This is a genomic window from Mesorhizobium sp. B2-4-6 (assembly GCF_006442775.1).
Taxonomy (GTDB): domain Bacteria; phylum Pseudomonadota; class Alphaproteobacteria; order Rhizobiales; family Rhizobiaceae; genus Mesorhizobium.
On sequence record NZ_VFVI01000005.1, the window covers coordinates 1 to 112006 of the forward strand.

The 112006-nt window shown below is 65.1% G+C and carries 115 protein-coding genes and 1 tRNA gene (1 of these 116 cut by a window edge); 58 read left to right on the plus strand and 58 right to left on the minus strand.

Annotation, left to right across the window (positions count from 1 at the left end):
- The first annotated feature begins 401 nt into the window (after positions 1-401).
- Positions 402-527, plus strand: a complete 126-nt coding sequence (locus FJ957_RS32445) for a hypothetical protein (protein WP_140659910.1) — start codon at positions 402-404, stop codon at positions 525-527.
- A gap of 66 nt (positions 528-593) precedes the next feature.
- Positions 594-2003 (plus strand): 3-isopropylmalate dehydratase large subunit, encoded by a 1410-nt coding sequence (gene leuC / locus FJ957_RS14795; protein WP_140832495.1) that lies wholly within the window; start codon positions 594-596, stop codon positions 2001-2003.
- A 64-nt stretch (positions 2004-2067) separates the two neighbouring features.
- Here the strand turns inward: leuC and FJ957_RS14800 are convergent, their stop codons facing one another.
- Positions 2068-2373 carry a hypothetical protein gene (locus FJ957_RS14800; RefSeq protein ID WP_140707157.1) on the minus strand — a complete coding sequence of 102 codons (306 nt, stop codon included), beginning with the start codon at positions 2371-2373 and terminating at the stop codon, positions 2068-2070.
- A gap of 161 nt (positions 2374-2534) precedes the next feature.
- Between FJ957_RS14800 and FJ957_RS14805 the strand changes: the two genes are divergently transcribed.
- On the plus strand, positions 2535-3731 hold the full coding sequence (locus FJ957_RS14805; RefSeq protein ID WP_140832497.1) for a GGDEF domain-containing protein: 1197 nt from the start codon (positions 2535-2537) through the stop codon (positions 3729-3731).
- 355 nt (positions 3732-4086) lie between these two features.
- The gene (locus FJ957_RS14810) at positions 4087-5286 is read left to right on the plus strand and encodes a GGDEF domain-containing protein (RefSeq protein WP_140832499.1); all 1200 of its coding nucleotides are present in this window, start codon (positions 4087-4089) and stop codon (positions 5284-5286) included.
- Here the strand turns inward: FJ957_RS14810 and FJ957_RS14815 are convergent.
- Positions 5270-5626, minus strand: a complete 357-nt coding sequence (locus FJ957_RS14815; RefSeq protein ID WP_140832501.1) for a hypothetical protein — start codon at positions 5624-5626, stop codon at positions 5270-5272. The genes FJ957_RS14810 and FJ957_RS14815 overlap by 17 nt on opposite strands.
- A 364-nt stretch (positions 5627-5990) precedes the next feature.
- On the opposite strand from FJ957_RS14815, the gene FJ957_RS14820 reads away from it, so the two are divergent.
- From FJ957_RS14820 to FJ957_RS14850, 7 genes are all read left to right on the plus strand, one after another.
- Positions 5991-6491, plus strand: coding sequence for a hypothetical protein (locus FJ957_RS14820; protein ID WP_140832503.1), 501 nt, complete (start codon positions 5991-5993; stop codon positions 6489-6491).
- A 225-nt stretch (positions 6492-6716) separates the two neighbouring features.
- A complete protein-coding gene (sdhC, locus tag FJ957_RS14825; RefSeq protein ID WP_140832505.1) occupies positions 6717-7139 on the plus strand; it encodes a succinate dehydrogenase, cytochrome b556 subunit in 423 nt (140 codons plus the stop codon).
- Positions 7139-7534, plus strand: coding sequence for a succinate dehydrogenase, hydrophobic membrane anchor protein (sdhD, locus tag FJ957_RS14830; protein ID WP_140832507.1), 396 nt, complete (start codon positions 7139-7141; stop codon positions 7532-7534). Before sdhC ends, sdhD begins: the two co-directional genes overlap by 1 nt.
- Before the next feature lie 4 nt (positions 7535-7538).
- Positions 7539-9371 (plus strand): succinate dehydrogenase flavoprotein subunit, encoded by a 1833-nt coding sequence (gene sdhA / locus FJ957_RS14835; protein ID WP_140832509.1) that lies wholly within the window; start codon positions 7539-7541, stop codon positions 9369-9371.
- 2 nt (positions 9372-9373) lie between these two features.
- Positions 9374-9808, plus strand: coding sequence for a DUF3052 family protein (locus tag FJ957_RS14840; RefSeq protein ID WP_140832512.1), 435 nt, complete (start codon positions 9374-9376; stop codon positions 9806-9808).
- A complete protein-coding gene (locus tag FJ957_RS14845; RefSeq protein WP_140646046.1) occupies positions 9808-10587 on the plus strand; it encodes a succinate dehydrogenase iron-sulfur subunit in 780 nt (259 codons plus the stop codon). The genes FJ957_RS14840 and FJ957_RS14845 overlap by 1 nt, the downstream gene beginning before the upstream one ends.
- Positions 10588-10700: 113 nt before the next feature.
- Complete coding sequence (locus FJ957_RS14850; protein WP_140832515.1) at positions 10701-11336, plus strand: DUF480 domain-containing protein; 636 nt, start codon at positions 10701-10703, stop codon at positions 11334-11336.
- Between the two features lie 12 nt (positions 11337-11348).
- On the opposite strand, the gene FJ957_RS14855 is transcribed toward FJ957_RS14850, so the two are convergent.
- Both FJ957_RS14855 and FJ957_RS14860 read right to left on the minus strand, forming a co-directional pair.
- A complete protein-coding gene (locus FJ957_RS14855; RefSeq protein WP_140832518.1) occupies positions 11349-11894 on the minus strand; it encodes a hypothetical protein in 546 nt (181 codons plus the stop codon).
- A complete protein-coding gene (locus FJ957_RS14860) occupies positions 11888-12301 on the minus strand; it encodes a hypothetical protein (RefSeq protein WP_181166909.1) in 414 nt (137 codons plus the stop codon). The genes FJ957_RS14855 and FJ957_RS14860 overlap by 7 nt, the downstream gene beginning before the upstream one ends.
- A 396-nt stretch (positions 12302-12697) precedes the next feature.
- On the opposite strand from FJ957_RS14860, the gene FJ957_RS14870 reads away from it, so the two are divergent.
- Positions 12698-13663 (plus strand): AraC family transcriptional regulator, encoded by a 966-nt coding sequence (locus tag FJ957_RS14870; protein WP_140832521.1) that lies wholly within the window; start codon positions 12698-12700, stop codon positions 13661-13663.
- 27 nt (positions 13664-13690) lie between these two features.
- Here FJ957_RS14870 and FJ957_RS14875 read toward each other — a convergent pair whose 3' ends face one another.
- Entirely contained in the window at positions 13691-14116 is a 426-nt protein-coding gene (locus FJ957_RS14875) for an OsmC family protein (RefSeq protein ID WP_140785513.1), read from the minus strand.
- Between the two features lie 214 nt (positions 14117-14330).
- Here FJ957_RS14875 and FJ957_RS14880 point away from each other — a divergent pair, with 214 nt between their 5' ends.
- The 3 genes from FJ957_RS14880 (at position 14331) to FJ957_RS14890 (ending at position 15588) form a co-directional block, all read left to right on the plus strand.
- Positions 14331-14555: a hypothetical protein gene (locus FJ957_RS14880; protein ID WP_140832524.1), complete on the plus strand. Its 225-nt coding sequence runs from the start codon at positions 14331-14333 to the stop codon at positions 14553-14555.
- A complete protein-coding gene (locus tag FJ957_RS14885) occupies positions 14552-14908 on the plus strand; it encodes a YciI family protein (RefSeq protein ID WP_140832527.1) in 357 nt (118 codons plus the stop codon). Before FJ957_RS14880 ends, FJ957_RS14885 begins: the two co-directional genes overlap by 4 nt.
- A gap of 149 nt (positions 14909-15057) precedes the next feature.
- Entirely contained in the window at positions 15058-15588 is a 531-nt protein-coding gene (locus tag FJ957_RS14890) for a hypothetical protein (protein WP_140832530.1), read from the plus strand.
- 64 nt (positions 15589-15652) lie between these two features.
- Here FJ957_RS14890 and FJ957_RS14895 read toward each other — a convergent pair whose 3' ends face one another.
- The gene (locus FJ957_RS14895) at positions 15653-16927 is read right to left on the minus strand and encodes a ubiquinone biosynthesis hydroxylase (protein ID WP_140832533.1); all 1275 of its coding nucleotides are present in this window, start codon (positions 16925-16927) and stop codon (positions 15653-15655) included.
- A gap of 103 nt (positions 16928-17030) precedes the next feature.
- Here FJ957_RS14895 and tesB point away from each other — a divergent pair, with 103 nt between their 5' ends.
- The 7 genes from tesB to xth all read left to right on the plus strand — a co-directional run bounded on the left by tesB (position 17031) and on the right by xth (position 25099).
- Positions 17031-17894 carry an acyl-CoA thioesterase II gene (gene tesB / locus FJ957_RS14900; protein WP_140646056.1) on the plus strand — a complete coding sequence of 288 codons (864 nt, stop codon included), beginning with the start codon at positions 17031-17033 and terminating at the stop codon, positions 17892-17894.
- Between the two features lie 247 nt (positions 17895-18141).
- Complete coding sequence (locus tag FJ957_RS14905; RefSeq protein ID WP_006327120.1) at positions 18142-18480, plus strand: P-II family nitrogen regulator; 339 nt, start codon at positions 18142-18144, stop codon at positions 18478-18480.
- A gap of 94 nt (positions 18481-18574) precedes the next feature.
- On the plus strand, positions 18575-19852 hold the full coding sequence (locus tag FJ957_RS14910; RefSeq protein WP_281407679.1) for an ammonium transporter: 1278 nt from the start codon (positions 18575-18577) through the stop codon (positions 19850-19852).
- Positions 19853-20114: 262 nt separating this feature from the next.
- Positions 20115-20390, plus strand: coding sequence for a hypothetical protein (locus FJ957_RS14915; RefSeq protein ID WP_140832539.1), 276 nt, complete (start codon positions 20115-20117; stop codon positions 20388-20390).
- Between the two features lie 208 nt (positions 20391-20598).
- Positions 20599-23277, plus strand: a complete 2679-nt coding sequence (locus tag FJ957_RS14920) for a DNA translocase FtsK (RefSeq protein ID WP_140832542.1) — start codon at positions 20599-20601, stop codon at positions 23275-23277.
- 204 nt (positions 23278-23481) lie between these two features.
- Positions 23482-24150, plus strand: a complete 669-nt coding sequence (locus FJ957_RS14925; RefSeq protein ID WP_140832545.1) for an outer membrane lipoprotein carrier protein LolA — start codon at positions 23482-23484, stop codon at positions 24148-24150.
- A gap of 142 nt (positions 24151-24292) precedes the next feature.
- Positions 24293-25099 (plus strand): exodeoxyribonuclease III, encoded by an 807-nt coding sequence (gene xth / locus FJ957_RS14930; protein ID WP_140832548.1) that lies wholly within the window; start codon positions 24293-24295, stop codon positions 25097-25099.
- A gap of 122 nt (positions 25100-25221) precedes the next feature.
- On the opposite strand, the gene FJ957_RS14935 is transcribed toward xth, so the two are convergent.
- Both FJ957_RS14935 and FJ957_RS14940 read right to left on the minus strand, forming a co-directional pair.
- Entirely contained in the window at positions 25222-25677 is a 456-nt protein-coding gene (locus FJ957_RS14935) for a cyclic nucleotide-binding domain-containing protein (RefSeq protein WP_140832551.1), read from the minus strand.
- Between the two features lie 239 nt (positions 25678-25916).
- The gene (locus FJ957_RS14940) at positions 25917-26600 is read right to left on the minus strand and encodes a response regulator transcription factor (protein WP_040991447.1); all 684 of its coding nucleotides are present in this window, start codon (positions 26598-26600) and stop codon (positions 25917-25919) included.
- A 147-nt stretch (positions 26601-26747) separates the two neighbouring features.
- Here FJ957_RS14940 and FJ957_RS14945 point away from each other — a divergent pair, with 147 nt between their 5' ends.
- Positions 26748-27281: a L,D-transpeptidase gene (locus FJ957_RS14945; protein ID WP_246685852.1), complete on the plus strand. Its 534-nt coding sequence runs from the start codon at positions 26748-26750 to the stop codon at positions 27279-27281.
- A gap of 68 nt (positions 27282-27349) precedes the next feature.
- Here the strand turns inward: FJ957_RS14945 and FJ957_RS14950 are convergent, their stop codons facing one another.
- A complete protein-coding gene (locus tag FJ957_RS14950) occupies positions 27350-27610 on the minus strand; it encodes a hypothetical protein (protein ID WP_140832557.1) in 261 nt (86 codons plus the stop codon).
- 130 nt (positions 27611-27740) lie between these two features.
- Between FJ957_RS14950 and gcvA the strand changes: the two genes are divergently transcribed.
- Positions 27741-28661: a transcriptional regulator GcvA gene (gene gcvA / locus FJ957_RS14955; RefSeq protein WP_140832560.1), complete on the plus strand. Its 921-nt coding sequence runs from the start codon at positions 27741-27743 to the stop codon at positions 28659-28661.
- Between the two features lie 10 nt (positions 28662-28671).
- Here the strand turns inward: gcvA and FJ957_RS14960 are convergent, their stop codons facing one another.
- From FJ957_RS14960 to tsaD, 6 genes are read right to left on the minus strand one after another with little or no spacing between them, the layout of a single operon-like run.
- Positions 28672-29097 (minus strand): DUF1761 domain-containing protein, encoded by a 426-nt coding sequence (locus FJ957_RS14960; RefSeq protein WP_140832563.1) that lies wholly within the window; start codon positions 29095-29097, stop codon positions 28672-28674.
- Between the two features lie 50 nt (positions 29098-29147).
- Positions 29148-29804, minus strand: coding sequence for a methyltransferase (locus FJ957_RS14965; protein WP_140832565.1), 657 nt, complete (start codon positions 29802-29804; stop codon positions 29148-29150).
- Positions 29801-30226, minus strand: coding sequence for an EVE domain-containing protein (locus FJ957_RS14970; RefSeq protein ID WP_140832568.1), 426 nt, complete (start codon positions 30224-30226; stop codon positions 29801-29803). The genes FJ957_RS14965 and FJ957_RS14970 overlap by 4 nt, the downstream gene beginning before the upstream one ends.
- Positions 30227-30258: 32 nt before the next feature.
- The gene (locus FJ957_RS14975) at positions 30259-30555 is read right to left on the minus strand and encodes a YciI-like protein (protein WP_140832571.1); all 297 of its coding nucleotides are present in this window, start codon (positions 30553-30555) and stop codon (positions 30259-30261) included.
- Positions 30556-30573: 18 nt separating this feature from the next.
- Positions 30574-31593, minus strand: a complete 1020-nt coding sequence (locus FJ957_RS14980; protein ID WP_140832573.1) for an NAD(P)H-dependent glycerol-3-phosphate dehydrogenase — start codon at positions 31591-31593, stop codon at positions 30574-30576.
- Positions 31590-32675 carry a tRNA (adenosine(37)-N6)-threonylcarbamoyltransferase complex transferase subunit TsaD gene (gene tsaD / locus FJ957_RS14985; protein ID WP_181180585.1) on the minus strand — a complete coding sequence of 362 codons (1086 nt, stop codon included), beginning with the start codon at positions 32673-32675 and terminating at the stop codon, positions 31590-31592. Before tsaD ends, FJ957_RS14980 begins: the two co-directional genes overlap by 4 nt.
- Positions 32676-32888: 213 nt before the next feature.
- Here tsaD and hemC point away from each other — a divergent pair, with 213 nt between their 5' ends.
- From hemC to FJ957_RS15025, 8 genes are all read left to right on the plus strand, one after another.
- Positions 32889-33812: a hydroxymethylbilane synthase gene (gene hemC, locus FJ957_RS14990; RefSeq protein WP_140832579.1), complete on the plus strand. Its 924-nt coding sequence runs from the start codon at positions 32889-32891 to the stop codon at positions 33810-33812.
- Position 33813: 1 nt separating this feature from the next.
- Positions 33814-34527 carry a uroporphyrinogen-III synthase gene (locus FJ957_RS14995; RefSeq protein ID WP_140832581.1) on the plus strand — a complete coding sequence of 238 codons (714 nt, stop codon included), beginning with the start codon at positions 33814-33816 and terminating at the stop codon, positions 34525-34527.
- Between the two features lie 106 nt (positions 34528-34633).
- Positions 34634-36097 carry a mitofilin family membrane protein gene (locus tag FJ957_RS15000; protein WP_140832584.1) on the plus strand — a complete coding sequence of 488 codons (1464 nt, stop codon included), beginning with the start codon at positions 34634-34636 and terminating at the stop codon, positions 36095-36097.
- Between the two features lie 10 nt (positions 36098-36107).
- Positions 36108-37676 (plus strand): heme biosynthesis protein HemY, encoded by a 1569-nt coding sequence (locus FJ957_RS15005; RefSeq protein WP_140832587.1) that lies wholly within the window; start codon positions 36108-36110, stop codon positions 37674-37676.
- Positions 37677-37709: 33 nt separating this feature from the next.
- Positions 37710-38189: a TerB family tellurite resistance protein gene (locus tag FJ957_RS15010; RefSeq protein ID WP_140832589.1), complete on the plus strand. Its 480-nt coding sequence runs from the start codon at positions 37710-37712 to the stop codon at positions 38187-38189.
- 18 nt (positions 38190-38207) lie between these two features.
- Entirely contained in the window at positions 38208-38927 is a 720-nt protein-coding gene (locus FJ957_RS15015) for a glutamine amidotransferase (RefSeq protein ID WP_140832591.1), read from the plus strand.
- A gap of 252 nt (positions 38928-39179) precedes the next feature.
- Positions 39180-40262: an ATP-binding protein gene (locus FJ957_RS15020; RefSeq protein WP_140832593.1), complete on the plus strand. Its 1083-nt coding sequence runs from the start codon at positions 39180-39182 to the stop codon at positions 40260-40262.
- A gap of 124 nt (positions 40263-40386) precedes the next feature.
- The gene (locus FJ957_RS15025; protein ID WP_140832596.1) at positions 40387-42621 is read left to right on the plus strand and encodes a S8 family peptidase; all 2235 of its coding nucleotides are present in this window, start codon (positions 40387-40389) and stop codon (positions 42619-42621) included.
- A gap of 100 nt (positions 42622-42721) precedes the next feature.
- Here FJ957_RS15025 and FJ957_RS15030 read toward each other — a convergent pair whose 3' ends face one another.
- The gene (locus FJ957_RS15030; RefSeq protein ID WP_140832598.1) at positions 42722-43720 is read right to left on the minus strand and encodes a membrane dipeptidase; all 999 of its coding nucleotides are present in this window, start codon (positions 43718-43720) and stop codon (positions 42722-42724) included.
- Positions 43717-45165, minus strand: coding sequence for an aldehyde dehydrogenase family protein (locus FJ957_RS15035; protein WP_140832601.1), 1449 nt, complete (start codon positions 45163-45165; stop codon positions 43717-43719). Before FJ957_RS15035 ends, FJ957_RS15030 begins: the two co-directional genes overlap by 4 nt.
- 100 nt (positions 45166-45265) lie before the next feature.
- Between FJ957_RS15035 and FJ957_RS15040 the strand changes: the two genes are divergently transcribed.
- From FJ957_RS15040 to FJ957_RS15060, 5 genes are read left to right on the plus strand one after another with little or no spacing between them, the layout of a single operon-like run.
- Positions 45266-46174, plus strand: a complete 909-nt coding sequence (locus FJ957_RS15040; RefSeq protein ID WP_140832604.1) for a LysR family transcriptional regulator — start codon at positions 45266-45268, stop codon at positions 46172-46174.
- A 14-nt stretch (positions 46175-46188) separates the two neighbouring features.
- A complete protein-coding gene (locus FJ957_RS15045) occupies positions 46189-47193 on the plus strand; it encodes an Ldh family oxidoreductase (RefSeq protein ID WP_140832606.1) in 1005 nt (334 codons plus the stop codon).
- The gene (locus tag FJ957_RS15050) at positions 47190-48845 is read left to right on the plus strand and encodes a hypothetical protein (RefSeq protein WP_140832609.1); all 1656 of its coding nucleotides are present in this window, start codon (positions 47190-47192) and stop codon (positions 48843-48845) included. The genes FJ957_RS15045 and FJ957_RS15050 overlap by 4 nt, the downstream gene beginning before the upstream one ends.
- Entirely contained in the window at positions 48842-49423 is a 582-nt protein-coding gene (locus FJ957_RS15055) for a DUF3726 domain-containing protein (protein WP_140832610.1), read from the plus strand. Before FJ957_RS15050 ends, FJ957_RS15055 begins: the two co-directional genes overlap by 4 nt.
- Positions 49424-49435: 12 nt before the next feature.
- Complete coding sequence (locus FJ957_RS15060; protein WP_140832612.1) at positions 49436-50542, plus strand: SAM-dependent methyltransferase; 1107 nt, start codon at positions 49436-49438, stop codon at positions 50540-50542.
- A gap of 119 nt (positions 50543-50661) precedes the next feature.
- Here FJ957_RS15060 and FJ957_RS15065 read toward each other — a convergent pair whose 3' ends face one another.
- Positions 50662-50928, minus strand: coding sequence for a hypothetical protein (locus tag FJ957_RS15065; RefSeq protein ID WP_140832614.1), 267 nt, complete (start codon positions 50926-50928; stop codon positions 50662-50664).
- Positions 50929-51062: 134 nt separating this feature from the next.
- Here FJ957_RS15065 and FJ957_RS15070 point away from each other — a divergent pair, with 134 nt between their 5' ends.
- Positions 51063-51293, plus strand: coding sequence for a hypothetical protein (locus tag FJ957_RS15070; RefSeq protein WP_140832616.1), 231 nt, complete (start codon positions 51063-51065; stop codon positions 51291-51293).
- A gap of 80 nt (positions 51294-51373) precedes the next feature.
- Here the strand turns inward: FJ957_RS15070 and FJ957_RS15075 are convergent, their stop codons facing one another.
- The 7 genes from FJ957_RS15075 to FJ957_RS15105 all read right to left on the minus strand — a co-directional run bounded on the left by FJ957_RS15075 (position 51374) and on the right by FJ957_RS15105 (position 60311).
- A complete protein-coding gene (locus FJ957_RS15075) occupies positions 51374-52612 on the minus strand; it encodes an MFS transporter (RefSeq protein WP_140832618.1) in 1239 nt (412 codons plus the stop codon).
- Positions 52613-52770: 158 nt separating this feature from the next.
- Positions 52771-53871, minus strand: a complete 1101-nt coding sequence (locus FJ957_RS15080; RefSeq protein ID WP_140832620.1) for an aminotransferase class I/II-fold pyridoxal phosphate-dependent enzyme — start codon at positions 53869-53871, stop codon at positions 52771-52773.
- 188 nt (positions 53872-54059) lie between these two features.
- Positions 54060-54521: a MucR family transcriptional regulator gene (locus tag FJ957_RS15085; RefSeq protein WP_140646091.1), complete on the minus strand. Its 462-nt coding sequence runs from the start codon at positions 54519-54521 to the stop codon at positions 54060-54062.
- Between the two features lie 208 nt (positions 54522-54729).
- Positions 54730-55434, minus strand: a complete 705-nt coding sequence (locus tag FJ957_RS15090) for an ROK family protein (protein WP_140832622.1) — start codon at positions 55432-55434, stop codon at positions 54730-54732.
- Between the two features lie 16 nt (positions 55435-55450).
- Positions 55451-56827 carry a glucose-6-phosphate dehydrogenase gene (gene zwf / locus FJ957_RS15095; RefSeq protein ID WP_140832624.1) on the minus strand — a complete coding sequence of 459 codons (1377 nt, stop codon included), beginning with the start codon at positions 56825-56827 and terminating at the stop codon, positions 55451-55453.
- Between the two features lie 13 nt (positions 56828-56840).
- Positions 56841-57848, minus strand: a complete 1008-nt coding sequence (gnd, locus tag FJ957_RS15100; RefSeq protein ID WP_140832626.1) for a phosphogluconate dehydrogenase (NAD(+)-dependent, decarboxylating) — start codon at positions 57846-57848, stop codon at positions 56841-56843.
- Positions 57849-57899: 51 nt separating this feature from the next.
- Positions 57900-60311, minus strand: coding sequence for a glucan 1,4-alpha-glucosidase (locus FJ957_RS15105; protein ID WP_140832628.1), 2412 nt, complete (start codon positions 60309-60311; stop codon positions 57900-57902).
- Positions 60312-60507: 196 nt separating this feature from the next.
- Between FJ957_RS15105 and FJ957_RS15110 the strand changes: the two genes are divergently transcribed.
- From FJ957_RS15110 to FJ957_RS15125, 4 genes are read left to right on the plus strand one after another with little or no spacing between them, the layout of a single operon-like run.
- Positions 60508-61524 carry an ABC transporter substrate-binding protein gene (locus FJ957_RS15110; protein WP_140832630.1) on the plus strand — a complete coding sequence of 339 codons (1017 nt, stop codon included), beginning with the start codon at positions 60508-60510 and terminating at the stop codon, positions 61522-61524.
- 47 nt (positions 61525-61571) lie between these two features.
- The gene (locus tag FJ957_RS15115; RefSeq protein ID WP_140832632.1) at positions 61572-63035 is read left to right on the plus strand and encodes a sugar ABC transporter ATP-binding protein; all 1464 of its coding nucleotides are present in this window, start codon (positions 61572-61574) and stop codon (positions 63033-63035) included.
- A gap of 1 nt (position 63036) precedes the next feature.
- Entirely contained in the window at positions 63037-64014 is a 978-nt protein-coding gene (locus tag FJ957_RS15120; protein WP_181177709.1) for an ABC transporter permease, read from the plus strand.
- 3 nt (positions 64015-64017) lie between these two features.
- The gene (locus tag FJ957_RS15125) at positions 64018-64965 is read left to right on the plus strand and encodes an ABC transporter permease (protein WP_140832636.1); all 948 of its coding nucleotides are present in this window, start codon (positions 64018-64020) and stop codon (positions 64963-64965) included.
- A 43-nt stretch (positions 64966-65008) separates the two neighbouring features.
- Here the strand turns inward: FJ957_RS15125 and ppa are convergent, their stop codons facing one another.
- From ppa to FJ957_RS15150, 5 genes are all read right to left on the minus strand, one after another.
- The gene (ppa, locus tag FJ957_RS15130; protein WP_140832638.1) at positions 65009-65542 is read right to left on the minus strand and encodes an inorganic diphosphatase; all 534 of its coding nucleotides are present in this window, start codon (positions 65540-65542) and stop codon (positions 65009-65011) included.
- 121 nt (positions 65543-65663) lie between these two features.
- Positions 65664-66173, minus strand: coding sequence for a GNAT family N-acetyltransferase (locus tag FJ957_RS15135; protein WP_140832640.1), 510 nt, complete (start codon positions 66171-66173; stop codon positions 65664-65666).
- A gap of 218 nt (positions 66174-66391) precedes the next feature.
- A complete protein-coding gene (locus FJ957_RS15140; protein ID WP_140832642.1) occupies positions 66392-67030 on the minus strand; it encodes a TPM domain-containing protein in 639 nt (212 codons plus the stop codon).
- Positions 67031-67036: 6 nt separating this feature from the next.
- Positions 67037-67819, minus strand: coding sequence for a YgcG family protein (locus FJ957_RS15145; protein WP_246674404.1), 783 nt, complete (start codon positions 67817-67819; stop codon positions 67037-67039).
- A gap of 230 nt (positions 67820-68049) precedes the next feature.
- Positions 68050-68697, minus strand: a complete 648-nt coding sequence (locus FJ957_RS15150; RefSeq protein WP_140658702.1) for a LemA family protein — start codon at positions 68695-68697, stop codon at positions 68050-68052.
- Positions 68698-68938: 241 nt separating this feature from the next.
- Between FJ957_RS15150 and FJ957_RS15155 the strand changes: the two genes are divergently transcribed.
- The 6 genes from FJ957_RS15155 to FJ957_RS15180 all read left to right on the plus strand — a co-directional run bounded on the left by FJ957_RS15155 (position 68939) and on the right by FJ957_RS15180 (position 74200).
- Positions 68939-69190 carry a hypothetical protein gene (locus tag FJ957_RS15155; protein ID WP_140832646.1) on the plus strand — a complete coding sequence of 84 codons (252 nt, stop codon included), beginning with the start codon at positions 68939-68941 and terminating at the stop codon, positions 69188-69190.
- 12 nt (positions 69191-69202) lie between these two features.
- Positions 69203-70087: a pyridoxal kinase PdxY gene (gene pdxY, locus FJ957_RS15160; RefSeq protein ID WP_140832647.1), complete on the plus strand. Its 885-nt coding sequence runs from the start codon at positions 69203-69205 to the stop codon at positions 70085-70087.
- The gene (locus FJ957_RS15165; RefSeq protein ID WP_140832649.1) at positions 70084-70848 is read left to right on the plus strand and encodes a DUF429 domain-containing protein; all 765 of its coding nucleotides are present in this window, start codon (positions 70084-70086) and stop codon (positions 70846-70848) included. The genes pdxY and FJ957_RS15165 overlap by 4 nt, the downstream gene beginning before the upstream one ends.
- Before the next feature lie 147 nt (positions 70849-70995).
- Positions 70996-71637 (plus strand): carbonic anhydrase, encoded by a 642-nt coding sequence (locus FJ957_RS15170; RefSeq protein ID WP_140647046.1) that lies wholly within the window; start codon positions 70996-70998, stop codon positions 71635-71637.
- Between the two features lie 10 nt (positions 71638-71647).
- Complete coding sequence (locus FJ957_RS15175; RefSeq protein ID WP_140832651.1) at positions 71648-72064, plus strand: nuclear transport factor 2 family protein; 417 nt, start codon at positions 71648-71650, stop codon at positions 72062-72064.
- Between the two features lie 87 nt (positions 72065-72151).
- A complete protein-coding gene (locus FJ957_RS15180; RefSeq protein WP_181180575.1) occupies positions 72152-74200 on the plus strand; it encodes a M3 family metallopeptidase in 2049 nt (682 codons plus the stop codon).
- Between the two features lie 164 nt (positions 74201-74364).
- Here FJ957_RS15180 and FJ957_RS15185 read toward each other — a convergent pair whose 3' ends face one another.
- From FJ957_RS15185 to FJ957_RS15205, 5 genes are all read right to left on the minus strand, one after another.
- A complete protein-coding gene (locus FJ957_RS15185) occupies positions 74365-74652 on the minus strand; it encodes a GIY-YIG nuclease family protein (RefSeq protein WP_140832653.1) in 288 nt (95 codons plus the stop codon).
- Between the two features lie 116 nt (positions 74653-74768).
- On the minus strand, positions 74769-76322 hold the full coding sequence (locus FJ957_RS15190) for a M81 family metallopeptidase (RefSeq protein ID WP_140832654.1): 1554 nt from the start codon (positions 76320-76322) through the stop codon (positions 74769-74771).
- A gap of 24 nt (positions 76323-76346) precedes the next feature.
- Complete coding sequence (locus FJ957_RS15195) at positions 76347-77171, minus strand: carbohydrate ABC transporter permease (protein WP_140832656.1); 825 nt, start codon at positions 77169-77171, stop codon at positions 76347-76349.
- On the minus strand, positions 77168-78037 hold the full coding sequence (locus FJ957_RS15200) for a sugar ABC transporter permease (protein ID WP_140832658.1): 870 nt from the start codon (positions 78035-78037) through the stop codon (positions 77168-77170). The genes FJ957_RS15195 and FJ957_RS15200 overlap by 4 nt, the downstream gene beginning before the upstream one ends.
- Positions 78038-78137: 100 nt before the next feature.
- A complete protein-coding gene (locus FJ957_RS15205; RefSeq protein WP_140832660.1) occupies positions 78138-79367 on the minus strand; it encodes a sugar ABC transporter substrate-binding protein in 1230 nt (409 codons plus the stop codon).
- A gap of 162 nt (positions 79368-79529) precedes the next feature.
- Between FJ957_RS15205 and FJ957_RS15210 the strand changes: the two genes are divergently transcribed.
- From FJ957_RS15210 to FJ957_RS15220, 3 genes are read left to right on the plus strand one after another with little or no spacing between them, the layout of a single operon-like run.
- The gene (locus tag FJ957_RS15210) at positions 79530-80309 is read left to right on the plus strand and encodes an SDR family oxidoreductase (protein ID WP_140832662.1); all 780 of its coding nucleotides are present in this window, start codon (positions 79530-79532) and stop codon (positions 80307-80309) included.
- A 2-nt stretch (positions 80310-80311) separates the two neighbouring features.
- Positions 80312-81379 carry a sn-glycerol-3-phosphate ABC transporter ATP-binding protein UgpC gene (gene ugpC / locus FJ957_RS15215; RefSeq protein WP_140710917.1) on the plus strand — a complete coding sequence of 356 codons (1068 nt, stop codon included), beginning with the start codon at positions 80312-80314 and terminating at the stop codon, positions 81377-81379.
- A 9-nt stretch (positions 81380-81388) separates the two neighbouring features.
- Positions 81389-82270 (plus strand): MurR/RpiR family transcriptional regulator, encoded by an 882-nt coding sequence (locus tag FJ957_RS15220; RefSeq protein ID WP_140832664.1) that lies wholly within the window; start codon positions 81389-81391, stop codon positions 82268-82270.
- 32 nt (positions 82271-82302) lie between these two features.
- Here the strand turns inward: FJ957_RS15220 and FJ957_RS15225 are convergent, their stop codons facing one another.
- Positions 82303-82614, minus strand: coding sequence for a DUF167 family protein (locus tag FJ957_RS15225; protein ID WP_140832666.1), 312 nt, complete (start codon positions 82612-82614; stop codon positions 82303-82305).
- Positions 82614-82913, minus strand: coding sequence for a YggT family protein (locus FJ957_RS15230; protein WP_042645595.1), 300 nt, complete (start codon positions 82911-82913; stop codon positions 82614-82616). The genes FJ957_RS15225 and FJ957_RS15230 overlap by 1 nt, the downstream gene beginning before the upstream one ends.
- A gap of 166 nt (positions 82914-83079) precedes the next feature.
- On the opposite strand from FJ957_RS15230, the gene FJ957_RS15235 reads away from it, so the two are divergent.
- A tRNA-Ala gene (locus FJ957_RS15235) sits at positions 83080-83155 on the plus strand.
- A gap of 182 nt (positions 83156-83337) precedes the next feature.
- Positions 83338-83781, plus strand: coding sequence for a hypothetical protein (locus FJ957_RS15240; RefSeq protein WP_128257963.1), 444 nt, complete (start codon positions 83338-83340; stop codon positions 83779-83781).
- 116 nt (positions 83782-83897) lie between these two features.
- Here FJ957_RS15240 and FJ957_RS15245 read toward each other — a convergent pair whose 3' ends face one another.
- Positions 83898-84233 (minus strand): hypothetical protein, encoded by a 336-nt coding sequence (locus tag FJ957_RS15245; RefSeq protein WP_140832668.1) that lies wholly within the window; start codon positions 84231-84233, stop codon positions 83898-83900.
- Between the two features lie 215 nt (positions 84234-84448).
- A complete protein-coding gene (locus FJ957_RS15250) occupies positions 84449-87481 on the minus strand; it encodes an AsmA family protein (RefSeq protein WP_181180576.1) in 3033 nt (1010 codons plus the stop codon).
- Positions 87482-87674: 193 nt separating this feature from the next.
- Between FJ957_RS15250 and FJ957_RS15255 the strand changes: the two genes are divergently transcribed.
- Entirely contained in the window at positions 87675-87959 is a 285-nt protein-coding gene (locus FJ957_RS15255) for a hypothetical protein (RefSeq protein WP_140832672.1), read from the plus strand.
- Between the two features lie 33 nt (positions 87960-87992).
- Here FJ957_RS15255 and FJ957_RS15260 read toward each other — a convergent pair whose 3' ends face one another.
- The 12 genes from FJ957_RS15260 to exbB all read right to left on the minus strand — a co-directional run bounded on the left by FJ957_RS15260 (position 87993) and on the right by exbB (position 100620).
- Positions 87993-88487: a hypothetical protein gene (locus FJ957_RS15260; protein ID WP_140832675.1), complete on the minus strand. Its 495-nt coding sequence runs from the start codon at positions 88485-88487 to the stop codon at positions 87993-87995.
- Positions 88488-88604: 117 nt separating this feature from the next.
- A complete protein-coding gene (locus FJ957_RS15265) occupies positions 88605-89999 on the minus strand; it encodes a multicopper oxidase family protein (RefSeq protein ID WP_140832676.1) in 1395 nt (464 codons plus the stop codon).
- Between the two features lie 89 nt (positions 90000-90088).
- Positions 90089-91909, minus strand: a complete 1821-nt coding sequence (locus FJ957_RS15270) for an ABC transporter ATP-binding protein (RefSeq protein WP_140832678.1) — start codon at positions 91907-91909, stop codon at positions 90089-90091.
- Positions 91906-92850 carry an acetamidase/formamidase family protein gene (locus FJ957_RS15275; protein WP_140832680.1) on the minus strand — a complete coding sequence of 315 codons (945 nt, stop codon included), beginning with the start codon at positions 92848-92850 and terminating at the stop codon, positions 91906-91908. Before FJ957_RS15275 ends, FJ957_RS15270 begins: the two co-directional genes overlap by 4 nt.
- The gene (locus FJ957_RS15280; protein ID WP_140832682.1) at positions 92840-94483 is read right to left on the minus strand and encodes an ABC transporter substrate-binding protein; all 1644 of its coding nucleotides are present in this window, start codon (positions 94481-94483) and stop codon (positions 92840-92842) included. The genes FJ957_RS15275 and FJ957_RS15280 overlap by 11 nt, the downstream gene beginning before the upstream one ends.
- A gap of 34 nt (positions 94484-94517) precedes the next feature.
- Positions 94518-95438 (minus strand): ABC transporter permease, encoded by a 921-nt coding sequence (locus FJ957_RS15285; RefSeq protein ID WP_140832684.1) that lies wholly within the window; start codon positions 95436-95438, stop codon positions 94518-94520.
- Between the two features lie 13 nt (positions 95439-95451).
- Positions 95452-96357 (minus strand): ABC transporter permease, encoded by a 906-nt coding sequence (locus tag FJ957_RS15290; protein WP_140832686.1) that lies wholly within the window; start codon positions 96355-96357, stop codon positions 95452-95454.
- Entirely contained in the window at positions 96335-96937 is a 603-nt protein-coding gene (locus FJ957_RS15295) for an ANTAR domain-containing protein (protein ID WP_140832688.1), read from the minus strand. The genes FJ957_RS15290 and FJ957_RS15295 overlap by 23 nt, the downstream gene beginning before the upstream one ends.
- Positions 96934-98028 carry a transporter substrate-binding protein gene (locus FJ957_RS15300; protein ID WP_140832689.1) on the minus strand — a complete coding sequence of 365 codons (1095 nt, stop codon included), beginning with the start codon at positions 98026-98028 and terminating at the stop codon, positions 96934-96936. The genes FJ957_RS15295 and FJ957_RS15300 overlap by 4 nt, the downstream gene beginning before the upstream one ends.
- A gap of 152 nt (positions 98029-98180) precedes the next feature.
- Complete coding sequence (locus tag FJ957_RS15305) at positions 98181-99161, minus strand: TonB family protein (RefSeq protein WP_140832691.1); 981 nt, start codon at positions 99159-99161, stop codon at positions 98181-98183.
- Positions 99158-99661: a TonB system transport protein ExbD gene (gene exbD, locus FJ957_RS15310; protein ID WP_140832693.1), complete on the minus strand. Its 504-nt coding sequence runs from the start codon at positions 99659-99661 to the stop codon at positions 99158-99160. Before exbD ends, FJ957_RS15305 begins: the two co-directional genes overlap by 4 nt.
- A gap of 5 nt (positions 99662-99666) precedes the next feature.
- On the minus strand, positions 99667-100620 hold the full coding sequence (exbB, locus tag FJ957_RS15315) for a tonB-system energizer ExbB (protein WP_140833101.1): 954 nt from the start codon (positions 100618-100620) through the stop codon (positions 99667-99669).
- Between the two features lie 406 nt (positions 100621-101026).
- Between exbB and FJ957_RS15320 the strand changes: the two genes are divergently transcribed.
- The 3 genes from FJ957_RS15320 to FJ957_RS15330 all read left to right on the plus strand — a co-directional run bounded on the left by FJ957_RS15320 (position 101027) and on the right by FJ957_RS15330 (position 103069).
- Positions 101027-101701 (plus strand): isochorismatase family cysteine hydrolase, encoded by a 675-nt coding sequence (locus FJ957_RS15320; RefSeq protein ID WP_140832695.1) that lies wholly within the window; start codon positions 101027-101029, stop codon positions 101699-101701.
- Between the two features lie 130 nt (positions 101702-101831).
- Complete coding sequence (locus FJ957_RS32235; RefSeq protein WP_140832697.1) at positions 101832-102146, plus strand: antibiotic biosynthesis monooxygenase; 315 nt, start codon at positions 101832-101834, stop codon at positions 102144-102146.
- 8 nt (positions 102147-102154) lie between these two features.
- Positions 102155-103069: a sigma-70 family RNA polymerase sigma factor gene (locus tag FJ957_RS15330; protein ID WP_246685853.1), complete on the plus strand. Its 915-nt coding sequence runs from the start codon at positions 102155-102157 to the stop codon at positions 103067-103069.
- Here FJ957_RS15330 and FJ957_RS15335 read toward each other — a convergent pair.
- Both FJ957_RS15335 and FJ957_RS15340 read right to left on the minus strand, forming a co-directional pair.
- Positions 103035-104018 (minus strand): LLM class flavin-dependent oxidoreductase, encoded by a 984-nt coding sequence (locus tag FJ957_RS15335; RefSeq protein ID WP_140832700.1) that lies wholly within the window; start codon positions 104016-104018, stop codon positions 103035-103037. The genes FJ957_RS15330 and FJ957_RS15335 overlap by 35 nt on opposite strands.
- 139 nt (positions 104019-104157) lie before the next feature.
- Positions 104158-104313, minus strand: a complete 156-nt coding sequence (locus tag FJ957_RS15340) for a hypothetical protein (RefSeq protein WP_140832702.1) — start codon at positions 104311-104313, stop codon at positions 104158-104160.
- A 297-nt stretch (positions 104314-104610) separates the two neighbouring features.
- Between FJ957_RS15340 and FJ957_RS15345 the strand changes: the two genes are divergently transcribed.
- Positions 104611-105378, plus strand: coding sequence for an SDR family oxidoreductase (locus FJ957_RS15345; protein ID WP_140832704.1), 768 nt, complete (start codon positions 104611-104613; stop codon positions 105376-105378).
- A 225-nt stretch (positions 105379-105603) separates the two neighbouring features.
- Here the strand turns inward: FJ957_RS15345 and FJ957_RS15350 are convergent, their stop codons facing one another.
- The 5 genes from FJ957_RS15350 to FJ957_RS15370 all read right to left on the minus strand — a co-directional run.
- Positions 105604-106548, minus strand: a complete 945-nt coding sequence (locus FJ957_RS15350) for an ABC transporter permease (protein WP_140832706.1) — start codon at positions 106546-106548, stop codon at positions 105604-105606.
- Positions 106545-107600 carry an ABC transporter permease gene (locus tag FJ957_RS15355; RefSeq protein ID WP_140832708.1) on the minus strand — a complete coding sequence of 352 codons (1056 nt, stop codon included), beginning with the start codon at positions 107598-107600 and terminating at the stop codon, positions 106545-106547. The genes FJ957_RS15350 and FJ957_RS15355 overlap by 4 nt, the downstream gene beginning before the upstream one ends.
- Positions 107600-109120: an ABC transporter ATP-binding protein gene (locus FJ957_RS15360; RefSeq protein WP_140832709.1), complete on the minus strand. Its 1521-nt coding sequence runs from the start codon at positions 109118-109120 to the stop codon at positions 107600-107602. Before FJ957_RS15360 ends, FJ957_RS15355 begins: the two co-directional genes overlap by 1 nt.
- Before the next feature lie 205 nt (positions 109121-109325).
- Positions 109326-110351 carry a BMP family protein gene (locus FJ957_RS15365; protein WP_140832711.1) on the minus strand — a complete coding sequence of 342 codons (1026 nt, stop codon included), beginning with the start codon at positions 110349-110351 and terminating at the stop codon, positions 109326-109328.
- Positions 110352-110520: 169 nt separating this feature from the next.
- A protein-coding gene (locus FJ957_RS15370; RefSeq protein WP_140832713.1) for a 3-hydroxyacyl-CoA dehydrogenase NAD-binding domain-containing protein crosses the window boundary here: on the minus strand, positions 110521-112006 show its 3' portion. It continues 590 nt past the right edge of the window; 1486 of the gene's 2076 nt are visible here — the last part of the coding sequence; its start codon lies off the right edge, out of view; it ends in the stop codon at positions 110521-110523.

The window sequence follows — 112006 nt, forward strand, 5'->3', positions numbered from 1 at the left end:
GCCATCGCATCAAGAAATGCGCCTGGAACGACGACTATCTCATCAATGCGATCACTCATATGCGATAGCCCTGCCCTTGTGGGGGGAGAAGTGGCGCTGCGAAGCAGCGACGGAGCGGGGGAAGGCGATCCTCAAATGCGCCGCCGCTGACAGCTCGCCACAGAGCTCCGATTAAGCCGAGGCATTGCTCGGTTTGAAATAACAATGGCCGAGCCAAGTCGCCCCCCCACTCCGTCGAGCTTCGCTCGCCACCTCTCCCCCGATCGGCGGGAGAGAGGAAGGGCGCGCGCTCGCCGACCTTGGCGCTCTGCCTTTGCCCTCCGAAGGTGTGGGAGTGAGGCGAGGAACCAGGCCCCCGCTCGCAATTGCCGAAAAGCCAAAACATTGCTATCTACGCCGCCATGGAAAAGCTTTTCAGCGATCCGGCCTACAAGGGTTTCGTGCTGCAGGACAGAAAGCGCCTGCCGTCGCGATTTGCCGCGCGGGTCTGCGGCGCGCTCACCTGCCGACTTCGCCGGGCCGACTGATCGAAGTCGCTTGCCGGCCGAAGCCACGCCAGCTTTTCCCATTCTCATATCGACGGATTTACGCACATGAGCGCACCGCGCACCCTCTACGACAAGATCTTCGACGACCACACGGTCGACCGCCAGGACGACGGCACCTGCCTGCTCTATATCGACCGCCACCTCGTCCACGAAGTCACCAGCCCGCAGGCTTTCGAAGGCCTGCGCATGAGCGGCCGCAAGGTCCGCCATCCGGAAAAGACGCTGGCCGTGGTCGACCATAACGTGCCGACCTCGCCCGAGCGCAAGTTCGGCATCAAGAACGAGGAAAGCCGCATCCAGGTCGAGGCGTTGGCCAAGAACGCCAAGGATTTCGGCATCGAATATTATTCCGAGAACGATATCCGCCAGGGCATCGTCCACATCATCGGGCCGGAACAGGGTTTTACCCTGCCGGGCATGACCATCGTTTGCGGCGACAGCCACACCTCCACGCACGGCGCTTTCGGCGCGCTGGCGCATGGCATCGGCACGTCTGAGGTCGAGCATGTGCTGGCCACACAGACGCTGATCCAGCGCAAGGCCAAGAATATGCTGGTGCGCGTCGACGGCCAGTTGCCGGAAGGCGTCACCGCCAAGGACATCATCCTCGCCATCATCGGCGAGATCGGCACCGCCGGCGGCACCGGCTACGTCATCGAATATGCCGGCGAAGCGATCCGTTCGCTGTCGATGGAAGGCCGCATGACGATCTGCAACATGTCGATCGAGGGCGGGGCGCGGGCCGGCCTGATCGCGCCGGACGAGACGACCTTCGCCTATGTGAAGGACAAACCGCGCGCGCCGAAGGGCGCCGCCTGGGATGCCGCGCTCGCCTATTGGAAGACGCTGCAGTCCGACGAGGGTGCGCATTTCGACAAGGTGGTCGTGCTCGACGCCCAGAAGCTGCCGCCGATCGTCTCCTGGGGCTCCTCGCCCGAGGACGTCGTCTCGGTGCAGGGCATCGTGCCCAATCCGCAAGAGATCGCGGACGAGAACAAGCGCACGTCGAAGATCCGCGCGCTCGACTATATGGGGCTGACGCCGGGGACCAAGATCACCGACATCGAACTCGACCGCGTCTTCATCGGCTCCTGCACCAATGGCCGCATCGAGGACCTGCGCGCCGCCGCCAAGGTGGTCGAGGGCAAGAAGGTCAATCCGCGCGTCAACGCCATGATCGTGCCCGGCTCCGGCCTGGTCAAGGAACAGGCGGAAGCCGAAGGCCTCGACAAGATCTTCGTCGCCGCCGGCTTCGATTGGCGTGAGCCCGGCTGCTCGATGTGCCTGGCCATGAACGACGACCGGCTGAAGCCGCATGAACGCTGCGCCTCGACCTCGAACCGCAATTTCGAGGGCCGGCAGGGCTTCAAGGGCCGCACCCACCTGGTGTCGCCGGCCATGGCGGCGGCGGCGGCGATCGCCGGCCACTTCGTCGACATCCGCGACTGGAAGTAACAGCCGGCTTGCGTCTCTCAACAAAGGCCCGGACAGGACGTCCGGGTCTTTTGCTTTCAGCGCTCTATCTGCGAATGATCTCGTGAAACTCCTCGCGCCGGCCGGGCTCGTCGGCGGCGACGACCAAGGCCAACTGGCGCTCGTCGAAAATCCTGAACCACTCGTCCCACTCCACGAGCTCGTAGCCGCCGCTGTTGATCGAACGCTCCGGGCGGTCGGTGTCTTCATAGGCCTGCTGCCCAAAAACCAGCCGCAGCATGGGCTGCGTTCCCGCCTCGGGCGAGACGTCGACGATGGCCGGGAAGCCGGCGCGCGCCGCCGCCCAGGAGCGGATTTCATCGTGGTTCGTCAAAGTGATCGTGCCGGCCATCTCGATCGTCTCCCGTCTGGCGTCTCCTGTCTGGCCGGACAACGCCGCTCCGGCAGGCCGGTTCCGCGTGGCATGCGATGTGCTCGTCGGGGGCTTAACCGCTTGTTTGGGCTTAGGTCCTAGTATCTCCCCCTGGGTAAGTTGGGGAAAGTCGCAGTCCTTTGGACACCGGTCTGCTTATAGCGCTGCTCAATCCGACGATAGCGCTGGCGCTTGGCGCCGCGTTCCTCGTGCTGTTTTCCTATCAGCGTCATCGCCCGTATCTGGCCGCGCTCGGCGCGAGCTACTGCCTGTCGGCGCCGGGTTTCCTGCTGCAGTATTTCACGCTTCCGATCGGCGTGGCGCTGACCAAGCTGATTTCCAATAGCTGTTTCACGATCGCGGCCTGGTGCCTTTCCAGCGCGATCATCGCGCGCTACGGACGGCGCGTGCCCTATGTCGGCATCGGTATCGTGACCGGAGGCGGGCTCGCCGCCTTCATCTGGTTCATGTTCGTCGAGCCGGACCTCACCTGGCGCGTGCTCGTCATGAATTTCGGCTTTGGCGCGCTCAGCCTGCTGGTCGCCGCGGAACTGAGAACGGTGCGCAACAATGGTCCGACCGAAAAAATCCTGTTCGCGCTGTCGCTGCTTTCCGGGCTGAACTTCATCGCCCGCACGCTGATCGTCGTCATCGCGCATGGACCGTTCCCCAGCTATGACGGCTTCTACGGATCGTCCTACTGGACGACGGCGCTGCTTTCGCACGCGCTGTTGTCGCTGCTGATCGCGCTCTGCCTGTTCACAGCCGCGGCGCTCGACGTGATGAGGGCGCTGAAGGCCGAGACCCATACCGATCCGCTCTCGGGCATCCTCAACCGCCGCGGTTTCGAGGAGCGGGCAACCGTGCTGCTCGACCAGTGCGGCAAAGCCGGCTTTCCCGTCGCCCTGGTGCTGGCCGATCTCGACCACTTCAAGGCGCTGAACGACCGGCACGGCCACGAGGCCGGCGACCGGGTGATCGCCGATTTCGCCGCCAAGCTGCGCTCCGCCACCGGCGCGCGCGGGGCCGCCGGGCGCATCGGCGGCGAAGAGTTCGCCGTGCTTTTGCCGCTCAGCGACTTGGGGTCGGCAAGGCTCTTCGCCGAAGCGATCCGTTCCTTCTATTCGGCCGGTACGATCGATGGCCTGCCGCCCGGCACCAGGGTCACGGCCAGCTTCGGCGTTGCCGCCCGCACCGGCAGGGAAGGACTGATGCCGTTGATGCGGCGCGCCGACGAGGCGCTCTACAAGGCCAAGAAGAACGGCCGCGACAGCGTCCGTCTGTCTTACGAGAGACCTGAAACCGCCTTCGCTGCCGAGTCGCTCGCCGTCGGCTGATACATACGGACTCGGCGCACCCCCCTCCTTAGTCCAGAAGGCGATCGCAACGTCCGCGATTGCCCGAAGCTCCTGCAACTTCGTCTTCCTCGGGCTTGACCCGAGGATCCACGCCGTTACCTCTGGCGTAGAATACTGCAGTGCAAATTCTATAATTGCCGCAACGCCTTAATGGAGCGGCATGAGTTCTAGGGTCTGCGCGCGTCGCTCCGCTCCTTGCTTCGCCCTGGAAGGACAAGCGCGGGGGCGTTTGCAGCTAATCGCGGAGGCCTGTAGCCTGCGGTCATGCCTCGGCATTAACGTGTTCTTCGCCCGTCGATGCTTTTCTGTCCGGAACGTTCCGACGAAGGCAGATATGGGCAGCGCCGACTTCATACTGATGATCAACCTGCTCGTCGCCGGGCTGCTGGCGGCGGCATTCATGGCGGTTGCCGTCTATGACACCGGGCGCGTGTCGGCGCGCTGGCTCGCCTTCAGCTACCTGCTCGGCATGGCCTATTTCGCCATCGAATTCAGCATTCCCGCTTTCGCGGACGCCCGACTGCCGGTCGTTGCCGCCTTTGCCGTGTTCCTCGGCGCAACCGTCGCCTTCAATGGCGGGCTCGCCCACAAATATGGCGTGCGGCCACCCTGGCCGCAGATGCTCTGCTTCCTCGTCGTTGCCTCGGTCGCCGTCTATCTGGTGCAGGACCTGCCGCGCCATTCGCTGACGCGGATGATGGCCTACCAGCTTCCCTACGCCGTCATGCAGTTCGCCGCTCTCGGCATCGTGCTGTCCTCCAGGCGAAGGTTCGCGCGGCTCGACCATGTGCTGGCGCTGGTGCTCGGCGCCAGCGCCGTGCAGTTTGCCTCCAAGCCGCTCATCGCGGGTGCGCTGGGCGGCTGGGGCGCCAATCCGCAGGCCTATGTGCAGACGGCTTACGCGTTGGTGTCGCAATCGCTCGGCACCGTGTTCGGGCTGGCGCTGGCGCTGCTTGCCCTGGCCGTGCTGGTGCGTGACGCGCTGGCCGAGGCGACTTCGAAATCGGAAACCGACACCTTGTCCCGGTTGTTCAACCGCGGCGGCTTCGAACGCCACGCCGACCTTGCCATGCGGGACGCCGTCCGGCGCGGCGTGCCGGTGGCGCTGGTGATCGCCGATCTCGATTATTTCAAGCGCATCAACGACAGCTACGGCCATGCCTGCGGCGACCGCGTGATCGAGACCTTCGCCGGTTTCCTGCGCGAAGCCGCCGCCGAACATCATGTCGCGGGCCGCATCGGCGGCGAGGAGTTCGCCATCATCCTGCCGGGCACCAATCTTGCCGCGGCGCGGCTGTTTGCCGAAGGCGCGCGCAATGCGTTCGGCGCCCTGCCGATCGATGGCCTGCCCACCGAACATCGCTGCAGCGCAAGCTTCGGCGTGGCCGAGCTGGCCACCGACGAGGGTTTCGCCGATCTCTTGCGGCGCGCCGACGCCGCGCTCTACGACGCCAAGAATGCCGGCCGCGACTGCGTGCGCGTGTCAGGCGCGCTGCGACGGCGCCAGGCGACGATCTTCAACGGCAAGGGCTGAGATTGGGCATCTCGCCGTCGGAAAGCCCGTACATATAGGAGCGGCCCTTCACCAGCACCGGCGGCTGGTAGCAGCCGGGCGCGCCGGGTTCGTCCGCATCGTCATAGACGACATCCGGCTGGCCGGCGCCGGTGAGTTCGGAAAGCTTTTTCGCAAGCTTGCCCTCGCCGACGACGATGCGCTTGTAGCCGGCGGCGCTGTCGATGACGAGATTGCCGAAGGAATCGGCATAGACGCGGTCGTGATGGCGCAAGCCGGCTTCGGCCGGCGCGGCGATTGCCATGACAAACCCCGCCAGCGCGGCGGCGGCAACGCTTGCCCGCACTGAATTCGAACGCATGTCGCTCTCCCTTGATCGGCGCGACAGATCGCGCCTGGAATCCGATTCGAATCGGAAATTAACTCTTTCTTAACCTTTGTTAAGAGGCGGGAGACCTTCGGCGCCGGGTCTTAAGGAACATGGTTAATTTTCGAGGGCCCGGCTTCCCAGGCAGCAGGGCGGTCGCAGTGTCGATCTGACTCTAGGTCACCTTGATCTTGCAACGTCGCGTGGCTACAGCGGTCCACCGTTTCACAGTAACGGCAAGCGGCTATCTCTTTGTTTCGACACATTCCGGACGGAAGGCCACGGCGAAGGCGCCGAACCCAACCGTTCACACTTTTCCCGGAATTGCTGTAGGGTGCCGCGCACGAAAGGGCAGCGTATGAGCTTTGGCCACACGGTTCGGGTCTCGATCATCATCCCGCTGCTTCTCGCGGCCGCGGCCTGCGTGCCGCAGGACGGCGCGCCCAAGTCGGCCGATGCCGCACCGCCGCCGGCTTCGCCTGCGCCGAACCAGCAGCCCGCCGCGCCAGCGGCGACGTCGATACCGGCGATGCCCCCAGTACCTGTGGCAGCGTCGGTCCCGACAGCGGCCAAGACGTCCGCACCGCCAACCAAGATCGTCACCGACCTTACCGCGCCGCGGTCCGGAATCGGCACGGCCACCTACAGATGCGGCAATGGCGGCATGATCACCATCCAGAATCTGGGCAGCGCATTGCGCGTCATGCGGCCCGATGGCTCGGCCGAGGAGTTCGCCGCCTCGCCCGCCAACCAGAGCAGCCGCTACCAGGAAGCGGCGACGCATGACGCAATCGTGATCGACGGACGCGAGGCACTGGTGATGAAGAAGGGATCCACCCCGCAGACGTGCAGAAGATAGGGCAGTTGTTGCACTGCAGCGAACGCTGCGCCGGCTTCTAAACAATCGCTAATCGATTGAAGCGCGCGGCCTCCAATTTGTCAGACTAAATGATGTTTCCAAAACGATTTTCCGGCTTTGACGCGGTGCAAAAAGAGCATTAGAAACCGGCTGTCCGAAGCCATATATGAGGGCGGCAAACGCCGCATTCCCATCGCGGCTCCAGGATGCCGATCTGGGGGAGCCATGAGCAAATCACCAGCCACCCGCGCAGTTGCCAGACGTGAACGGCCGCTCTCGCCGCATCTGACGGTCTACCGGCCGCCGATCACGATGACGATGTCGATCATCCATCGCATCACCGGCGGCGCGCTCTATTTCGGGACGCTGCTGGTGGCGGCGTGGCTGATCGCGGCTTCGAGCTCGCAGGCCGCCTTCGACTGGGTCAACTGGGCCTTCGGCTCCTGGCTCGGCCGGCTGGTTCTGTTCGGCTACACGTGGGCGCTGATGCACCACATGCTGGGCGGGTTGCGCCACCTCGTCTGGGACACCGGCGCGGGACTGGAAAAGCACACCGCCTCGAAGATCGCCTGGGCGACGCTCGCCGGTTCGATCGTGCTGACGCTGCTGATCTGGATCGCCGGCTACATGGCGAGGGGAGCTTTTTGATGAGCGCGAACAACACCGATATGCGCACGCCGCTCGGCAAGGTGCGCGGCCTGGGCTCGGCGCGCGAGGGCACTGGCCATTTCTGGCGCCAGCGGCTGACGGCGGTCGCCAACATCCCGCTGCTGCTGTTCTTCGTCGGCTTCCTGATCGCGGTCAACGGCCACGGCTATACAGATGTGCGGGCGTCGCTCGCCAATCCCTTCGTGGCGCTGGTGCTGGCGCTGGTCCTGGTTTCCGGCCTCTACCACATGCGGATCGGCATGCAGATCATCATCGAGGACTATGTGCATGGCGAAGGCACGAAGCTGGCGCTGATCGCCCTCAACACCTTCTTCTGCGTGGCAGTCGGCGTCGCTTCGCTGTTTGCCCTGCTCAAACTCGCATTTGGAGGCTGAGGCCTTGGCCAAGGATACAAGCAACACGGCTTCCGCCTACACTTTTGTCGACCATAAATTCGACGTCGTGATCGTCGGCGCCGGCGGCGCCGGCCTGCGCGCCACGCTCGGCATGGCCGAGCAGGGATTGCGCACCGCCTGCATCACCAAGGTGTTCCCGACGCGTTCGCACACTGTGGCCGCGCAAGGCGGCATCGCCGCCTCGTTGTCCAACATGGGGCCGGATTCCTGGCAGTGGCACATGTACGACACCGTCAAGGGCTCGGACTGGCTGGGCGATGTCGACGCCATGGAATACATGGTGCGCGAGGCGCCGGCCGCCGTCTACGAGCTCGAGCATTACGGCGTGCCGTTCTCGCGCACCGAGGAAGGCAAGATCTACCAGCGGCCGTTCGGCGGCCACATGATGAACTATGGCGACGGGCCGCCGGTGCAGCGCACCTGTGCGGCCGCCGACCGCACCGGCCACGCCATCCTGCACACGCTCTACGGCCAGTCGCTGAAGAACAACGCGCAGTTCTTCATCGAGTATTTCGCGCTCGACCTGATCATGGAGCCGGACGGCACCTGCACCGGCGTCGTCGCCTGGAATCTCGATGACGGCACCATCCACCGCTTCTCGGCCAAGATGGTGGTGCTGGCGACCGGCGGCTATGGCCGCGCCTATTTCTCCGCCACCTCGGCGCATACCTGCACCGGCGACGGCGGCGGCATGGCAGCCAGAGCCGGGCTGCCGCTGCAGGACATGGAGTTCGTGCAGTTCCATCCGACCGGCATCTACGGCGCCGGCTGCCTCATCACCGAAGGCGCGCGCGGCGAAGGCGGCTATCTCGTCAATTCCGAGGGCGAGCGCTTCATGGAGCGCTACGCGCCGTCGGCCAAGGACCTCGCCTCGCGAGACGTCGTCTCGCGCTGCATGACGCTGGAGATCCGTGAAGGCCGCGGCGTCGGCAAGAACAAGGACCACATCTTCCTGCATCTCGACCATCTCGATCCGGCCGTGCTGCATGAGCGGCTGCCGGGTATTTCCGAGTCGGCCAAGATCTTTGCCGGCGTCGACCTCACCAAGGAGCCGATCCCGGTGCTGCCGACGGTGCACTACAATATGGGCGGCGTGCCGACCAATTACTGGGGCGAGGTGCTCAACCCGACGGCCGAGCATCCCGACCGCGTGTCGCCCGGCCTGATGGCCGTCGGCGAGGCCGGCTGCGCTTCGGTGCACGGGGCCAACCGGCTCGGCTCGAACTCGCTGATCGACCTCGTCGTCTTTGGGCGGGCGGCGGCCATCCGCGCCGGCCAGGTGATCGACCGCAAGTCGGCGATCCCATCGCCCAACGAAGCTTCGGTCGAAAAGATCATGGAGCGCTTCGACAGGCTGCGCCACGCCAACGGCTCGACGCCGACGGCGGTGCTGCGCGAGAGAATGCAGCGCGCCATGCAGGAAGACGCCGCCGTGTTCCGCACGCAGGAATCGCTCGAGAACGGCTGCAAGCGCATTTCGGAACTCTGGGGCGAGCTCAAGGACATCAAGGTCACCGACCGCTCGATGATCTGGAATTCCGACCTCGTCGAGACGCTGGAGCTGGAAAACCTGATGGCCAACGCCATCACCACGGTCTACGGCGCCGAGGCGCGCAAGGAGAGCCGCGGCGCGCATGCGCGCGAGGATTTCGACAAGCGCGACGACGCCAACTGGCGCAAGCATACGCTGGCTCATCTGAGCGGAGACGGCAAGGTGACGCTGACCTACCGGCCGGTGCACACCGAGCCGCTGCTGGCGGAAAAGGACGGCGGCATCAGCCTGGCCAAGATCGCGCCGAAGGCGCGGGTGTATTGACCATGGCATTGGCGACCACGGGATATTCCGGCACGCCCCTTCCGGCCAAGCTCGGCCTGAGGGACGGCATGGTCGCCGCCTTCATTGCGCTGCCTCCGGAGCTCGACGAGCTGACCGAGGCGGTGTCCTTTGCCGGCGTCGATCGGCTGTCCAAATGGTCGGCGATCTCGGGCCGCCGGAAATACGATGCCGTGCATGCCTTCACCCGGCAGCGCGCCGAGATCGAGGACGGCTTGGCCCACATCGAGACGGCGATCAAGCGCGACGGCATGGTCTGGGTTTCCTGGCCGAAGAAGGCATCGAAAGTGCCGACCGACGTCACCGAGGACGTCATCCGGTCGGAGGCGCTGAAGCGCGACCTGGTCGACGTCAAGGTCGCCGCCGTGAACGAAATCTGGTCCGGGCTGAAGCTCGTCATCCGAAAGGACCGCAAGTAATGGTCGAACTCACGCTTCCCAGGAATTCGAAGGTCCAGCAAGGCAAGACCTGGCCGAAGCCGGAAGGCGCCACGAACCTGCGCGAATACCGCATCTATCGCTGGTCGCCGGACGACGACGAGAACCCGCGCATGGACACCTATTTCGTCGACATGGACGATTGCGGGCCGATGGTTCTCGACGCGTTGTTGTGGATCAAGAACAAGATCGACCCGACGCTGACCTTGCGCCGCTCCTGCCGCGAAGGCATCTGCGGTTCCTGCGCCATGAATATCGACGGCTCGAACACGCTGGCCTGCACCAAGGGCGCCGAGGACATTTCGGGCGCGGTGAAGGTCTATCCGCTGCCGCACATGGCTGTGATCAAGGACCTGGTGCCCGACCTCACCAATTTCTATGCCCAGCACGCTTCGATCCAGCCCTGGCTGCAGACGGTCTCGCCGACGCCCGCCAAGGAATGGCTGCAGAGCCACGAGGACCGCGAGAAGCTCGACGGGCTCTACGAGTGCATCCTGTGCGCTTGCTGCTCGACGTCGTGCCCGAGCTACTGGTGGAACGGCGATCGTTATCTCGGCCCGGCCACCCTATTGCAGGCCTATCGCTGGCTGATCGACAGCCGCGACGAGGCGACGGGCGAACGGCTCGACAATCTGGAAGACCCGTTCCGGCTCTATCGCTGCCACACCATCATGAACTGCGCGCAGACCTGCCCGAAGGGACTCAATCCCGCCAAGGCGATTGCCGAGATCAAGAAGATGATGGTGGAGAGAAGGGTCTGAGGCGAAAAGGGTTTGGTGACAGCAACCGCTAGGTCGCGATCCTTCGCAACCCCCTCTGTCCTGCCGGACAGAGGGGGTTGCTGTCCCTCCAGCCTGAAAGGATAGGCAACTCAATGAGCGAAGATCTCCCCATCCTCTCTCCCACCGAAGCCCGCGTGCTCGGCTCGCTGATCGAGAAGAAGGAGCTGACGCCGGACGTCTATCCGCTGACGCTCAACGGCGCGCACCAGGCGGCCAACCAGAAGACGGCGCGCGAGCCGGTGATGGCACTGGAACTCACCGAAATCCGGCGGGCGCTGAGCTCGCTCGAGCAGAAGGGCCTGGTGCGCCAGGCCTTCGCCTCGCGCGTCGAGCGCTACGAGCATCTGATGGCGCAGCGCTTTTCGCTGACGACGCCGCAGATCGCGGTGATTGGCCTCTTGCTTCTGCGCGGCGCGCAGACCGCGCATGAGCTTCTGGCCCGTTCGGAGCGCATGGCGCGCTTCGCCTCGATCGAGGAGCTGCGCGACAATCTCGACCTGATGATCGGCCGCCGGCCGCCGCTGATCCAGTTGCTCGAACGCGCCCCCGGGCAGCGCGAGGAGCGCTATGTTCATTTGCTGAGTGGGCCGGTGGAAGCGGCAGCGGTGACGGCTCCGTGGCAGCCGGCAGCGACATCTTCGGATAGCGATCTCGAAGCGCGCGTGAAGGCGCTCGAGGAAGAGGTCGCGGCACTGCGCGCGAAGATCGACGCGCTGGGCGCCGGATAACAACCCGGCGTATCACCTCCTGTTGTAGATGCCGCTGGCCTCGCCCGTAGGGTCGACGAGCTTCAGTTCCCCTTCATCCAATTGCCAGCTGAACGAAACCGGCTTCAGGTCTTCAGCGCCAAGTTTCCAGTTTCCGGTGAGGTCCGGCCGGCAGCCATTGAACGATTTGTAGGTTCCCGATCTCGGCGTAAGCACCAGCGTGGAACCGTCCACTCTTGCCGTGCCGGCCATAGACCTCAGCGACTGAACCTGACCGCAGCCTTCGACCAGCGAGGACTGAAACAGGCTGTATTCGGCACGCCCGCCGACGCCGAATGTGAAGGTAATGCTGCCGCCGCTGCCCGGCGCGCAGTCGCCGAGCGGGTCGCAATACTGGCCGGTCGCGGCCGCAAAGCTCCACTGGCCTACGAGCGCCACCGGTATCGGGCCGCGATGCGAGCGGGTCGCCGGCCCGATTCCCTGGCCGAAGCCGCCGGTGGCTGCCAAGGCCAACGATCCCGCCAGCGCAGCCAGGCCAACAAGCCTCGCCCGCCCCAAACGCGAAAGGCCGGTCAGCATCCTTTGCTCGCCACAAGCTGTTTCAGATAGGTGAGCCGGGTGGAGATGACCTGGTTGGCGATGGCCATCTTGCCGGCAGGCGCCATGCCGCCATATTTCTTTGCCGCCGGGCGCGCGCCTTGAGCCGCCGCATAGTTCGCCGTCAATTGACGCAATTCCGCGCAGGACATGCCGGCATATTTGGCCTGCTCCTGCGGCGTGATGACACCCGCCTGCGACGCGGCCGCGGAATCGGCGGCCGCCATGGTGCCGAGGCCGATCGCCGCCGAAAGCGGGTTCAACCCGCCGCCGCCGGCCATGGCGCCGACCGCGCCCATCGCAAGGCCGGCGCCCTGAGGGCTTGTGCAGCCGGCGAGAACGAAAAGGCCGACAAGCGACGATATCGGAAAGACGGGTCTCGCGGTCATGGCCGGCGCTCGCCAAGGCGAGGCGGCAGTTTCAGGTCGCGATGGTCGGCTGCGCCTTTGCCGAGCGCGAGAGACAAAAGGTAGACGCGAGGATTGAAGCCGGCTGACGACAATTGAGACAGCGTCTTGAACAGTTGCAGGTGATACATCGAACCCCCTTCGATCGTTTCCGAATGCGCTGCCGGCTTTGCCGAAGCGCGCCGCAAACTAGGCGAGGCCGGCGAGGGGCAGCTTGGACGAGGCGGCCCTTAAAGCGGCCAAAACGGCCCTGTATTGACGTTTCGGGAACCTCGGCGCATATCAGCGTGCCTCTGGAGCCGGTTCGTCCACAGCGGGAACCGGGCTCTAAAATTGGCGATGGTCCCGCGGGCCATCCGTCAGAGGCAGGGGGTGCCGATGACTGCGGCAAGGGGGCCGTCGGCTTCGTTCAGGTTGGTCACGGACATGGTCCCGGAGCGGGATCGTGTCGAGGTCATGCGCGAGGTCTATGGCCGCACGGTGCTGAAGGTCGATCTCGATCCGCTCGACCCGACGCATGTCGATATGCGGGTGCGCGCGCTGCCGGGGCTGGGCATCGCTACGGGCACCTGCTCGGCATTCCGGGTCTATCATTCGACGAGGCTGATCGACAGCGACGATCTTGTCCTGCTCGCGGCGCTGGACGGCGCAAGCGTGATGAAGCATCGCGGCCGTGAGGAGCCGGTCGGCGGCGGCCACGCACTGATGATGAGCGGTGAAGAAGTCGGCCTCAACGTCATCCAGCCGGGCGGCATCCGCTTCGTCAATATGAGCTTTTCCCTCAAACAGCTTTCGCCGCTGATCGGCGATCCCGCGGTCGCGCTGATGCGGCCGCTACCGACCGGCACCGGAGCGATGCGGCTGCTGATCGACTATGTCCATTCGGTCCAGGATGCGGGCGACGGGCTCAGCCCGGAAGAGCTGCATGTGGCGACAACGCATATCTTCGATCTGGCGGCGCTTGCCATCGGTGGGACGAGGGACGCGGTGGAAATCGCGCGCGGGCGCGGCGTACGAGTGGCGCGACTGCGTGCCATCAAGGCAGACATCATCGCCAGAGGCGGCGACCTTTCGGCCGAGGAGGTCGCCAGGCGCCACCGGCTTTCCACGCGCTATGTGCGCAAGTTGTTCGAAAGCGACGGCACGTCTTTGTCGGAGTTCATGCTGCGCCAGCGCCTGCTGCACGCGCATCGCATGCTCTGCGATCCGCGCAACGCCGGGCGCAGCATCACCGCGATCGCGTTCGAGGCCGGCTTCAACGACCTCTCCTATTTCAACCGGGCGTTCCGGCGCCGCTATGACGCGACGCCGTCGGATGTCCGTGCCGCCGCCCTCAAGGATTGACCGCCGAGGGCGACGCCGTTTCCCGTCTCACCCCAATTTCGCGTCCAACGACACCTTGATGGCGCCTAGCGCCTTCGACACCGGGCATTCTGCCTTGGCCTTCTCGGCCAGCTCCTTGAATTTCGCCGCGTCGATGCCCGGCACCTTGCCGACAAGGGTGATGGCGCTGCCGGTGATGCCGGTGCCGGGCACCAGCGTCACCACCGCCTTGGCGTCGAGCTCGGCGGCCGGCGTGCCGTTCTCGGCCAGGAAGTGGGACAGCTGCATGGCATAGCAGCCGGCATGGGCAGCGGCGATCAGCTCTTCCGGATTGGTGCCGGACTTGCCGCTCTCATCCTCGAAACGCGCCTTGAACGAATAGGGCGTGCCCTTCAAGGTGCCGCTCTGGGTGTCGAGCGTGCCTTTGCCCTCTTTCAGATTGCCTTTCCAGACGGCGTTTGCGGTGCGGTCCATGAATTCCTCCTGGTCTGTCGGGGTTTGCGCCGGCAGGCGCCAGCGTTCCCGGGAACTATAGCGCGGGCGGGCCGGAAGACCATCCATGGCCTGGTATGATTGTGGTCGCGCGACGCGCTTCGAAAATTCTCCAAAATAGGCGCGTGCAAAAATGTCGACTTCCCGTCTGCCCGACCGTCCTGCGGGCGGCCATTCGCGGCCAATGGAGGTTAAGATGGACAATCTATTTCTTGCGGTCTGGGGACGGCCGGGGCGAAAAGGCCGGCGACTCGAAGAGTTCTGGCTGGATCCGCCGGCACCCGGCTTCGGCCGGCTGGCGGCGGCAATCGCCATCATCGGCGTCGCGGCATGCCTGCTCGACCATGCGGCGACGGCAAGCAAAACCGACACCGTCGCCGTCGCCCTCTATACGTCATCAACGAAAGGAAGCTCGAAATGAAATATGTCCTGCTGGTCTATGGCGAGGAAAAGGACCTCTTCGCGCTCACCCCGCGGGAATCGGCCAAGCTCGATGCCGATTCGCTCGCCTATGACAGGGAGCTCGACCGGCAAGGCAAGCTGATCGTCGCGCAGGCGCTGCAACCGGTGAAGATGTCGAAGTCGCTCAGGCGGCGCCAAGGCAAACGGCTGGTGACCGACGGCCCCTTCGCCGAAACCAAGGAGCAACTGCTGGGTTTCGTCATGGTCGAGGCCGCGGACCTTGCCGAGGCGCTCGACATTGCGGCCAAGATCCCGCTGGCGGAGCTCGGTACGGTCGAAATCAGGGCGATCTACGACATACCGGGGTCATAAGCCGCCGGTCATGGCACGATGCGCCGGTCGAAGCTGTCTCTTGCGGGAAACATCTTCAGGATTTCCTCGCCGCCGCAACTGTCGCGTGTTGAAGCAGGGCCGCGCTTCTCCTATCGTCTATCGTCGCCGCGATTTCGGGGGAATTCGGCATGCCTTTCCTGATCGCCATCCTCGGCCTGCTCGGAGCGGCCGCCATCTGGTGGTACCGGCTGAAATATATGAGCGACGCCGCGCGCGAGGTCGCCGATGTCGTCGGACGCGTCCAGGGCAACATCCGCCGCAAGAAATTGCGCAACCAGGCCGCGCTTTCGCCGCTGACGGCGATCGACGATCCGGTGGTGGCGGCGGCGACGCTGATCACCGCGATCGTCTCCGAGCACGGCCCGGTCCTGCCGCAGCGCGAGGCGATCATCCGCGAGGTGATCGCGCGGATCGCCGACAGCCCGAAGAAGACCGACGAGGCGGTCGTCTACGCCAAATGGGCCGCCGCGCAGGTCGACGACACGACGATCGTCATCGACAAGCTGGCGCCGTTTTTGCGCGAGCGCCTCGATCCGCATGAACGGGACGATCTGCTCAGGATGCTGGACCGCGTCGCGCAAGGCGGCGAGCGAAGCCTAAGGATCGCCGACCAGCGGATGCTGAGGTTAAGGCAGAAGCTGGGGTTTGAAGTGAACTAAGCCGAAGCTGCGGCGGCCGGATCGACTGCCTTCATGATTGGCCGAAACGCCTCTCGGCAAGCGCTCAGATCGCCTCGCCCTTCAACAGCCGTGGGGTTTCGCCGGACAGCCCCGAAGCCTGGCGGATGAAGAACTCTTTCAGCCTCGGCATGCGCTCGACCAGCCCGAGGCCAAGGTCGCGCGCGGCACGCAGCGGGCCGATGTCGTTGGAGAACAGCCGGTTCAAAACGTCGGTGGTGACGCCCATCTGCAGCGTGTCGAAGCGGCGCCATTGCTGGTAGCGCTCGAGCACGTCGAGCGCGCCGATGTCCTGGCCGAGCCGGTCGGCCTCGACCACGACCTCGGCCAGGGCCGCGACATCCTTGAAGCCGAGATTGAGGCCCTGACCGGCGATCGGGTGGATGCCGTGCGCGGCGTCGCCGGCCAGCGCGAAGCGCGGCGCGACGAAGGCGCGGGCGAGCGTCAGGCCGAGCGGCCAGGCGCGCGGCTTGTCGGCGACGCTTATTTCGCCGAGCTTCAGGCCGAAGCGCTGCTCCAGATCGTGCTCGAAGACGAACTCGTCGCCGTCGACCAGCGCCTTGGCATCCTGCGTGCGCTCCACCCAGACGATCGACGAACGGTTGGTGCCATCCTTGTCCGGCTTCAGCGGCAGCGTCGCGAACGGGCCGGCCGGCAGGAAATGTTCGTCGGCGCGGCCGTTGTGCGGGCGCTCATGCGCCACCGTGCAGACGATGCCGGACTGGCCGTATTCCCATTTTACGGTCTTGATGCCGGCCATGTCGCGCAATTTCGAATTGACGCCGTCGGCGGCGACCAGCAGCCGCGCCTTCAGCGCGGCGCCGTCGGCCAGATGCACGGTGACGCCAGCGCCGTTCACATCGAAGGCGCTGACCGCCATGCCTTCGATGATGTCGATGCCGAGCTTTTCGGCGCGCCGCCGAAGCGCGCCGTTCAAGTCGCGGTTGGCGACCATGTGGGCGAAGGGCTCGCCGGGCGCAACCTCGCCGTCGAAGGTCAGGAACACCGGACGCACCGGGTCGGCCGTGCGCGAATCGGTGATGATCATTTCGGTGATCGCCTGTGCTTCCGGCGCGATCTCTTCCCAGACGCCAAGCTGCTCCAGCATGCGGCTGGCCGCCGCCGCTATGGCCGAGGCGCGGCCGTCGCGCTGCCAGACGCCAGTGGGCGCCGCGTCGACGACGGCGATGGCGAGGCCCGGCCGCGCCTGCTTCAGCGACACGGCCGCGGTGAGGCCGACATAGCCGGCGCCGGCGATGAGCACGTCCAGAGCCTCGCGCTTCCCATCGGCCCCTGCTCCGTCCGGCTTGCGGTCGACCATGGCATCATCCTTTCACGGCTTCGGCCGGCCGCCGCTTGCGGCCTTGACTGCCCGCACGTCCTGTCCGAAACCGGCCATGGCACATCCTCGAAGGATTTCAAACATGACAGCGGCCATGGACGAGCTTCTCGACATTCTCGACCTCGAACAGCTCGAACACAATCTGTATCGTGGTCGCAGCCCCAAGGTCGACTGGCAGCGCGTCTTCGGCGGCCAGACCATCGCCCAGGCGCTGGTAGCCGCGCAGCGTACCGTCGAGCCCGAACGCCATGTGCATTCGCTGCACGGCTATTTCATGCGGCCGGGCGACACCAAGCTGCCGATCGTCTACGAGGTCGACCGCATCCGCGACGGCGGCTCCTTCACCACGCGCCGGGTCGTTGCAATCCAGCACGGCCAGGCGATCTTCTCGCTGGAGGCTTCCTTCCAGCAGGACGAGGTCGGGCTCGAGCACCAGCTGCCGATGCCGCGCGACGTGCCGGCGCCCGACACGCTGCTCACCCAGCGCGAGCTGCTCGGCAAGTTCGGCGAGGCGGTTCCGGAAGGCATCAGGCGCTACTGGGAGCGCGACCGGCCGATCGAGATGAAGCCGGTGATGCTGAAGCACTATACGAGCCGCGAGAAGCTGGAGCCGCAGCAGAACATCTGGATCCGCACCACCGGCCCGGTGCCGGAAAACCGCGCGACGCAGGCGGCCGTGCTCGCCTACCTCTCCGACATGACGCTGCTCGACACCTCGACCTTCGCGCATGGCCGCGCCATCTTCGACCGCGACATCCAGGCCGCCAGCCTCGACCACGCCATGTGGTTCCACCGCAGCCATTCGCTGGACGACTGGATCCTCTACAACCAGGACAGTCCGTCGACCCAAGGATCGCGCGGCTTCACCCGCGGCTCGCTGTTCGCACGGGATGGAACGCTGATCGCCTCGGTCGCCCAGGAAGGCCTCATCCGGCTCAAACGCTGAGCCGGCTTCCGGTTCAAGCCTACTTAATAGGCATTTTCCGAATTTTGCCTATTTTTTGATCCGCCGGCTCGATGCGCTCTCGCACAAACAGTGTGCGCGGGTCACTCGTTCCCTTTGTTTACAACAGGTTAATGCCCTGCTTCGGCAATTGGCACGGAGCTTGAATCCTGCCGAGCACTCTCCGGCTCCTCGGGATCGGTGAAGGTGTGCAAACGCGGGGGACCGCAACAGCAAAGGGTGAAACCTTATGAAAATCGTGATGGCAATCATCAAGCCGTTCAAGCTCGACGAGGTGCGCGAAGCGCTCACCGCCGTCGGCATCCAGGGCCTGACCGTCACCGAGGTCAAAGGCTACGGGCGTCAAAAGGGGCATACCGAAATCTATCGCGGCGCGGAATACGCGGTCAGCTTCCTGCCCAAGATCAAGATCGAGGTCGCCGTCGGCGCCGACATGGTCGACAAGGCCGTCGAAGCCATCACCGCGGCCGCCAAGACCGGTCAGATCGGCGACGGCAAGATCTTCGTCTTCGGCATCGACCAGGCGGTGCGCATCCGCACCGGCGAAACAGACACCGACGCGCTCTAAGCGGCGACCATCCATTCCAACGGAGAGTTCAATGAATATTCCTTCCACCTTGAAGACGACGGGACGCGCGGCCGCTTCGCTCGCGCTCGTGGCCATGAGCACCGTCGCCGCCATCGCGCAGGAAGCCGCCCCGGCAGCACCCGCCGCGCCGGCGCCGGCGCTCGACACCGGCAACACCGCCTGGATGCTCACCTCGACGGCGCTGGTGCTTATGATGACCATCCCGGGCCTGGCGCTGTTCTACGGCGGCATGGTGCGTAAGAAGAACGTGCTCGCCACCATCATGCAGAGCTTCGCCATCACCTGCCTGGTGACCGTGCTGTGGTTCATGTTCGGCTATTCGCTGGCCTTCACGACCAATGACTCCGCCAGCTTGAATGCTTATATCGGCGGCTTCTCGCGGTTCTTCCACCATGGCATCACCGTCTCGACGCTTTGGCTGCCGGGTGTCTCGAACATCCCCGAGTTCGTCTTCTCGATGTTCCAGATGACCTTCGCCATCATCACGCCGGCGCTGATCGCCGGCGCCTTCGCCGAGCGTATGAAATTCTCGGCGCTGCTTATCTTCATGGGCTTGTGGCTGGTCTTCGTCTATGCGCCGATCGCGCACTGGGTGTGGGGCGGCGGCTTCCTTGGCGCGGCCGGCGTGCTCGACTTCGCCGGCGGCACGGTCGTCCACATCAACGCCGGTGTCGCGGGCCTGGTCTGCGCGCTGGTTCTCGGAAAACGCGAAGGCTACGGCACCACCAACATGGCGCCGCATAATCTGGTCTATTCCGTCATCGGCGCTTCGCTGCTGTGGGTCGGCTGGTTCGGCTTCAACGCCGGTTCGGAACTCGCCGCCGACGGGCTCGCGGGTGCCGCCATGATGAACACGCAGGTCGCCACCGCCGCCGCGGCGCTGGCCTGGATGTTCGCCGAATGGATCGTCGCCAAGAAGCCTTCGGTTCTGGGCATCATCTCGGGCGCCGTCGCCGGTCTCGTCGCGGTGACGCCGGCTTCCGGCTTCGTCAACCCGACCGGCGCCTTCATCGTCGGCATCATCGCCGGCGTGGTCTGCTACCTCTCGGCGGTCAAGCTCAAGCATGCGTTCGGCTATGACGACTCGCTCGACGCCTTCGGCGTCCACGGCGTCGGCGGCATCGTCGGCGCGCTGCTCACCGGCGCGCTCGCCGATCCGGCCATCAACGCCCTCGGCAAGGATGCTTCGGTAGGCAAGCAGCTCTACGGCATCGTCTTCACCATCCTGTGGACGGCGATCGCTACCTTCGTGATCCTCTACATCGTTAAGGCCCTGGTCGGCCTGCGTCCGTCGACCCAGGAAGAGGTGGAAGGCCTCGACGTCACCCAGCACGGCGAAGTGGTGCCGTAAGGCCGTCTTCGTCAGGGGCCGGCGGATCCTCCCGCCGGCCCGAATTCCTCCCAAGATCCCGTCGTGACGCTCCCGAAAGGGGCTCACGCCTTGAGGCCCGGGACAACGTTCCGGGCCTCCTTTTTTGTTTGGCGCCTGCCAAGCGAAGTTTCGATCACATTCACTTGATCGAACCTGCGTGAAACATCGACCCTCCAGATTCCGTAATGGGATAGCGAGCGTCATCCAGGCGCCCGCCAAACAAGAGGGAAGGAATCAACTGATGAACTTCAAGAACATCTTCCTGGGAGCAATGGCTCTTTCGATGATCAGCGGCGTTGCACTTGCCGGCGCTCTCGATGAGCCGGCCAACATGGACCCGTTCTTCACCGATTCCAGCATGAAGACCATGAAGCCTGAGGCCGACTTCAAAGCAGCCTGGGCGGCGATGCCCAAGGACAAGCAGGACATGATGATGAAGGAATGCCAGGACGCGGCGATGAGCAAGCCTCACGCCGAGTTCTGCGGCAATCTGGTAACCTACGTCGGCAACAGGTGATCTGCGGCAGGTCGGGTCCGGAAGGGCCCGATCGTTTCGTCATTTCAAGGCAAGGGTGGCGGGCCGCGAGGCCTGCCACCTTTGTTCGAGCCGAGGCCCGGTAAATGGCCATGGTTAATGCGGCCTTAACCTTCCCCCCGATAGTCTGGCGTTCGAATCTGCCGGAATGCGCCATGCGCCCGGCCAGGCAACGATCACGGGGAAGAGCATGCGTTCAGGCGCCTCAGCACCGCTCGCGCTGACCGATACGGGGCACGGCATCCAGGCATTCGCGCGGCGTCAGGTCGGGCGGCTGGTCGGCGCCGGGCTGTTCCTGTTCACCGCCTTCGGCATTGCGGCCTTAGCCACATGGAACGTCGCCGATCCGAGCTTCTCGCACGCCACCAGCAATGTCGTCACCAACGCCATGGGTTATGCCGGCGCGGTGTTCTCCGACCTCGCCATGCAGTTCTTCGGCCTTGCCGCCGTCGCCGGGCTGGTGCCGGCGGTGATCTGGGGCTTCCTTTTGTTTTCCGCGCGCGGCGTCGACAAATTGCCGAAGCGTGGCTTCGCCTGGTTCGGCTTCGCGCTTCTCGCCGCGGCCATCGTCGGCTGCGTGACGCCGCCCAACACCTGGCCGCTGCCGACCGGGCTCGGCGGCGTGTTCGGCGACATGGTGCTGAAAATCCCGGGCATCGCGGTCGGCGGTTACCCGAAAGGGCTTTTCGCCAGCATCATAGCGGTCATCCTCGCCGCGCCGATGTTGTGGCTGTTCGCCTATGGCTCGGCGCTGATCGCGCGCAAGAACGGCTTTGCCGTCATGGAGCGCGCCGCCCGGCCCGATCCGCGCGAGCAGGACGAGATGTTGTTCGACGATGATGAGGACGAGGGCGACGAAGGCATCCTCGCGCTCGGCGCCGTCACCCATTGGTGGCTGTCGTTCCGCGCCTTCCTGCATCGCCGCGCCGAGCGGCGGAGGCGCGAGCGCAACGAATTCGAACCGCCAATGGAACCGAAAGCCAGCGCCTGGCGACGCGCCGCCGAGCGGGTCGAATCGGCCGAGTTCGCCGAGGCCCGCATGAGCCCCGGCGGTCGCGCCCGCGTCGAGCCGGAATTCTTCGCCGCCATGGTCAATGATCGCACCGCTTCGGTTGACCCGGTCGATGAAGACATTTTCGGCGACGAGGATGACGAAGGCGTCGACCTTGACGATTTCGACGACGAAGGACCAGCCCGGCGCCGCGCCGGGCCGGGCGCCAAGGTGCAGAATTTCCGCTCCGATGCGGCGACCCGCGTCGCCGCGCCGGCGGCGCGACCCGTGCCGGGCGGGCGCGTCCAGCGCGAGGCGCAGACCTCGCTGATCGGTTCCGACACGTTCGAGATGCCATCGCTGCATTTCCTGTCCGAGCCGAAGAACGTCGCCAAGGATCCAAGCCTGTCGAAGGACGCGCTGGAGCAGAACGCGCGCCTGCTCGAAGGCGTGCTGGAGGATTTCGGCGTCAAGGGCGAGATCATCCATGTCCGCCCCGGTCCCGTCGTCACGCTCTACGAGCTGGAGCCGGCGCCCGGCATCAAGTCCTCGCGCGTCATCGGCCTTTCCGACGATATCGCCCGCTCGATGAGCGCGATCGCCTGCCGCGTCGCCGTCGTGCCCGGCCGCAACGCCATCGGCATCGAGCTGCCCAACGCCAAGCGCGAGACGGTCTATCTCAGAGAGATCATGGCCAGCCGCGATTTCGAGACGACCAAGGCGAAGCTGGCGCTGGCGCTGGGCAAGACCATCAATGGCGAGGCGGTCATCGTCGATATCGCCAAGATGCCGCACGTGCTGGTCGCCGGCACCACCGGCTCGGGCAAGTCGGTCGCCATCAACACCATGATCCTGTCGCTGCTCTACCGGCTGACGCCGCAGGAATGCCGGCTGATCATGATCGACCCGAAGATGCTCGAACTCTCGGTCTATGACGGCATCCCGCATCTGCTGACGCCGGTCGTCACCGACCCCAAGAAGGCGGTCGTCGCGCTGAAATGGACGGTGCGCGAGATGGAGGACCGCTACCGCAAGATGTCCAAGGTCGGCGTGCGCAACATCGACGGCTTCAACGCCCGCGTCCAACAGGCCGAGAGGAAGGGCGAGAAGATCTCGCGCACGGTGCAGACCGGTTTCGACCGCCAGACCGGCGAGGCGATCTACGAGACCGAGGATCTCGATCTCGAGCCGATGCCCTATATCGTGGTCATCATCGATGAGATGGCCGACCTGATGATGGTGGCCGGCAAGGACATCGAGGGCGCGGTGCAGCGGCTGGCGCAGATGGCGCGCGCGGCCGGCATCCATGTCATCATGGCGACGCAGCGCCCGTCGGTCGACGTCATCACCGGCACCATCAAGGCCAATTTCCCGACCCGCATCTCCTTCCAGGTGACGTCGAAGATCGACAGCCGCACGATCCTTGGCGAGCAGGGCGCCGAGCAGTTGCTCGGCATGGGCGACATGCTCTACATGGCCGGCGGCGGCCGCATCCAGCGCGTGCACGGCCCGTTCGTGTCGGACGACGAGGTCGAGAAGGTCGTCGGGCATCTGAAGCTGCAGGGCGTGCCGGAATATCTCGACGCCATCACCGAGGACGACGAGGACGAGGACGAGGACGGTCCGTCGGGCAAGGGTGGCTCCGGCGGCGGTGGCGGCGGCAATTTCGAGGATTCCGACGATCCATACGACCAGGCGGTGGCGGTGGTGCTGCGCGACGGCAAGGCCTCGACCAGCTACATCCAGCGCAGGCTCGGCATCGGCTACAACCGCGCCGCCTCGATCATCGAGAAGATGGAGAAGGAAGGCATTGTCGGCCCGGCCAACCATGCCGGCAAACGCGAGATTCTGGTGCCGACCGAAGAGGACAAGTTCTAGGGCTATAGAAATCCAGGCGAGGCCGGCCCGGCCCGGATCTCGACAAACCCTGGCCGGCCAGACGCCAGCCCGGGTCAGCAAGCAACCGGAAATCGTCTGGCGCGTTCAATGCGACGGGCTGTGGACCTGCCGCGCACCCGCCAAACTTAAGCCCCAGTGGGAGTCCAGAAACTGCGGCGACACGAATCACAGGAAGCGACCGGCATGAAGACCCAGACAGAATTCGCCATCACCCGCCGCCAGGTCCTCGGCCTCGGCCTGATGCTTGGCGGAGTCGCCGCTCTCAACCTCGTCCCGGGCTACCAGCTCGTGGCCGCGGCGCAGGCCGCCGTGCCGCCGGCGGCGCAGAAGATCGCCGACCATTTCTCCTCGGTGAAGTCGATGAGCGGCGAGTTCGTCCAGTTCGGCCCGAAAGGCGAGCAGACCGGCGGCAAGTTCTTCCTCGAACGCCCGGGCAAGATCCGCTTCAACTATGACGGCTCCTCGAACTTCCGCGTCATCTCCGACGGCAAGTCGGTGGTGATCCTCAACAAGAAGCTCAACACCTCCGACCTCTATCCGCTGTCGAAGACGCCGCTGAAGCTGCTGCTCGACGACCGGATCGATCTCTCCGGCGGGCGCGTCAAGGCCATCAAGGAAGAGGACGACCTGACCACCATCAAGCTTTCCGACAAGTCGGTCTTCGGCAATGCGATGATCACCATGATGTTCGACCCGAAGACCTATGATCTGCGCCAGTGGACGATCACCGATGCTCAAGGCAAGGACACCACGGTGATGATCTTCAACACCAAGGAAGGCGTCAGCTTCCCGCCGGACACGTTTGCCATCGACTATACCGCGAACCGCGAGCTGAATACGAAAACCAGATAAGCTCTTCCTCCCCGTTTACGAGGAGAGAGGCCCGGCAGAGCGAAGAGGGGGAGCGCTGACCTCGACCGTTGTCGCTTAGCTTGTTTTTGTCGCGCTTGGCTGGCACTAGTGCGGCGACTTTCGCCGTCCTGGATTCCGCCGCATGCCCTTCACCATCGCCACCTGGAACATCAACTCCGTGCGCCTGCGCATGCCGATCGTCGAGCGGCTCCTGAAAGAGCACGCTCCCGACGTGCTGTGCCTGCAGGAGACCAAGGTTCCCGACGAGCTGTTCCCGGAAAAAGCCTTCCGCAAGGCGGGCTACGAGCACATCCTGTTCCACGGCCAGAAGGGTTATCACGGCGTCGCCACCGTCGCCCGCCGTCCTATCGAACTGGTCGAGAAGCGGCGGTTCTGCGAGATCGACGACAGCCGGCATCTGTCGGTCAGGGTACGGGCGGGCGGCAAGTCGGTGGTGGTCCACAATTTCTACGTGCCGGCCGGCGGCGACGAGCCGGACCCGGAGATCAACCGCAAATTCCGGCACAAGCTCGATTTCGTCCATGAGATGAACGGCATGCCGGCGTGCCAGGACGAGCTATCCGCCTCGATCCTGGTCGGCGACCTGAACATCGCGCCGCAGGAGCATGACGTCTGGTCGCACAAGCAATTGCTCAACGTCGTCAGCCATACGCCGGTCGAGACGACAAATTTCGAGGCGATGCGCGAGGCCGGCGGCTGGGTCGACCTGATGCGGCTCAACGTGCCCCCCGAGCAGAAACTCTACACCTGGTGGAGCTACCGCGCGAAGGACTGGGAAGCCTCCAACAGGGGGCGCAGGCTCGATCACGTGTGGTCGTCAGCCAATCTGGTGCCGAGCTTCACCGGCTACGAGATCCTGCGGGCGGCGCGCGGCTGGGAGAAGCCGTCCGATCATGTGCCGGTTATTGCACGGTTCGACCTGGATTAGCGTGGGACGGCGGGAGGGGAGGCGCCTGCCTTTGCGGTCGTCATTCTAGGGTCCTGCGCGCGTCGCTTCGCTCCTTGCTCCGCCCTAGAATGACGAAGGCGCTCTCTGGCCGACGCCTACCGCTACCCCGTAAACCGCGGCGCCAGTTCCTCGATGCGGGCGATCATCTGCTGAAATTCCTCCAGGATGCGCGCGTGCAGTTGCACGGCGAGGTCCGGATACTCCTCCAGGATGCGGCGGAACATCTTGCGGCTCAACCGGATCACTTCCGAATCGATCGCCGCAGAAGCGCTGGTCAGCCGCCTGGTGTCGGCGATCAGGGCCAACTCGCTCAGCATCGCGCCCGGGCCAGCCGTGCCGATCGGGACGCGCTCGCCGCCCTGTTCGCGGTAGAGCGCGATGCGGCCTTTGACCACGATATAGGCGGAGTCGGCCTCGTCATCCTCGAGATAGAGCTTGCGGTCGGCCTGCAGCAGGGTGGTCTCGGCGCCGAAGGCGAGCAGGCGCAGCTGTTCCTGCGTAAAGCCCTGGAAAAGCTTCACGCTGGACAGTATGTGGATGTCGTCATCCAGCGCCATCCTAGCTGTGTCCCCGAGCGGTCAGTCCAGTCCCTCCTTTGGAGCGGCGCGCCCTCTTGGGCGCGCGAAACGCTCCACCGTGCATCGTGCGATGCGTGCAACGAGCCGATCCATCACCCTCCAGCGCCAGGATCGTACCCGAAGCGGTCCCGCCCGCCCGCTCATTCCGTTTGTTTTAGCGCAATTCCGGACGGAAAACCGCCTCACACTTTCCTGGAATTGCTCTAGATCATGAATGTTTAAGGAACCAGCTTGTAGCCGCCGCTTTCTGTCACAAGAATTTCGGCATTGGAAGGATCGCGCTCGATCTTCTGGCGCAACCGGTAGACATGGGTCTCCAGCGTGTGCGTGGTGACGCCGGAATTGTAGCCCCAGACCTCTTCCAGCAGCACGTCGCGCGTCACCACCTTCTGGTCAGCGCGGTAGAGATACTTGATGATCGAGGCTTCCTTTTCGGTCAGCCGCACCTTGGCGCCGCGCGGATCGATCAGCAGCTTCTGGCTGGGCTTGAATGTATAGGGGCCGACGGAGAAGGTCGCATCCTCGCTCTGCTCATGCTGGCGAAGCTGGGCGCGGATGCGCGCGAGCAGCACGGCGAAGCGGAAAGGCTTGGTCACATAATCGTTGGCACCGGCCTCGAGACCCAGAATCGTGTCGGAGTCGGTGTCATGGCCGGTCAGCATGATGATCGGCGCCTTGTAGCCGCCCTTGCGCAGGATTTTCACCGCCTCGCGGCCATCCATGTCGGGCAGGCCGACATCCATGATGAGCAGGTCGACGACGCCGCCGCGCGCCGCGGCAACGCCTTTTGCGGCGGTCGATTCCTGCTGGACGTCGAATTCTTCGTAGAGCGCCAGTTGCTCGACCAGGGTGGCGCGCAGGTCGTCGTCGTCATCGACGATCAGGATGGTGCGTGATGTCATGGATCAATCCGTTGTTTTAAAAAGAATATTCAGTTGACCTCCCCCCATTTATGCGGAAGCTCACCGGCGCAACAGCCGATCACAGTGATTTGTTCCGTGACACAATCATACAAGAAAAAACGCGCGCGCAATGAGGCGGCCGCATTTTTGCCCAAAGCCTTGCGTGTTTTGGTCGTTCGCGCACGGCCCGGCAATCCGGCGCAGGGGTTCCTGCAGGCCGGCAAGACGGTGTTTCCCTGCGCTTTGGGGCGCGGCGGCATCACCGCCAACAAGCATGAAGGGGACGGCGCGACGCCGTTGGCGTCGATGCGCATCCTGTCAGGCTATTTTCGGGGCGATCATTTCGCGGGCGGGCGCAGGACGAGGCTGCCGATGGCCCCGATCGGTCCGGATCTCGGCTGGTGCGAGGTGCCGGACGACCGCAATTACAATCGGCCGGTTAAGATCCCCTATGGCGCGAGCCATGAGCGAATGAAGCGCGGCGACCGGCTCTATGATGTCTGCCTGGTGCTCGACTGGAACATCGCGCCGCGCCGGCGCGGGCGTGGCAGCGCGATCTTCTTCCATTTGGCCCGGCCGGGCTTCACGCCGACGCAAGGGTGTGTGGCGGTGACGGCGCGGACCATGGCGAGGCTGCTTCCGTTGCTGTCGGACAGGACGGTGGTGCGGGTAGTTAGATAGGCAGTAGGCAGTAGGCAGTAGGCAGTAGGCAGTAGGCGTCTCCTTCCCTATTGCCTACTGCCTAATCCCTACTGCCTCTTTCCCGGTTTCTGCCAGCCCGTGCCGAGCAGCCCGATCTCGTGAAGCTCCCGGTCCATCGCCTTCGCCACATCCCGGCGCCCGGCGCCGATGTCGCGCAACTGGCTGTCGGAGAGGTTTTCGACCGACTCGTGGGGCAGCCGGGCGGCGACCCGGGCGTGGCGCAGCCAATCGCATGCCGAACGCAGCCAAAGGGTGAGGCCGGACGGGCGTTCCGGGGGACTGCAGGACTTCAGGGCGATCTCAGACATGGCTCTATCCGTGTTCTCCGGATATCAAATCCGGTTTGATAGTGTTTCGATGAAGCCATCATGCCGGATTGAAAAACAAACGGGAAACGAGTAGTTCTTTTCCGATTATCAAGTTTTATTTGGAGATCGCATGTCCAAGCTGCTGCCCGGAACGCGTGCGCTGCGGACGTTCGAAGCGGCCGCCAGGCATCTCAACTTCACCCGCGCCGCCGACGAGCTCGGCCTGACCCCGGCGGCGGTCAGCCATCAGATCAAGGAAATCGAGGATCAGCTCGATCTGGTGCTGTTCACGCGCACCAGCCGCACCATCCGGCTGACCGAGGCAGGCAACGTGCTGCTGGAGGCCTCGGTCGATGCGCTCGACCTGTTGAACCGCGCCGTCAGCCGCGCCCGCAAGATGACGCGCGGCACGGCGCTGCTGAAGGTGACGCTCGACGCCCAATTCGCGACGAAATGGCTGATGCGGCGGGTCGACGATTTCCGCAAGCAGAAGCCGGGTGTCGAGCTGCGTTTCGACATCACCTACGATGTACGGGATTTCGACCTAGACGACGTCGATGTCGGCATCCGCTTCGGCACCGGCAGATATCCGGGGCTCACCGCGCACCGGCTGTTCGAAAATATCATCATCCCGGTGTGCAGCCCGGCACTCCTTGCCTCGGGTCCGCCGCTGAAGGAGCCGCGCGATCTCTTCAACCATACGCTGGCGCACATCGAATGGTCACGGCAGGGCGTGACATGGCCGAACTGGAGCATGTGGATGCAGGCGGCCGGCGTCGACGATTTCGACGACAGCCGCACGCTGGTGTTCAGGTCCTCGACGGATGCCACCCAGGCCGCGCTCGACGGCAACGCGGTGGCGCTGGCCGACTTCGCCATGGTGGCAAACGACCTTTCGCAAGGGCGGCTGGTGCGCCCTTTCGAGCTCGGCATCAAGGTCGCGCCGGACTTTGCCTATTTCCTGGTCTACCCCGAGGCCGCGAAGGACGACGCGCGCATCGCCGCCTTCCGCGAATGGCTTACCGAGGAAGCGGCGAGGACGCAGACATAGACTATGATGGTCAGCCCGCGGGCGCGGCCGGTGCGCCGAACCAGCCGATGACGGCGCCGATGATCAGCATCACGCCCAGCCAGTGGCCGGCATCGATCAGCGTCAGGGCCCAGCCGAAGCCCTCATAGCGGTGGTTGACGGTAAGCGTGGTGGCGATGAAGCCGAGCCAGAGCACGAAGCCGAACAGCAGCCCCGCGATCGGGTTGGGCTCGCCGCCGGTTATCGCGCCCACCACCAGTGTCAGGACAAGCGCCATGATGAGCTCGGCGACGAAGCTGACGATGAAGGGAACGGTCGAGCGTTTCATGGTGGCCGGATCGAGCTTGGCCGCCTTCAGCCAGGGCTTGCTCAAGCCCATGTACCAGGCGGCGCCGAACAACCATGCCACGACAGCGGCGGCGATCACCGCCAGCCAGTTCACGACCGAAAAATCCATGCTTTCCCCTCCAAGTCGATAGGCGATGGAACGCTTGTTCGGCGATCGCGTCAAGCAAGGCGCCAGACGGTGGTGCGCTTGACCTCGGCGTCCTCCAGCACGCGCGTCACAGGAACCTGGTAAACGGCCAGCGATTCCAACCCGATCCTGGGGAGATAGGCGCGACCCGGATCGCCGACGAGGATATCGGCGCCGCGCGCGTTCAGGGACTTGAACCAGGGCAGCAAGCTGTCGGCGAAAGCCTTGTCGTAGAAGACGTCGCCAGCAAGCACGACGTCCCAGCCATCGTCGGAGCCGACACAATTCGTACCGAGGAATTGCGCTTCGACGGCGTTGGCTTCGAGGTTGAGCGCGATCGCCGTCTCGCAGAACGGATCGATGTCGGCGGCGGTCATCTCCGCCGCGCCGGCTTTCGCCGCGGCGATGGCGACGAGGCCGGAACCGGAAGCGAAGTCGAGCACCCGTTTGCCGCGCACCGTTCCGGGATTGTCGAGCACATAGCGGGCGAGACCTTGGCCGCCGGCCCAGGCAAAGGCCCAGAAGGGCGGCGGCAGGCCGATCTCGGCCAGTTCTTCCTCCGTGCGCAGCCACAGATCATGCGCCTCGTCGGCGAGATGCAAAAACACTTCCGGCACATGCGGCGGCGCCATCAGCGCCGTGTTGTCGAGGATGAACTTTTTCGCGCTCTTCGGCGTGAGCTTCGTCACGGCGCCGGGTTGAGCTCGGCCATGCGGCAGACCTCTTTCCATTCGGCCGGCGTCACCGGCTGAACGGAAAGCCGGCCGAGCCGAACCAGCGCCATCTCGGCGAGCTTGGGATTGGCCTTGACCTGTTCCAGCGTCACCGGCTTCGGCACGTCCTCGTAAGCGCGGATGTCGACGCATTCCCAGCGTGGATCGTCCGTCGTGGTGTCGGGATGGGCCAGCGCGCAGACCTCGGCGATGCCGACGATGTCGAGCCCCTCGTTGGAGTGATAGAAGAAGCCGAGATCGCCGATTTGCATCGCCTTCATGTTGTTGCGGGCGGCGTAGTTGCGCACGCCGTCCCACTGCGTGCCGGCCTTGCCCTTGGCCTTCAGCGCCTCGAAGGAAAAGACCGAAGGTTCGGACTTGAACAGCCAGTAGTTCATATTGCTCCTCCTGCGGCGCTTGGCTTCGCGAATTAACTAGCCGCCGGCTTGTTGAAGGTCCAGTTCCACTGCCGGATTTCGACGCTTTCGAACAGGCCTGCCTTGGCATAGGGATCGGCCGCCGACAGCGCCTGCGCCGCTACCAGATCAGGCGCCTCGACCACGACCAGGCTGCCGTCCGGCTTGCCCTCGGTGTTGAGGAAAGGCCCGGCGAAGGCGAGCTTGCCCTCGCCGTTGAGGCCTTCGAGGAAGGCGACATGGGGTGGCCTTGTATCGATGCGCAGCTGCAGGCTGCCGGGCTTGTCCTTGCAAATCAACGCAAACAGCATTTTTCAACTCCGATGGGTTCAGATGTCGGTTTCGGTTTTGAGCGGGCGTGTCATCAGGGCGGTCACGGCTTGGCCGATGGTTATCTTACCGTCGAGGATGGCGGCGACGGCGGAGATGATCGGGGCCTCGATGCCGCGCTCGGCGGCGATTCGGGCGGCAATGCCGGCCGTCGGCACGCCTTCGGCCAGCGGCAGGCCGGCAAGCGGCTTGCCCTGGCCCAGCGCCAGGCCATGTGCGAAGTTGCGCGACTGCGATGACGAACAGGTGAGCAACAGGTCGCCCAGGCCGGAAAGCCCCATCAGCGTCTCGGGCCTGGCGCCGAAGGCGGCGCCGATGCGGCGCAGTTCGACGAAGCCGCGCGTCACCATGGCGGCCTGGGCACTGGCCCCAAGCCCGGCGCCGGTGACGGCGCCGGCGGCGATGGCAAAGACGTTCTTCAGCGCGCCGCCGATCTCGACGCCGATCAGGTCGTCGCTGGAGTAGCAGCGCAGGTTCTCCGCCGAGAAGCGCGCGGCGAGCTCCGCTGCCAGATCGCCTTCGCGAGCGGCAACCACGACTGCCGTCGGCAGGCCGCGCGCGACATCGCTGGCGAAGCTCGGACCGGACAGCGCCGCGACCGGATTGCCCGGCAGGCTTTCCTCGACGATCGCCGACAGCAGCGCGCCGGTGTCGCGCTCGATGCCCTTGGCGCAGAGCACCAGCGGCGCTCCCTGAGGCACATGGTTGCGTGCGGCGGCCAGGACCGCGCGCAGCGACTGCGCCGGCGTCACGGCGAGCACGCAGTCGGCGCCGTCGAGCGCCGTGGCCAAATCGCTGGTGGCCGCGATGCCGGGAGCGATCCGGATGCCGGGCAGGTAGCGCGGGTTCTCGCCGTGGGCGACGGCAGCGACGGTCTCAGTGTCGCGCGCATAGAGCCGGATGTCATGGCCGGCGCGCAGCATGGCCAGCGCCAGCGCCGTGCCCCAGGCGCCGCCGCCCAGCACCGCAACGCGCCAGCCGCTGCCCGATTTCCTGCCGCCCGCCATCTTCGCGCTCATGCCTTGGCACCGCGCCGGCCCGAGCCGACCAGGGGCGCGGAAACACTGTCGAGCGGCCAGCGCGAACGCGGCACGAAATCGGCGGTGTTTTCGTCGGCGATGCCGGCGCGCAGCCGCTCGATGCCGGCCCAGGCGATCATCGCGGCATTGTCGGTGCAGAGCTTTTGCGGCGGCGCGACGAAGGCGAAGCCGGCTTGCGAACAAAGCGTTTCAAGCGTTGCCTTGATCGTGCGGTTGGCGGCGACGCCGCCGGCGACGACCAGCGCCGGCTTCGCCTGGCCGGGAAATTCCTGGCGGAAGCGGGCAAGCGCGCGCGCCACGCGGTCGCCCAATGCGTCGGCCACCGCCGCCTGGAATGAGGCGCAGATATCGGCGATGTCCTGGTCGCTCAGCGGCGCAATGGCGGTTGCCGCCTGGCGCACCGCGGTCTTGAGGCCGGAGAAGGAGAAATCCGGCTGCGCCGAGCCCTTCATCGGGCGTGGGAAGGCAAAACGGCGGGGATCGCCGCTGGCCGCGGCCTTCTCGACATTCGGGCCGCCGGGATAGGGCAGGCCTAGCATCTTGGCCGTTTTGTCGAAAGCTTCGCCGAGCGCATCGTCGATGGTCGTCGCCCAGCGCTGGTAGTCGCCGACGCAGCGCACCGCGACGATCTGGGTGTGGCCGCCGGAGACGAGCAGGAGAAGGTAGGGAAAATCGAGACCGTCGGTCAGCCGCGCCGTCAGCGCATGGCCCTCGAGGTGGTTGATGGCGATCAGCGGCTTGTTGGCGGCGGCGGCGATCGCCTTGGCGGTCATCAAGCCGACGATCAGCCCGCCCACCAGACCCGGCCCCGCCGTCGCGGCAATCGCGTCGACCTCGTCGAGCGAGACGGACGAGTCGGCAAGTGCTGCCTCGACGATGCCGTCCAGCGCCTCGACATGGGCGCGCGCGGCAATCTCGGGCACGACGCCGCCGAAGGCCGCGTGCTCCTCGATCTGGCTGAGCACGATGTTGGACAGGATTTCGGGCGCGGAGCCGCCGTCCAGCGCCACCACGCTGGCCGCCGTCTCGTCGCAACTCGTCTCAATGCCCAGAACGCGGATCAATTGGTCGCTGTCCACAAAGATTGTGTCGCCGGAGGTCTGTCGATATTCAGGTGATGCCGGCCTGCAAATGGCGGTTTTCTGCATTTCCGGTGCTCACGTACCCAAAAGTACGCTCCGCTCCGGTTCTCGAAACCCACCATTTCGGCTCGGCCTGACCTTGAATCTCGGCAGACCTCGAGTTCACTCGGGGGTTATCACGGACCGCGCGCCATGCAAACTTTGAAAATCGGAACACGCGGCAGCCCGCTGGCGCTCGCCCAAGCGCATGAGACGCGGGCGCGGCTGATGCAGGCGCATGGGCTGCCCGAGCAGGCATTCGAAGTGATGCCGATCTCGACAAGCGGCGACCGCATCCAGGACCGGCCGCTGTCGGAAGCCGGCGGCAAGGGCCTGTTCACCAAGGAAATCGAGGAAGCGCTGCTTGACGGCCGCATCGACATCGCCGTGCATTCGTCAAAGGACATGCCGACGGTGCTGCCCGACGGATTGGAGCTTACCACGTTCCTGCCGCGCGAGGACGCCCGCGACGCCTTCATCGGCAAGAAGGTGAAACAGATCGCCGACCTGCCGCATGGCGCGATCGTCGGATCGTCGTCGCTTCGCCGCCAGGCGCTGCTTCGCCGCATGCGGCCGGATTTCGAGGTGGTGATGTTCCGAGGCAATGTGCAGACGCGGCTGCGCAAGCTGGACGAAGGCGTCGCCGAGGGCACCATCCTGGCCTATGCCGGGCTGAAGCGGCTCGGGCTCGAACATGTCGTCACCGACCTGATGCCGCTCGAGGATTTTCCGCCGGCGCCGGGGCAAGGCGCGATCGGCATCGAAACCCGCATAGGCGACCGCGATATCGAGACGATGCTGGCGGCGATCCATCACGTGCCGACGGGCCAGGCATTGGCCTGCGAGCGCGCCTTCCTCGCCGCGCTCGACGGCTCGTGCCGCACGCCGATCGCCGGCCATGCGACGGTCGCGGGCGAAAACCTGTCCTTCACCGGGCTGATCATCTCGCCCGACGGCAAGGAATCGCACGAGGTCCGGCTGGAAGGCGAGGCCGCCGACGCGGCGGAGATTGGCCTGGACGCCGCGCGGACGGTTCGCGCCAGGGCGGGCGCCAAATTCTTCGACGGCTGGGCCTGACATGGTCCGCGTCCTGGTGACGAGGCCGGAGCCCGGCGCGTCGCGCACGGCACGACGCCTCGAAACTTTGGGATTTCAGCCTGTCGTGCTGCCGCTGACCGAGACGAGGACGTTGCCCGTCGAGGCGACCATCGGCGGCGATGCCGTCGCGGTCGCCGTCACCAGCGCCAATGCGGTGCGGCACGCGCCGAAGGCGCTGATCGCGGCGCTTGCGAGCCTGCCTTGCCACACGGTTGGCAAAAGGACGGCCGAGGCATGCCGCGCGGCGGGATTTGCCTCCGTCACGGAAGGTCCGGGCGATGCCGAGGCGCTGGCCGACGCCATCGCTGGCGGCCTTGCCGGCAAGGCAATCGTTTATCTGTGCGGCCGCGTCCGCTTCCCGGTATTCGAGCGGCGGCTGGCGGCGGCGGGCACGCATGTCCAGGCGATCGAGACCTACGACACAACAGGGATCGACTATCGCGATGCCGACGTGATCGCCCGCCTGTCGCGTCATCCGGTCGAGGCGGCGCTGCTCTATTCGGCCAAGGCCAGTGCCGCGCTGGTCAGCCTGGCAACGCGGCCAGTCCTGCAGCATCTCTTTGGAAAAACAGAATTTTTGGCGCTTTCGGCGCGTGTCGCCGAGCCGCTGCAGGGGATCGTCCGTCAAACGATCCGCATTGCATCCAAGCCCGAGGAAGACGCACTGCTGGCGCTTTTGTCGCTGCCGGACTGAGCCACGTCATCACACCGCCCCCTTTTCACCGCTTGGTGATGTGCTAGAGCATCCTGACGCTCTGGACCCATTGATCCATCCTCAAGCCATTTTGCGGAGCCCAAGCATGGTCAAGACGCCGAAGATGCGACATTCGAAGACCCGGCGCGAGCCGGTGACCATCGAACTCGAGCCCGGCGCCGTCTCGCGAATCACCGACGAGGATGCCGCCAAGGCCGAGGCCAGTGCCGCGCAGACCGACGAGGCGAAGGCGCAAGAGGCCGCCGCCGCTTCGCAGCCGGAGGCGCCGGAAGAGCCGATCCATGCCGAGCAGGCCGATATCGAGCCGTGGGAGCATAGCGACGCCGCGCAGGCAGCGGCCGACAGGCCCGAGGCCGGCAAGGACGAGCCGGAGGCGCCGTACCCCGGCGGTTCCGATGCGTCGAAGAGCCAATCCAAGGGCTTCGAGTATAATTTTGAGGACGCCTCCGCGCCCGGCGCCGGCGCCTCCACAGAGAAGCCAAGCGAGACACGCAGCGAGGATCGCGCGCCGCAACCTTCGCGCAAGACCGGCGTCAACGCCATCGCCGCGGGCGTCATCGGCGGCGTGATCGCGCTTGCCGGCGCCGGCCTGCTGCAGGCGGTCGGGCTGATTGGCGCGCCGGGATCGAACGGCGTATCCCTCGATGGCGTCAATGGCGAGATCGCTTCGCTGAAGAGCGAGATCGCGGCGTTGAAGGAAAGCGGCGACACGGGCGCCGCCGCCAAGGTCAGTGGTCTTTCGTCGGCGCTCGAGCAGGTCAAGGCCGATGTCGCGGCGCTGAAATCCTCGGCCGGACAGAGCGGCGACGGCGCCGCGCTCAAGGCGCTCGGCGATAAGGTCGGCCAGATCGAGACGACCGTCGCCGACCTGCAGAAGAACGGCAATGCGGCGCCCGTCGATCTCGGCCCGCTCAACGAGAAGATCGCCGGGCTCGACGCGCTGGTGAAATCGACCGGCGACGCTGCCAAGGCCGAGGACGGCCGGGTCGCGGCGCTGGAACAGTCCGTGTCGCAGCTTTCCGGCAAGGTCGAGGCGCAGGCCTCGCAGCCCAAGATCGCGCTGGCGATCGCGGCCTCGGCGCTGAAGTCGGCGCTCGATCGCGGCGCGCCATTCGCGACCGAGCTCGATACGTTCGCGGCGATCGCGCCGGATGCGCCTGAGCTCGCGGCGCTGCGCTCCTATGCCGAAAAGGGCGTGCCGACCCGCGCCACCATCGCGTCGGAGGCCGATGCGGCCGCCAATGCGATGGTCGAGGCGGCGACACCGGTCGACCAGAACGCCGGCTTCTTCCAGAGCCTGGTGTCGAGCGCGGAATCGCTGGTCAAGGTACGGCCGGTGGGGACTATCGAAGGCAAGGGTGTGCCGGAAACCGTGGCCCGCATGGAAGTGGCGGTCAACCAGGGCGACTACGCCAAGGCGCTCGGCGAATACGATACGCTGCCCGACGCGGCAAAGGCGGCCGGCGCCGATTTTGCCGGCAAACTGAAGGCGCGGCTGGAGGTCGAAAAGCAGCTCGAAGCGCTGATTGCCGACGCGACGAAGGCGTGAGGACGACAAGATGATCCGCCTCCTCGTCTTCCTCGCCGTCGTCTTCGCGCTGGGACTGGGCTTTGCCTGGCTGGCCGACCGTCCGGGCGACATGATCGTCACCTTCAACGGCTACCAGTACCAGATCACGCTGATGGTGGCGGCAGTGGCGATCGTCGCCGTGGTCGCCGCGGTGATGATCGTCTGGTGGCTGATCAAGTCGCTGTGGAACAGCCCGTATACGATCTCGCGCTATTTCCGGGTGCGCCGCCGCGACCGCGGCTACCAGGCGCTGTCGACGGGCATGATCGCCGCCGGCGCCGGCGACGGCGCGCTGGCGCGCAAGAAGACCAAGGAGGCGGCCAAGCTGATCAACTCCGACCAGGAGCCGCTGATCAACCTGCTCGACGCCCAGGCGTCGCTGCTCGAAGGCGACCATAAAGGCGCGCGGGAGAAGTTCGAGCGCATGCTCGACGATCCCGAGATGCGGCTGCTCGGGCTGCGCGGGCTCTATCTCGAGGCCGAGCGCCTCGGCGACCGCAATGCCGCGCGCCACTATGCCGGCCGTGCGGCGGCGGTTGCGCCGCAGCTTGCCTGGGCGGCGGAATCGACGCTCGAGGAGTTGACCGAACGCGGCGACTGGGACGGCGCGCTGAAGCTGGTCGAGGCGCAGAAATCGACGCGGCAGATTGAGCGCGACGCGGCCAACCGCCGCCGCGCCGTCCTGCTCACCGCCAAGGCGCAGGCGCTGGTCGACAGCGATCCGAACGCGGCCCGCACCGCGGCGCTCGAAGCCAACAAGCTGGCGCCGGATTTCGCGCCGGCGGCGGTCATCGCCGCCGATCTGGTTATCCGGCAAAACGACGTGCGCAAAGGCTCCAAGATACTGGAGGCCGCGTGGAAGGCCGAACCGCATCCGGATATTGCCGAGCTCTACACCCATGCCAGGCCGGGCGATGCCGTGCTCGACCGCCTCAACCGGGCGAAGAAGCTGCAGGAATTGAAGAAGAATCACGCCGGGTCGTCCATGACCGTGGCGCGGGCGGCGCTCGACGCGCAGGATTTCGCCACCGCGCGGCGCGAGGCGGAGGCCGCGATCCGCATGGATCGCCGTGAGGGCGCCTATCTGCTGCTCGCCGATATCGAGGAAGCCGAGACCGGCGACCAGGGCAAGGTGCGGCAGCTGCTGTCGAAGGCCGTGCGCGCGCCGCGCGATCCGGCCTGGGTGGCGGACGGCGTCATCTCCGAGCGCTGGGCGCCGGTGTCGCCGGTCACCGGCAAGCTCGACGCCTTCACCTGGCGCGCGCCGATGGAACGGCTTGGCCGGCTGATCGATAGCGAGACGGACGCCGCGGTGCCGGCGATCACCGCCGCGCCGCCCGCCGCACCCGCTGAAAAGGCGATCGACATTGTTGCCGACGCGCCCGCCGAGAAGCCGGTGCCGGCCAATGGCGGCGGCAAGGATGAGGCCGTTGCGGAAGCCGTCAGCGAGGCTGAAACCACCGGACGGGGTTCGGAATTACCGCCTTTGCCGGACGATCCGGGTGTCGCGCCGGAAGAAGAAGCGGAAAAATCGCCGCGGCGGTTTCGTTTGTTTTGAGGCCGGGTTTTGGCGGGCAGGGAAAAGGTGTCGATGTTCGAGCGTGTGTTGTCCTTCCTGAGAGATTTGCCGGCTGCCGGCCATGCCAAGCCGAGCGCCGACGATCCGCGCGTCGCGGCCTCGGCGCTGCTCTACCATGTGATGAACGCCGACGGCGTGCGTCAGGACGTCGAATGGGAGCGCTTCAAGCAGATCCTCGCCTCGACCTATTCGGTGAGCGGCGAAGAGCTCGACGCACTGGCCGCGGCCGGCGAGAGCGCCGACAATGAGGCGATCGATCTCTACGCCTTCACCAGCGTGCTCAAGCGCGATCTCGACGCCGAGGCGCGCAAGGCCTTTATCGGCCTGATGTGGGAAATCGTCTATGCCGACGGCGAACTGCACGAGCTCGAGGACAACACGGTCTGGCGGGTCGCCGAGCTGATCGGCGTCGAGCGCCATGACCGTATCGAGGCGCGCCGCAAAGCGGCGGCCGAGGCGCCCGGCGCGCGGGGCAAATCGAGCGACGAATAACAGGACCCTTCGCCTTCCATGCCATCAAGACCGAGGCCGAGACCAAGAATCCTGATCGTGCTGCATCAGGAGAATTCGAGCCCCGGCCGCGTCGGCCACATGCTTCTGGAAGAAGGCTTCGATCTCGACATCCGCAGGCCGCCGCTCGGCGACGGGCTGCCCTGCACACTGGACGACCATGCCGGGGCCGTGGTGTTCGGCGGGCCGATGAGCGCCAATGACGAGGACGAGTTCGTCCGCCGCGAGACCGATTGGCTGGAAATCCCGCTGAAGGAGAACCGGCCGTTCCTCGGCATCTGCCTCGGCGCGCAGATGCTCGCCAACCATCTCGGCGGCAAGGTCGAGGGCCATGGCGAAGGGCTGGTCGAGATCGGCTGGTATCCGCTGAAGGCGACCGACGCCGGCAAGAAACTGCTGCACTGGCCGGAGATGGTCTACCAGTTCCACCGCGAGGGCTTTTCGCTGCCGAAGGAAGCGACGCTGCTGGCGACAGCGGAAACCTATCCCAACCAGGCGTTTCGTTACGGCGAGAATGCCTGGGGCATCCAGTTCCATGGCGAACTGACCCGGGTGATGATGCAGCGCTGGGTGGTGCGCGGCGCGCATCGCTTCGAATTGCCCGGCGCGCAGCCCGGCCGCGACCATCTCGGCGGCCGGCTGATCTGGGATATGCACCTCAAGCGCTGGCTGGGCGAGTTTCTGGCGCTGATTTTTGGCCGGCCGGCGGTGGTAGGATAGGGTAAAATCCAATTACCTTAACGGCCTGAGATGCGCTGAGGTTAGGTCAAGCTCCACTGGAAGCCTTCCCTTTTTGGCCATCTTTGAGGAATACCTGCGAGCGTGAATGCCATCTCGAAACTTGCGGCCAACAAAAGTGGTTGAACGTCGCCGGAACAGGCTTCGCGCCCTTCTATTAACGTCTTAGAGATATAGAGTATTCTGAGGTGGTTTCGCGCAAATCACTCAGGGGGTTCTGAAAGGCGCACTAACATGGCATCGGCACAACAACTTATCGGGCTCGTCAAGAGTCATGCAGAAGGTGACGAAGAACGTTTCTTCGATCTTGCCATGCAACTTGCCGCCGCCGAGGATCAGAAAGGACATACGAGGCTTGCTGAGCAGCTGCGGCAGTGGGCCGACGTGAGCCGAACGCCGCCCAGGCCCGCCATGGCAAAGCCGACACCGTTGGCGGCCCCCCGTGGTGATCTCGCCGGCTTCTTGGATGCCAGCTATCCCTCGACACGGCTGAAGGACGTTATTCTACCGTTCCACCTTGAGGATGAGCTGACACACATCGTCACCGAAACGCGCATGCGAGAGAGACTGGAGGAAAAGGGGTTGCGTCCGCGCCGGCGGCTGCTGTTTGCAGGTCCCCCTGGGACGGGTAAGACCTTGAGCGCAGCAGCCCTTGCAGGCGAGCTGCAGTTTCCCCTCTTTACCGTGTTGCTGCACGGGCTGATAACCAAATTCATGGGCGAGACGGCACAGAAACTGCGCAAAATCTTCGACGCTGTCCGCACGGTGCGGGGCGTGTATCTTTTCGACGAGATCGATGCGCTCGCCGCATCGCGCGGTTCGGTGAACGACATCGGTGAGGCTCGCCGCATCCTGAACTCGTTCCTGCAGTTCCTTGATGAGGACACCGGCCCCTCGATCATCGTTGCCACCACCAATCTTCCGGAAATTCTTGATCGGGCGGTTTTGCGTCGCTTTGATCTGGTGCTGCCATACGAGATGCCCAAAGGCCCTGCGATCGAGAAGGCCTTGCGGCGGCGATTGATCGGGTTCGAGGCGAAAAGTGTCGACTGGGCGGAAGTCGCGCTACATGCCGGCGGATTGTCGACCGCCGATATCGTCGCTGCCGCCGAAGACGCCGCAAGACGAACGGTATTGGCACATCAGGACCGCATCGAGACAATCGCCCTCATCGCCTCCTTGGACCGACGCCGCTCACTTCATGGAATAGGGGGAACGGGCGGGGATGCCGAGGGATCGCAAACACTTCATTCTGCAAGGTCTAGGAACGACGCAGGTTTTCAAGGCCAAGGCCGGCGGATCGTCAAAAAGACCTAGTGACGTCGCCAACCGCGCCGCCCATGCCCAAGCTCTGCTCCAGGCACTCGACCATCTCCCTAATGTAGCAGCCGGAGAGCGCCCGGGACTTTATCTAGAAGTCGAGGGGCGGCCGGGAGAGGCGATGGTCACCTCGGGCCTCGACGCCAGCGGCCTGACGCTCCTGAGGCTCGAACCTGCAGTAACGGCGAACCAGCAGCCCGCTCGCGCTACGGTGTTTGCTTCCGAAGACGGCATCGACAAGCTCCGGCAGAAGGTTACCGATTTCCGCGATAAAAACCGGACCAAGAAGGATGGAACGAAGGGCCGACCCTACAATGCGGATCTTGCTCAGAGTATAGGTGCGATCGTCGAAGCGGGCTTGCGGGCCTTGTGGCGCAGCCCCAATCAGAAATTCCCCGGTGGGAATGACTCGCGGCCTTGGGAAATCTGGCTTGACAAGATAGCGGCGGCCGGCTTCATCGCGGGCGCTCCCGAATATGGCGTTGTTATCAACTCCGATCGCCTGGAATTTCCCGAAGACATCGTCGTCATCGGCACAGCGACCAGCGAGGCATTGGTCCTGGCGGTGCGCCGGCTGGGCGGCGTTCGTGCACTTGCAGCGCCGACTATCACCGCCGACTATTTCGATGCGCTTGATATCGAGGAGCAGGTGGGATGGGTGGATGACGTCGTCGGCAGGACGACGTTCAACGGCGGAGCCGATACCAACTACATTACCCTGCTCGACCGTGGCGTCAGCAGGGCACACCCCCTGATCTCGCCGGCGCTTGCCGTCGCGGATCGTCATGCGGCGGAGCCGGCGTGGGGGCTGGATGATACCGTTGGCCATGGTACACAACTGGCAGGCCTAGCTCTCTTCGGCGATCTAACTGTCGCAGTACAGTCTATGAACCATATTCAGGTTCGACATCGGTTGGAGTCCGCTAAGATCATTCCGGACGCCGGCCATAATCCCCATCACCTCCTAGGCGTGGTGACGCGGAAAGGCATCAATGCCGCCGAGGCCACCGGTGACCGCCGGCGCACCTTCACGATGGCAAGCTCCACCCAGGACGACACCCCCCACGACGGCGCACCCACATCCTGGTCAAGCGAGGTCGACCAGCTGACCTCCGGCGCGTCCGGTGACAAGAAGATCAAGCGCCTGTTCCTAGTTTCGGCCGGCAACACCAACCAGAACCAATTTGGCAACCACGATTACCTCGCGGTTTGCGATCACCCCGACAATGAGGTGGAGTCGCCGGCCCAGGCCTGGAACGCGATCTGCGTTGGCGCTTATACCGAGAAGAATGTTTTGCCGGAGGGAGAGGTCGGTGTGCCGCTGGCGCCGGCCGGCGACCTCGCGCCATCCTCGCGGACGGCTAGTTGGTCATCGCATTGGCCGCTAAAGCCTGATGTCGTCTTCGAAGGCGGTAATTGGCTGGTCGACGGAGCTCCTCCGCCGATGAAGCATCCGGCACTTTCGCTCCTCACCACGGATCACCAGTACCCGCAGCGGGCCTTCACGACGACCGGTGAGACTAGCGGCGCAACAGCGCTGGCAGCACGTGCCGTGACCGAGATTTGGTTGGACTACCCCGACCTTTGGCCCGAAACCATCCGTGCTCTGTTCGTATCGTCCGCGCGCTGGACCTCTCGGATGAAGAGCCACCTACCGGCCGATCCGGCCAAGGGTGACTACGCGCCGCTGTTCAAGCGTTATGGCTATGGCGTCCCCGACCTCGATCGCGCGCGGCGCAGCGCCTCCAACGCACTGACCCTCATCGTCCAGGACACGATCAAGCCCTACCGAAAGGCGGATAGACCATCCGCACAGCACGTTCACAACGAGATGAAAGTATTCCAACTCCCGTGGCCGGTTAGTGAATTGCGCAAATTGGTCCACGCGCCTGTAAGCCTGCGCGTCGCACTGAGCACCTTCATTGATCCGAACCCGTCCGAGCCGGCACGCGGGTCGAAATTCCGATATGCGTCACATAATCTGCGCTTCAAGCTGAACCGACCCAACGAGAATCAGGTCGCCTTCCTTGCGCGCATCAGTAAGGCGGCCGAGCAACCGGATGGCCCGGCCATCGAGGAAGATGACAACTGGACCTTTGGCCGCAATCGCCGTGACGTTGGGTCGCTGCACATTGATGAATTAGTGTGCCCGGCGTCCGATCTGGCGCGCCGCAATCTCATTGCAGTACATCCCGTTGCCGGCTGGTGGAAAACCAAGACCATCCACAATCCGAAGGACATTACTGCCCGCTTTACCCTGATCGTAGAAATCGACGCCGGTGAGACGAACGCCGAACTCTATGCCGAGGTGCAAGCAGCGATCGAGCTTCTCAATGTCGTTGGAAACGTTGTCTGATCGGGTTAAGTCGTCTGACACGTAAGGCTTGTCAGCACCCTTCATCGGCCTCCAATCCTGGCACCGCTAAATGTCCGCTCCAAAAGTCTGGAGCCCGCGCCTATCTGCTCGTTGCCTGCGAATCCCGGGCGGAAGGCAGGCTAGCCTGGAGAAAACGGTGCCAGGTGCCACCGAGAACCAGCGCGGTTTCGGCCTCACCGAATCCGGCCGAGGAGAGGCCTTTCAAGAGCTTCGGAAAATCGAGGTTCGATCTGAACCAGGACGGTTGAGGCGGAAAGCTCGCGGTCGCCTGGGTCTCGCGGGTCCAGCGGCCCTCGCGCATCCAGCGCACGACGCTGTCGGGCTGGTCCTGGCAGAGATCCGAGCCGATGCCGAGATGATCTGCCCCCATGATCCCGGCCGCTTCGGCAGCCATCTTTCCGAACTGCTCCAGCGTGGTGTCCGAGCCGTTCGGGAGGTGCAGCGGATAGAGCGAAAGGCCGAGCAGCCCCTCCTTTGCGCGCAATGCCTGCAATACGGCCCTGGAGACATTGCGGTTGCTGTCGCGCAGCCAGCGCGGATTGGCGTGGCTGATGACCACCGGCCGCTCCGAGAGCGCGATCGTTTCCAGCGCGGTCCGCTCGCCCGCATGCGACAGATCGATGATCATGCCGAGCCGGTTCATCTCGGCGATGGCCTCGCGCCCCATCCGCGTCACGCCGCTGTCCTCCTTCTCCATCCAGCCGCAGCCGAGCAGCGACTGGTTGTTGTAGGTGAGCTGCATGAAGCGGATGCCGAGATCGAAGAGCATTTCGATCAGGCCGATGTCATCCTCGATCGGCATCGGGTTCTGCAGGCCAAGCAAGATCGCCGTGCGGTTCGTGGCCCGCGCCCGCTCGATGTCGCCGGCTTCGCGCGCCAGAAAGATCAGGTCCTCATTGTCGCGAAGCCAAGTGCGCCAATCGACGAGGTGGCGCACCGTCTCGCGAAAACCTTCGTGATAGCCGACCGTGGCGTGAACCGCGGTCAGCCCGCCCCGGCGCATCTCCTCGAAAATTTCGCGCGACCAGTTGCAGTATTGCAGCCCGTCGATGAGCACTCGCGGCGTGTGGCTGGTCATTCGGCCACGCCCGCGTGGATGTAGGATGTCTTGACCTGCGTGTAGAACTCGACCGCGGCGCGGCCCTGCTCGCGCGGGCCGTAGCTCGACGCGCGAACACCGCCGAACGGCACGTGATAGTCGGTGCCGGCGGTGGCCAGGTTGACCATCACGCAGCCCGAGCGCGAGGCGCGGCGGAATTTCGTCGCGCGCGCCAGCGAGCGCGTGGCAATGCCGGCCGTCAGCCCATAGGTTGTGTCGTTGGCCAGCAGGATCGCCTCGTCGAGATCGTCGGCGGCGATGACGCAGGTGATCGGCGCGAACATCTCCTCCTGGTTGATGCGCATGCGCGAGCGGCCGTTCAGGAACACGGCCGGGGCCATGTAATGGCCCCGATGCGCGAGATCGAGCGCTTCGCCGCCTGTCGCCAATTCAGCGCCCTCACTTATGCCAAGCGTCACATAATCGAGATTGGCCGAGAGCTGCTCGGCGCTGACGACCGGCCCCATCTGGACGCCGGCCGCAAGCGCATGGCCGACCTTGAGGGCCTTGGTTTTCACCAGCAGCTTGTCGACGAAGGCGTCGTGGATCGGCCGATGGACGATCAGTCGGGACGCCGCCGTGCATTTCTGCCCGGTGCCGCCGAAGGCGCCGTTCACGGCAAGGTCGACGGCGCGGTCGAGGTCGGCATCGTCCATCACCACGAACGGGTTCTTCGACCCCATTTCGAGCTGCAGCTTCACGAAGCGCGCGGCGACCAATGCCGCGATGCCGGAACCGACGGCGCCGGAGCCGGTGAAGCTCAGCCCTTGTATGTCGGCATTGGCGGCAAGCTCGCGGCCGATCGTCGATCCCGAACCCATCACAAGATTGAACAGCCCTTTCGGGATAGCTTGCCGGCCGATGATCTCGGTCAGCGCCCAGGCGCTGGCTGGGGTGATGCTGGCCGGTTTCCAGACCACGGCATTGCCGAAGGCAAGCGCCGGCGCGATCTTCCAGGACGCGGTGGCGATGGGGAAATTCCAGGGCGATACGATTGCGACGACGCCGAGCGGTTCGCGCTCGATCAGAACGTCGACGCCGGTCCTGACGGAATCGGCGGAGGAGCCGAGATTGCGCAGCGCCTCCGCGGCGAAATAGGTGAAGAACTGGCCGGCGCGATGGACCTCGCCGACGCCCTCGGGAAGGGTCTTCCCCTCCTCGCGCGAAAGCAGTTCGCCAAGCTCCTTCGAGCGCGCCATCAACTCGCGTCCGATGGCGTCGAGAACGGCGGCTCTCGCTTCGAGCCCGGCCGCGGCCCATTCGCGTTGCGCGCCTTGCGCCGCCGCCACGGCGTCATGGACGTCGGACGGCCGCGCCTGGGCAAAGCGCCCGACGATGTCGGTCACGTCGGAGGGATTGATGTCCTCGACCCAGTCGGCGCCGTCGCGCCATTCGCCTGCAACGAAGTTCTGACCGTTCAGCATCTCGTTCGACCTGCATCAATTCGGTTGACAACGACCTAACCAATGCTGTGAACTTCAATCAAGCTCAATTTTTGGCACAAATGTTCAGGCAAGCTTAACAGTGACCAAAACCATCAGCCTGACCGGCATGCGCAGCTTCGTCGCTGTCTGCGAGACCGGTGGTGTGCGCGCCGCCGCCGATCAGATCGGCCGCACCCCGTCGGCCGTGTCGATGACCTTGAAACAGCTGGAAGACGACATCGGCGCGCCGCTGTTCGAGAGCGAACGCAAGGGCGCGCTTTCGCCGGTCGGCCGCATCGTGCTCGACGAGGCGCGCGCCATGATCGCGCATTACGACCGCGCCTGCCTGGCAATGACCAGCTATGCGGCGGACCGGCAAGGCCGCTGCGACGTTGCCAGCGTGCCTTCGGTCGCCGTCACCTTGTTGCCGCGCGCCATCGCCCAGCTTCGCGCCGAGGGCAGCCGGTTCGACATCCACGTCCGCGACAGCGATTCCAGCGCCATCGTCGACGCCGTCGAAAACGGCATGGTGGAAGTGGGCCTGTGCGTGCTCGCCACCAGGCGGCCACAGCTCAGTTTCGAGCCGCTGTTCCACGAGCCGCTCGATTTCGTCTGCCCGGCCGATCATCCTCTGGCAAAATCCAAGCGCCCGTTGAAATGGGCGCAGCTCGACGGCGAGGGCTTCATTCGAAACGGCGCCGCCGCGGCGCTGGGGCTTGCCGAGACCGAGGCGCTCGCCGCCGGCTCGAAACTCACCGCGACCAATGTGAGCTCCAACCTGGCGATGGTGGAGGCAGGGCTCGGCGTCACTATCCTGCCCCGGCTCTGCCGCTGGAAAAGCAGCCATGACGTGCTCTTCATTCCCCTTGCCGACCCGCGCTCGAGCCGGACCGTCGGCTGGATCGCCAAGGAAGGCCGCAACCTGCAGCCGGCATCGCTGCGGTTCATCGAATGCATTCGCTTACAGACGCGGGCGAGCGAAGGAGAGTTCGGCTATGCGGCGGCATGATTGGTGGTGACCGGATGACGCGCCTGACGCAAGCCCGCATCGAGACGCTCGCCCGCACCGCGCTGCTGCGCCATGGCGCCAGCGAGGCGCAGGCCCGTGCGCTCGCCGCAGCCATCGCGGCAGCCGAGCGCGACGGCCTGAAGTCGCATGGCCTGATGTACCTCCCGACCTATTGCGAGCATTTGACCTGCGGCAAGGTGCTGGGGCAGGCCGAGCCGCGCTTGACGCGGCCGGCTCCGGCGGTCGTCGCCGTCGATGCCGGTAACGGCTTTGCGCACGCGGCCATCGCCACCGGCATGCCGGCGCTGATCGAGGCGGCGCGCTCGCAAGGCGTGGCAGCTCTGGCCATCCGCAACTCCTACAATTGCGGCGCGCTCGGCTATCACACCGAAAACATCGCCCGGGACGGCCTGGTCGGGTTGGGATTCACCAACGCGCCGGCCTCGATCGCGCCCTGGGGCGGCCGCAAGGCGGCCCTCGGCACCAACCCCTGGTCGCTGGCCGTCCCGGACGGGCAGGGCGGCGCGCGCTTCGTCATCGACCAGAGCGCCAGCGTCGTCGCCAAGAGCGAGGTCATCAAGCGGGCCCGCGCCGGCGAGCCGATCCCGCCCGGCTGGGCTTTCGACGCAAGCGGCGAGACGACCACCGACGCCGGCGAAGCGTTGAAGGGTACGATGGCGCCGGCGGGCGCCTACAAGGGCGTCGGCTCCGCGTTGCTGGTGGAGATCTTTGCCGCGTGCCTGACGGGAGCCAATCCCGGGCTGGTCGCCAGCCCCTTCTCCGGCACGGCCGGCGGCCCGCCTGGAACCGGCCAATTCTTCCTGGCGGTTTCGCCCGAAGCGACATCGGCCGGGACATTCGCGGGGACTCTGGAAACCGTCGCCGGCGCCTTCACCGGCGACACCAGGCTTCCGGGCACAAGGCGCTTCGGCGCGCGCGAACAGAACACCAAAGAGGGCATCGAGGTCGCGGCGGAAACGCTTGCCACCTTGGAAAAGCTCGCAGGGACCGCCGCATGACGGCGATCGCGCTGCGCCCGCCCGAGATCGTCATGCGCCTGCAGCGGCTGGGCGCCGCGCATCCGACGCGGCTCAGTTTCCTGCGCCAGTTGATCCGCCGCGCCACCAGGGAGAAATGGCGTGTGCGCAAACACCTGTTCGACCTCAACGACAATGGATTCGGGTGTGCGGTCTATGCGGTCGAGACGCCGGCAAGGACCTACAGCCTGGTTGCCTTTTCGACCCCGCTTGACGACGAGAAGCGGTCCGACCGGGTGATCGCGCAGGCCTGGGACACGAGCTACGTGCTTTACGACGGATTGCCGGACGCCGCCGAAATCGCGCGGCTGGAGGCAAATGCGCCGCTGCAGGAGGCAGGCCGCTACACCAGAAGCGAACTCGTGCTGGCGCGTGCCAACAAAAGCGTGCGGCTGTTCGAGGAAGTCGCCGCGGCACTGGCACAGGGACGACAGCCGCACGAGGAGCAGTTGCTCGGCGTCGGCTATCTGCTGCGCACCACGGCGGTTTACGGCAATGGCAAGTTCGGCATCGCCGATCGCGACGAGATCGCAACACGGCCGGAGCTTGCGGGATCCTTCCAGGCGGAAATGCTCACGGTCTGGCTGATCCGATCCTTCACGCTCGATCTTGTCGACCACATCGCCCATCGCCGCAATCCGGCCGGCGCGGCAAGGCTGGCGCCGGATTTGCGCCGAGCGCTCGGCGTGGGCAATGCAACGGGGCTCGGCATGGCTCCCTTCCTCGTTCGCCATCCGCTCTTGACGCATAGCTGGTTCCTGGCCCGCGAAACCGCGCTGGCCCGCGTCCGCGCCGAACCGCAAGCCGGTGCGATGGAACGAGACGTTTTCTTGAAGGCGCTCGCCGATCTGCGCCGGCGCGTAGCCCGCTGGCACAGCGCCGATGACCGCCAGGCCGCCGCGACCGTGTCGCTGGCCGGCGATCTCGACACGCTGGTGGAAAATTTCGACCGGCTTCTGGCGCAGCCCCGCCCCTGGGATGCGCTCTATCGCTTCGCCGAAGACCATTTCTCGCTCGAGGGGCAGGAAGCCTGCGTCTCGCTGATCCTCGAGCCGCACGGTGCCCTGATTGACGAGCTCGGCGACACGATGAAGGCCGACGAGACGCCCGGTCATGCCATTGACGGCACCATGCGCTGTGCCTCGCTTCGTCAGGCGCTTCTCGACTCCTATTCCTGGGCGGCCAAGGTCGACTTCGCTGAGCCGTCCGCCAACGCGCGCTTCTGGTATGTCTCGGCGGAGAAGCTCGAGCCCCGGCTCGGCGAACGCTTCGAGGAGGACGGCGCCGATCTCGAACAGCCTTTGGCCACCGCGCGCGACGCGCTCAGCCTGGCCGAGGCTCTTGCGAGGGAGCCACCCACGGCCAGTGTCGCGGACTTCCTGCTGCGCCGGCCGGAATGGCGCCACGCGGTGCGGCGCGCCCAGATCGTCGCCAGGTTTCCCTATGCCGAGATCCACGACAATCTGATCGGCGCCGACCTGCGGCCCGTCGACATCTTGCGCGCGAAGCTCGCTTTCTTCGGCGCGCGCAGCTTCGATCCGCGCTCCGACCGGTGGCTGCGGATCGCGCTGTTCAGCGGCGAGCCCCTGATCGAGGATGTCGCCGCCATGGCGCCGGCAGGAGAGGCGGCGTGATCGACCTGTCGCTCAACGAGGTGGAAATGCTGAGCACCAAGGCGGCGCGGGGTGGCGGATTTTCATGGGGACTGGCCGAGGATGTCGGCCGCGCGGCACGCCGGATCGCGGTCGAGGACGACAACTGGGGCGTGGCCATGCTGAGCCTTGCCGAAAACGCGTGGTCCTTCGCTGCGCCCGACCCTGCCCGCGCCGCGCGCTGGCGAAAAGGCGAGGCCGACAAGCCGGCCGAAACGCCGCTTTGCCCGATCCGAACCGCGGCTTTGCTGCTCGACGATCCGCTTCCAGCGAGCGCGCTGCCGCTGGCGATCATCGGTGTCGGCCTGCCTATCTGGCTCGACGCCATGCTGCGTCGCTCGGCCATGCGCGTAGCGCGGCCCGCGGGGCCGGTGACGCGCGCCGATGTCGTCATCGAACGCCGCCCCGAAATCGGGCTGCAGCCAGCCGCGGGCCGGCGCGGCGTGATCGACGAGCGGACGCTTGCGGCGCTCAATTCCTTAGCCGCCAGAACCTATGTGCCGGAAAGCGAAAGGTCGCGTGTGCGTGGTGCCGGCGGCGGCCGGGTGGACGACGAATAAGGGGAGAAAAAAATGAGCGCAGCCGACGGCCAGAAGATCGCCATGCGCGGAGCGGGCTATTACTCGGCCAACACCGTGGGCGCCAAATACGTCATCGACAAGGTCGGCGATCTCGTCGTCGAGGCCGTCGCCGGCATGCCACGGCTGGCGGACGGCCAGCCATTCGCCATCGCCGATTTCGGCGCGGCCGACGGCGGCACCTCGATGGACATGATGCGGCGGCTGGTCGGCGCCGTTCGGGCGAGGGAACCGGACCGGGCGATATCGATCACCTACACCGACCTGCCCCACAATGATTTCTCGACGCTGTTCCGGCTCAGCCAGGGACTGCTTGGCACCTCGACGGAGGTTCCGCTGGCCGAGACGCCCGGGCTCTATATCTTCGGCAGCGGCACCAGCTTCTATCGCCAGATCGTGCCGGACAATTCGCTCTCGTTCGGCTTTTCCGCCACGGCGATGCACTGGATCAGCAAGCGGCCCTGCATGATCGCCGACCATGTCCAGGCGGTCGGCGCGACCGATGCCGAGCGCGCGCAGTTTCGCGCCCAGGGGCTGCGCGACTGGGAGACGATCCTGCTGGCCAGGGCGCGCGAGCTCAGGTCGGGCGGCAGGCTGGCGCTGGCCAATTTCTGCGTCGACGAGGAAGGGCGCTATCTCGGACACACGACGGGGGTCGATATGTTCGACGGCTTCGCGCGCCATTGGCGCGATCTGGCCCGGGCGGGGCGGATCAGCGAGACGGAATATGTCAACGCGACGTTCCAGCAATTCTACAAGACGCCGGGCGAGTTCGCGGCACCGTTCCGCGACCCCGCTTCGCCGGTGTCGCAGGCCGGATTGAGGCTGGAAAACATCTTCACCATGGTGACGCCGTGCCCCTATGCCGAAGCCTTCCGGGTCCATGGCAATGCGCAGAATTTCGCCAGGGCCTATGTGCCGACGCTCCGCTCCTGGTCGGAAACCGTCTTTGCCAACGCGCTCGACCCCTCGCGTCCCGCGGCCGATCGTTCCGCAATCGTCGACGCTCTTTACGGCGCGTACGAAGCCGATGTCGCGCGCGCCCCCGAAGGCCATCGGATGGACTACGTCCACTGCGTGACGGAGATCGTCAAAGGATAAGTGGTACCTGTGCGCCCCGGCCTTGCGCCTGGTCCCGGTCGTGGGTCGTCACGAAAGCCACGCCGAACTTCGCGCCGCTCGGTATCAGGTGCTTGTGCGAAATCCCTGGTTAAAGAATTTCAAGGCACTGGTTCAGCGGTAAGTTCCTGTATTTTCCTGAGGAGATTTTTGACGAGCAGCTGGTAGACGCGCGTGAGTTCGTCCGGTGATAATTCGACTCTGATGTCGTACTTGCCGGAATAGTTTACCTGCAGATCGACGGTTCCGAACAGCGTCGTTGCGCCATCGCGAATGTCGGTCGCCACGGCCATGTTCGCCAATGGCTGATCCAGCAGAATGACGCCTGGTTCTCCGGGATGATTGTGCGTCGTCGTGCGTATTTTCACAACGTAACCCTCCTGTTAGGCCTTGTCCAAAATAGAAGCCATCCCCTCAAAACGCGAGGAACAAAAATGGATGGTATCGGCGCGGCCACGAATCTGTGTTATGCGCCGCCCGATCAATCAAAGGACGACAGCCTGTGAACGAACTGACCGTGGCCGAGGCGACCGAAAGCATCTACGCCTCACTCCGAGCGGACAATGCCGACATCGACGCCCATATCGCGACACTCAAGGCAGCGCTGGCACGAGAGGGGAAAAAACAGGCGGTGTTCGATCCGGCCAGATTGGTGCAGAACAACCGCGCCGGCCGCAAGCTGATGCAGGCCTATTTTCGGCAGCGTGGCGTCAGCGTCAGCTTTTCGGAGTAGAAGCTGCTCCTATCTCATCGAGCGACGGCGGCGCCTGATTGGCCCGAGTGTCGGACCAGCAGCCCAGCTCCAGAACTTTATCAGTTGCGGCTGTTGAGGTGCTGTACCTGGCGCAGCGCCGGGAACAGATAGGCCCACAGGCCGGCGACGGCGATGGCGCCGATGCCGCCGATCACCACTGCGGGAACGGTGCCGATCAGCGCCGCCATTGTGCCGGCGCGAAATTCGCCGACCTCGTTGGAGGCGCCGACAAAGACCTGGTTGACGGCGTTGACGCGGCCGCGCACCTCGTCCGGCGTCCAGAGCTGGATCAGCGTCTCGCGAATATAGACGCTGAACATGTCGGTGGCGCCGAGCAGGGCGAGCGCCACGATCGACAGCCAGGTGATGGTCGAGACGCCGAACAGCACGGTGAAGGCGCCGAACAGAGCGACGAAGCCCAGCATGATCTTGCCGGCATGGTCGCGGATAGGATGGCCGGCAAGCCAGACGGCGACGCAGATGGCGCCGATGCCCGGCGCCGAGCGCAGCAGGCCGAGCCCCCAGGGGCCGAGCTCCAATATGTCGCGCGCATAGACCGGCAGCAGCGCCGAGGCGCCCGACAGAAGCACGGCGAACAGGTCGAGCGAGATCGCGCCGAGCACGATCTTCTCGCCCCAGATATAGCCGAAGCCGGCAAACAGCGTCTGCATCGTCGGCTTGTCGGTGGCCGTCTGCTGGGCGGGCTTGGGAATGGTGAAGATGAGCGCGGCCGCGGCGAGCATCAGGACGGCGGCTGTAGCGTAGGCGACTTCCGCCGAAACGCCGTAGAGCAGGCCGCCGGCGACCGGGCCGACGATGGTCGCCGTCTGCCAGGCGGACGAGTTCCAGGCGATCGCGTTGGCGAAATCCTCCTGCGGCACCAGATTGGCGAACAGCGATGACGAGGCCGGGCCGTAGAAGGCGCGGGCGATGCCGAACATCACCAGCACGATGAAGATCGGCAGCGGGCTGGTCAGGCCGCGCAAGGCCAGAAGCAGCAGGGCCAACGCGCAGCCGGCCTCGACCAGAGTCGCCAGGGTCATGATCAGGCGGCGGCCGAAGCGGTCGGCGACCACGCCCGTGACCAGGACCAGAAGCAGCGAAGGCAGGAACTGGACGATGCCGACAATGCCGAGGTCGAACGGATCGCGGGTCAGGTCATAAACCTGCCAGCCGACGGCGACCGACACGATCATGGTGGCGAAGGTGGTGAGGAAACGCGCCGTCCAGTAGCTGAGGAACGGGCGGTGGCGGAAAGCAGCGTAGCGCTGCTCCGGGGATATTTGTTCTGCGGTCATGGAGGTAGGCCCCGTTTCGAAAAACATTGGCCAGCGGGGCACTTCCCGAATGGGCGCTGTTCCGGCCAATGAAACTTAATAAAGTTCGCGGCGCATATGCCTTCAAATCGAGTTTGGATCAAGGGCTTTTGGACTTTTCAGCCGATCGCGCGAGGAAGTTACCGCCTTAGAGCAGCCGAGATGGCTTCCAGCCCGCCGCGCAATTCCGCTTCCTTTGGCCAGCCGAAGCCGAGGCGGAAGAAGCGTTTCGGCATCTCGAACCAGTGACCGGGACCGACATAGGTGCCGTGCTCCTCCAGCAGCCGGGTATAGAACTTGTCGAGGTCGAAGCCGGCATCGACGTTGAGCCGAGGGAAGCCGACGACGCCGCCTTGTGGCCGCACCCAGTCGACGAGAGGCTCGCCGTCGATCCAGGCCTGGACGATGTCGCGCCGCCTGGCCATTTCGGGCAGAAGCGAGGCGAGAAAGGTGTCACGGCGTTCAAGCGTGGTGCGGGCGATTGCCTCGTCGATGACGCTGCCGCAGATGCCGATCTGCTCCTTGGCGGCGAGGAAGATTTCCTGGAGTTCCGGATCGAGGGTCACCAGCCAGCCGATACGGATGCCCGGAATGCCGAACGCCTTGGACAGCGAGCAGACGCTGATCGCGCTTGGGCTGAGCGAGGCCGCCGCGGGCAGGCGTTCGCCGTAGGAGAGGTCGCGATAGGTCTCGTCGACCAGCAGCCGGCACTTGTGATGTTCGGCGAGCGTAATCAACGCGTCGAGATCGGCGCGTGTCATCATCGTGCCGGTCGGGTTGTGGGGGCAGGTGACGCTGATCAGTTTCGTGTTCGGCCGCAGCTCGGCCGTGAGGCGTTCGATGTCGACGGCAAAGCCCTGGTCGAAATCGAGATCGACATAGGAGATGGCGCAGCCGATCGCCTTCGGCGTCTCGATGTTTGTGGCGTAGTTCGGCCGCACGACCACGAGATGGTCGCTGGCCGAAAGCAGCGCGGTGGCGATGATGAACAGCGCGCCGGCCGCGCCTGCGGTCACCAGCACATCGTCGGGAGAAAGGCCCCTGTCCTGCCCGGCGATCAGCGCCCGCAAGTCCTTGTCGCCGCGATGCTCGCCATAGAACAAGGTGAGGTCGGGCAGCGCGAGGCCGATGTCGGACAGTTTCTGGTCAGCGATCGAGCTTTCGGAAAGGTTGTGGCGGATGCGGCCGTAGCCGTATTCCTCCGGCGCTTCCTTCTCGATCACCATCCTGGCGTAGTTCATGGCTATGTCCCCCAGCGGTTGATCGTTCATGGAAACGACAAACCGATCGTCCTGTTTGCAATTCCGGACGCTTCACGCTTTTCCTGGAATGCTCTGGTCTCCGGCCGTATCCAAGCCATAAAAGCAGGAAGCCTGCCAAGGCGGATTCCTCGGCAGGCTTCTTAAATCATTGGTGCAGGCGCGTTATTTCAGGCCGTCGCCTTGGCCTTCCTGCCCTTTGCGGGCTTCGCCGGCACCGGTTCCGCCTTGCGGCCGAGGCCGATCGACTTGGCGAGCTGCGAGCGCGACGCCGCATAGTTGGGCGCGACCATCGGGTAATCCACGGGGAGGCCCCATTTGGTGCGGTAGGCTTCCGGCGTCAGGCCGAAATGCACGCCGATATGGCGCTTCAGCGATTTGAACTTCTTCCCGTCCTCGAGGCAGATGATGTAATCCGGCGTCACCGAGCGCCTGGGATTGACGGCGGGAACCGGCGGGGGCGCCGCGGGTTCCGCCGGCCGGCTTATCCCGCCGATCGAGGAGGCGACGCTGGCGATCAGTTCGCCCAGGCCCGAAGCAGGCAGGCGGTTTTTCGCGACATAAGCCGATACGATGTGAGCGGTGAGCTCGAGCAGGTCGACTTCCCTGGCTGTGCTGGTGTCCTCGTCCACGTAGTCCCTCCATATTGCCGCAAGGCCGCGAAAACGCTGCGGTCTTCGCGGTGTGTAATGTCAAAGCGCCGCGAGCGTTGTTTCGCGAATCCGGAAAGGTGCTTGGCGCCGCAGGCCGGCGAATTCCTAGTCGGCAAATCTGCGCGACGCAATGATCCGTCGTGTCATTACACGCTGTTTTGAACAATTGTACTGAAATGTAACAATATCAGACGATCAGCGCCTTGTCGCGCCATAGTCGAAATCCACCCGCGAAAGCGCGAGTGTTGTCGCCGCGCCGGGATTTTTCAGGCAATTCATCGAGCTTGTCGACATTGCCGCCGCCGATCACGACATAGTCCGGCTGCAAGGCGGCGCGAAGCCTGTCGACCACGTCGAAAACGTATTTGCGCCACCTTTTCTTCCCGCGCTTTACCAGGCCGCGCTCGCCGACATAATCCTCGAAACTGGCGCCTTTTTTGTAGGGCAGGTGGGCAAGCTCCATGGGCTGCCCGACATTCTTGATGATCATGGCGGCGCCCAGGCCCGTGCCGAGGCCGAGGAACAGCATGCGGCCGCCGTCATAGCTGCCGATCGCCTGCATCAGCGCGTCGTTGACCAGCTTCACCGGCTTGCCGAAGGCGGCGGTGAAATCATAGCCGTTCCAGCCCTTGCCGAGATTGAAGGGGTCGAGCGAGGGTTTGTTGTCGCGCACGGGGCCGGGATAACCCATCGAGATGACGTCGTAGTCCAGGTCCTGCGCCAGTTTCCTCACCGAAGTGACGACCTGGTCCGGGGTCAGGCTCGGCCCGGACGCGACGCGGCGCATCTCGCCGCCGGCGCTGGTGAGGATTTTTACATGCGAGCCACCGACATCGATAGCGAGCACGATCGGTTCGTTGCTCGCCGCGGCGGTTTTTGCTGTCTTCGCCATCCCGTCCTCCCCGAAGTTACTTGCTCGGATTGATCCAGCCATCGGGCGGGCCGAAGCCGTTCATGGCATCGGCCGGCCCCCAGGTCTTGGGCGCATAGATTGCCGGCGCCGTGGTGTCGCCGAGCACCGGGCCGACGATGCGCCAGGCAAGCTCTGCCGCGTCCTGGCGCGTGAAGAGCTGGCCGTTGCCGTTCATGGCGTCGCCGATCAGCCGTTCATAGGGCGGCATGTCGCCCTTGGTGTCGTCGAGTGCGGTCAGTTCAACCTGCTCGCCGATCATGTCGTCGCCGGCGACCTTGCGCTGGGCGCCGATCGAGATCGCCACCTGCGGGTCGATGCGGAAGCGCACATAATTGGCGTCGCCCGGCTTGATCGGGTCGAAGACGTCGAGCGGCGGCCGCTTCATCCGCACGATCACCTCGGTGGCGTGCACCGGCATGTTCTTGCCGGCGCGGATGAAGAAAGGCACGTCCTGCCAGCGCCAGGTGTCGACGAAGAAGCGCACCGCCGCGAAGGTCTCGACCGGCGAGTTGGGCCTGACGCCCGGTTCGGCCAGATAGCCGTCGAACTGGCCACGCACGACATCGTCCTTGGTCAGCGTGCGGATGGCGCGCAACACCTGCACCTTCTCGTCGATCAGGTCGTCGGCCGAGCGGCCGACCGGCGGTTCCATGGCCAAAAGCAGCAGGATGTTGAGCAGGTGGTTCTCGATCACGTCGCGGATGCAGCCGACATCGTCATAGAATTTGCCCCGGCCCTCGACGCCAAAATCCTCGGCCATGGTGATCTGCACGCTTTCGACGAAGTTGCGGTTCCAGATCGGCTCGAGGAAGGCGTTGGCGAAGCGGAAATAGAGCAGGTTCTGGATCGCTTCCTTGCCGAGATAGTGGTCGATGCGGAAGATCGACTGTTCGTCGAACACCAGATGCAGCACCCGGTTCAGCCAGCGTGCCGACTGCAGATCGTGGCCGAAGGGCTTTTCCACCATCAGCCGCGCGCCGCGCGCGGTGCCGGACTGCTCCAGTCCTTGCACGACGGTTTCGAACATGGTCGGGGGGACGGCCATGTAGTGCAGCGGCCGCTGCGCGGAACCCAGCGCCATCTTCAGCTTCTCGAAGGTCGCGCCGTCGCGGTAGTCGCCGCTGACATAGCGCAGCAGCGAGGCGAGCTTGGCAAAGACCTTGTCGTCGATCGAACCCAGCGCCGTGACGATGCCGTCGCGGGCGCGGTCCACCAGTTTGGGGAGTTCCCAGGGGTCGAAGGCGACGCCGATCACCGGCTCGATCAGCGTCCCCTTGGCGACCATCTGGTAGAGCGCCGGGAAAATCTTCTTGTGCGCAAGGTCGCCGGTCGCTCCGAAAAGCACCATCGTGTCGGACCTCTCCTGGCTCATGCCGTTTCTCCCCTCACGCCTTCGGCTTTTCGATATGGCCGCCGAAGGCGTAGCGCATGGCGGACAAAAGCTTGTCGGCGAATTGCGATTCGCCCTGCGAGGAGAAGCGGTCGAACAGCGCCGAGGACAGCACCGGCGCCGGAACGCCGGTGTCGATCGCCGCTTTCAGCGTCCAGCGGCCTTCGCCGGAATCGGAGACGCGGCCGCCAAACTGGGCGAGCGCCGGATCGCTCTTCAACGCGCCGGCGGTGAGATCGAGCAGCCAGGAGCCGATGACGCTGCCGTGCCGCCAGACCTCGGCGACGGCGGGCAAGTCGACGTCGAACTGGTAGTATTGGGGGTTTTCCAGCGGGCTGGTCTCGGCGTCGGCGGTGCGCTGCCTTTTGCCGGCATTGGCCGACTTCAGGATGTTCATGCCCTCGGCATAGGCGGCCATGACGCCGTATTCGATGCCGTTATGCACCATCTTGACGAAGTGGCCGGCGCCGCTTGGCCCGCAATGGAGATAGCCGAAGGGCGCCGTGCCGGCATCCTTGGGCGGGTTGTCGCCCGCATCGGCGCCTGGCGCCAGCGTGGCGAAGACCGAATCGAGATGCTTAACCGCATCGTCGGGGCCGCCGATCATCAGACAGTAACCCCGCTCCAGGCCCCAGACGCCGCCGCTGGTGCCGACATCGACGAAGTTGATGCCTTTCACCGCCAGCTTCGCCGCCTGGTCGACGGCATCGTGGTAGTAGGAATTGCCGCCGTCGATGATGATGTCGCCCGGCTCCATCAGCGCCGCGACCTGGTCGACGATCTTGCCGGTGATCGCGGCCGGCAGCATCAGCCAGGCGCAGCGCGGCTTGGCGAGCTTGCCGACGAATTCCTCCAGCGAGGCCGCGCCAATGGCGCCGTCCTTGACCATGCCGGCCACGCTTGCCGAATTGATGTCGTAGACGACGCATTCATGGCCGTCGCGCATCAGGCGCCGCACCATGTTGGCGCCCATCCTGCCCAGTCCCATCATTCCGATCTGCATGGTTTCATCCCGATTGCTTGAGGAAAGGAGAAGTATAATGGCCCATCTGGATCACGATTGAGCGTCAATGCCGACGCTGAAGTCGACATTCTCCCAACGCATCGCCCCGGGCCAGAAAAAAGTGAAGACGATGGTGGTTCCCGGCCGCAGGCGGCCAACGGGCAAATCCGCCAGATGAATGCCGAACGCATTTTCGGCCGTCCTGCTGTCCTGCACGGTCAGCCATTTGTCGCTGCTCCAGTGGACGACGCCGGGCGCCGACAGTTCGACGCGAAGGGCCTTGCCGGGGGGAATGGAGCGGATCTTGTTGTTGAAGCGCCAGATCCGCAGCGGCGAGACCGTCTTGTCCTTGATGTAGCGCTCGACGCCCTGCGGCGGCAGGTCGAAGACGGCGCCGTCGCGCAGCGAGCGCAACAGCTTGATGTGCTCGGCATGCGCCCAGACCAGCGGCATGGCGCTGCCGGAAGGGGCACCCAGCCGCAATTCGCGGTCCGGCATGTCCGGACGATCCCAGACCTGTTCCGGCAGAAGGCCGCCGACGCCCGCCGAGCGTTCGAAAGTCTCAAGCAGTTGCGCCGCTTTGTCCCTGCGGCCGGCGGCCAACTCGTAATGCGCGCGCTCGCCGGCAAGCAGCGGCCACGGCCGCCCGCGGCCGGTGCCGTCGAATGGTGCCCCGTCCTCATGCTCGCCATAGCCGTCGCCGGTATAGCGGTACCAGAGCGGCCCTTGCGGCAAGTCGCGGCGCAGCTCGGCGTCGATCGCCTTGACGGTGTTGAGGATGCGCGGATCGTCAGCGGCTCTGAGCCCGAAGCGCACAAGCGCCAGGGCGTCCGGGCTGATGATGGCCTCGGCCGGTCTGTCGGTATCGGCCGGCGGCCGGTTCTTGATCGGCACGAAGCCGTCCTTCGGCGACGCGGCGCCGCCATCGTCGGGCGGGGCGATACGGACATAATAGCCTTCGATGCCCGCCCTGGCGCTTGCCGGGGTGCCGGTGACATAGGTCCAGCGCTCGATCTGGTCGTTCCAGCAATCGGCGATCTCGCGCAGGTAGTTTGCCGGCTCATTTTTACCGGAGGCGTCCAGCATGTCGGCAGCTGCGAGCAATGCGGCTATTTCCACGGCCAGCGTGAACGGGCTGTAGCCGGCGTCCTCTTCCCAGCGGTCCTCGCCGGTGACCGGGCCGTTGCGCACGACATAGGCGGCCGCGTTCTCGATCATCGCCAGGAAGTCGGCGAGCTTCGACTTCGGCAGATGACCGGCGCGGCGCAACGCATCGGCAAGCAGCAGCGGAAAGGCGCATTCGTCCATCTGGATGCCGGGCCAATAGGGGGTCCCGTCGGACCAGCAATTCTGCGGCCAATGGCCGTCGGGCTGCTGGATCGAACGCAGATAGACGAGGATCTGCAGCGCCTGCCTGCCGTCACCGGCAGCGAGGAAGCCGCCCGCCGTCTCGACCAGGTCGCGCGGCCAGACGAGGTGATAGCCGCCGAGATCGTCGTCGCCCTTGTTGAAACCCCAGGGGATCGACAGGCTGGCGACCGCGGCGCCGGGCCTTGCGAGGGAGAGATGCGTCGCCAGCACCGCGCTGCTGACGCGGTAGGCGTTCAGACCGAAGGCGGCGTGACGGTCGAGTCTTTCCAGCCCAGCCTGGAATTTCCGCCAGTTCTCGACATAGGTTTCCGCAGCTGGCTCGAAGCCCTGTTTCAGGCTTGCAAGCGCGAGGTCGGCGGCTTCCTCAGGCGAAGCGCCGAAGGCGAGCGCCAGCAAGGCAGCCGACTTGCCGGCCGAAAAGCCGATCTCGCCGGTCAGCGCGACATTGCCGTCCTCGGCCACCCGGCTTGAGGGATCGAGCGCGCCGTTGTCGTGCAATTGCTGCCAGCCGTCGGAGAAGCCGACATAGCCGGCCGAGCAGGCGCCCCAGGGCAAGGAGGAGGCGAGCGCAAGCGATACGCCGCGTCCGGTGGCGAAAAGAACGCGCTGTCCCTTGTGCTCGCCGATCCAAGCGGTGTTGCCCATGCCGGCATTTACGAGATGCGGCGCCAGCAGCGCGTAGACGCGGTAATCCGCAGCCTGGCCCTTGAGGACGGTGAAACTGGTTTCCTGCAGCAGGACAGCTCGTTTCGGATCCGTAACGATGCGCTTTTCAATTCTGTAGGCACCGTCGGAAGCAATGTTGGTCAGCCGGTAGCCAGGGACACCGTCCTCGAAAGGTTCGACGGCGTGGGCCGCATCGCGCTTCTCTTCGGAAAAATAGCCGCCGGGACCGGTCACGACCAGCCCCAGGTCACGCGTGCAGGCGCTGTCGAGGCGCGGGTAATAGATCTCGTTCAGAATGCCGTGACTGATGGTGAACCAGAGCGGGCTTTTTGCCGAAAGCGCGGTGCCGACCCCGCTTTTGGCGCTTGACGTCCAGCGTGCCGGTATTCCGGGCGCGCCTTGAGCAACGGTCGGCGTCACTGCCATGCAATCTGTCTCCTGCCCGTGTTCCTAGACCATGACGCGGCGGCTTATCAATCGTCGCACCGCAAGTTGATCGACGGCGCCAAGGCTTTGCAGTTGACAGCTTGCGGTTCGTCTGAATTTGTCTGACAATAGATAAAAAACAGGGCATTCGCGTTACGACCATCCGTTAACACCTGCAACCCCGGGAGGAACCGACATGAAGAAACTGCTCGTATTGAGTGCACTGGCGGCGATGCTCGCCTCGGGCGCCGCGCTTGCCGACACCAGCGGCAAGAAGATCGCCTTCTCCAACAATTATGCCGGCAATTCGTGGCGCCAGGCGATGCTCGACAGCTACGGCATCGTCACCAAGAAGGCGGTCGACGACAAGATCGTCGCCGCGGCGGACGTCTTCACCACCGCCGACAAGGAAGTGCCGACCCAAGCCGCGCAGGTGCAGAACCTGATCCTGCAGGGCTATGACGCCATCGTCATCAACGCCGCCTCGCCGGATGCGCTCAACGGCGCCATCAAGCAGGCCTGCGATGCCGGCATCACCGTCGTCTCCTTCGACGGGACTGTCACCGAACCCTGCGCCTACCGCGTCGTCGTCGACTTCAAGGACATGGGCAAGCAGGAAGTCGAGCAGATGGCCAAGTTCCAGCCCAAGGGCGGCAATCTCTTGGAAATCCGCGGTCTCGCCGGCACCTCGATCGACGATGCCATCCATGCCGGCATCTTCGAAGGCGTCGCCGCCCATCCCGAATTCAAGATCGTCGGTTCGGTGACCGGCGACTGGGACCAGACCACGGCGCAGAAGGCGGTGGCGACCATCCTGCCGTCGCTGCCCGATGTCGTCGGCATCGTCGACCAAGGCGGTGACGGCTATGGCGCCGCGCAGGCCTTCGCCGCAGCCGGCAAGCCGCGCCCGACCATCATCATGGGCAACCGCCAGGACGAGTTGAAGTGGTGGAAGGAGCAGAAGGAAAAGGACGGCTACCAGACCTGGTCGGCCTCGATCGCGCCCGGCGTGTCGACGCTCGCCTTCTGGGTGGCGCAGCAGGTGCTCGACGGCCGCAAGGACATCCCGCACGACCTGCTGGTGCCGTATCTGGCCTTCACCCAGGACGATTTCGAGGCCGCGCTGCCGAACATCAAGGAAGGCGGCGTCGCCACCCACGAATACACGCAGGAAGACGCCATCGCGGCCATCAAGGCCAACATCAAGCAATAGTGGTGGGCAGGTTGCTGCCCGCATCGCCGACCGGATAAAAGTTGAGGATGCTCCAGGCTATTGCAGATATCGTCAGACTGGACGGCGCCGAAAAGCATTTCGGCGCCGTCCAGGCGCTTAACGGCGTCGACTTCCATGTCGGCGCCGGCGAATGCGTCGGGCTGGTCGGGCATAACGGCGCCGGCAAGTCGACGCTCATGCATATGGTGGCCGGCACGCTGCGGCCGGACGGCGGGCAGATCGCCGTGCGCGGCAATCAGGAGGCAAGCTATTCGGTGGCGCGGGCGCTCGAGCTCGGCATACGCTGCGTGTTTCAGGAATTGTCGCTCTGCCCCAATCTCAGCATTGCCGAGAATACGCGCATCAACCATCCCTCGCTCGCCGGTTTCGGCTGGCGGCGCAGGGCCGCCGATCTCATCCGCGCCAAGCTCGATGAGATCTTCCCGGACCACGGCATTTCGGCGGACGACATTGCCGGCGACCTTTCGATCGGAAGGCGGCAGATGGTCGAGGTGGCGCGCGCCTTCACGCTGACCCGAGAGCCGCTGCATCTGGTCATCCTCGACGAGCCGACCTCCTCGCTCGATGCGCATACGGCGGGGCAATTGCTTTCATTCGTGCGCCGCTTCGTCGAAAAGGGCGGCAGCTGCATCCTGATCTCACATGTGCTGGGCGAGGTGCTGCAGAACGCCGACCGCATCGTGGTGATGCGCGACGGCAAGGTGGTCGCGGCGGATGTCGCAAGCGCCTTCGATCGTGACAAGCTGGTCGCCGCCATGGGTGGCGCCGAAGGACATCAGAAGGCCGCAGCCGAGGCCCGCAAGACCGAGGCCGGGGCGCTCAGGGTTCGCGCGCGCCCGGCCAGGCAGCAGGACGGCAAGGCGCTTGTCGCCCGCGCCGGCGAGATCATCGGGCTTGCCGGGCTTGCCGGGCATGGCCAGACGGACCTGCTCCTGGCCATATTCTCAGCTGCCTCCCGCGCCAGGGCAGGCATCGAGGTCACCGCGCCGGTGGCGCTGGTCGCCGGCGACCGCCAGTCGGACGGCATCTTTTCGCAATGGTCGATCGCGCAGAATATCGGCATCCGCTCGCTGGCCCGGCTGCGCAACGGCCTGCTGATCTCGCCGCAGCGCGAGGCCGAGCTCGCCGAATTCTGGAAGCAGAAGATCGGCATCCGCACGCCGGACGTGAACAACAACATCTTCTCGCTGTCGGGCGGCAACCAGCAGAAGGCGCTGTTTGCCCGCGCGCTCGGCTCCGACGCCGAGATCGTGCTGATGGACGATCCGATGCGCGGCGTCGATATCGGCACCAAGCTCGAAGTCTACGACCTCGTGCGCGAGGAAGCCGCCAAGGGCCGCACCTTCCTCTGGTACACCACCGAGACCGAGGAGCTCGACAATTGTGACCATGTCTATGTCTTCAAGAACGGGCGCATCGTCGCCAATCTTGGGCGCGACGAGCTGACGGAGGAAAAGATCATCCAGTCCTCGTTCGGCGATGCGGCCTGAGATGACCGCGATCGCTCCCGGCACGCTCCCGAAATCCTCGCCGCGCGGCAACGCCGCTCGGGCGCGCCTGCTGCGCGGCCTCTTGCCGGCTTTGTCGCTGGCGCTGGTGCTGATCGCGATCGCCTGGCTCAATCCGCGCGCCATCAGCTATTTCGGCTTCAACCTCATGCTCAACCTGGCGATCCCGATCGCGCTGGCGACGATCGCGCAGATGTTCGTCATCGCCGGCAACGAGCTCGACCTTTCGATAGGGACGTTCGTCGGGTTTGTCGGCTGCGTGACTGCAACTTGGCTTAGGGATGCGCCGCTCATCGGCATCGTGGTTCTGCTGGGATCGATCGGCGTCTATGCCTTGCTCGGCGCGCTGATCCATCTGCGCAATTTGCCGTCGATCGTTGTCACGCTCGGCATGAGTTTCGTCTGGCAGGGGCTTGCCATCCTGGTCCTGCCCAAGCCGGGCGGCAAGGCGCCGGACTGGCTGCTTTCAATCATGTCCTTCAAGCCGCCCTACATCCCGTTTCCGATCCTTGCCGCGCTGCTGATCGCCGCGGTCGTGCATTTCGGCCTGATGCGCACATCCTATGGCGTGATCCTGCGCGGTTCCGGCGGCAACGCCGCGGCGCTGAGGCGGGCCGGCTGGTCGCTGCTCAAGACCAAGGTCGTGCTGTTCGCGCTGACCGGCCTGTTCGGCGTGCTTTCCGGCATGGCGCTGATCGGCATCACCACCTCGGCCGACGCCAATATCGGCAACGGCTACACGCTGCTTTCGATCGCCGGCGTCATCCTCGGCGGCGGCGAGTTCGTCGGCGGCCGCGTGTCGCCGATCGGCGCGGTGCTCGGGGCGCTGACGCTGGCTTTGGCCGCCTCGCCGCTCCTGACCTTCATGCACATCCCGCCCGACTGGCAGGTGGCCGCCAACGGCGCGATCCTGATCATCGTGCTGGCGGCGCGGGTGCTGATCAGCCGCAGGGAGCGGTGAGCGATGACCTCGGCGCGGGCGCTGCTTGAAAAACCCTGGATCTGGTCCTTCGCCGGCGCGCTGGTCGTCTGGCTGGCAACGATCGCCTTCACCGGCGGCTACGGCGCCGGCGGCATGGTCACGGCGGCGCTCTCGCTTGCCGTCTTCACGGTCATCGTCGGCGTCGGCCAGATGTTCGTCATCACGCTGGGACCCGGCAATGTCGACCTGTCGCTGCCGGCCAATATCGGTTTGGCCAGCGCGGTCGCCATGAAGGTGATGGGCGGCAGCGATGCCATGATCGTCGTCGGGCTGCTTGCGGCACTTGCCTGCGGCGCCGCGATCGGCGCCATCAACTACCTGCTGATCTGGGCGCTGCGCATTCCGCCGATCATCGCCACGCTGTCGGCGAGCTTCGTCATCCAGTCGGTCGACATCAGCTATGGCCGCGGGTTGCAGATCAAGCCGCCGCCGGGTTTTGCCGATTTCACCAACTGGCAGGTGCTGGGCATTCCGGTGCTGGCGATGCTGACGGTGGCCTTCACCATCGGCGCCGCACTTGCGCTGCAGCGCATGATCTACGGTCGATCGGTGCTGGCGATCGGCCAGAACATCCGCGCCGCGTGGCTCGCCGGCGTCCATGTCGGCCGCATCCGCTTCCTCACCTACACGCTGTGCGGCGCACTTGGCGGCATCGACGGCGCGTTGCTCGCCGGTTATTTCCGCGGCGCCAATGTCGATATCGGCAACGAATATCTGCTGGCCTCGATCGCGGTCGTGGTCATCGGCGGCACCTCGGTCGCCGGCGGCAAGGCCAACGTGCCGGGCGTCTGGGGCGCCGGCCTGTTCCTGGTGCTGCTTTTGACCATGCTCAATACCTTCGGCGTCAGCGCCGGCGTGCGGCTGGTGCTGACCGGACTGATCATCGTCGGCGTCATCACGGCGGCCGGCGGCGAGAAGGCGCTGCGGTGAGGGTTCCGCCCGCCATTTCCCGGCTAGGCTAAGGTCTCTCGCCCTATTTAGCGGCCCTGGCCCGCGCAATCGCGTCGACGATCATCTTCTTGGCATAGTTGGAGTCGTGCCAGCCCTCGATCTTGACCCACTTGCCAGGCTCGAGATCCTTGTAATGCTCGAAGAAGTGCTGCACCTGCTGGCGTGTGATTTCCGGCAGGTGCGTGTATTCGGTGACGTTCTCGTAGCGCAACGTCAGCTTCGGCGAGGGAACGGCGATCACCTTCTCGTCCTGGCCGGCATTGTCTTCCATGATCAAGACGCCGATCGGCCGCACATTGATGACGCAGCCCGGCACCAGCGCGCGGGTGTTGCAGACCAAAACGTCGATCGGGTCGCCGTCGCCCGACAGCGTGTGCGGCACAAAGCCGTAGTTGCCGGGATAGCGCATCGAGGTGTGCAGGAAGCGGTCGACGAACAGCGTGCCGGCCTCCTTGTCCATCTCGTATTTGATCGGCTCGCCGCCGATCGGCACCTCGATGATGACGTTGACGTCGTCAGGCGGGTTCTTTCCAGTGGGCACGGCTTCGATACGCATGATCTATCCCTCTCTCGATTCCAAGACCGATAGCGGGCGAAACGTCATGGTGCAATGCGGTGAATAGCACTGAACGCTAATGAAAGCGCACAGTTTGTGATGGCCTGTAACTTAGGCGACGCTAGTCATTCCAGACGAAGGCGACCTTCTTCAGCGCCTTCTGCTCGAAGACCTCGACGCCTTCGGCGATATCGCGGCCGCCATTGCCGGCATAGAAGGCCAGGGCGTTGTGGTTGTCTTCCAGTGCCCAGACCACCAGGCCACGCAGGCCATGGTCGGCGAGCCGGGTCTTGGCCGCCTTGAACAGACGGCTGCCGAGCCCGATGCCCTGATATTCCGGCCGCAGATAGAGCTCGTAGATCTCGCCCTGCTGGCGGAGCTCGCGGGCGCGGTTCTTGCCGATCGTGGCGTAGCCGGCGACCGTTCCGCCGATCTCGACCACCAGCACGGTGGCCGCGCGGCGAATCGCGTTGGCCCACCAGTCGACGCCGCGGCGGTTGATCATCGAGGTCAGCGTGCGGTGCGGGATGATGCCCGAATAGGCGCCGCGCCAGGCCTGCTGGTGCACATCGGCGATGGCGCTCGCGTCGCGCGGTTCTGCCTTCCGGATGTCGATCGTCAGCGTGTTCATGATTGGTTAACCATAAACCCGCATCGGCTGATTGCAAAGAGTCCGCCAAACCCCTTCGACGCTTTCGCACAGGCGAAAGGCGCGTGGGCGGACAAGGCGCCTAGAGCCGGATGATTTCAGGTCGAATCGACCTGAAATCTGAATCCGTCTCTAAATCCAAGAGATAGAGCATGATGTCGCCCGAAAACCGCTTCACACTTTTCGGCATCATGCTCTGATCAGATTTCGACGAGATGATCGTCGAGCTCGTTGGCGTCGCCTTCGGTCACCGGGAAATGCTCGGCGAGCACCGCGCCGACCGTGCCGATGGCCTTGACGAAGCCGTCGGGCAGCCGGTTGTCGCCGGCATGCTTCGTCAGGTCGCGCACAACGCCGTCCCAGACATGCTGGCCGACCTTGGCATCGATGCCGGAGTCCGCGACGACCTCGGCATAGCGCTCGGCGATGGAGACGAAGATGAGCACGCCCGTGCGCGCCTGTGTGCGGTGGACGTTGCGGGCCAAGAACTGCTTCATCGCATTGGCGTGCGCCGCCTGATAACGCAGCCTTCTCGGCACGAAATGGATGCGCAAGGCGGGCAGAAACCAGAGCAAGGCGAGCACCGAGGCCTGCGCCAGCACTTGTGCCAGGACGAAATGCGGCAGCCGGATGGTCAACCACAAGCCCTCCAGCCCGTAGGCGACGGCAAGGCTGGCGACGAACAGGCCGATCGTCGTCGTGAACGCGGCCGGAAAATAGTAGCCGTCGCTGGCTCGAGCGACGACGCAGTAGATCTCGCCGTCGGTCTTCAACTCGGCCGTCCGGATCGCCCCGGCGATGCGGTCATGGTCCTCGGCGCTGATCGATCGCGTTGCCATGATGCCTCACCAGCTTCCCGAGGAGCCGCCGCCGCCGGACGAGCCGCCGCCGCCGGAAAACCCGCCGCCACCGCCACCCGAGGACCAGCCACCGCCGCCCGACGACCAGCCACCGCCACTCGACGAGGAGGATCGCCGGCCAGGCTCGAAAGTCATGCCGAGCCAGCGATAGCGGCCGGGTCCGATCTTCTGGCCGAAGATCGGCGGCAGCACCGTCATCGCGATGCCGCCGAAGAAGATCAGCGCCCAGATGGTGATGAAGATGGCGAAGAACAGGTCATCGGAGTTGAACGGCGCCTGCTCGTTGCGCTTGCCGCGCGCTTCGAGCTCCTCCGGATTGCCCTCCAGCACCATGATCATGTCGTCGACGGCCTTGGTGATGCCGCCGGAGAAATCGCCGGCGCGGAAGGCCGGCACCATGTCGTTCTCGATGATCAGCTTGGTGTGCAGGTCGGTGAGCGTGCCTTCCAGCCCGTAACCAACCTCGATGCGCATCTTGCGGTCGTTGGGCGCCACCAGGAGCAGCACGCCGTTGTTTTCCTTGGCCTGGCCGAGCTTCCAGAAGCGGAACAGCCGGTTGGCGTAAGGCTCGATCTCCTCGCCGCCGAGGCTGGGTATGGTGGCGACGACGATCTGGTCCGAGCCTTTTGTCTCGAAGTCGGCGAGCTTTTGCGTCAGCGCCGCTTTGGTCGACGCATCGATGATGCCGGCGTTGTCGACGACGCGTCCGGTCAGCGCGGGGAGGTCGGCGGCGAGGGCGGCGAGGGGGAGGAGGAAGAGAGCGAGCAAAACACCGGCGAAGGCGCTCCGGCACACCCCCCTCTGACCTGCCGGCCATCTCCCCCGCAAGGGGGGAGATTGGACTTCAATACCGTCTTCGCCAATCGCCAACGTTGCAGGAGAGGCGTCGGCAAAGAAGCTGCTAATCTCCCCCCTTGCGGGGGAGATGTCCGGCAGGACAGAGGGGGGTGTGAAGGAACTCAAGGCCTGCAAGCTCGATTAAATTTCAGCCGAGGCTCTCACCCGCCCTGCTTGGTGGTGCTCGTGCCGAAATCGACCTTCGGCACCTGCATCTTGTCCTCTTCCACCGTGAAGTTGGCGTAAGGTTCGTTGCCGCGGAACCACAACGTCGCCCACAGCACGGACGGGAAGGTCTTCAGCGTCAGATTGTAATCCCTGACCGCCTGGATGTAATCGCGCCGCGCTACCGCGATGCGGTTCTCGGTGCCTTCGAGCTGCGCCTGCAACGCCAGGAAGTTCTGATTTGCCTTGAGGTCGGGATAGGCTTCCGACACCGCGATCAGCCGCGACAGCGCGCTGGTCAGCCCGGCCTGGGCATCCTGGAACTTCTTCAGCGCCTCGGGATCCTTCAGCGTGTCGGGCGTCACCGTGATCTGCGTCGCCTTGGCGCGCGCCTGGACGACCGCGTCGAGCGTATCCTTTTCATGCGAGGCATAGCCTTTCACCGTCTCGACCAGATTCGGGATCAGGTCGGAACGGCGCTGATACTGGTTGAGCACCTCGCTCCAGGCCGCCTTGGCGTTCTCTTCCGCCGTCGGAATGGTGTTGTAGCCGCAGCCGGCAAGCAGCGGCAGCACGAAAGCCATCATCAGGAAGGCAGGCAGATTGCGGAAGACGGAAGGTGGTGAGAGGCGCTCTGTAATCATGGTTGGTCCCTCGACAGAAGTTGCATGCGAAGCATTACCACAATCCACGCGTAAGAAAATGTCCGGCCGATGACGCCGATTCCGACGCGGGCGCGAGCCGCTGTGAATAGTCGAGCGAACAGGATTCCCTCTCTTCGTTTGACGCAATTCCGGTCGGAAGGCCACGGCGAAGTCGCCGAGTCTAAACGCTTCGCACTTTTCCTGGAATTGCTCTAAGCTCCGGGCAGGAAAGGGCAATTGCATGGCCGAGCGCCGGGACGACGAGACCGAATCGCGCCGCATCCTCGAACGCGTGGCGCGCGAGACGGCGCCGGGCGGCGCCTCGTTCATCGCACGCACGGCGAGGGACGCGCGCGACCGTGTCACCGCCGCCGATGCCGACCGCGCCGATCCCATCGAATATTGGGGAACCCGCATTGGCCGAACGCTCGGTTTCGTCATTGCCATTGGGCTATTGGCCTGGCTGGTGTATGCCGCCACACGTGGCGGCTAGGATTCAGATTCCATGAATGCAGAAAAAACCGACGCGCCGCGCGCGGTCATCGTCATCTCCAGCCATGTCGCCCGCGGTTCGGTCGGCAACCGCGCCGCGGTCTTTGCGCTGGAGACCCTGGGTTTCCCGGTCTGGGCGGTGCCCACCGTCATCCTGCCCTGGCATCCGGGCCACAGCCGGGCCACGCGCATCGTGCCGCCGCTCGATCAGTTCAAGGCGCTGATGGCCGATCTTGAGCGGGCGCCCTGGCTGGGCGAGGTCAGGGCTGTGCTTTCGGGCTATCTCGGCGAGGCGGGCCAGGCGGAAGCCGTCGCTTCGCTGGTCGCCGCCGTCAAGGAAAAGACGCCGAATGCGCTTTACGTCTGCGACCCGGTGATGGGCGATTCCGGCGGGCTCTACGTGCCTGAACCGACGGCCGTCGCCATGCGCGACAAATTGATGCCGATCGCGGATATCGCGACGCCCAACCGCTATGAGCTGGAATGGATGGCGGGCGCGCCGCTGCCCGACATCAAGGCGGTGACGGCGGCGGCGCTTCATGCCGGCCCTTCGACCATGCTGGTGACCTCGGCACCTGCGATGATGACGGGCGGCACCGGCAATTTCCTGCTCGATGGCAGCCAGGCGCTGCTTGCCGAGCACCGCGTGATCGAGAAGCCGCCGAATGGGCTCGGCGACCTGACGGCCGCCGTCTATCTGGCGCGCGTTCTCTCCGGCCAGGCGCCGGTCAAGGCGCTGCAATCGACCACCGCCGCGGTCTACGAGATCCTCGCCCGCACCGCCAAGCGCGGCGGCGACGAACTGCAGCTCGAAACCGACGCGCAGAGCCTGTCGCATCCGATGGCCATGGTGCAGCTGCGCCACCTGCTGCATCCGGGGCGGGACAAGCGGGCGTGACGCCAGACGGCGGCCTGGCCGGCGTCGATGGCTGCAAGGCCGGCTGGATCGCCGTCCACCGCGAAGCGGGTGTCGCGCCGTCGGTTTCGGTCTTCCCGAGCTTCCAGTCGCTGCTCGACGCGCTGCCGAATGCCACCATCGCCGTCGACATGCCGATCGGCCTGCCGGATTTTTCGCGCAAGGGCGGCCGCGGACCGGAAGCGCTGGTCCGGCCTTTGCTCGGGGCACGGCAGTCGAGCGTGTTCGCCATCCCCTCGCGGGCGGCGCTCTATGCCGATACCAGCGACTTCACCACGATCGAGGCCTGGTATGCGGCGCACCGGCTGGCAAGCGCGGTGGCGACGGAGACCTCCGACCCGCCGCGCGGCGTTTCCATCCAGGCCTTCGGTATTTTCTCGAAGATACGCGAGATCGACCAATTGGTGATCGCACGGCCCGATTTGCGCGGCCGGGTGTTCGAATCGCATCCGGAAGTCGCATTCTGCCGGCTGAATGGCGGCGCGGCGATGACCTTGCCGAAGAAGATAAGGGGCGCGGTCAACCCGGCCGGCATGGAGGAGCGCAAGGCGCTGCTTTGCCGGCATGGCTACGAGAGAGCCTTTCTCGACCAGGGAGCGCCACGAGGCGCCGCGAGCGACGATTTCCTCGACGCGGCGGCAATGATGCTGATTGCCGGGCGGATCGCCAGCGGCGAGGCGCGACCGTCGCCCGATCCGCCGCTGACCGACCGTTTCGGCATCCCCGTGGCCATCTGGGCGTGACGCATATCGGGCGAGCCATGATTGCCGCAACGATTGCGACGCAGCGATCCGCAATTCGGCATTGCCCGCGACCGGCTTTTGCCGTTAGAGCCTTTTTCCATCGCAACGAGCTGCCGCCTCCAACCCCCGGAAAGGCTCTAGCCGCCCATGCCCCATCTCCCCGAGCACCTGCTGAACGGCTACCGCAACTTCATGACCGGTCGCTATCCTACCGAAAGCGACCGCTACCGCTCGCTGGCGCGCGAAGGCCAGGCGCCGGAGACGATGATCGTCGCCTGCTGCGATTCCCGCTCGGCTCCGGAAGCGATCTTCGATGCGGGCCCGGGCGAGCTCTTCGTGCTGCGCAATGTCGGCAATCTGGTGCCGCCCTACGAGCCGGACGGCGAGTTCCATTCGACCTCGGCCGCGCTCGAATTCGCCGTGCAGAGCCTCAAGGTGAAGAACATCGTGGTGATGGGGCATGGCCGCTGCGGCGGCATTCGCGCCGCGCTCGACACCAATGCGGCGCCGCTGTCGCCCGGCGATTTCATCGGCAAATGGATGAGCCTGATCGCGCCCGCCGCCGAGACGGTGGCTGCCAGCACGATGATGACGGCAACCGAACGCCAGACGGCGCTGGAGCGCATCTCCATCCGCTATTCGATCGCCAATCTCAGGACCTTTCCCTGCGTTTCGATCCTCGAAGGCAAGGGAAGGCTCTCGCTGCACGGCGCCTGGTTCGACATCTCGACCGGGGAGCTCTGGGTGATGAACAAGGACACCGGCGATTTCGAGCGGCCGGAGCTGTGACGGAGGGATAATGCCCCGAAGCCGGTGGAAGGTCTTTCTCGCGGCGACGCTGCTCATGTCGACGATCGCCCGCGCCAGCGCCGATGACGGCGCCATCATCGACCGCTGGTACTCGGCGCTGCTGGTCGCCGACCGCACCGAATTGTCCGACCTGCTTGCCGACGAGGTGCGCATGAAGCTCGACGACATCGGCGTCGTCCAGACCAAAGAGGACTTCATCGCCTCGATCGACGAATGGCAGGGCGCGGTCGCGGGCGCCGCGATCCGCCACCGCGTCGAAAAGAGCGAGGACGGCGAGACCACGGTGCTCGCCTGCTACGACTTCCTCAGCAACGACACGCTGATGCGCGAGACCTTCACCGTCGCCGGCGGCCGCATCGTCGCCAGCACCCAGACAGCGGTGGCGCAGGATTGCAGCGCCTATTGAGGCGAAGCCCGAGTTGCGCTGTACGCGACACCGCCCTACATCCGGGGCTGCCCTCCGCCTATCGAAACTCCCCGATTGGATCTGTTCATGTCAAAAACCGTCGACCTCGCCGCCCATCCGCTGACCGTCTGGCAGGGGCCGCTCGGCCTGCCGGATTTCTCGCGCGTCGGCGACAACGATTTCGGGCCTGTCTTCGATGCGGCGCTCGAGGCGCACCAGGCCGAGATCGACGCGATCGCCGGCAACAGCGAGACGCCGACCATCGAGAACACGCTGGCCGATCTCGAACTCGCGGGTGAGGCGCTCGACCATGTCTCGTCAATCTTCTGGTGCCGCGCCGGCGCCCACACCAACGACACGATCCAGGCGATGGAGCGCGAGGTTTCGCCAAAGATGTCGCGGCATTTCTCGGCGATCTCGATGAACGAGAAACTGTTTGCCCGCATCGACGACCTCTACCAGCGGCGCGACAGCCTCAAGCTCGATGCCGAAACGCTGCGCGTGCTGGAGAAGACCTGGAAGGGCTTTGTCCGGTCGGGCGCGAAACTCGACGCCCATGGCAAGAAACGGCTCGCGGCCATCAATGAGGAGCTTTCCTCGCTCGGCACCAAATTCGGTCAGAACGTGCTGGCCGACGAGCGCGACTGGGCGCTGTTCCTCGACGAGGCCGATCTTGCCGGCCTGCCGGACTTTTTGAAAAGCGCCATGGCCGAGGCCGCCGAGACGCGCGGCCAGAAGGGCCGCTATGCGGTGACGTTGTCGCGCTCGATCTATGAGCCGTTCTCGACCTTTTCCGAGCGCCGCGACCTGCGCGAGATTGCGTTCAAAGCCTTCATCATGCGCGGCCAGAATGGCGGTGCCTCCGACAACACCGATGTCGTGCGCGACATGCTGAAGCTGCGCGCCGAGAAGGCGAAGCTGCTGGGCTACGGCTCGTTCGCGGCGCTCAAGCTCGACGACACGATGGCCAAGACGCCGAAGGCCGTGCACGACCTGCTTGATCCTGTTTGGGAGAAAGCGCTGGAAAAGGCCGCCGCTGACCAGAAGGAGCTGGAACGGCTGGCAGCGGAAGCCGGCAGCAACGAGAAATTCGCGGCGTGGGACTGGCGCTTCTACCAGGAAAAACTGCGTGCCGAGAAATTCGCCTTCGACGAGGCGGAGCTGAAGCCCTACCTGCAGCTTGAGCGGGTCATCGAGGCCTGCTTCGACGTTGCCACCAAACTGTTCGGCATCACCTTCGAGGAGAAGAAGGGCATCGCCGCCTGGCATCCCGACGCGCGTGTCTTCGTGGTCAAGAATGCCGAGGGCAGCGAGCGCGGCCTGTTCCTGGCCGACTATTTCGCGCGGCCCTCAAAACGCTCCGGCGCGTGGATGAGCGCGCTGAAGTCCGGCCACAAACTCGGTCATGGCGCCAAGCCGGTCATCTACAACATCATGAATTTCGCCAAGCCGCCGGCCGGCGAGGCGGCACTTCTGTCGGTCGATGAGGCGAAGACCCTGTTCCACGAATTCGGCCACGCGCTGCACGGCATGCTGACCGAGGTGACCTGGCCGTCGGTTTCGGGCACGTCGGTCAGCCGCGATTTCGTCGAGCTGCCTTCGCAGCTTTACGAGCATTGGCTGACGGTGCCGGCTGTGCTGGAAAAGCACGCGCTGCACGTCAAGACCGGCAAGCCGATGCCGAAGGCGCTGCTCGACAAGATGCTCGCCGCCCGCACATTCGGCGCGGGTTTCGCGACGGTCGAGTTCACCGCGTCGGCGCTGATCGACATGGCCTATCACGCGCGGCCGGACGCGCCTGCCGAGCCGCTTCGATACGAGGCCGATACGCTCGAAAAGCTGCATATGCCCGACACGATCGCGATGCGCCACCGCACTCCGCATTTCGGCCATGTCTTCGCCGGCGACGGATACTCAGCCGGCTACTATTCCTATATGTGGTCGGAAGTGCTCGACGCGGATGCCTTCTCGGCTTTCGAGGAGACGGGTGATCCTTTCAACCCGGCGCTCGCCGAGCGGCTGCGGAAGAACATCTATGCCGCGGGCGGCTCGAAGGATCCGGAGGAGCTCTACACGGCGTTCCGGGGGAAAATGCCCTCGCCGGAAGCGATGATGGTGAAGCGGGGGTTGGCGTGATTGGCTAATCTCCCACAAGGGGGGAGATGGCTGGCAGGCCAGAGGGGGGCGCTGTCCCGGCAGCCCATCCTTCGTCATTCTAGGGCGGAGCAAGGAGCGAAGCGACGCGCGCAGACCCTAGAATCCATGCCGTGACGGTTGAGAGCCGCCACGGTCCAGAACGCTCACCAGCCAATTCCGCGAAACAGCTCGAACCATTCCGGGTTGCTCTTCTCGATCAATTCCACCTTCCATTGGCGCGGCCAGCGCTTCAATGATGTCTCACGCTGGATGGCGTCGGCGATGTCGAAATACTCCTCGTACCAGACCAGACGCTGCACACCGTAACGGCTGGTGAAGCTGGAGCTTTGGCCGGTCTTGTGCTCGGGCATCCGACGAGCAAGATCATTGGTGACGCCGATATAGATCGTGCCGCCTTTCTGGCTTGCGGTCATGTAGACGTAGCCTGTCATGCTTCGATCTTACCTGGCGCCATCGCCAACGGCTTTTCTGGACGGCAGCATTCTACGGCTAATGTCACGGCATGGATTCTAGGGTCTGCGCGCGTCGCTTCGCTCCTTGCTCCGCCCTAGAATGACGAAGGGCGGGTCGGCGGGACAGCGCCCCCCTCTGGCTTGCCGGGCATCTCTCCCACAAGGGGGGAGATTGGCAGTTTCCACGGATCCGCCACCCTCGGCCAGACCGGCCTCGTCAGCTTCCTGTAATCCGTCTTCGCCGGGTTGCTCGGATAGGAACTCGGTGCCGCTACGTAGATGATCTCGGCGGCGATCGGCGCGAAGCCGGCATAGAAATGGTTGGTCGACTTGATCAGCAGGATGTCTTTCGCCAGCGGATCGATGCCGATGTTGGAGAAGATGTCCGGCTCGAAGGTCTGGGTGCGGTTGGTGTTCAAGATGATTTCGACCTCGGTGCCTTCGATGCGCACCACCGCCGATGGCCCCAGCGTCACCCGGCTCGGGCCGAAGCTTTGCCAGCCCTCATTGGTGGTCTTCAGCACCGTGACGCGGGCGTCGATCGGCTCGCCGGCCTGAGGACCGGCCTTGCCGCCGAAGCGCAGGTCGATGACGGCGCCTTCGCCGGCCGCGTGGCAGAAGGTGACCGCGATCGGATCCCAGATCGTCGCCACGCCGACCTTGTCGATTCCGCGCGAAAGCAGCTCGCGCAGCACGATGGTGCCGTCGCCCGGCACGCCGCCGCCCGGATTGTCCCAGATGTCGGCGATCACGACCGGCTTGTCCTCGCGCTCGGCCCGCACAGCCAGCGCCTGCTCTATGCCTGCCGAGGCGGAAAGCATCGTCATCGCCGTCTTTTCGCGCAAGGCGTAGAGCTCGCGCCCGAGGGTTTCCGCCAAAGCATCGCCCTTTTCCTTGTCGTTGTCGGTGACGACCAGGATGCGGGTGCCCATTTCCGGCACGTCGGCCGCCATGAAGCCGTGGATGATCGAGACCGACAGCACGCCGTTCTTGCCATGCAGCGCCTTGATCCTGTCGACGAAGGAGCGCATTGGCTCGCGGCTGGTCGGCAGCACCTGGATCATGCGGCAGTCGAAGGTCGAGATCACCGGCTTGATCTCGCCGCGCGCCGCGGCAAGGCCGAGCTCGACGACGTGCTCGCCGCGCTCGTAGAAATCGGTGTGCGGGAATTCGAGGAAATAGGCCATGACATTGCAGGCCGCGACGCGTTTCGGCGTCAGGTGGCTATGCGGATCGAACTCGGAGGCGATCACCACCTTTGGGCCGACGATGGCCCGCACGCGTTCCAGCAGGTCGCCTTCGCAGTCGTCATAGCCTTGCGCGACCATGGCGCCATGCAGGCCGAGGATCACCGCATCGACCGGCAGCGCGGCCTTGAGCTGATCGAGGATCTCGTCGCGCAGCGCCTCATAGGTCTGCCGCTGCACGAGGCCGCCGGGCTCCGCCCAGGTGGCGGTGCCTTCGATGACCGTCAATCCTTCCTTGGCCGCGCGTTTGCGCAAAGCCACGATCGGCGAGGAGCAGAGCGTCGGCGTCTCCGGGTGCTTGCCCGGACCGGCATAGAAGGCCATCTCGAACGAGGCCCGGTCGGTCGGCACCGGCGAGAAGGTGTTGGTTTCCGTCGCCAGCGAGGCGGTGAAGATGCGCATGAACGCTCCGTAGCGGAATATCGGCTATTTGACGGCGCCGAGCGCCAGTCCGCGGACCAGATAGCGCTGCAGCCAGATGAAGAGGATCGCCACCGGCAGTGTCGCCAGCAGCGTGGCCGCCATGACATGGTGCCACTCGATCGTATAGCGGCCGGCGACCAGCGAGAAAACCTGGATCGGCAGCGTGTAGCTTTCCTGGCTGCGCAGCATGGTGAGCGCGACGACGAACTCGTTCCAGGCGTTGATGAAGGTGAAGATCGCCGTCACGGCGATCGCCGGCAGGCAGAGCGGCAGGAAGACCTTGCGCAAGGTCAGCCAGCGGCCGGCGCCTTCCATCCAGGCGGCTTCCTCGAGGTCGCGCGGAATGGTGTCGAAATAGCTCTGCAGCATCCACACCGTGAAGGCGACGTTGAAGGCCATGTAGATGAAGCCGAGCGCGGTGGTCGATTCGACCAGGCCCCAAGCGGCCATCAGCCGGAACAGGCCGAGCACCAGCACGATCGGCGAGATCATCTGCGAAATCAAAAGGAACTGGCGGAACGCGCCATAGCCGGCAAAACGAAAGCGCGACATCGCATAGGCCGCTGGCACCGAGATCAGAATGGCACCGATGGTCGCCAGCGCCGAGACATAGAGCGAGTTGATGAGGGCCTGGCCGAAGCCGGTCGCCACCCACATGTCTGCGAAATTCGACCAGCGGAATTCGCTCGGCCACCAAGTGGGGGTGAGCACCTCCGTGCGCGGCTTGACAGCGGTGAGGAACATCACGGCGAAGGGAAAGATCGTCACCACGATCAATGGCAAAAGCAGCAGCCAGGCGATGATGGTGCGTTTCAGCTTGCTGGTCATGCGCGCTGCTCCCGCATGGCAAGCCGCACATAGATCATGGTGAAGACGAGCAGGATCGCGAACATCACCAGCGACACCGCCGAGGCTTCGCCCAGCTTACCGATGCGGAAGGCGAGCTTGTAGAGATGCGTGACCAATATGTCGGTCGAGTTCGCCGGCCCCCCTTGAGTCATCACCCAGATGATCGGGAAGGAGTTGAACACGTAGATGGTGTTGAGCACGGTCGCGATGTTGATGAAGGGTTTCAAGAGCGGAAACGTGATCTCGCGGAACTGCTGGAAAGGCGTGGCGCCCTCGAGTGCCGCGGCCTCATAGAGATCGTCGGGGATCGAGGACAGGCCGCCGAGGAAGATCGTGGTGGTGAAGGGTACCGTCACCAATATGCCGATCAGCACCTGCATCGGGAAGGCGGTCTCGGCGCTCGCCAGCCACTGGATGTTCTGGCTGATCAGGCCGAGCTTCATCAGCGCCGAGTTCAACATGCCGCTCTCGCCGCTGAGCGCCCAGCGCCAGACCACCGCGGTCATGGTCAGCGACACCGCCCAGGGCAGCATGATGATGACACGGGCAAGGCCGCGGCCATAAAAATCCATGTTGAGGATCATCGCCACCGGGATCGACAGAAGCAGCGCGCCGCCGACCACCAGCACGGTCCACAGCCCGGTGCGCCAGAGCGCCGCGACGAAATCCGGATCGGCGAACAACTCGGCGAAGTTGGCGAAACCGCTGAACTCGCGCAACTGGCCGAAGCGGTTGACGTCATGCGTCGAGATCTGCAGCAGGTCCCAGACCGGCCAGAAGATCACCACCGCCGCCAAGAGCAGGCTGGGGAGCGTCAGCAGATAGGGCAGGATCCGGCTTTGCATCGGCTGGATGGCACCGTGTTGCAGTGAATATGACTTGCCGGGGAGGTGTGGCGCGCTCCGACGGGGTGGAGCGCGCCACGGGGCGCAGGGAGATACGCCCTTATTTCTTCTTCAGCACGGCGTCGGCCTTGGCCGCCGCGTCCTTCAGGCCGGCCTCGGGGTCGCCGCCGAGATAGATCTTCTGCATGGCGTCCGAGGTGATCTGGGCGATCTCTTCCCAGCCCGGGATGACCGGCGCGAAGCGGGCGTCGGGCAGAAGCGCGGTAAACGCGGCGAGGTCGGCGTTGTTGACGTAATAGTCCATCTTCGCCTCTTCCTTGTTCACCGGCAGGAAGCCCTCGCCTTGCGTGAACTTGGCGCGCTGCTCCTTGGTGAACAGGAAGTCGAGCAGCTTCCAGGCCTCGTCCTTGTTCTTGGAATTCTTGAACATGATGATGCTATCGGTGACGCCATAGGTGCCGCGCGCGCCGGTCGGACCGGCCGGAATGGCGGCGACGCCGTATTTCAGGCTCGGCGCTTCTTCCTTGATCTGGTTGGACAGGAACGGCGCGGTGATCATCATGCCGACCTTGCCCTGCTTGAACAGGTTCTGCACGTCCTCGCGATTGTTGGAGGTCACGCCTGGCTCCGTCAGGCCCTCGTCGATCATCGACTTGTAGAGCTTGGCGGCTTCCAGCGCGCCGGGTGTGCTCAGGCCGGACGTGCCGTCCTTGTTGAGGATCTCGGTGCCCTGCGACCACATCGCATAGTAGTAATAGACGTCTGTCTCGATCTCCTTGCCCTGCAGGCCGAAGCCGAAAGCGCCTTGAGCCTTGATCTTGCGGGCATCTTCCTGCAACTCGGCCCAGGTTGCCGGCGGCTTGGCGATACCGGCTTTCTCGAACAGCTCCTTGTTGTAATACATGGCGCGCGCGGAAGCCGCGATCGGCAGGCCGTAGGTCTTGCCGTCCATGATCGAGGGCTGCAGGAAGGTGTCGATGAAGCGGTCCTTGAACTCGGGCTTGATGTAGCCGTCGAGCGGCTCGGCGACATCCTGCTGGACGAAGTCGATCAGCCAGCGCGTGCCGATGATCGAAAGGTCGGCATTGGTGCCGGCGGTGATGTCGGTGGTGAGCTTCTGCAGCAGCACATCCCACGGCACCACTTCATACTTGATGGTGATGCCCGGATTGGCCGCCTCGAATTCCTTCTTCACTTCCTCGAAATAAGGGCCGGTCTTGGCGCTGTATTCGGCGACGGTGACGCGCACCTCGCCGGCACCGGCAGGTGCTGCAAAAGCCAGCATGCTCATTCCGGCCAACAGGCCGACAGTCCATTTCGCAAGGCTCATCTGATTTCTCCCATTGATGCACGTTGGCGCCTGGCCCTTATGAGCGCAGGATTTATGTTACTTTCCTACATTATCCATCATTCTGCGCCATGCAAGCGGATTATCATGTTGCTTAATTACATTTGCCTGGATAGCCTGCGGGCTTAAAATGAGGGTGGAGGAATGCGCAACGTGGGTTCGAAAGCCGAGTTCGAAGGCAAGACAATTGTCGTCACCGGCGCCGGCGGCGGCCTCGGTTCGGCGATCGTCGATCTCATGGCGGAGCGCGGCGCGCGAATCGTCGGCTGCGACCAGTCGACGGAAGCGCTGGCCAGCCCGCATATCGCGTCGCGCCATGTCTTCAACCTGCTCGACCGGGCCTCGATCGAAGCGGCGATCCCCGCGCTGCTCGACAAGGACGGCGTTCCCGACATCCTGATCAACAATGCCGGCTGGACGCGCGCCGAGACCTTGAAGGCGCTGACGTCGGACAAAATCGAGCAGGAGCTCGACCTCAATTTGACCGGCGTGATGACTTTCGCCGATCCGCTGATCAAGGTGATGGCCGGGCGCGGTTCGGGCAGCGTCGTCTTCATCTCCTCGGTCAACGCCATCGCGCATTTCGGCAATCCGGCCTATGCCGCGGCCAAGGCCGGCATCAACGCCTATGCCAAATCGGTCGCCGTCGAGCTCGGCCGTGCCGGGTTGCGGGCCAATGTCGTGTGCCCGGGGTCGATCCGCACCGCCGCCTGGGACCATCGCCTGGCCAAGGACCCCGAGATCCTCGGCCGGCTGCAGCGGCTCTATCCGCTCGGCCGCATCGTCAACGCACGGGAAGTGGCGGAGGCCGTCGCTTTCCTTGCCTCCGAGCGCGCTTCCGGCATAACAGGTGCCGTGGTGCCCGTGGACGCCGGACTGACGGCCGGCTACCTGCCCTTCATCGACGACATATTGGGAGCGTGACCATGACCGACGTCCAGTTCCGCAACCTGTCGAAATCCTTCGGCCAGCACAAAATCCTCGAGGACATCAACCTCGACATCCGGACCGGCGAGTTCGTCGTGCTGGTTGGCCCGTCCGGCTGTGGCAAGTCCACCCTGCTGCGCATGCTGGCGGGGCTGGAGGCGATCACCTCCGGCGATCTCGTCATCGGCGGCACGCGCGCCAACGAGCTGCCGCCGCAGAAGCGCAACATCGCCATGGTGTTCCAGTCCTACGCGCTGTTCCCGCATCTGAAGGCTGCGGAAAATATCGGTTTCGGCCCAAAAATCCGCGGCGAGAACCGCGCCGCGATCGACGACAAGGTCAAGAAGGCGTCGGGCGTGCTCAACCTCTTCTCCTATCTCGACCGCTATCCAAGGCAATTGTCGGGCGGCCAGCGCCAGCGCGTCGCCATGGGCCGCGCCATCGTGCGCGAGCCTTCGGTCTTCCTCTTCGACGAGCCGCTTTCCAATCTTGACGCGCAATTGCGCGTGCAGATGCGCACCGAGATCAAGGCGCTGCACCAGCGGCTGAAATCGACCATCGTCTACGTCACCCACGACCAGATCGAGGCGATGACCATGGCCGACCGCATCGTGGTGATGGATCGCGGCCGCATCCAGCAGGTCGGCCAGCCGCTGGAGCTCTACGACAGGCCGGCCAACAAATTCGTCGCCGGCTTCATCGGCTCGCCCTCGATGAGCTTCGTCTCCGGCGCGCTGAAGACGGCCGGAGCCAAGTCCTGGTTTGAAACGACGAGCGGCGGCCGCCTGGCGCTCTCGGGCGAGGCAGCTTCCGGCGGCGACACGGTCGAGGCCGGCATCAGGCCCGAGCATTTCGTGGTTGGCGCCGGCGACGATGCCATCGCCATCAAGGTCGATGTCGTCGAGCCGACCGGGTCGGAAACCCATGTCTATGGCTCGGTCGGCGACGACACGGTGCGTGCGGTGTTCCGCGACCGGCTGCAGGTAAAGCCGGGCGACCGGCTGCCGGTGAGCGTCGACCCGCGCAACATCCACCTCTTCGACAAGGCGACGGGCCTGCCGCTCTGAGATGATGACATGAAGACCCCGGCCGACATCATCACCCGCCTGCAACTGATGTCGCAGGACGGCACCAAGTCGGATCGCCGGCTAGCCGGGCTGGTGCTTTCCGACCTCGATTTCGCCTCCAAGGCCGCGATCTCGGAGATCGCCGCGCGCGTCGGGGTCAGCGAGCCGACCGTCACCCGCTTCTGCCGCAATCTCGGCTGCGAGGGCCTGCGCGATTTCAAGTTCTACCTGGCGCAGGCGATCGCCATCGGCGGCCAGTATCTGTCGCCGGAGCCGCTCAGCCGCGACGCGCGCGAGCAGCGCATCGCCTCGGCGATAACCGAGGCGGCGATCGCCGCCATCCAGCGCGCCAGCGAAAACCTCGACATGACGACGCTGATGGATGTCGCCGCCCGCATCGCCGCTTCCGGCAACGTGCTGTGCATCGGCTCGGGCGGCATTTCCTCGATGATGGCGACCGAGATGCAGAACCGGCTGTTCCGGCTTGGGCTTTCGGCGCTCGCCCAGATCGACGGCCAGTTGCAGCGCATGTATGCCGCGGTGGCGACGCCCGAGACGACGCTGGTCGCCTTCTCGGTGTCGGGCTATGCGCGCTCGGTGATCGAGGCGGTCGAGGTGGCGCAGCAATATGGCGCCGCCACCGTCGCCATCACCGCGCCGGACTCCGCGCTGGCAAAAGCCGCCGACACGGTCATCCTTCTGCAGTCGGTCGAGGACGGCAACATCTACAAGCCGACCTCGTCGCGCTACGCGCTTTTGGCGATCCTCGACATGATCGCCACCACGGTCGCGGAATCGCGCGGACCGAAAGTGCTGGAGAACTTGCGCCGCATCAAGCAGAGCGTGAACACGCTGAAGGTGGACGATCCGAAGCTGCCGCTGGGGGATTGAGAACCAACAGGCTGCATCAACTCAAACCTGGATTATCCCGAAAGAGCCTTAACGCTCTCCGCTAACGCGATCGGTTCACCCACTATCCGCAGCGTCTTCAGCCGCGAGGTGCCGCCGGCAACCACCGAAACGCCCGACGCCGGAACACCCAGCGCCTTGGCCAGCATCCGTTCCAGCGCTTGATTGGCGGCGCCGTTCTCCGGCACGGCGCGCACGCGCGCCTTGAGATGACTGCGTCCGTCGGCGGCGGTCTCGACGCCGTCGATCCGGTCGAGGGCCGCCTTCGGCGTCAGCCGCACGTAAAGGTCGATGCCGTTCTCGCGCAGCCGGAACGGCGTGCTCATCAGCCGCCGGCCACGACCCAGGACCAGACGGTGGTGACCAGGAACTGCCGGATGAAGAAAAGGATCAGAAGCAGGATAATCGGCGAAATATCGATGCCGCCAAGATCGGGCATGAAGCGGCGGATCGGGCGCAAGGCCGGCTCGGTCAGCCGGTAGAGCATGTTGCCGACGGAACCGACGAACTGGTTGCGCGAATTGACGACGTTGAAGGCGTAGAGCCACGAAAAGATCGCCGAGGCAATGATGATCCACCAGTAGATATCAAGCGCCATGACGATTGTCTGAATAAGGGCGATCATGCCGGTCTCCAAATTGTCGCCGACATGTAGCCATTGCTTGGCGTGCGGGCAAGGCCCGCGGGCTTGGCGAGCGGGCAAGGCCCGCCCGCCACTGCGCTTGTGACCGGCCCGGTCTTTCGCCTTGACATCAAACGGCCGCGACCGATACAAGCCCATCCGCTGGAACGGGGCTGTAGCTCAGCTGGGAGAGCGCATCGTTCGCAATGATGAGGTCAGGGGTTCGATCCCCCTCAGCTCCACCAGCCAGCGCAAGCATTTGCGTCTCGTCGGCTTTCGCCTCCTCCTTACTCAGCATTTTGTGACCGCCGGATTTCGGGCCGCGTGCTTGGAACCAATAGCGGGGCAAGACGGTTCAGCTATACTTTTGAAGCTGACATGCCCCGGCCGGCTGGGTAAAGCGGCGATGCTTTGAGGAGTTCCCACCATGCAGATTTCGTCCAGGTTCCGTTCCGTCGCGGTCGCGGCAATCGCCGCCGCCGGCGTGAGCATTGCCAGCGCCGCGCATGCCGACAGCGGCACGATCCGCTTCTCCGTCTACAAGGCGGCCTTCTTCATCGGCGGCTCCGGCGGCGAAGGCACGTTGACCTTCCATGGCAAACGCTATCCGATCTCGATCGGCGGCGTCTCGGGCGGCCTCGCCTTCGGCGCGTCCAAGACCTATTTTCAGGGCAGGGTGCGCCACATCCGGCGGGCCAGCGATGTGACGGGCGTCTACGGCGCGGCCGGCGGCGGCGGCGCGCTCGGCAGAGGCGCCCAGGTGATCGTCATGACCAACGACAAGGGCGCCCAGCTCGAGCTCACCGGCAGGCAGGTCGGCCTGCAGGTCAACGCCGATCTCAGCGGCATCAGCATCGCGCTGAAGCGGTAGGAGCCGCAGCTTCCCGCTCTTCGTGGACGGGCCGGCAAAGGCGCAGCCTGGGCGCCGAATGCCGGCCACTGCGGGCGAAGCAGCAGGCAGGCCGCTTGGCTACGGCCTGAGGGGCCTCAATCGTCCCAATCATCCCAATTGTCTTCGTCCTGCGGCGGGTAGTTTGGGACAACCCGGATAATCGGCCGCGGACGCTGATAGCGCCAGTAATACTCGTCCGGCGGCTGGGGCTCATAGGTGCGGTAAGCGGGCCGGTCGTAGTGGTGACGCCTCCAGTATTTGTGTTTCTTGTGCGGCCGCACACAATAACCATCCTCGGTCAGATAAGCGCATGTGACACGCGCCTCCTGTAGCAGGCCATTTCTGGCCGGCACGCCAATCATCGGAGCCGCCTGGACCGCAGGCATCACCGCCAGCATGGTCCCGGCAAGGGCAAGAACGGATAATTTCATCGGCCTCTCCAATCTCTCCAGATCAAGCCCGGAAGAACGTCCTGATTGGGGGCGATTTGCGGCGGCCGGGATCACTTTGATTTTCGGCCGCACATATGAGCGTTAGATGATGGATCGCGCCGGCATGGCCGAAGGTCGCCTTCAAGCTTGAGGTCACGAGGGCGGCCACCGTCTTTCGCACCATTCCGCGCGGGGGCCACCCTATAAGGATAACGCTAGTTGGCCAGCTGATCGAGAAGCGTGTCTATTTCCCCTTTCTTTGGAGCTTCGGGCGAAAGAGGGGCGGCTTGCGCGTCAACCGGGGTGGGTTGGGCCGCCGGCGCGGCGGTCTCGGCTTCGGTCTTGCCACCGGTATCCGAACTCGCCGGCGGCGGCGTCGCGTTTTCCGTATTGCCGTTGTCGGGCGCAACGGGTGCTTCCGGAGCGGGGGACGGGGTTTTGGGCCGGGGCGCGGCGTTGCGCAGAAGATCGCCGATCAGATCAGCCGCTCCCTTGCCGTCGCCGTTCGAGCCGATTTGGCCCGGGATTAGCTTGTCGAGCTTCAGTTTTCCGGTTGGCAGTCCAAGGCGGCTCAACATGTCCAGCGCGCCCTGCGGGTCGTTGGCCAATGCGCTCAGGTCCGGATAGGCCCGGGGCGCGAACAGCGGGCCTTGGACCACGACCGGCACCCCGATGCCGTTCACGGCGACGTCGCCTCCCTGTCCGGCAAGCGAAGCGACGACGCGGGGGTTGAGGCGGATGTCGAGCGTCTGGTCGGCGAGGTCTATCCTGCCCGAGCCGTCCATTCGCACCAGCGGACCCAGCAGGCTGATGTCCGTCGTCTGCGCGACGCCGTTCTCGATTACAAAAGAGGCGCCGAGCTCGGTGAACGTCGTTTTCTTGGTCGGATCCTGCTTGAAGCCGCCGGCGAGCAGCCCGACCAGATTGTTGTAGACCTCCGCTATGTCAATGCCGCGGAAGGCGCCGTCGCTGAATTTTGCCGCCGCCTTGCCGCCGAGGGATCGGGCAAGCGATTTGGTGGTCTTTCCCGCGCCTGAGACCGCGACCGTCGCATTGAGCGTGCCTTCGATGCGGTCGAAACCAGCCGCGTCACGGAGCAAGGGCGCCGCGGCTGCGCCGGCGATCGCAGTGTTCAGGTCCAAGGAAGCGGCGTCCTGGGAGCCGTCGGCCGTCATGTCCGCGGCGATCGTGCCGCCGTAGAAGGGGCTTTGCGGCACGTTCAGGTGAGCCTTCCCATCCGCCACCGTCAGGCTGGTCGCCACCGGTCCGGCAAAGACCTTTCCATAGCCGAGCTTGTCGGCCTGGATATCCACCTTGGCATCGAGTCCCTTGAGGAAAGAGAGATCGATCGGCGCGTCGGTTGCCGCGCCCGGCTTCTGCTTGCCGCCGGCGGTGGCTCCGCCGCTGCCGGCGAGCGCCGCAAAGTCAAGCGTCGCGAAATCGAGCGACGTCCGGATTGCGAGAGGCTCTCCCAGTTTCACCGAGCCCTGTCCCGACGCCTTGACGCCGTTCAGAGCGATGGTGGCCTTCCGGAAGGAGAATTGCTCCGGGCCGGCATCGACATCGCCCTTGAAGGCAAAGTCCTGCAGACTGCGGGAAGCGCCTTGCCCCAACCATTGCATCAGCTTGTCGACCGAGGGCGAGGTGGCGGAGACCTGACCCTTGAACGTGCCGCCAACCCCGACAGCGCCGCTTATGCTGCCTTCGAGGTATTTGGAGGAAACCGAAAGGCTGATCGGGCCGGACGCGTCGGCAACGGAGCCGCCGGCCAGAAAGGACGCGGGCGCGACCTGGGACTTGAACGCCACGGGCTGCCCCCGCCAGACGAGCTTGCCCGTCACATCGACCGGCTTGCCGACATCGCGAACCTTCGCGTCAAGGTCGAGCCCGGTAATGTCGCCCGCCGCCCCGGCTTCGGCAAGCGCGGCAAGCGGAAGCTTGCCTTGCCTGATCCCAATCGTTCCCTGCAGATTGGCGCTGCTGCGTATGCGCTCGGCGGAAAGGCCGCGAAAAGCGAACCCCATGTCGGCGGTCAGCTTGCCGGACAACGGCACGGATTGTCCGGCAAGCTTCGCTATAGAGCCGATGTCCAGCCCTGAACTCGCAATATTGCCCTGTACGGTCGGCGGTGTTTCACCGAAATTCGTCGAGGCTGTCGCTGTGAGGTTTCCGGCATCCAGGCCTAAGTGTCCCAGCTTTGCCTCGAGATGCCCGTCACGCAGCGTCGCGGCGAGCTGGGCGTCGGAAGCGCGTATCTTGCCGCTGACCAGTTCATCGACTGCAACGCTGATGTCCGCGTCGAAAGCCGACAGCATGGCGAGGTCGGGCTCGCCGGAGCCGGCCGAAGCCTTGCTCCCGCTCGAACCGCCCTTGCCGATATCGCTCAAGAAGTCGATATCGACGCGCTTTGCCGCCAGGTCGGCGAAGAAGTGGTGCCGCGCGCCGGGCTGAAAGAGCGCGTCCATCTGGAAGCTCTGGTCGCCGATCTCGAACTTTCCGCCCCTGATCTGATAACTGCCGTTCCCGTTGAGCTGGATCTCTCCACTGGCCTGCAGTGAAGAGAATTTGGCAACCGGTGCCGGGTCCAGCCGCGCCTCGATGGCGATTTGGGCCGGCAGCCGTTTCAGGATAGGCCTCAAGGCGGAAAGGCTCCCGCTCATTTCGACGCGGCGGCCGCCGCTGGTACCGGCCAATGAAAACGAGACCTCCCGGTCGAGGTCCGGAACCCTCAGATCGGCGTCGATTGCCGTCACCTTGGCGGCATTGCCGGTCGACCCGCCTGAGGCAATGGTGCCGTTCGTTATCGTCACTTGGTTGATGGCCAGCCGCTCGAGTGTGCCGACAACAGCCGCGAACGGATCGGCCTGAACATCCTTCGGTTCCGCGGGTGATGCCGCATTCGCCGAAGCCTTGAGCGCGATTGTCGGATCCGCCAGCGCGACAGACTGTATCTCAAGCTTTTTCGACCATAGCGACGACAGCGTTATCGACGTCGAGAACCGTGGAGCGGATATCGCGATGTCGCCCGTGCCGGTCGAGAGCGAGATGTCGTCCGCGACCACCGCCAGCCTGGGCAGCAGCGACAGTCTGACAGGTCCGTCCAGCCGAATGGTCATTCCGGTCGCGGATGACAGTTGCCGGCTCAGTTCGGCACGAACCCAGTCGGTTGAAACAAGCGCGGGCAAAACGAAAAGCAGCCCGACGACAAGAACGACAGCTACGGTGAGTGCGGCGACGATTTTTCTCACATCGACCAGCCTAAATAATCGGAAGAATCAGTATCGTTAAGCATACATGCTTCCGGCGCCCGACTGAATCCTGCCGGACCACGGGCTTCGCACCGAACGAATTTTGGACCGTTCCAGGGAGCCCGTCGGCCCTTTCGCCGAGGGCCGTCGCGATCGAAGCCATTTGCGCGCAAGTGTTTCCAGACCAAAAGGTTTGGAAACGATCAGCCGGTTTCCGAGCCATTCCCGTGAAACAGGCCAGGCGCATTTTCCGGGACCCGCCGCCGACATATCAGCCATTTCAATGGAGGACATGCCAATGTCTGCGCTCGGAACCCTGCTCCGTTTCAGCCGCGCCATCATCCAGGCGCACAACAATGCCAAGGTCAGAAACCTGATGGATGTCCCGCCGCCCGAAACCCGCGGCCATATGGGCCGGCATGTTTCGCCCGATGCCTCCGAAAAAGAGCCTGGCGCCACTCAACCCGGAGGACGCTGACGCAAGCGGAGTCTCAAGCCGACCTAATCCCACTCATCGGGAGACCGCCGTCGCTTTGTGATTGCGTTGGCGCGCATACGCCACACAGGCATCCACCGTGCTGACGCAGAGCGCATCGATGCTGTTCGGCAGATTGTTGTCGCCGGCATAGGCAACCTCGGCGACATGACCGCCGATCATGCGGATCTGCGTGTTGCAATAGCCGCCGGGAGCGACGTTGACCGACCCTCCAACCGCGGGGATCGCCCCCACGGCCATCGTGGGCACAGCGATGCTGAGGTTGCCGCGTTGCACCGTGCGCTGATAGGTCCAGATCTGGCCGGATGATCCCACATCGGCCGTCGCGGTCGGAAAGCCGGCGCACATGCGGACATCGGCCTCGCTTAGACCGACCATCTCCTTGCGGGCGGCAGCCGTGGTGGCGTCGATCTTCGCGATGCTCGACCTATCGTCGGGGATGACGCAGGACGACAGGATGAAGATGCCTGCCGCGACAAAGGCAAGTTTTCGAATACGCAAGGATGTCATGCCTGTCGGTCGGAGTTGTACGCCGCCCCGGCGCCCTCCTGCCTACCTAGGCAATCGACCAAAGGCGTCAACCCGAGATAAGTGCGGAATGCCCGGCGCCTTCCCGCGCCGATGCGCTCATACCACCCGCAGATAGCTCGTCATGCCGGTCTTCTGGTGCTCGATGATGTGGCAATGCAGCAGCCAGTCGCCGGGATTGTCGGCGACGAAGCCGAGCTGCACCTTCTCGTCGGGCTGGATGAGATACGTGTCGGAAACGAACGGCTGGACGGCCCTGGTCGATGACGACAGCACCTTGAAGCTCAGGCCGTGCAAATGGATCGGGTGCGCGTGCGGCGTGAGGTTCTCCATGTCGATGATGTAGCTGCGGCCGAGTTTCAGTTCGGCGAGCGGCGCCGTCGGGTCAGGCGTGTCGCCCGGCCACGGCACCTTGTTGATCGCCCAGAAACTGTAGCCGAGCGAGCCGCAAATGCCGTCGGCCGCGACGTTTTCGGCCGTGGCGCTCAGCGCCAGCGGAATCCGCTTGGCGCCGGCAAGATCCACTTCCGCCACCGGATTGGCTTCGAGCGGGCCGAGATCGCGCAGATCGCGCTTCAGCGATTTGCCGATCGAACGCAGCGTCGCCAGGATTTTCGGCTTGGTGCCCCGCACGTCGCGCAGGCTGACGATCGCGCCCTCCTCGTCGGGCATGCGGATGGCAAGCTCCAGCCGCTGGCCGGGTCCCAACTGCAAGGCGTCCGGCGTGAACCGTTGCGGCACCGGGTTGCCGTCGAGCGCTATGACCGTCGCCTCGGCGCCGTCGACGCGGAAGGCATAGATGCGGGTGACGTCGGTGATGGCCGCCCTAAGTCGCACCAACCCGCCGGCCGGCGCATCGAATTGCGGCTGGTCGAGCCAGTTGGCGGTGCGCACGGTGCCGAAGGTGCCGGCCTTGGCCGCGTCGCGCGGCCTGAACGGCTCGATGAACTGGCCGTCGTCGCCAAGCCGCCAGTCGCGCAGGTTGACGACCATCTCGACATCGAAGACCGGGTCCTTCGGGTTCTCGACCACGATCACGCCGGTCAGGCCGTGACCCATCTGGATCAGCGTGTTGCAATGCGGGTGGTACCAGAACGTGCCGGCGTCGGGCGGCGAAAACGCGTAGTCGAAACGGTCGCCCTGATAGACATAGGGCTGCACCAGGAACGGCACGCCGTCCATCTTGTTGGGAACGCGGATGCCATGCCAGTGGATGGTCGTCGGATCGTCGATGCCGTTGATCAGCCGCGCGGCGAACGGCTCGCCCTTCCTCATCCTGACGACCGGCGGCATGCCCGCTTCGCCGTAGGTCAGCACATTCTTCGTCGGCGCGCCGTCCATCAGCCGCGCCTCGATGCTCGCGGTCCTCAGGACCAGCGGCTCAGGCTTCGGCGCCGCCCAGCCGGCAAACTTGCCGGCGGCCGAGAGGCCGATACCGGCCGCGCCGGCAGCCGCGGCGCCCTGCAGGAGTTTGCGGCGTGTGAGGGCCGACATTGGATTCCCAAATAGATGAGTGGCTGCCTCAGGCTTTACCACCATTCGCGCCGTTCCCGAAACGGACAGATCGCCGCTCCGGGTGCCTGTCAATCCGCGACCGCGGCGAGATGTCCGTCGCCAAAGTCCTTGAGCACCAGTTTTGAGACGCTTTCGCCGATCCGCCGCGTAGCACTGGGAATTTCGCGGTCGAGACGGGAAAAGCGTGTCCGGCGTCGTGACGGATCGGGAACCGGCACCGCGTCGATAAGGCGCCGCGTGTAGGGATGGCGCGGGTTGGAAAAGACCTGGTCGCGGCTGCCGATCTCGACGATCTGGCCGAGATACATGACGGCGACGCGGTCCGAGATGTTCTCGACGACTGCCATGTCATGCGAGATGAAGAGATAGGCGACGCCGAATTCGCGTTGCAGCTCCTTCAAAAGATCGAGCACGCGCGCCTGCACCGAGACATCGAGGGCCGACACGCTCTCGTCGGCGATGATCAGCTTCGGTCTCAGCGCCAGCGCCCGGGCGATGCAGATGCGCTGGCGCTGGCCGCCGGAAAATTCATGCGGATAGAGCTCCGTCTGTGCCGCCGACAGGCCGACCCGCTCGAACAGGGCAGCCACTTGGCTCTGGCGTTCCTGCCGTGAGCCGATGCCGTGGATCAGAAGCGGCTCGGCCACCAGATCTCCGACGCGCATGCGCGGATCGAGCGAAGCGTAAGGATCCTGGAACACCATCTGCACGTCGCGGCGCACCGCCTTGCGCGCGTCGCCGCCAAGCCCGGAGAGCTCGCGGCCGCCGATCGTCACGCCGCCGGTATAGGGCACGAGGCCGGCCAGCGCCTTGGCGGTGGTGGACTTGCCGCAGCCGGATTCGCCGACCAGCGCCAGCGTCTCGTTGGGCGCGATCGAGAAGGAAACGCCCTCGACGGCGTGTACCCGCCGGTTGACGCGGCCGAAGAAGCCGCCGCGCAGGTCGAAGCGGACGTGGAGGTCGTTCACCACCGCCACCTTGTCCTGCCCGGTTGCGCCGGCTGCCCCTCCCGTGACGCGGCGACCGGCGCCCGAGCCGATGCGCGGAACGGCGGCCAGCAATTCTTGCGTATAGGCGGCCCGCGGGCTGGCGAAAATGTCGGCGGTGGCGCCTTCCTCGACCATGCGGCCGTTGCGCATGACGATGACGCGGTCGGCCATTTCGGCGACGACGCCCATGTCGTGGGTGATGAGGATGAGGCTGGTGCCGTGCTCGCGCTGCAGGTCGCGCAACAGCTCCAGCACCTCGCCCTGGACCGTGACGTCGAGCGCCGTCGTCGGCTCGTCGGCGATCAGCACGTCAGGTTCCAGCGCCAGCGCCATGGCGATCATCACCCGCTGGCGCATGCCGCCCGACAATTCGTGCGGAAACTGCTTCAGCCGGCTTTCGGCTTCGGAAATTCGAACCGCCTTCAGCGCCTCGACCGCGCGCCGTTGCGCCTCGGCGTGGGAAAGGCCGGTATGCGCCTCGATCGATTCGGTGAGCTGCCGGCCGATCGACAGCACCGGATTGAGCGAGGTCATCGGCTCCTGAAAGATCATGGCGATGCGATCGCCGCGAATGCCGCGCATGCGGCGCTCGTCGAGCGCCGTCAGTTCGATGGCACTGCCATCCTTGTCGAAGAGCCGGATCGTCCCGGAAGCGATGCGGCCGGCCGGCTGCGGCAGGAGCTGCATGATCGCCAGCGCCGTCATCGACTTGCCGGAACCGGACTCGCCGGCGATGCACAGCGTCTCGCCGGGTCTTAGCGACAGCGACAGGCCGGACACCACTTCGCGCTCGCCGTCCTCGCCGCGCACACCAACGCAGAGGCCGGTGATTTCGAGCACCGGCCCCGCGGCCGCCTTTGCGACGGCGTCAGCGTGTTCGTCGACCACGGCTGCGCTCATTCAAACACGCAGCGCGGGAAGTAGAACGACACCACCCAGTTCGGCATGTCGACGATCTCGCTGATCCTGAGATCGCCGCAGACCGAGACCAGCATGTAGGCATCGACCGGGTCGAGCTTGTAACGGGCGGACAGCAGGTCGACCATCTGGCTGACGGCCTCCTTGGCCCCGGCCATAAGGTCCGGTCCGATGCCCGTCGTCACCTCGTAGCCCTTGGCGTCGAGATGCCGCGTCACCGGGCCGGGCGTGGTGAAACGCGGCGTCTTCAGCCGCGCGTCCTTCACCAGGTCGAGCTTCAGCACGACGTCCATCGGGCTCTCGATCGCCGTGCCGCATACCTCGCCGTCGCCTTGCGCGGCATGGGTGTCGCCGACCGAGAACAGCGCGCCGGGCACTTCCACCGGCAGATAGAGAATGGTGCCCGCGGCAAGGTCGCGGATGTCGAGATTGCCGCCGACGCGGCGCGGCGGCACCACCGAATGCAGGCCCGTCTCGGCCAGCGCATTGCCGATGGTGCCGGCGAACGGTTTCAGCGGCACGCGGGCGTTCGTTCCGAACAACGCCGGCTCGAGCGAGGTGGCGTCGTATTTCCAGATGTTGAGCGCCGGTTCCTTGAAGTCGTCGGCGAGCAGGCCGAAGCCCGGGATGTTCGCCGTCCAGCCGAAGCCGGACGGTTTAAACATCTCGATCGTCACCTTCAGCGCATCGCCGGGCTCGGCCCCCTCGACGAAGATCGGCCCGGTCACCGGATTGACCTTGGAGAAGTCGAGCCGGGCCACGTCGGCGACCGTGCTGTCGGCCTGGAGCTGGCCGCCCGCCGCATCGAGGCACTGGAACTCGAGCGTCGAACCGGGCGCCACCCGTTCGGCCGGGGCGAAGGAATTGTCCCAGCCGAAATGGTGATGGCGTCCGTGGATGGTGTAGTCGCAGTTACTGCACATCTTTCACATACACATTGTCGTAGTTGATCGGGATATGGACCGGGTCGACATAGAGATTGTCGGCGCCGCCCATGCGGGCTGATTTCAGCGTGAAGCGCTGCTCGTTGAAGACAGGCGCCCAGGGCGCGTCCTCCATGATCTTGTCATAGATCGCGCTCCACATCTTCTCGCGTTCGTCGGACCTGGCCGGGTCGACGACGGAATCCGCCTCGGCCGCCTTGGCGTCGAGGTCCTTGTTGCAATACCACGACCAGTTCCAGCCGCCCGGCACAGCGCCGGCGCAACCGAGGATCGGGCCGTAGAAATTGGAGGGATCCGGGAAGTCGGCGATCCAGGCCATGCCGCCCGACCAGATCATCGGCGCGCCGGCCTTGTCGCCGCCGGCGGCGATCACATTGGCCTGGGCCAGCGACTGGATGCTGGCCTTGATGCCGATGGCCGCCAGATCCTGCTGGATCGCCTGGGCGATGCGCGGATTGGGATCGGTGTTCATGGCGAAGAGCTGCGTCTCGAAGCCGTCGGGGTGGCCGGCTTCGGCAAGCAGGGCCTTGGCCTTGGCGACGTCATAGGCATAGCCCTTGAACGCCTTGTCGTAGCCGGGCATCGAGGGCGGCAGCGGCTGGTTGGCCGGCACCGCGCGATTGTTGATCATCTGGACGATGCGGCCCTTGTTGATCGCCATGTTGACGGCCTGGCGCACCTTGACATTATCGAAGGGCGCCATGGTGGTGTTCATGGTGACGTAGCCGGTGTGCAGCTGTCCGCCCACCACGACGCGCGCCTTCTGCTCCGGATCGTTCATCACCTCCTGGAACTTGGCCGGCGGAATGCCGTCGCCGGGCACGTCGATCTCGCCCTTCTGCAGGCGCAGCAGCGCCACGATCGGCTCCTGGCCGATCTCGAAGGTGATCTTGTCGAGATGCGGCAGGCCCTTGTGCCAATAATCGGGATTGCGCTCGAAGACGATGCGCTGGCCGAGCGTCCATTCGGCGAGCTTGAAGGCGCCGGTGCCGACCGGATGCTTGCCGAAATCGGCGCCGTACTTCTCGACCTCCTCCTTCGGCACGACATGCGAGAAGTTGATCGCCATGACATGCAGGAAGGTGGCGTCCGGCCGGGTCAGCTCGAACTTGATCGTGTAGGGGTCGACCACGGTGACGCCGGAGAGGCCTTCCGCCTTGCCGGCGGCGACATCGTCATAGCCGTTGATCGAGCCGAAAAAGCCGGCGCCCGGGCTCTGCGTCTTCGGGTTGGTGACGCGGTCGAGCGAATATTTGACGTCGTCGGCGGTCATCTCGCGGCCGTTGTGGAACTTCACGCCATGGCGCAGCTTGAAGGTGAAGGTCTTGCCGTCGGGCGAGATCTCGTAGCTTTCGGCGAGATCGGGCTTGAGCTTGGTCGTGCCCGGCTCATAGTCCATCAGCCCGTCGAACAGGCTCTTGATCATCGACCAGTTCTGCCAGTCATAGCCGATCGCCGGGTCGAGGGTCGCGACATCGTCCTTGTAGGTGATGGTGATGGCGCCGCCCTGCTTGATGTTCGGGTCGACCGCGTCCTCGGCGCGCGCGCTTGCCATGCCGAGCATCAGCACAAGCGCCGATGCCGCGACGGTGGATGCGAGAAACTTTTTCATTTTTATGTTCCCTTTCTCTGTTCGGTTTTCATTTTCATCTGAGTTTAATCCGGGGGTCGATGAAGGGGGCGATGATGTCGGCGAGAAGGTTGCCGAGCACGATGGCGAAGGCCGAGACCAGGGTGACGCCCATGATGATCGGGATGTCGACACGCTGGATGGCCTGCCAGGCCAACTGGCCGATGCCGGGCCAGCCGAACACGCTTTCGACCACCACGATGCCGCCCATGAAGATGCCCACGTCGATGCCGATCATGGCGACGACCGGCAGGATGGCGTTGGGCAGCGCGTGACGGAACAGGATGGCGCCGCGCGCCAGTCCCTTGGCGCGGGCGGTTCGCATATAGTCCTGGCGCAGCACGTCGATCATCGACGAGCGCATCATGCGCGCGTACCAGCCGGCGCCGAGTATGCCCATGGTCAGCGACGGCAGCACGAGGTGGCGCCAGCTGCCGTAGCCGCCGATCGGGAACCAGCCGAGCCTGACGGCGAAGACGTAGAGCAGGAGCAGACCGACGACGAATTGCGGCGCCGAGACGCCGACGAAGGAGGCGACCATCAAGGTCTGGTCGGTGGCGGTGCCGCGCCTGACGGCGGCGATCAGCCCCATGGTGAGGCCGATGGCCAGCTCGCTCAGGATGGCGCCGACCATCAGCAGCAGGCTGGCCGGCAGCCGCGAGACGATGAGTTCGGTGACTTCCGAGCGCTGGATGTAGGAGCGGCCGAGATCGCCACTGACGAGCCTCGTGAGATAGTGCCAGTACTGGACGATGAAGGGCTGGTCGAGCCCGAGCTGGCGTCGGATGTTCTCCACCGTTTCGGGGGTGGCGCTGCGCCCGGCGATCTGGCGCACCGGATCGGCCGGCAAAAGATAGAGCAGCGCGAAGGTGATCAGCGAGACGCCGAGCAGGATGAGCAGCGACTGGATGAGCCGGCGGCCGAGATAGGCGATCATGACCGGCCCCCCATTATTCCCGCCCTCTCTGCGTCGGGTCGAGGATGTCGCGCAGCGCGTCGCCGATCAGGTTGAAGGCCAGCGCGAGCGCCAGGATCGCGGCGCCCGGGAAGAACACCAGCCAGGGCGCCGCCTGGAAATAGGTCTGGTTCTCGAAGATGATGTTGCCCCATGACGCCGTTGGCGGCTGCACGCCGATGCCGAGATAGCTGAGCGTGGCTTCGAGCAGCACCGTGGTCGAGATGCCGAGCGTGCCCCAGACGATGATGGTCGGCAGGAGATGCGGCAGGATGTGGCGGATCAGAATACGCGGCGCGCTCGCCCCTATCGTGCGCTCGGCATCGATGAACTCGCGTTCGGAGAGCGACGAGGTTTCGGTGTAGATGACGCGCGCGGTCTGCACCCAGTTGACCAGCGCGATCACCATGGCGACGATCCAGAGGCTCGGCTCGAACACCGCCGCCAGGCAGATGGCTAAAAGCAGCGCGGGAAAGGCCATCATCAGGTCGGTGAAGCGCATCAGCGCGCTGCCGATCCAGTCCCGGAAATAGCCCGCCGTGACGCCGACCAGCGTGCCGATCAGAAGCGCCACGCCGTTGGCGACGACGCCGATGATCAGCGAGGTGCGGGCGCCGAACAGGATGCGGGTCAACAGGTCGCGGCCGAGCAGGTCGGTGCCCAGCCAGAACTTGGCGTTCGGCGGCAAAGGCGAGCCTTCGAGCGTCAGGCCGTCGAACATCTGCTCGTTGGGATCGTAGCCGGTCAGCCATGGCGCGAGGATGGCGCCCGCAAGCACGATGGCGATAATGAACAGCCCGAGCAGCGCCAGCGGCCGCCTGACCAGCCGGCGCCAGACGCCAGCGCGCGGCTTTGCCGGCATCCGGCCCGCCGCAAGGTCAGGCGCGATGGGATTGGTCATCGCCGCCCTCCGCTTCCGTCATCGCCACGATGCGCCGGGCGGCTTCCTCGACGCTGATCTGCCAGTTCATCGCCAGCGATCTGAGCTGCGCGTAGGCGCGGTCGTCGTCGCTGCCTTTCGACAAAGCCGCGACCGCGCGCACGATGGTCTGGCGCTCGCCGACGCGCTGGCGCAGCGACGCGATCTCGCCGGCAAGCTGCCTGCGCGCCTCGAAACTCTGCCGGGCGATGAGCAGCGCGCTGTAGACGCCAGCGGTGCCGACAGGTTTCAGCAATTGCGCATCGGCCTTGTGCGACAGCGCCCATTCGATGCGGCCCGGCGCCTCCGAGCCGATCAGCGCCACCAGCGGCATCGGCGCCTCGCCGGGCTTCCACGGGAACTGCTCGTCGAAGCCGAGGTCGGCGTCGAAGAACACGAAATCCGCCGCGAGCGACTCCGCCGGCAGATGCGGCCAGCACTCGACCGCCGCGAGGCCGATCGCCGACAACTGCCTGGTGATCGCCTGCACCGTGGTGTGCGGACGATGCAGCACGAACGCCTTGGCGCCGCCGAGATTGGGGATGCGCGCGGCGCGGCTCACGACACCACCCTGAGCCGCGGACGGCCGAAGACCTTGGCTGGATCGTAGCGCGAAAGATAGGGATCGGGCGCCACCTCTTCCTCGCGGCTGACCACCTCGAAGAAGCCGTCGGCAATACGCCCGATGATCACCGGCAGGGTCGCATGCTGGGTGTGCGGATCGATGGCGATCGGCCCGAGGCGGGTCGAGAAGCGGCGCTCGGCGAAAGCTTTCGAGAATTCCGCCGGGCCGGCGTCGGGGTTGCCGGCAAGCACGTCCGCCATCACCTGCACCGAGGCATAGGCGGAGGCTTCGAAGGACGAGGCGAAGGCAGCCGGGCGCGGCGCGAAATAGGGTCCGGCCGACAGATGGCCCTTGCCCGTTTCGCCGATCGCCGGCAGCTCGCCCTCGGTGAGATTGCACGAAATCACCGGGCAGACGCCAGGCCTGAAGGCCGCATCCTCTCGTCCCAGGTCGCGATAGGCGGCGAGGAAAGCATAGGACGAGGTGCCGATCAGGTTGTTGAGGATGAAATTCGGCCGCGTGACGCGGATTTCGTCGATCAGGCGCGAAACGTCGGTCTCGCCGATGCGCAGATAGCGCTCGCCGAGCACCTTGCCGCCGGCGTCGGCGATCAGGTCGCGCGCGACGCGGTTCATCTCCCAGCCCCATATGTAGTTCGAGCCGAGCAGGAAGCCGTTGGCGCCGAAACGCGGCGCGACATGAGCCATCAGCGGCACCAGATGCTGGTTCGGGCAGGCATGCATGTAGACGACATGCTCGTTGGCCTCGAAGCCTTCATACGGGCAGGCGTACCAGAGCATGCCGCCCGCCTTCTCCAGCACGGGAATCGTCTCCTTGCGGCTCCAGGAGGTGATGCAGCCGACGACATGGCGGGCGCTGCTGGTGCGGAAGATGTCTTCGCAGAGCGTCGCGTAGCGGTCGGCATTGCTTTGCGGATCGCGCTCGACCGGGACGAGCTCGATGCCTTGCGCGCGATCGGCGTTGATGTCGGCGATCGCCCGCATCGCCCCCAGCCGGCAGGCGTCAGAGACGAGCTGGTAGCTGCCTGACCGGGAATAGAGGATGCCGATCTCGATACGTCGTTTCAAGCAAGGCCCCAAAAATGAAAAAGCCCCGCAGCCAGCGCCGGATGGGCGAGGCATACGAGGCATTCTTGCCGCCCGGCGACCAAAGCCGGTATTTTCGCGGGCTACCCTATTCCGTACCGCCCGTCAGTCAAGCCTGAAAGTTGAACGGCCATCTAGTCCCGCAGGCTGAACACGAAGGGCGCGGTGCGGGTGACGCGCGCGCCGAGCTCCGCCGGCGGCGCCGGCACCGAGGCGCCCTGCAAGGCGCCGAGGGCCGCGCGGTCGAGATCGCCGTCGCCCGAGGATCGCGCCAGTCGGGCCGAGACCACCCTGCCGGAGGTGTCGACCGTGAAGGTCACGCTCGGCGTGCCCTCGGCACGCCTGGAGCGCGCCGCGCTCGGATAGCGGGTGTGCCGCCTGATCCATGCCGCCAGGCTGGAATTCCAGCGCGACGGGCTGACGCTCGAGCGCGGCGCATTCGAGGACAGTGGCGCGGCCGCCTTCGCCGCCGCCTTGGCGTCGATGCTGGCGGTGGTCGTCGCCTTGGGTGAGAGCGCCTTTTCCTTCCTGACCCGTTCCTTCGGTTTTCCGACCGGTTTCTTGTCGGCCTTCTTCCTGGGTTCGGCCGGCTTTTGCACCTTCACCTGCGCTTCCACGGGTTTCGGTTGCGGCGGCGGAATGACGACGTCCGGGGTGATAGCCTCGACAGGGTCCGGCACGACCCCGCCCAGCGGCTTCTGCTCGCTCAGAGCAGCAATTGTTGCCGGCGCGGCCCGCTCGGCTTCTTGCGTATCGTCGGCATCGGATGGCTGTTCGGCCACGGGCTCGGCCTGTTCCACAGCCGGCACCGGGTCGGTTGCCGGTTTTACGCCGACAGGCTTTTCCGTGTCCGCCGCATCGGGCGGCTCCGGTGTCACCATGTCCAGCATCGCCGCCTCTTCCGGCACGGCGGGCGCGATGACGAGCGGTGCCATCTCGACCGCCAGCGCCGGCGGCGGACCGCCATCCTGCATCTCGGCGAAACTCAGGTTCTGCACCGCATAGGCGACCGCCACATGCGCGGCCAGAATGATCGCGGCGGCGCTCGTCCACAGGCCGGCCCCAGGCGCGCCGAAGCGCGGCTGGGAAATCCGGGAGCGGGCGGCAACCGTCATGGCGCCGAGTTTCCGCCGGGCGCCGGGACGAGGTTCGCGCCGGCCGCGGGCATTTCGGGCACGGCCCGCCCGCCGGCGTCGTCAGCTGTTTCGAGGCCGACCAGCGCGACCTTGAGATAGCCGGCGCGGCGCAGCAGGTTCATGACTTCCATCAGGTCGCCATAGCCGACCGTCTTGTCGGCGCGCAGGAAGATGCGTGTCTGCTTGTCGCCCTTGGTGCGGCTGTCGAGCACGCCGGCAAAGGCCGGACGGGGCACGCTGTCATTGCCGATCGCCAGCGTGAGATCGGTTTTCAAAGTCAAGAACAGCGGTGTCTCGGGTCGCGGCGCCGGCGTTGCCGTCGATCCGGGCAGGTCGACATTGACGTCGACGGTGGCGAGCGGCGCCGCGACCATGAAGATGATCAACAGCACCAGGATGACGTCGATGAATGGCGTGACGTTGATGTAGTGGCTTTCCTCGAGATCGTCGCCGGCAGTCTCGCGAATCCGCGCCGCCATCGCCGTTACTCCGCCGCCATGGCGGTTGCCGGCGGCACTCTGCGGAAATCGAGGTCGCGGCTCACCAGCCGCTCGACGCCGGCTGAGGCGTCGGCCAGGATCTGCCTGTAGCCGGCTATCGAACGCGCGAAGACGTTGTAGATGACGACCGCCGGAATGGCCGCGACAAGGCCCATGGCGGTCGCAAGCAGCGCCTCGGCGATGCCGGGCGCCACGACCGCCAGATTGGTGGTCTGCGCCCGCGAGATGCCGATGAAGGCGTTCATGATGCCCCAGACGGTGCCGAACAGGCCCACGAAGGGCGCCGTCGAACCGATGGTGGCGAGCAGGCCGGTGCCGCGCGACATGCGCCGGGCCGCCGCCGCCTCGATGCGCGCAAGCCTGGAGGCGACGCGTTCCTTCAGACCATCGCCGGAGGCATGGTCGAGCGCGCCGGCCGAAAGCGCCCTTTCTTCTTCCGCCGCCCGCACCAGAAGCGCGGCCGGGCCGCCGCTGTGGCCAAGCGCGCGGCCGGCTTGCATCAGCGTCGCGGCGTTGCCGATCGCGGCGGCGGCGCGACGGGCCCTCAGCTTGCCGCCGAACACCTCCAGCGACTTGGCGAGCCAGATGGTCCAGGTGACCAGGGAAGCGAAGGCCAGCCCGACCATCACCGCCTTCACGACGATGTCGGCATTCATGAACATGCCCCAGGGCGAAAGGTCATGCGGCAGTGCCAGCGAGATGGAGCGCTCTTCGCCTGTGGCGCTGTTCGGGGCCGGCTGGATGCCCGGTTCCACCGGCGTGGCGGGCGCCGGCGCCGCCGGCATTTGCGGGACCGGAGCGACGGGTGCTTGTGCTGCCGGAGCCAGCCCGAGGGGCGCCTGCACGGTGGGTGCCGCCGGCTGTTCCTGCGCCCTGGCGAGGCCGGCCGAAAGAATGAGGGACGCGGCCAGCGCCGCGAAAAGACCGTTTCGGGACAAGGCTCGTCCTCGCTTCATCATTGCACATATCCGATCGGCTGGCAGGGTGGACTTGCCCGAGCCGTTGTGGCCGACAAGGCCGTAGACGCGCGGACGGTGCAGATCGAGCGAGACCGGACCGAGCAGCGTGCGTCCGCCGACGGCAAAGCGCACGGCGTCGACATGAAAGCCTGTCCCAGCTCCGGCCAACATCCGCCTCCAATGCAGCGGCCGCCATCCAAGGCAGGTGCCAGGCGGCCAATGCCGGTTGACTATGAAACATGACTTTGCAAGTCAACTATAAAGATGACTTCAGTTATCAAGAATTGCAACGCGTTCCCCGATATCGGTTCGGCACGCTGCAAAGTCTGGACGGCAAGGCAGTTGCTGGGCACGATGCGCGCACAACAACCAAGGCAGGCGGCCTATGATCAAGGCGATACCCTTCGACTTTCCCTATGACGGCAGGCTGGTGCCGCAGCACACGGCGCTGCTGGTGATCGACCTGCAGGAGGATTTCCTGTCGCCGACGGGCTATTTCGCCAGGAAAGGCTACGATCCATCGCCGCTGAGAGCCATCCTGCCGGCGGTCAACCGGCTGATCGAGGCCGCTCGAACCGCCGGGCTCACTGTCATCCACACCAGGCAGGGCTATCGCGCCGATATGGCCGACATGACGCCCTACGAAAAATGGCGGCGCAAGCGGGCTGGCCTCGACGGCACCGATGTCCTGCTACGCTCCGGCCCGGGCTTCCAGATCTCCGCCGACATCGACGTGGCGCCGCAGGACATCATCATCGACAAGACCTGCAACAGCGCCTTCACCTACACGGATCTGGAGCTTGTTTTGCGGGCGCGCGGCATTACGCATCTTCTGTTCACCGGCTGCACGACGGATGTCTGCGTGCACACCACATTGCGCGAGGCGTGCGACCGCAACTTCCAGTGCCTGACGATTTCGGACGCCTGCGCCAGCGGCGACCAGTACGCTCACGAAGCAGCGCTGCATATGGTGGCGGTCGAGGACGGCGTCTTCGGCGCGCTGGCGGATTCGGCGGCGGTCATTGCCGCGTTACGGCAGCTCGCGGGCGCAATGCGCTGAGGATTTCGTGGTTCCATCGAAATTCTTTTCAGCCCCACCGTTCCGTTTTCGGTTTCGGCTTCGTCTTGAGGGTCGTAACGGGTGCGAGAGCCGCGACGGCCTCCGCCATCAGGACAAACGGAGCCAAGCCATGTCGACCACAGTGACCCTGATCAACGTCTTCACCGCCAAGCCGGGCAAGCAGCAGGAACTCGCCAACACGCTTGCCGAAGGAACGAGGATCTTCTTCAGCAAGCAGCCGGGCTCGCTGTCGTCGTCGGTGGTCGTCGGCGGCGACGGCAGCAAGGTCGCCAATATCTCGCAATGGCGTTCGGCGGAGGACATCGCCGCCTTCCGCGGCGATCCCCGCTTCGCCGATTACATGAGGAGCATCATCGAGCTGGCCGCCGGCGAGAGCATGATGGGTCACACGACCTTTTCCCATACGGGCGGGATCGAAGACTAGGAGGTTGCGTGACCGGTTCGCAGGATCAGTCCGTTGCGGCGACCGAAACCAGGCTTCGCGCCTTCGAGCGCGATGCCGCCGGCCTGAGGGCCAAGTTGCACCGCTACGCCTCGCGCATGGTCGGATCGGTCATCGATGGCGAAGACATCGTCCAGGAAGCTTTGGCCAAAGGCTTCGTGGCGATCAGGAATGGCGACATGCCCGACAAGACCGAGCCCTGGCTGTTTCGTATCGCGCACAACGCGGCCCTCGACTTCCTGCGCAAGCGCGCCCGATCGCGGGGGCGCGAAAGCGAGGTCGAGCTCGACATGATCGCCGACGAGAATTCGGCGCTGGATGCGCGCATGGCCGCCGAGGCGAGCCTGGCCGAGCTGATGCAACTGCCGCCGGCGCAAAGATGCACGGTCGTGCTGAAGGATGTGCTCGGCCACAGCCTGGAGGAGATCGGCGAAATCCTCGAAACCTCCGACACGGCGGTCAAGGGCGCGCTGCAGCGGGGCCGCGACAGCCTGCGCAAGCTGGCGGCCGCGCCGCGCATCGCGCCGCCCCGCCCGGCGCTCGACCCGCAGGACATGCGACGCCTCGGCGACTATGTGGCCGCCTTCAACGCCAGGGACTTTGATACCCTGCGCGGCCTGCTGGCCGAGGACGTGAAGCTTGAGCTGGTCAACCGCTTGCGCGCCGACGGCAAGGAATATGTCGGCAACTATTTCGGCCGCTATGCAGACGAAACGCATTGGCATTTCACGACCGGCCTTGTCGAAGGCCGGCCCGCCATCCTGGTCACCAGCCCGGACCGTCCAGAGAGGCCGCCGCGCTACTTCATCCTCATCGATTGGGAGAACGGCCGGATCGCCGGCATCCGTGATTTCCTGTTCGCGGATTACGTCATGGACGGCCTGGATTGCTCATCCCAGCCGTAGGAAGGCCGGCGTTAGCGAAGGTGGATCTCAGGGAAGGTCTGGGACGCAAGCATCCCGGTTGCGGAACCTCCACCTCGCGCCGCGCCAGCGAATTCGCGACCAGCGTGATCGTCTCGCGTCCGATACGGGTGATGTCGCTTGGGCGGTCGATGCCGCCGATCATGAATTCCTCGATGCCAAGCGCCGCGTAGGGCAGCAGCGCCAGGGCGATCCGCGCCGGCGGCCCGGCAAGCTCGACCGCCTTGTGATCCGGAGTGCCTGTCCAGCCGTGCGGGCGAATGCGGACAGGCAGCGCGAAGCGCAACCTGCCGGCGCGGCCATGTTCCGCCGCGGCGCCGCGCACGCGCTGCATCAATTGCGCGACCTCGTCCGGCGAACCGGCGGCCAACTCGAAGACGTCGGCGTGCTTTCCGGCGACCTTCAAGGCCGTGCCGGACTGCCCGCCGAGACGGATGGCAAGGTCGGCGCCATGCGGCCCCTTGCGCCGCACGAAGCCGCCGCGGACGCTGTAGAAGGCGCCTTCATGGTCGAAGGGCCTGTCGTTCGACCACAGGCGCTTCAACAGCACCAGATATTCGTCGATGCGCTGCCACACCACGCTGTGGCCAACAGGCCGGGCCTCGGCATCGCTGTCTTCCAGCGGCTCGCTCAGCATGCGAAGCGACAGGCGGCCGCCGCTTTTTCGATCGAGCGCCGCGAGCTGCCTTGCCGCCACGGTCGGCTTGATCACGCCGGCCCAATGCGTCAAGACGACTTCGAGCGAGCCGGTGCGGTCGAGCGTCTGCGCGGCGATGTCCATATTGGTGAGCAGTCCGGCCGGATCGTCGACCACCAGCCTGCGGAAACCGGCGTCCTCGATCAGCGACAATCTGGTCGCGGTTTCGGCGAAGTCGTAGAAGAAGCTGCCATTGGCAGGCTTGCCTGGAACATGCGTGAACTCGATCGGCATTGCCATCTCCTCCATCACGTTGGCTTGCCCCGCTTCAAAGCCTACTAACCAAATCCGAGACGTTGGCGCGCGACGACGCCCTGGCCACTCCGATTACTCGACTCAGATTGTTTGACGGCGGGTCTCGGCCCGCCCTGGATCAGGGGATCAGCCCCAGGATCACCGCGCCGGTGAACACGAATGCAAGCGCGAAGACGAGATAGGCGAAGGTGCCGCCATAGGCGGGCCTCCAGCTCTGATCGGCAGTCAGCCTTTGCCCCTTGCGGGCGGCCTGGGCGTTCTGGATATAGGACATATCGACCTCCGTCACGACCATTAATCTATAAAGTTAGTAGACTTTGTCGATTGTTATTTTCGAGCGATTCCTGGAATGAATTTTTTAAAAGAGGACGGATCGTGGTTTTCCATACTCGCAGCGCAGGCAGTGTGGCCGATATCGGAACACAGGCAATCTGGCCGAACGGTTGAAAATCGGCCGTTTTCGCGGCGTTCACAGGTACAATATCCAATCGCTCGAACGGTCTTGGCCGCCTCGCGCATGACGGATAGCATCGCTTGGGCCAATATGGGCGGCACTGAAGGAGCAATAAGAATGGGTGGAAGGCTGGCGGGTAAGGTTGCCATCGTTTCCGGCGGCGCGACGGGCATGGGCGGGGCGGCTTCGGAATTGTTTGCCGCCGAAGGCGCCAAGGTGGCGATCATCGACCGCAATGGCGAGGCGGCCGGCAAGACCGCCGCGGCGATCCGGGCGCGGGGCCATGTCGCGGAGCATTTCGTGGCCGACGTTTCAGACGAAGCGCAGGTCGAAGCGGCGGTGAAGGCGGCGACGGAAAAGCTCGGCCCGGTCACGGTGCTGTTCAACCATGCCGGCACCATCGTCATCAAACCGTTCCTGGAAACGACGCTGCAGGAATGGGACTGGCTGCATGCCGTCAATGTGCGCTCGATGTTCCTGATGACGCGCGCGGTGCTGCCCGGCATGATCGCCGCAGGCGGCGGCTCGATCGTCTGCACCTCGTCGATCTCGGCCGTGGCGGCAACGCCGAACGAAGTGCTCTACGACACGACCAAGGGCGCCTGCCACATGTTCGCGCGGGCGATCGCGGTGGAATTCCGCGACCGCAACATCCGCTGCAACGCCGTCTGTCCCGGCTTCATTCGCACGCCGCATGGCTTGCGCGAAGTGGCCGATCTCGGCAAGCTCGGCGTCGACGTCTCGGACGCGGCGATGGCCGCGCAGCAGGGCCGCATCGGCGAGCCGGAGGAAGTGGCGAAGGCCGCGCTGTTCTTGGCGAGCGACGAGTCGAGCTTCGTCAACGGCGCGCATCTGTTTGTCGACAACGCGTTCACGGCGATTTGAGGCCAGCTTGGCGCCTTCCTCTTCCCCCGTCGATCGGGGGAGAGGTGTCGAGCGTAGCTCGACGGAGTGGGGGGTCGACCCTTGGCGCGGTTGCCGAAATACTCTTGCGCCTGGGCCCCATTTCAATATTCGTTGGCGACGGTTGCAAGGCGGTTCCCCCACTCCGTCGCTGCTTCGCAGCGCCACCTCTCCCCCCTCCGGAGGGAGAGGAAAGGCGTTCCTCGTCTAACGCTCCTCCCGTCGGAACGGCTTCAGCAGCGCCGAAGGCGCGACCGCGTTGCGCGACATGAAAGCCATGGCGACGATGGTGAAAATGAAGGGCAGCATCAGGAACGCTTCATAAGGGACGTGGCCGAGGCCGCTCGCTTGCATCCTGAGCTGCAGCGCGTCGACGAAGGCGAAGAGCAGTGCGGCGCCCGCCGAGCGCCATGGGTCCCAGCGGCCGAACACCACCAGCGCGATCGCCACCCAGCCTCGTCCGGATACGACGCCGAAGGTGAAGGCGTTGAACTGCGCCATGGTGAGAAAGGCGCCGGCAAGGCCCATCAGCGCGCCGCCGAGGATCACCGCCTGAAAGCGCGTGGCGACCACGCTGACGCCGGCCGAGTCCGCCGCGCGCGGGTTCTCGCCGACCATGCGCACGGAAAGCCCCCATGGCGTGCGGTAGAGCACGAAGGCAGCGAGCGGGACGGCGATGATGGCGAGATAAACGAGCGTGAACTGGTTGAACACCGCCGGGCCTAAAATCGGAATGTCCGAGAGCAGCGGGATAGCCACCGGCCTGAAGCCGGTAATGCTCGGCGGCACCGATTGCTGGCCGAAGATCAGGCGGTAGAGGAAATAGGCAAGGCCGGATGAGAACAATGTCACGCCGATGCCGCAGACATGCTGGCTGAGGCCCAGTGCCACCGTGAACAGCGCATGCAGCGCGCCCATCAGCATGCCGGTCAACACCGCGACAAGCACGCCCAGCCACAGGCTGCCGCTCAGGCTGGCGGCTGTGAAGCCCGCCATCGCCGAGAGCAGCATGATGCCCTCGATGCCGAGATTGAGCACGCCGGCGCGCTCGGAAAACATTTCCCCCAATGTCGCGAAAGCGAGCGGCGTGGCGATGCGGATGATGGCGGCGAGGAAGCCGACCTGGAAAATCTGCTCGAACACCGCGCTCATCTTTGCGCTCCCACGCGGCGGATGCGGTAAGCGGTGAAAAGCAGCGCCACCAGCATGGCAAGCAGCGCCGTGCCCTGGATGACGTCGCTGAGGAAGGCCGGCACGCCGGTCGCGCGCGACATCGCCTCGGCGCCGGTCATGACTGCGGCCAGGAAAATCGCCGCCGGCACCACGCCGAGCGGGTTGAGCCGGGCGAGCATCGCGACGACGATGCCGGAATAGCCATAGCCCGGCGAGATGTCGCTCATCACCTGGAAGTGCACGCCGCCGACCTCGCCAACGCCGGCGAGCCCGGCCAGCGCGCCGGACAGCAGCGCGGTGGAGATGAGCACGCGCTGCACGTTGATGCCGCCATAGCGGGCGGCTTCCAGGTTCTCGCCGGTGACGCGGATGCGGAAGCCGAGCGTAGTGCGCGCGATCAGGAACCAGCAAAGCGGTGCGGCGATCAACGCCATGACGACGCCGAGATGCAGGCGCGTGCCTTCGATCAGCACCGGGAAATTGGCCGCGTCCTCGATCGGCGGCGAGATCGGGTAGCCGCTGAACGTGTCCTTCCACGGTCCCTCGATCAGCGCCATCAGCGCGTAATAGATGACCGAGTTGAGCAGCAGCGAGCTCACCACGTCGTCGACCTTGAATTTTACGCGCAAAGTGGCGGGGACCAGCGCGACGAGCGCGCCTGCCGCGGCCCCCGCCAGCGCCATCAACAGCATGGCGAGATAGCCCGGCATCGGGATAGCGCCGACGAAGCAGCTTGCCACCGCGCCGGCGAGCAATTGACCTTCGGCGCCGATGTTCCAGAATTTGGCGCGGAAGGCGATGGCCACGGCAAGGCCGGTGAAGATCATGGGTGCGGCGCGCACCAGGGTTTCCGTGATGGCGTAGCTGTCGCCGAGCGAGGCGGACAGCATGACGCCATAGGCTTCGACCACGCCGGCTCCGGCGATGGCAATCAGGCCGCTGCACAGGATGAGCGTCGCGGCGATGGCCAAGAGCGGCAGCGCGAGGTTGAACCAGGCGGGTGTCGAGGCGCGGACTTCGAGGCGAAACATCAGGCCGCCTCCTCGGTGTGCCCTGCGCCGGTCATCATCAGGCCGAGCCTTGCGACGGTGGCATGCGCGCTGGGAAGCGTGCCGGCGATGCGGCCCTCATACATCACCGCGATGCGATCCGAGAGCATCAGCAATTCCTCGAGGTCCTCGCCGATGACGATGATGCCGCAGCCCTTGGCGCGCATGGCCAGGAACTTCTCGTGGATGAAGCGGGCGGCGCCGATATCGAGCCCGCGCGTCGGCTGCGAGACGATCAGCACCTTCGGGTCGAAGGCGAGTTCGCGGGCCAGCAGCGCCTTCTGCAGATTGCCGCCCGACAGCGCGCCGGCGCGCACCATCGGGCCGGGGCAGCGAATGTCGTAGGCCTTGATCTGCGCTTCGGCGAAGGCACGGATCGCGGCCGGATTGAGAAGTCCCTTGTGGCTGAATGCCTCGGTGCCGATGCGCGGCAGCACCATGGAATCGGCGAGTGGGAGGTTGGTGACGAGGCCGGTCGTCATCCGGTCTTCCGGTATGCGGCCGAGGCCGAGCGCCTGCAGCTCGCGCGGCGAAAACTGCGCAACCGTTTTGCCGGCTATCGTCATCGCTCCGGCCTTGGGCGCCAGCATGCCGGAAATGACGTCGGCAAGCGCCCGCTGGCCATTGCCGGAGACGCCGGCGATGCCCAGGATCTCGCCCGCGCGAATGAAAAGCGAGACGTCGCGCAACGGCGTCCCGGCATGGCCGGCGGTGGAAATGCCGTCGAGCGTCAGCACGGAAGCGCCGGGCGTCGAAGCCTCCTTGACCGGCGGCACGATTTCGTGGCCGCACATCAGCTTCGCCATCTCGGCCGAGGTCGTTTGCGCCGGACGGTCGACGCTGCCGGCGACCTTGCCGTGGCGCAGCACCACGCAGCGATGGGTGAGGGCGCGAACTTCATTCAGCTTGTGCGAGATGAAGATGATGCCGAGCCCTTGCGCCGCCATCGAGCGCAGGGCGGCGAACAGGCCGTCGACCTCGCTCGGCGCCAGCACCGCCGTCGGTTCGTCGAGGATCAAAAGCCTGGCGCCGCGGAACAGCGCCTTGATGATCTCCAGCCGCTGCTGCTCGCCGACCGACAGCGCCGAGACCGGCAGGCTTGGGTCGAGGCTCAGCCCATACTGCCGGCTTATTTCGTCCAGGCGGGCAAGCCCGCGCTCACGGTCGATGCGGCCGGACTTGCCGGGAATGCCGATCAGGAGGTTTTCCAGCACCGTCAGCCGCGGCGCGAGGTGGAAATGCTGGTGCACCATGCCGATGCCGGCGGCGAGCGCATCGGCCGAATTGTGGATGGCGACGGCCCTGCCTTCGACCAGTATATCGCCGGCGTCCGGCGCATAGGCGCCGAATAGCACGTTCATCAGCGTCGTCTTACCGGCGCCGTTCTCGCCGAGCAGCCCAAGGATCTCGCCCGGCGCGACGCTGAGATCGACGGCCTCGTTCGCCTTGACGGCGCCGAAGCGCTTGGTGATGCCGCGCATTTCGATGAGTGGGGCGGACAAGGGTGCTCCCTGGATTTGCGATCCGGCTAACTACGGAGGGCAGCGCTGCACCCCTCTCTGACCTGTCGGCCATCTCCCCCTCAGAGGGGGAGATCAGATGTCAGCTCCACTTTCGCCAATCGCCAACCTTGGAGCACAAGTCGGCAAGGCTGCTCCCCTCGAGGGTCCGGCAGGCCAGAGATCGGGCCTCGCGCCACCCCAGGCGTCAATCCGAAACCGGCGTGTTCTCGTCGACGTCGACGCGGAAATTGCCTTCGAGGATCTCGGCCTTCTTCTTCTCGACCAGGTCCTTGACGTCGGCGGGCAGCGTCTTGTCGAATTTGTGGAAGGGCGCCAGATACGAGCCGCCCTTGGCCATGCGCGAGAAATCGCCATAGTCCTGCGCGGTGAAGACGCCGGCCTTGACCAGCTTGATCGCCTGCTCGACCGTCGGGTACATGTCCCACACCGGGCCGGTGATGACCGTATCCGGCCCGAGGCTCGACTGGTCGGACATGTTGGAGATGGCAAAAATCTTCTTCTCGACAGCCGCCTCGATGACGCCGAAACGCTCGGCATAGATGACGTCGACGCCGGCATCGATCTGCGCCACGGCCGCTTCCTTAGCCTTGGGCGGATCGAAGAAGGAGCCGATGAAGGCGACCTTCTTCTTGATGTTCGGGTTGACCTCCTTGGCGCCGGCGAAGAAGGCGTTGACCAGCCGGTTCACTTCCGGAATGCCCATGGCCGCGACGGCGCCGACCGTGCCTGACTTCGACATTTTTCCGGCGATCATGCCGGAGAGATAGGCGGGTTCGTGGATCCAATTGTCGAAGACGCCGAAATTCGGCTCGGCGGGCCCAGCACCCGAGCCGAACAGCCAAGCCGTCTTCGGGAATTGTTTTGCCGTGCGGCGCGATTCACGCTCGGCGGCGAAAGCGTCGCCCAGCACCAGCTGGTAGCCGCCCTGCGCATATTCGCGCATCACGCGGCTGAAGTCGGCGGTTTGCACCTTTTCCGACCATTTGTACTCGATGCCCAGTTCCTTCTCGGCCTTCTGCAGGGCGACATGGATCTGATTATCCCACGGCTCCTCGATCGGCGTGGCGAAGATCGCCGCCACCTTCAGCTTCTTATCCTTGGCGAAGGCCGCGCCGGGCAGTGCCGCCGCCGCAAGGCCGAGCGCGCCGAGTTCCAGCATGTTGCGCCGCGACAGGCCGGCGCGCTGCGTTTTGCTACGTTCGTTTTCCATTGAAGTGCCCCTCTGTTCGACAGCCGTGTCGAGCCGGCCGTTCAAAAAAATGTCAGACGAGAGACTATGGAACGGTGGTTGAGATTTGTCCACATGGTCAAATTTGGTGTGCCGCCTCGGCGTTCGTCATCCTCGGGTCTACGCTTCGCTCCGCCCTGGAATGACGACGTTATGGGGCGCCGCCCGCACCTTCCCACGATCCCGTCTCGGCAAACTTTCTCAGCACCGGCGCCGGCTCGAAGATCGCCCTGCCGGTCCGCCCATGCCAATGCTCCAAGCGCTCGACGATCTTCGCCGCGCCTTCAAGTCCGGCCCAGAACATCGGTCCGCCCTTGCCGATCGGGAAGCCGTAGCCGTTGACCCACACGACATCGATATCGGACGCCCGCGCGGCGATGCCTTCCTCGAGGATCGTGGCGCCTTCGTTGACCAGCGGGTAAAGTGTGCGCTCGATGATCTCGTCGGCGCCGATCTGGCGCCGCGCTATGCCCAGTTCTTCCGCCTTGGCACGGATCAACGCCGCGACGTCGGGGTCGGCGATCGGCTCACGCGCGCCAGCCTCATAGCGATACCACCCGCGACCGGTCTTCTGGCCGAAATGGCCCTGCTCGCAAAGCGTATCGGCGATCACCGCCGTCTGGCCGCGCGCCTTGCGGTTGCGCCAGCCGATGTCGAGGCCGGCGAGATCGCCCATCTGGAACGGTCCCATCGGCCAGCCGAAATCGGTGAACGCCTTGTCGACCTGGGCGGGCGTTGCACCTTCGAGCAACAGCGCCTCGTTCTCCGCGCCGCGCGCGGCGAGCATGCGGTTGCCGACAAAACCGTGGCAGACACCGACGACGACCGCCACCTTGCCGATGCGCCGGGCGAGATCGGGGACCGTCGCCAGCACGTCGGGCGCGGTCTTTTCGGCCCGCACGATCTCCAAGAGCTTCATGACGTTTGCCGGCGCAAAGAAATGCATGCCGAGCACGTCCCCTGGACGCGAGGTCGAGGCGGCAATTTCGTTCACGTCGAGATAGGAGGTGTTGGTGGCGAGGATGGCGCCGGGCTTGGCGATGGCGTCAAGCCTGCCGAACACCTCTTTCTTCACCGCCATGTCCTCGAACACGGCCTCGATGATCAGATCGCAATCGGCGAGATCGGCATAGTCGGTGCTGCCCTTGAACAGTCCGAGCCGATTCTGCTTGGCCGCGTCTGTCAACGAACCGCGGCTGACCGAAACGGCGTAGTTCTTGTCGATCGTCGCCAGCCCGCGTCGCAGCGCTTCCTCGCTGGTCTCGACCAAAGTCACCGGAAGACCGCCATTGGCGAAAGCCATGGCGATGCCGCCGCCCATCGTGCCGGCGCCGATAATGCCGACGCGTTCGATCCGGCGCTTCCGCAGGTCCTTGCCGGGAATCTTGGCCGCCTCGCGCTCGGCGAAGAACAGATACCGCTGCGCCCGCGACTGGTCGCCGGAAACGAGTTTCAGGAAGAGCTGCCGCTCGGCCGCAAGCGCCTCGTCGAACGGCAAGGTGATCGCGTTGCGCACGGCTTCGGCGCAGGCAAGCGGCGCTTCAAGCCCGCGGGCCTTCCTGGCCAGTTCCGCCCTCTGGGCGTCGAAGGCGGCGAGATCGGTCCCGGCAAGGCGGTCGTCGCGGTCGCGCACCGGC

Coding starts and splice junctions, on each gene's coding strand:
- FJ957_RS15275 (WP_140832680.1), bottom strand. CDS start 92,850: ATGTGCAGTAACTGCGACTACACCATCCACGGACGCCATCACCATTTC.
- FJ957_RS15030 (WP_140832598.1), bottom strand. CDS start 43,720: ATGACCAGCCACACGCCGCGAGTGCTCATCGACGGGCTGCAATACTGC.
- FJ957_RS14910 (WP_281407679.1), top strand. CDS start 18,575: ATGAGCACCGTCGCCGCCATCGCGCAGGAAGCCGCCCCGGCAGCACCC.
- FJ957_RS15245 (WP_140832668.1), bottom strand. CDS start 84,233: ATGAAATTATCCGTTCTTGCCCTTGCCGGGACCATGCTGGCGGTGATG.
- FJ957_RS15075 (WP_140832618.1), bottom strand. CDS start 52,612: ATGACCGCAGAACAAATATCCCCGGAGCAGCGCTACGCTGCTTTCCGC.
- FJ957_RS14810 (WP_140832499.1), top strand. CDS start 4,087: ATGGGCAGCGCCGACTTCATACTGATGATCAACCTGCTCGTCGCCGGG.
- FJ957_RS15205 (WP_140832660.1), bottom strand. CDS start 79,367: ATGAGCCTTGCGAAATGGACTGTCGGCCTGTTGGCCGGAATGAGCATG.
- FJ957_RS15080 (WP_140832620.1), bottom strand. CDS start 53,871: ATGAACTACGCCAGGATGGTGATCGAGAAGGAAGCGCCGGAGGAATAC.
- FJ957_RS32235 (WP_140832697.1), top strand. CDS start 101,832: ATGTCGACCACAGTGACCCTGATCAACGTCTTCACCGCCAAGCCGGGC.
- FJ957_RS14870 (WP_140832521.1), top strand. CDS start 12,698: ATGACTGCGGCAAGGGGGCCGTCGGCTTCGTTCAGGTTGGTCACGGAC.
- FJ957_RS15025 (WP_140832596.1), top strand. CDS start 40,387: ATGGTCACCTCGGGCCTCGACGCCAGCGGCCTGACGCTCCTGAGGCTC.
- ugpC (WP_140710917.1), top strand. CDS start 80,312: ATGACCGACGTCCAGTTCCGCAACCTGTCGAAATCCTTCGGCCAGCAC.
- FJ957_RS15270 (WP_140832678.1), bottom strand. CDS start 91,909: ATGAGCGCAGCCGTGGTCGACGAACACGCTGACGCCGTCGCAAAGGCG.
- FJ957_RS15345 (WP_140832704.1), top strand. CDS start 104,611: ATGGGTGGAAGGCTGGCGGGTAAGGTTGCCATCGTTTCCGGCGGCGCG.
- FJ957_RS15105 (WP_140832628.1), bottom strand. CDS start 60,311: ATGGCAGTGACGCCGACCGTTGCTCAAGGCGCGCCCGGAATACCGGCA.
- FJ957_RS14850 (WP_140832515.1), top strand. CDS start 10,701: ATGAGCGAAGATCTCCCCATCCTCTCTCCCACCGAAGCCCGCGTGCTC.
- FJ957_RS14960 (WP_140832563.1), bottom strand. CDS start 29,097: ATGGATTTTTCGGTCGTGAACTGGCTGGCGGTGATCGCCGCCGCTGTC.
- FJ957_RS15020 (WP_140832593.1), top strand. CDS start 39,180: ATGGCATCGGCACAACAACTTATCGGGCTCGTCAAGAGTCATGCAGAA.
- FJ957_RS14820 (WP_140832503.1), top strand. CDS start 5,991: ATGAGCTTTGGCCACACGGTTCGGGTCTCGATCATCATCCCGCTGCTT.
- FJ957_RS15195 (WP_140832656.1), bottom strand. CDS start 77,171: ATGACCAGCAAGCTGAAACGCACCATCATCGCCTGGCTGCTGCTTTTG.
- FJ957_RS14995 (WP_140832581.1), top strand. CDS start 33,814: ATGGTCCGCGTCCTGGTGACGAGGCCGGAGCCCGGCGCGTCGCGCACG.
- FJ957_RS14915 (WP_140832539.1), top strand. CDS start 20,115: ATGAACTTCAAGAACATCTTCCTGGGAGCAATGGCTCTTTCGATGATC.
- FJ957_RS14800 (WP_140707157.1), bottom strand. CDS start 2,373: ATGGCCGGCACGATCACTTTGACGAACCACGATGAAATCCGCTCCTGG.
- FJ957_RS15035 (WP_140832601.1), bottom strand. CDS start 45,165: ATGCTGAACGGTCAGAACTTCGTTGCAGGCGAATGGCGCGACGGCGCC.
- FJ957_RS15155 (WP_140832646.1), top strand. CDS start 68,939: ATGGCCGAGCGCCGGGACGACGAGACCGAATCGCGCCGCATCCTCGAA.
- FJ957_RS15335 (WP_140832700.1), bottom strand. CDS start 104,018: ATGCCGATCGAGTTCACGCATGTTCCAGGCAAGCCTGCCAATGGCAGC.
- FJ957_RS14855 (WP_140832518.1), bottom strand. CDS start 11,894: ATGCTGACCGGCCTTTCGCGTTTGGGGCGGGCGAGGCTTGTTGGCCTG.
- tesB (WP_140646056.1), top strand. CDS start 17,031: ATGACAGCGGCCATGGACGAGCTTCTCGACATTCTCGACCTCGAACAG.
- FJ957_RS15220 (WP_140832664.1), top strand. CDS start 81,389: ATGAAGACCCCGGCCGACATCATCACCCGCCTGCAACTGATGTCGCAG.
- xth (WP_140832548.1), top strand. CDS start 24,293: ATGCCCTTCACCATCGCCACCTGGAACATCAACTCCGTGCGCCTGCGC.
- hemC (WP_140832579.1), top strand. CDS start 32,889: ATGCAAACTTTGAAAATCGGAACACGCGGCAGCCCGCTGGCGCTCGCC.
- FJ957_RS14980 (WP_140832573.1), bottom strand. CDS start 31,593: ATGAGCGCGAAGATGGCGGGCGGCAGGAAATCGGGCAGCGGCTGGCGC.
- FJ957_RS15005 (WP_140832587.1), top strand. CDS start 36,108: ATGATCCGCCTCCTCGTCTTCCTCGCCGTCGTCTTCGCGCTGGGACTG.
- FJ957_RS15285 (WP_140832684.1), bottom strand. CDS start 95,438: ATGATCGCCTATCTCGGCCGCCGGCTCATCCAGTCGCTGCTCATCCTG.
- FJ957_RS15050 (WP_140832609.1), top strand. CDS start 47,190: ATGACGGCGATCGCGCTGCGCCCGCCCGAGATCGTCATGCGCCTGCAG.
- FJ957_RS15125 (WP_140832636.1), top strand. CDS start 64,018: ATGACCTCGGCGCGGGCGCTGCTTGAAAAACCCTGGATCTGGTCCTTC.
- FJ957_RS15150 (WP_140658702.1), bottom strand. CDS start 68,697: ATGATTACAGAGCGCCTCTCACCACCTTCCGTCTTCCGCAATCTGCCT.
- sdhC (WP_140832505.1), top strand. CDS start 6,717: ATGAGCAAATCACCAGCCACCCGCGCAGTTGCCAGACGTGAACGGCCG.
- FJ957_RS15305 (WP_140832691.1), bottom strand. CDS start 99,161: ATGACGGTTGCCGCCCGCTCCCGGATTTCCCAGCCGCGCTTCGGCGCG.
- FJ957_RS14925 (WP_140832545.1), top strand. CDS start 23,482: ATGAAGACCCAGACAGAATTCGCCATCACCCGCCGCCAGGTCCTCGGC.
- FJ957_RS15010 (WP_140832589.1), top strand. CDS start 37,710: ATGTTCGAGCGTGTGTTGTCCTTCCTGAGAGATTTGCCGGCTGCCGGC.
- FJ957_RS14935 (WP_140832551.1), bottom strand. CDS start 25,677: ATGGCGCTGGATGACGACATCCACATACTGTCCAGCGTGAAGCTTTTC.
- gnd (WP_140832626.1), bottom strand. CDS start 57,848: ATGCAGATCGGAATGATGGGACTGGGCAGGATGGGCGCCAACATGGTG.
- FJ957_RS15200 (WP_140832658.1), bottom strand. CDS start 78,037: ATGCAAAGCCGGATCCTGCCCTATCTGCTGACGCTCCCCAGCCTGCTC.
- FJ957_RS15045 (WP_140832606.1), top strand. CDS start 46,189: ATGACGCGCCTGACGCAAGCCCGCATCGAGACGCTCGCCCGCACCGCG.
- pdxY (WP_140832647.1), top strand. CDS start 69,203: ATGAATGCAGAAAAAACCGACGCGCCGCGCGCGGTCATCGTCATCTCC.
- gcvA (WP_140832560.1), top strand. CDS start 27,741: ATGTCCAAGCTGCTGCCCGGAACGCGTGCGCTGCGGACGTTCGAAGCG.
- FJ957_RS15180 (WP_181180575.1), top strand. CDS start 72,152: ATGTCAAAAACCGTCGACCTCGCCGCCCATCCGCTGACCGTCTGGCAG.
- FJ957_RS15350 (WP_140832706.1), bottom strand. CDS start 106,548: ATGAGCGCGGTGTTCGAGCAGATTTTCCAGGTCGGCTTCCTCGCCGCC.
- sdhD (WP_140832507.1), top strand. CDS start 7,139: ATGAGCGCGAACAACACCGATATGCGCACGCCGCTCGGCAAGGTGCGC.
- FJ957_RS15260 (WP_140832675.1), bottom strand. CDS start 88,487: ATGACATCCTTGCGTATTCGAAAACTTGCCTTTGTCGCGGCAGGCATC.
- FJ957_RS14875 (WP_140785513.1), bottom strand. CDS start 14,116: ATGGACCGCACCGCAAACGCCGTCTGGAAAGGCAATCTGAAAGAGGGC.
- FJ957_RS14975 (WP_140832571.1), bottom strand. CDS start 30,555: ATGCTGTTTGCGTTGATTTGCAAGGACAAGCCCGGCAGCCTGCAGCTG.
- FJ957_RS32445 (WP_140659910.1), top strand. CDS start 402: ATGGAAAAGCTTTTCAGCGATCCGGCCTACAAGGGTTTCGTGCTGCAG.
- FJ957_RS15265 (WP_140832676.1), bottom strand. CDS start 89,999: ATGTCGGCCCTCACACGCCGCAAACTCCTGCAGGGCGCCGCGGCTGCC.
- FJ957_RS14840 (WP_140832512.1), top strand. CDS start 9,374: ATGGCATTGGCGACCACGGGATATTCCGGCACGCCCCTTCCGGCCAAG.
- FJ957_RS15340 (WP_140832702.1), bottom strand. CDS start 104,313: ATGTCCTATATCCAGAACGCCCAGGCCGCCCGCAAGGGGCAAAGGCTG.
- FJ957_RS14950 (WP_140832557.1), bottom strand. CDS start 27,610: ATGTCTGAGATCGCCCTGAAGTCCTGCAGTCCCCCGGAACGCCCGTCC.
- FJ957_RS15000 (WP_140832584.1), top strand. CDS start 34,634: ATGGTCAAGACGCCGAAGATGCGACATTCGAAGACCCGGCGCGAGCCG.
- FJ957_RS14860 (WP_181166909.1), bottom strand. CDS start 12,301: ATGACCGCGAGACCCGTCTTTCCGATATCGTCGCTTGTCGGCCTTTTC.
- FJ957_RS15210 (WP_140832662.1), top strand. CDS start 79,530: ATGCGCAACGTGGGTTCGAAAGCCGAGTTCGAAGGCAAGACAATTGTC.
- FJ957_RS15185 (WP_140832653.1), bottom strand. CDS start 74,652: ATGACAGGCTACGTCTACATGACCGCAAGCCAGAAAGGCGGCACGATC.
- FJ957_RS14940 (WP_040991447.1), bottom strand. CDS start 26,600: ATGACATCACGCACCATCCTGATCGTCGATGACGACGACGACCTGCGC.
- FJ957_RS15190 (WP_140832654.1), bottom strand. CDS start 76,322: ATGCGCATCTTCACCGCCTCGCTGGCGACGGAAACCAACACCTTCTCG.
- FJ957_RS14890 (WP_140832530.1), top strand. CDS start 15,058: ATGCCTTTCCTGATCGCCATCCTCGGCCTGCTCGGAGCGGCCGCCATC.
- FJ957_RS15110 (WP_140832630.1), top strand. CDS start 60,508: ATGAAGAAACTGCTCGTATTGAGTGCACTGGCGGCGATGCTCGCCTCG.
- ppa (WP_140832638.1), bottom strand. CDS start 65,542: ATGCGTATCGAAGCCGTGCCCACTGGAAAGAACCCGCCTGACGACGTC.
- exbD (WP_140832693.1), bottom strand. CDS start 99,661: ATGGCGGCGCGGATTCGCGAGACTGCCGGCGACGATCTCGAGGAAAGC.
- FJ957_RS15280 (WP_140832682.1), bottom strand. CDS start 94,483: ATGAAAAAGTTTCTCGCATCCACCGTCGCGGCATCGGCGCTTGTGCTG.
- FJ957_RS14920 (WP_140832542.1), top strand. CDS start 20,599: ATGCGTTCAGGCGCCTCAGCACCGCTCGCGCTGACCGATACGGGGCAC.
- FJ957_RS15290 (WP_140832686.1), bottom strand. CDS start 96,357: ATGACCAATCCCATCGCGCCTGACCTTGCGGCGGGCCGGATGCCGGCA.
- FJ957_RS15090 (WP_140832622.1), bottom strand. CDS start 55,434: ATGGCGAAGACAGCAAAAACCGCCGCGGCGAGCAACGAACCGATCGTG.
- FJ957_RS14885 (WP_140832527.1), top strand. CDS start 14,552: ATGAAATATGTCCTGCTGGTCTATGGCGAGGAAAAGGACCTCTTCGCG.
- FJ957_RS15240 (WP_128257963.1), top strand. CDS start 83,338: ATGCAGATTTCGTCCAGGTTCCGTTCCGTCGCGGTCGCGGCAATCGCC.
- FJ957_RS15230 (WP_042645595.1), bottom strand. CDS start 82,913: ATGATCGCCCTTATTCAGACAATCGTCATGGCGCTTGATATCTACTGG.
- FJ957_RS14845 (WP_140646046.1), top strand. CDS start 9,808: ATGGTCGAACTCACGCTTCCCAGGAATTCGAAGGTCCAGCAAGGCAAG.
- FJ957_RS14880 (WP_140832524.1), top strand. CDS start 14,331: ATGGACAATCTATTTCTTGCGGTCTGGGGACGGCCGGGGCGAAAAGGC.
- FJ957_RS15365 (WP_140832711.1), bottom strand. CDS start 110,351: ATGGAAAACGAACGTAGCAAAACGCAGCGCGCCGGCCTGTCGCGGCGC.
- FJ957_RS15225 (WP_140832666.1), bottom strand. CDS start 82,614: ATGAGCACGCCGTTCCGGCTGCGCGAGAACGGCATCGACCTTTACGTG.
- FJ957_RS15015 (WP_140832591.1), top strand. CDS start 38,208: ATGCCATCAAGACCGAGGCCGAGACCAAGAATCCTGATCGTGCTGCAT.
- FJ957_RS15320 (WP_140832695.1), top strand. CDS start 101,027: ATGATCAAGGCGATACCCTTCGACTTTCCCTATGACGGCAGGCTGGTG.
- FJ957_RS14905 (WP_006327120.1), top strand. CDS start 18,142: ATGAAAATCGTGATGGCAATCATCAAGCCGTTCAAGCTCGACGAGGTG.
- leuC (WP_140832495.1), top strand. CDS start 594: ATGAGCGCACCGCGCACCCTCTACGACAAGATCTTCGACGACCACACG.
- zwf (WP_140832624.1), bottom strand. CDS start 56,827: ATGAGCCAGGAGAGGTCCGACACGATGGTGCTTTTCGGAGCGACCGGC.
- FJ957_RS15355 (WP_140832708.1), bottom strand. CDS start 107,600: ATGTTTCGCCTCGAAGTCCGCGCCTCGACACCCGCCTGGTTCAACCTC.
- FJ957_RS15135 (WP_140832640.1), bottom strand. CDS start 66,173: ATGAACACGCTGACGATCGACATCCGGAAGGCAGAACCGCGCGACGCG.
- FJ957_RS15140 (WP_140832642.1), bottom strand. CDS start 67,030: ATGGCAACGCGATCGATCAGCGCCGAGGACCATGACCGCATCGCCGGG.
- FJ957_RS14970 (WP_140832568.1), bottom strand. CDS start 30,226: ATGAACTACTGGCTGTTCAAGTCCGAACCTTCGGTCTTTTCCTTCGAG.
- FJ957_RS15060 (WP_140832612.1), top strand. CDS start 49,436: ATGAGCGCAGCCGACGGCCAGAAGATCGCCATGCGCGGAGCGGGCTAT.
- FJ957_RS15115 (WP_140832632.1), top strand. CDS start 61,572: ATGCTCCAGGCTATTGCAGATATCGTCAGACTGGACGGCGCCGAAAAG.
- FJ957_RS15170 (WP_140647046.1), top strand. CDS start 70,996: ATGCCCCATCTCCCCGAGCACCTGCTGAACGGCTACCGCAACTTCATG.
- FJ957_RS15175 (WP_140832651.1), top strand. CDS start 71,648: ATGCCCCGAAGCCGGTGGAAGGTCTTTCTCGCGGCGACGCTGCTCATG.
- FJ957_RS15120 (WP_181177709.1), top strand. CDS start 63,037: ATGACCGCGATCGCTCCCGGCACGCTCCCGAAATCCTCGCCGCGCGGC.
- FJ957_RS14895 (WP_140832533.1), bottom strand. CDS start 16,927: ATGGTCGACCGCAAGCCGGACGGAGCAGGGGCCGATGGGAAGCGCGAG.
- FJ957_RS14815 (WP_140832501.1), bottom strand. CDS start 5,626: ATGCGTTCGAATTCAGTGCGGGCAAGCGTTGCCGCCGCCGCGCTGGCG.